Genomic DNA, 87,938 nt, shown 5'->3' on the forward strand with positions numbered 1-87,938 from the left:
CGCCGCCTGACGCGTCCTCCCATCGCGCCCCAACGCTCCGGCCGGCGTCAGGTCAGGCGTCGTCACGTCCGGCAGGAGAGGTCTTCCACATTAAGACTGCAATGGGTCGTGACCGTGAGTTCAAGCGGAAGGGAAGCCGTCATTGGCGCGCGTGAACCGTCCAGGGCGCCCGACCACGGTAGGACCTTGTAAACCCGTCGTTGCGATCAGCGGCTGTCGTCGGGCCGAACGACTGCTTGGCGCCATATAGCGTGCGTAGGCTCGCGACACCCGCTGCAAATCGGTCGCCCGTTCAAGAACTGGGACGCCCTTCGGTATCTCCGCCATCAATCCCGGCGAACCCCTCTCTGCCCGGAGGCAAGGCGCCTCGACCGTACCGACAGGCGCGCACCGCCGCCAAGCGCCCGAGCGACGCCGCCGACCTGATCCGAAAACCGACCGCCCACACCTATCCCCAAATCGGATATCTCCGGGCAAACAAAGCATATTTCCGATCTAGCGCATCGCCATAAGCTGCCGGCCGTTACTGCTGCAATGGCCATGAAGATCACCAAGCTCACGACCTACCGTCTGGCGCCACGCTGGATGTTCCTGAAGATCGACACCGACGCCGGCATCAGCGGCTGGGGCGAGCCGGTCATCGAGGGCAAGGCCCGCAGCGTCGAGGCTACCGTGCACGAGTTCGAGCCCTATCTCGTCGGCCAGGACCCGTCGCGCATCAACGACCTCTGGCAGGTCATGTACCGCGGCGGCTTCTACCGCGGCGGCGCCATCCTGATGAGCGCCATCGCCGGCATCGACCAGGCGCTGTGGGACATCAAGGGCAAGGCCCTGGGCGCGCCGGTCCACGAGCTGCTCGGCGGCCTGGTGCGCGACCGCATGAAGGTCTACTCCTGGGTCGGCGGCGACCGCCCGGCCGACGTCATCCGCGACATCAAGCGGCTGCGCGAGGGTGGCTTCGACACCTTCAAGATGAACGGCACCGAGGAGCTCGGCATCGTCGACAGCGCGCGCAAGGTGGACGAGGCGGTGGCCCGCATCGCCGAGATCCGCGCGGCCTTCGGCCATGACATCGAGTTCGGCATCGACTTCCACGGTCGCGTGGCCGCGCCCATGGCCAAGCCGCTGCTGCGCGCGCTGGAGCCCTACCGGCCGCTGTTCGTCGAGGAGCCCGTGCTGGCCGAGCAGGACGAGCATTACGCCCGCCTGGCCCAGCACACCAGCATCCCGCTGGCGGCAGGCGAGCGCATGTACTCGCGCTTCGAGTTCAAGCGCGTCTTCCAGGGCGGCGGCCTGGCCATCGTGCAGCCCGACCTCTCGCATGCCGGCGGCATCACCGAGTGCGTCAAGATCGCGGCCATGGCCGAGGCCTACGACGTGGCCCTGGCACCGCACTGCCCGCTCGGCCCCATCGCGCTGGCGGCCTGCCTGCATGTGGACTTCGTCTCGCACAACGCCGTGCTGCAGGAGCAGAGCATGGGCATCCACTACAACCAGGGTGGCGAGCTGCTCGACTACGTGCTGAACAAGGAAGACTTCCACATCGAGGGCGGCACCATGAAGCCGCTGACCAAGCCGGGCCTGGGCGTGGTCGTCGATGAGGACAAGGTCATCGCCGCCAGCCAGGTCGCGCCCGACTGGCGCAACCCGCTGTGGCGCCACGCCGATGGCTCGGTCGCGGAGTGGTGATGATCGGTCTTGACTGGGGCAGCACCAGCCTGCGTGCCATGCGCCTCGGGCCGGGCGGCGAGGTGCTGGAGCTGCGCCAGTCCGCCGCCGGCGCCTCGACGCTGCACGGCCGCGCCGAGGAGTTCGTCGCCGCGCTGGACGCGCTGATCCCCGACTGGCACGCGGGCTCGGCGCCCCTCCTCGCCTGCGGCATGGTCGGCAGCCAGCATGGCTGGCGCGAAGTGCCCTATGCCGACTGCCCGGCCGACGAGGCCGCGCTGCTGCGCCTGGCCGTCGACGTCGACTGGCGCGGCCGCACCGTGCGCCTGCTGCCGGGCCTGCGCTGCAACGGCGCGGCCGGCGCGCCCGACCTGATGCGCGGCGAGGAGACCCAGGTGCTGGGCGCGCTGCAGCTCGAACCCGCGCTGGCGCCCCAAGCCTGCCTGGTGCTGCCGGGCACGCACAGCAAATGGGTGCAAGTGCAGGACGGTCGCGTCGGCGGCTTCGCGACGCAGATGACCGGCGAGCTGTTCGCCGTGCTGCGCCAGCACTCGGTGCTGGGCCGGCTGATGACGGCCGACACCGCCGCGGCATCGGCCGAGGCCTTCGAGCAGGGCGTGGCCGCCGCGCGCGACCACGGCGAGGCCGGCCTGCCGAATCAACTCTTCGGCGTGCGCAGCCTGGGCCTGGCCGGCCGCCTCGCGCTCGCGGACGGCGCCGACTACCTGTCGGGCCTGCTGATCGGCCACGAACTGCGCGCCGGCCTGGCCTGGCGCGCGGCCCGGGGCCTGCGCGGCGCGGCGCTGCGCCTGATCGGCGAACCCGCCCTCTGCGAGCGCTATGCCCGCGCGCTGGCCCTGTTCGGTGAACCCGACGCGCAGGCCTTGTCCAACACCGCGCCGGCCGGCCTGTGGCGGCTGGCCCAACCAGGAGGCCTGCGATGAGCAGCAACAGCCCCAACCGCTTCGACGCCGCCTTCGCGGCCCTGCCCCTGGTGGCCATCCTGCGCGGCGTGAAGCCGGGCGAGGTGCTGGCCATCGGAGAGGCGCTGTACGAGGCCGGCTTTCGGCTCATCGAGGTGCCGCTGAACTCGCCCGAGCCGCTGGACAGCATCGCCCGCCTCGCGCAAGGCCTGCCGGGCGACGCCCTCATCGGCGCCGGCACCGTGCTCGACACCGAGGCCGTGGCCCGCGTGCAGCAGGCCGGCGGCCAGCTGATCGTGATGCCGCATGCCGACACCCAGCTCGTCGCGCTGGCCAAGGCACGCGGCCTGTACTGCGTGCCGGGTGCGGCCACGCCGACCGAGGCCTTCGCCTGCGTGCATGCCGGCGCCGACGCGGTCAAGCTCTTCCCGGCCGAGCTGATCACGCCGCCCATCGTGAAAGCCCTGCGCGCGGTGCTGCCCAAGTCGCTGCGCCTGCTGCCCGTGGGCGGCATCACGCCAGGAGGCATGGCCATCTACCGCCATGCCGGCGCCAGCGGCTTCGGCCTGGGTGGTGCGCTGTACGCGCCGGGCATGAGCGCGGCCGACGTGGCCGACCGCGCGCGCGCCTTCGTCAACGCCTGGCAGCCGCACTGACGGCCATATCGACGGCCGCAGCGACGACCGCGACACGACAACGACAACTCCCGGAGACCGCATGAACCGCCCCACCAGGCTGATCGCCCTGGCCGCGCTGCTGTGCGCGCAGGCGCAGGGCCAGACGCTGCTCAAGCTCGACGCCAGCGCCCCCGCCACTGCGCCGGCCACCGGCCACCTGAAGCTCGGCAGCGGCAGCGCGCCGGGTGGCCACACGCTGGCCGCCAACAGCCAGTACCTGCTGCGCGACGGCCGGCCCTGGCTGCCGGTCATGGGCGAGTTCCACTATTCGCGCAGCCCCGCCGCGAGCTGGGCCGCCGAGCTGGCCAAGATGAAGGCGGCCGGCGTCGACATCGTCGCGAGCTATGTCATCTGGAACCACCACGAGGCGGTGGCGGGCAGCTTCGACTGGCAGGGTAACCGCGACCTGCGACGCTTCGTGCAGCTCGCAGGCCAGGCCGGCCTGAAGGTGCTGGTGCGCCTGGGCCCCTGGGCGCACGGCGAGGCGCGCTACGGCGGCGTGCCGGACTGGGTCGTCGACGCCATGCCCACGCGCCGCGACGATGCCCAATACCTCGGTCATGTCGAGCAGCTCTATGCGCAGATCGGCGCCCAGCTGCGCGGCCAGCTGTGGAAGGACGGCGGCCCCGTCATCGGCGTGCAGCTGGAGAACGAATACAACCTGACCGGCCCCGGCCGCGGCGAGGGTCATATCCGCAAGCTGAAGGCCCTGGCGCTGAAGGCCGGCCTCGACGTGCCGCTCTACACCGTGACCGGCTGGGACGGCACGGTCTACCCCTCGGGCGAAGTGACGCCGGTGTTCGGCGGCTACCCCGACGAGCCCTGGGGCACCAGCACGACCGAGCTGCCGCCCAAGGAGACCTATGCCTTTCGCTTCGGCAGCCGCGTCAGCGGCGACCTCGGCGCGCAGACCGCGGCCAGCGCGCCCGGCACGGCCGAGACCGACATGGACCGCGTGCCCTTCCTCGGCGCGGAATACGGCGCCGGCCTGCCGGCCATGTATCGCCGCCGCACGCTGGTCAGCCCCGACGACATCGCGTCCATGCTGCCCGTGCAGCTGGGCTCGGGCGTGAACCTGCTGGGCTATTACATGTTCCACGGCGGCCGCAACCCGCTCAGCACCGCCGGCACCGGCCTGGAGGAAAGCACGCTCAGCGGCGGCTACAACGACACGCCGCGCATCAGCTACGACTTCAATGCGCCGCTGGGCCCCGACGGCCAGCAGCGCCCGGTGCTGCAGAGGCTGCGCCCGCTGCACTATTTCCTGCACGACTTCGGCGCCCCGCTCGCGACGATGACGGTGCGCAAGCCCGACGTGACGCCCGACACGCCGGCCGACCTGGCGCAGCCGCGCTGGTCGGTGCGCAGCCGCGGCGACAGCGGCTTCCTGTTCTTCAACAATCATGTGCGCCAGTACGCGATGCCGGCCCGGCAGGCGCTGCGCTTCAGCATCCAGTTGCCGAGCCGCACGCTGACACTGCCGAGCCGGCCGGTCGACATCGCCGACGGCGCCTATTTCGTCTGGCCCTTCGGCCTGGACCTGGACGGCGTCGCTCTCGACTACGCCACCGCCCAGCCCATCGCGCGCCTTGACGCCGGCCGCGACGGCATCGTCTATCTGTTCTCGGCCAGCGAGGGCATCCCGGCCGAGTTCAGCGTCGCCGGCAGCCTGCGCACGCTGCAGGCCGGCGGCGCCGCGCTGCAGCGCATCGGCGAGGCGAATGGCCGTGCGGTCAGCGTGCTGCTGCTCAGCGAGGCCCAGGCGCGCCAGCTCAGCATCGTCGAGCTGGGCGGCCAGCGCCGCGCCGTGCTCAGCGCGCAGCAGGTGTCGGTCGAGCGGGGCCGGCTGCAGCTGCGCTCGGTCGGCGAGCCCCGCATGCGGCTCGCCGTCTACCCGGCGCTCGCCAAGCCCCATGCCGACGGCGCCGCACTGATGGCCGCGAGCCCCGAGGGCGTCTTCCGGTGGCTGGAGGCCGCACTGCCGGCACACGACATCGCCGTCACCCCCCGCCTCGTGCGCGAGGCCGGCACGGCGCCGCCGGTGCTGCGCGGCGGCCTGGCCGGCGCGGCCCTGCAACCCATTCCCGAGGCCTTCGCCCAGGCGGCGAGCTGGCGGCTGGACCTCTCCACCACCTCGCTGCAGGGCCTCGACGACGCACTGCTGGAACTGGACTTCGTCGGCGACATCGGCCGCCTGTTCGCCGGCACGCGGCTGCTGGACGACTGGTACTACAACGGCCAGCGCTGGCAGGTGGGGCTGAAGCACCTGCAGGCCCTGCTGAAGCAGCCGCTGAGCCTGAGCGTGCTGCCTCTGCGCGCCGACGCACCCATCTACATCGACCGCGCCCACCGCCCCGATTTCGCGGACAAAAAGCCACAGGTCGCCGAACTGCGGGGGGTCAGCGTGAAGCCGGTCTACCGCCTGGAGATCGCGCCCTGAGCGCGAGCTATTCCGGCGCCGGATAGATCGACCGAAAGAATTCATTAGTCCGATATGGAACGGCTCCGTAACTTAGCGAGCAGGGGCTGACAGCCCAGCCCCCCGACCAACAGAACACCGGAGACCGAGCCCATGACCCGCCCCGCCCCGCGGCCCGCCACGACTGCCGAAGGCCGACTTGAGCTCGCTCTGCCGCAGGCCGCCACCCTCGGCGAGGGCCTGCTGTGGCAGGCCGGCCGCTGGTGGTGGACCGACATCGAGGGCGCCACGCTGTTCGCCTGGCGGCCCGGCAGCGAGGCGCCGCAGTCCTGCCGCCTGCCGGACCGGCTGGGCAGCTTCGCCCACTGCCGCTCCGGCCGCGTGCTGCTCGGCCTGGCCAAGCGCCTGTGCCTGGCCACGCTGGGCGACGACCTGGCGCTGGGCCAGCTGCAGACGATGGCACCGGTGGATGCGGCCGAGCCGCGCACCCGCATCAACGACGGGCGCACCGACCGGCGCGGCAACTTCGTCTTCGGCACGCTGAACGAGGCGCGCGAGCGCAGGCCAATCTCCACGATTGCCAGCTTCTACCAGTTCTCGCTGCAGCGCGGCCTGCGCCGGCTGGCCCTGCCGGCGGTGGCCATCGCCAACAGCATCTGCTTCAGCCTGGACGGCCGCACGATGTACTTCTGCGACACGCTGAGCCAGCGCATCCAGCAGTGCGACTACGACGCCGACACGGCCCAGGTCGACAACATTCGCGAGTTCACCCGCATGGACCGCCCCGACGCCTGGCCCGACGGCTCCATCGTCGACGCCGAGGGCTGCCTGTGGAATGCGCAATGGGGCGCCGGCCGTGTGGCACGCTACGACCCCGAAGGCCGGCTGCTGGACAGCTTTGCCGCGCCGGCCGCGCACACCAGCTGTCCCGCCATCGGCGGCGAGGACCTGGACCAGCTGATGGTGACCACCGCCCGCTCGGAGCTGGGCCGCGAGGCCCTCGCCGCGCAGCCGCTGTCAGGCAGCCTGTTCGGCCTGCGCCTGCCCAAGCCACTCGGCGTGCCCGACGCCCTGTTTGAAGACTAAGAACACGGAGACAACGATGTTGAAGATGCAACGACGCGCCGCACTCGCCCTGGCCCTGCTGGCCGCCCCGCTGGCCACGTTGGCCGCCGAGCCGGTCAAGGTCGGCTTCCTCGTCAAGCAGGCCGAGGAGCCCTGGTTCCAGGACGAATGGCGCTTTGCCGAACAGGCCGCCAGGGACAAGGGCTTCACGCTGGTGAAGATCGGCATCCCCAACGGCGAGAAGATGATGGCCGCCATCGACAACCTGGCGGCGCAGAAGGCCGTCGGCTTCGTCATCTGCGCGCCCGACGTGAAGCTGGGCGTGGCCGTGAACCGCGCCGCCAAGCGCCACGGCCTCAAGGTCATGTCGGTGGACGACCAACTCGTGGACGGCGCCGGCAAGCCCATCGCCGACATCCCGCACATGGGCATCTCGGGCTACGAGATCGGCAAGCAGGTCGGCCAGGGCCTGCTTGCCGAGATGAAGGCGCGCGGCTGGAAGCCGGACGAGGTCGGTGTGCTGCGCGTGGCCTTCGACCAGCTGCCCACCGCCCGCGACCGCACGATGGGCGCCGTCGATGCGCTCAAGGCCGCCGGCGTGCCGGCCGCCAACGTCGTCGACGCGCCCCAGGCCAAGACCGACACCGAGAGCGCCTTCAACGCGGCCAACATCGCGTTCACGAAGAACGCCAAGTTCAAGCGCTGGGTGGCCTTCGGCCTGAACGACGAGGCGGCGCTGGGTGCCGTGCGCGCGGCGGAGGGCCGCGGCATCAAGCACGACGCGATGCTGGCCATCGGCATCGGCGGCAGCCAGACGGCAATGAACGAGTTCACCAAGCCGACGCCCACGGCCTTCTACGGCACGGTGCTGATCAGCCCGAAACGCCACGGCTACGAGACCGCGGTGGCCGTGTACGAATGGGCCACGGCCGGCAAGCAGCCGCCCGCGGTCACGCTGACCAGCGGCACGCTGATGACGCGCCAGAACCAGGCCGAACTCCGGAAGCAGATGGGCCTCTGAAATGTCTTCCCTGCAGTTCGACAACATCAGCAAGCACTTCCCCGGCGTCAAGGCGCTGAACGGGGTGAGCTTCGAGGCGCGGCCCGGCCAGGTGATGGGCCTGCTCGGCGAGAACGGCGCGGGCAAGAGCACGCTGCTGAAGATCCTCGGCGGCCAGTACCGGCCCGACGGCGGCCGGCTGCTGCTGGACGGCCAGGAGCGTCACTTCCACTCGGCCGGCGATGCCATCGCGGCCGGCGTGGCCATCATCCACCAGGAGCTGCAATACGTGGCCGAGCTGACCGTGGCCGAGAACGTGCTGCTGGGCCGCCTGCCGACGCGCCTCGGCCTCGTGGACCACAAGGCCGCGCGCCGCCTCGTGGCCGAGCAGCTCGCGGCCATCGGCGTGGAGCTGGACCCGGCCGCACGGCTGTCGGACCTGTCCATCGCCCAGCGCCAGATGGTGGAGATCTGCAAGGCCGTCATGCAGGACGCCAAGGTCATCGCCTTCGACGAGCCCACCAGCAGCCTGTCGCACCGCGAGACCGAGATCCTGTTCCGCCTCGTCAAGCGCCTGCGCGCGGAAGGGCGCACGCTGATCTACATCTCGCACCGCCTCGAGGAGCTGTACGAGCTCTGCGACGCCTGCACCATCTTCCGCGACGGCCGCAAGATCGTCACCCACGACGCGATGGCCGCGGTGCCGCGCGAGCGCCTGATCGCCGACATGGTGGGCCGCGAGCTGCAGGACATCTACGACTACCGCAGCCGCCAGCACGGCCCGGTGCGCCTGGAGGCGCGCGGCCTGCACAGCGCCCGCCTGCCCGAGCCGCTGAGCTTCGCGGTGCGGGCCGGCGAGGTGCTGGGCTTCTTCGGCCTCGTCGGCGCCGGCCGCAGCGAGCTGATGCGCCTGCTCTACGGCGCCGACGCGCGCCGCGGCGGCGAGGTGTGGCTGGACGGCCAGCCGGTGTCCTCGGCCGGCCCGAGCGCCGCCATCGCGGCCGGCATCGTGCTCTGCCCCGAGGACCGCAAGGAGCAGGGCATCCTGGCCCACAGCTCGGTAGCCGAGAACATCAACATCAGCTGCCGCCGCCACGGCCTGGCAGGCGGCATCTTCCTGCGCCACCGCCAGGAGGCCAGCCGCGCCGACGACTTCATCAAGAAGCTGCGCATCAAGACGCCCAGCCGCGAGCAGGAGATCCGCCTGCTGTCCGGCGGCAACCAGCAGAAGGTCATCCTGGCGCGCTGGCTGGCCGAGCCGGGGCTGAAGGTGCTGATCCTCGACGAGCCCACGCGCGGCATCGACGTGGGCGCCAAGAACGAGATCTACAAGATCATCCACGACGTCGCGGCCGCGGGCTGCTGCGTCATCGTCATCTCCAGCGAGCTGCCCGAGGTGCTGGGCATCGCCGACCGCCTCATCGTCATGCGCGACGGCCGCATCAGCGGCGAGCTCGCCCGCGCCGACGCCAGCGAGACCGCCGCGCTCGCGCTGGCCCTGCCCGACGACATCACGGGAGCGCCCGTCGCGCCCCTGCACTGACCATGAACACGACCTCCCTCCCCCAAACCGCCCCGCGCCCCGCCATGACCTCTCCCGCCCGCGCCCTGCTCAAGGAACACAGCATGACGCTGGGCTACGGCCTGCTCTTCGTCGTGCTGGCCTTCACGGTCGAGAACTTCTTCTCCACGGCCAACGTCATCGGCCTGCTGCTGTCGGTCGCGCAGATCGGCATGGTGGCCTGCACGATGATGCTCTGCCTGGCTTCGCGGGACTTCGACCTCAGCGTCGGCTCGACCATCGCCTTCGCCGGCGTGCTGGGCGCGATGGTGCTGGAGCGCACCGGCAGCGTGGGCCTGGCCATCGGCGGCGGGCTGCTGGCCGGCGCGCTGATCGGCGCTGGCAACGGCGTGCTGATCGCCTATCTGCGCGTCAACGCGCTGATCGCCACGCTGGCCACGATGCTGATGGTGCGCGGCCTGGCCTTCATCGCGTCCAAGGGCCAGGCGGTGGGCATCGCCGACGAGGGCTTCATCAGCTTCGGCGACACGACCTGGCTCGGCCTGCCGCTGCCGGTGTGGCTGACGGCGACCTGCTTCCTCGTCTTCGGCGTGCTGCTCAACCACACGGTGTTCGGCCGCAACACGCTGGCCATCGGCGGCAACCCCGAGGCCGCGCGCCTGGCCGGCGTGAAGGTGGAGCGGCTGCGCGTGTGGATCTTCCTGCTGCAGGGCGTCGTCACGGCCATGGCCGGCCTGGTGCTGGCCTCGCGGATCACCAGCGGCCAGCCCAATGCGGCCACCGGCTTCGAGCTGGACGTCATCTCGGCCTGCGTGCTGGGCGGCGTGTCGCTGCAGGGCGGCAAGGCGCGCATCTTCGGCGTCGTCATCGGCGTGCTCATCATGGGCACGGTCGAGAACGTGATGAACCTGCTCAACGTCGACGCCTTCTACCAATATCTGGTGCGCGGCCTGATCCTGCTCGCTGCCGTGCTGCTCGACCAACTGAAGACCCGAGGCGAGCGCCGTGCTTGATCGACGCACCCTGCTGGCCTCGGCGCTGGCGACTGCGCTGCCCGTGCAGGCCGCCGCGCCCTTCCTGGCCGGCGGCGACATCTCGGCGCTGACCTGGATGGAGGCCGCCGGCGCGGTCTACCGCGACCGCGACGGCAGGCCCGGCGACTGCCTCGCCCTGCTGAAGCGCTACGGCCACAACATCGTGCGCATCCGGCTCTACGACCACACCGGCCCGGGCACCGGTGCCGACGGCTGGTACTGGCCCGAGGGCTCGATGGACCTGCCCGACGTGCTGGCCCTGGCGCGCCGCGCCAAGGCCCAGGGCATGCAGATCCAGCTGACGCTGCACTACAGCGACTTCTGGACCAATTCCAAGACCCAGGACCCGCCCCATGCCTGGCGCCGCGAGCTGAAGCAGCTGCCCGACGAGGCGGCGCGCTTCGAGCGTCTGCACGCCCTCGTCGAGGCCCGCACGCGCGAGGTCATGCAGGCCATGGTGGATCAGGGCACGGCGCCGGAGTTCGTGTCGCTGGGCAACGAGATCGAGTCCGGCCTGCTCTACCCCTGGGGCCGCGCGACGCCGCAGAACTGGCCGCGCCTCGCCGCGCTGCTGAAGGCCGGCCACGCCGCGGTGAAGGCGGTGCACCCGGCCGCGCGGGTCGTGCTGCACCTGGACGGCGGCGGCGACGAGGCCAAGTACCGCGACTGGTTCGATCATGCCCGCGAGCAGGGCGTGGCCTGGGACGTCATCGGCTCGTCCTACTACCCGTTCTGGACCCGCAAGAGCGTCACGCAGATGGCCGCCTTCAGCGCCGCCGTGACGCAGCGCTACGACTGCGACCTGCTGGTCATGGAGGCCGGCTTCAACTTCGCGGCCAAGCGCGCCGACGGCTGGCCCGGCCAGCTCGAGAACAACGGCCCCTATCCCGCCAGCATGAGCAGCCCCGAGGGCCAGCGCGACTTCATGGCCGAGCTGCTCGGCGCGATGAAAGCCACGCCGCGCGTGCTCGGCGTGCTGTATTGGGACCCGATCATGATCGCCAACCGCAAGGTCGGCTGGGCGCTGAAGGAGGGCTCGGCCGAGCCCGGCCCCAACGTCGTCTCCAACACCACCCTGTTCGATTTCAAGGGCCGGGCGCTGCCCGTGCTCGACATCTGGAAGCGCTACACGCAATGAGTTCAGTTCCCCGTTTGCAGGGCAAGGTCGCGCTGGTGACCGGCTCGACCCAGGGCATCGGCAAGGCCATCGCCCGGCTCTTCGTCGCCGAGGGCGCCAAGCTCATCCTGAACGGCCTGGCCGGTGAAGCCGCGCTGGCCGCGGAGCTCGTCGCGGAACTGGGCGAGGCCAACGCGATGTTCGTCGCCGCCGACATCGCCGACGAGGCCGCCGTGCAGGCCATGGCCGCCCAGGGCGCCGCGCGCTTCGGGCCCATCGGCGTGCTCGTCAACAACGCCGGCATGGACGTCTTCGCCGAGCCGCTGGAGATGACTGCGGCGCAGTGGCAACGCTGCTTCGCGGTGGACCTCGAAGGCGCGCTGCACTGCAGCCGCGCCGTGCTGCCCGGCATGCTGGCCGGCGGCGGCGGCAGCATCGTCAACATCGCCTCGGTGCACGGCCACCGCATCATCCCGGGCGCCTTCCCCTACCCCGTCGCCAAGCACGCGCTGATCGGCATGACCAAGGCGCTGGGCATCCAGTACGCGGCGCGCGGCGTGCGCGTGAATTCGATCTCGCCCGGCCTCATCCTGTCCGAGCGCGTCGTCGAATGGTTGGCTAGCATCCCGGCGGAGGAAGCCCGGCGCCAGGTCGAGCTGCTCCCCTGCAAGCGCGTCGGCACGCCGGAGGAGGTGGCCTACACGGCCCTCTTCCTGGCCAGCGACGAGGCCCGCTTCATCAACGCGACCGACATCCTCATCGACGGCGGCCGCTCCCAGCTTTATCACGAGTAATCGCATCCCCGCGGCATGCACGACCCCAAAGCCAACCGCTTCGTCCGCTCGCACCTGAAGACGCGCCATCTGGTGCTGCTCGTCGAGCTGGGCCGGCATGGCTCCATCCTGCATGCGGCGCAGGCGGCCCACCTGACGCAGCCGGCCGCGTCCAAGCTGCTGGGCGAGTTGGAGCACGCCCTGGGCGTGCCGCTGTTCGAGCGCCTGCCGCGCGGCGTGCAGCCGACGCGCTATGGCGAGGTGATGATCCGCCGCGCCGGCGCGGCCCTGGCCGAGATGGACGCGGCCTACCAGGAGCTGATGGAGCTGCAGTCGGGCCTGTCGGGCCGGGTCGCCGTCGGCACCGTGATGACACCCTCCACCGGCCTGCTGCCCGAGGCCATCAAGCGGCTGAAGGCAACCCACTCGCGCGTGCAGGTCTCGATCACGGTGGACACCAGCAAGCTGCTGATCCAGCACCTGCGCAACGGCGAGCTCGACCTCGTCATCGGCCGCATCCTCGACGCCGAATCGGCCGCCGAGCTGAACTTCGAGCCGCTGACCGACGAGCCGCACAGCCTCATCGTGCGCGCCGGCCATCCGCTGATGGAGCGCGAGAACCTGCGCCTGGAGGACCTGGCCTGCGAGGCCTGGATCATGCCGCCGCACGGCAGCATCCTGCGCGACCGGCTGACCGCGCTCTTCCTGTCCCACGGCCTGGACCAGCCGGTCGAGACGGTGGAGACGCTGGCCCTGCCCGTCATCACCAACCTGCTGCTCGGCAGCGACATGCTCGTCGCCCTGCCCCAGGAGCTGGTGCTGCCCTATCTCGACGCCGGCCTGCTGGCCGTGCTGCCCTTCGACCTGGGCCTGCGCATGGACGCCTACGGCATCGTCACGCGCCGCCAGCACCAGCTGTCGCCGGGCGCCGAGGCGACGCTGCGGACGCTGCGTGAGGTGGCCGCCGAGCGCTATCGCAGGCGACCGGAGCCGCGATCCTAGAAGCGGCAGTTGGGCGCGCCCGAGGGCCTGTCGAAGCGGGTTGCAAGCAAGGCGCGACGACGACGTGGGCTCTCGCCCACGAGGAGGAGCAACACCGCTTGCGGCCCGCAGCGGCAGGCCAGCGGGTGTGCCCGACTGCCGTTTCTAGGATCTCCAGATCAGTGCATGCCCGCCAGCAGCGCCGCGTTGCCGCCGGCCGCTGCCGTATTGACCGTCAGCGTCTGCTCCGCCGTGAAACGGTAGAGCTGGCGCGCATGGCCGGCCGCCGTCACCAGGGGCAGGATGGCGCCGGGACGAGCCGCCAGGATCTGCGCGAGGCGATGGGCGGTGGCGGCATCCGAGGACGCGAGCGCGACGCCGGCCAGGCGCGGCGCGGCGAGTACGCCGGCTGCGGCCGATTCGGGCAGCAGCGTCAGCGCATCGGCCGGCAGGCCGGCATGCAGCAGGGCCTGGCGCGCCTGCTCGGCGCCACCCAGCCAGACGACGCTGTTGCCGGCCAGCAGCGCGCTGACTACCGCGGCCAGGCCGCTCTCGGCGCGGCCCAGCACGGCGAAGACGCCACGGGCGTGGTGGCGCAGCGTGTTGCTCTCGCCGGTGGGGCCGGGCAGCACCGCGTCGGCGAACAGGGTCTGCGCGGCATTGAAGAGGCTGCGCAGCGCGATGGCCGTGGGCGCGTCCAGCGTGTCGGAAGCGCGGCGCAGCGTGGTGATGCGCTCCATCAGCGGCGTGTCGCGCCAGGCGGCGTCGGCGCCCAGGGCCAGCGGCGTGGCCGGGCCATCGAGGGCGAGTGCCGGGGCCGGTGCGTCCACGCGCGGCTCGGCCGTGAAGCGGCGCAGGTAGTCGGGGCCGCCAGCCTTGGGACCGGTGCCTGACAGGCCCTCGCCGCCGAAGGGCTGCACGCCGACGACGGCGCCGATGATGTTGCGGTTCACGTAGACATTGCCGATGCGGGCCTCGTCGGCCAGGCGCTGGGCGCGGCTGTCGATGCGGGTCTGCAGGCCCAGCGTCAGGCCATAGCCGAGTGCGTTGATGTCCTTGATGACTTCGTCGACCGAATCCTGGAAGCGCACCACATGCAGCACGGGGCCGAAGATTTCCTCGCCGAGCTGCTGGATGCGCTCCAGCTCGAAGGCCACGGGGCGGATCTGGCGCGGCAGCACGTCGTGCACGGGCGCCTCGGCAATCAGCTTCGCGTCGCGCTTCAGGCGCTCGACATGCCGGGCGATGTTGGCATGGGCCTCGTCGTCGATGACGGGGCCGACGTCGGTCGCGAGTTGCTCGGGCTTGCCGACCCAGAGCTGTTGCAGCGCACCCTTGAGCATCTCGACGACGCCGTCGGCGATGCTGTCCTGCACGCACAGCAGGCGCAGCGCCGAGCAACGCTGGCCGGCGGAGCGGAAGGCGCTCTGCACGACGGCGTCGATGACCTGCTCGGGCAGGGCGGTGGAGTCGACGACCATCGCATTCAGGCCGCCGGTCTCGGCGATCAGCGGGATCGGTGAGTTCTGTTTTGCAGCCAGCGCCTTGTTGATGATCTGCGCGACGGCCGTGGAGCCGGTGAAGCAGACGCCGGCCGTGTGCGCGTGGGCCACCAGGCCGGCGCCGACGGTCTCGCCGGCGCCGTGCAGCAGCGCGAGGGCATCGGCCGGCACGCCGGCGGCGTGCAGCAGCTCGACCATCTTCAGCGCGACGAAGGGCGTCTGCTCGGCCGGCTTGGCGGCCACGGCGTTGCCGGCCACCAGGGCCGCGGCGACCTGGCCCGCGAAGATCGCGAGCGGGAAGTTCCACGGGCTGATGCAGACGAAGACGCCACGGCCCTGCATCAGCGCGGCGTCCTGCTCGGCGATATCGGCGTAGTAGCGCAGGAAGTCCACGGCCTCGCGGACCTCGGCGACGCAATCGGCCTGGGTCTTGAAGGCCTCCTTGACGAGCAGGGCGCAGAACTCGGGCAGGCGAGCGTCCAGCGCGTCGGCGGCGCGGCGCAGGATGGCGGCGCGCTGCGGCACGGGCGTGCCGTTCCAGCTCGCGAAGCCGGCCTGCAGGCGCTGCATCGCGGCGTCGACCTCGGCGGCCGTCGCCTCGGGCACGGGCTCGACGCGCACGGCCTCCAGCGCGGCCTGCAGCGGCAGGCGCTGGGCCGGGGCGGTCAGGTCGGCGCCGGTGGAGTTGGCACGGCCGCGGCCCTGCTCGTCGAGGTAGAGGGCCGGAGGCAGCGGCAGGGCGCTCGTGTCGCGCAGGCCCTGCAGCGGCGAGCCCAGCAGCTCGGGCACCTGCACCAGCGGGTCGGCCAGCTGGTGCACGAAGGAGGAGTTGGCGCCGTTCTCGAGCAGGCGGCGCACGAGATAGGCCAGCAGGTCGCGGTGCTCGCCGACCGGCGCGTAGACGCGGCAGGGGATGGAGCCGTCCTTCAGCACCTCGCGGTACACCCCCTCGCCCATGCCGTGGAGCCTTTGCATTTCAAAGGCTGCGCCGGCCGCGCGCGCCATCTGCACGATGGCCGCGATGGTGCCGGCGTTGTGGCTGGCGAACTGCGGGTAGATGACGTCGGCGTGCTGGATCAGCGCGCGGGCGCAGGCCAGGTAGCTGACGTCCGTGTGCTGCTTGTGCGTGAACACCGGGTAGTGCGAGAGGCCCAGCTCCTGGGCACGCTTGATCTCGCCGTCCCAGTAAGCGCCCTTCACCAGCCGCACCATGAAGCGCAGGCCATGCCTGCGGGCTATTGATCCGACCTCGTCAATGACGGCGATCGCGCGCGTCTGGTAGGCCTGCACGGCGAGGCCGAAGCCGCGCCACTGCGGGTAGGCGCGCGCGATCTGCGCGGCCAGGCTGTCGAGCACGTCGAGGGACAGTTCGAGGCGGTCGACCTCCTCGGCATCGATGGTCAGGTTGATGTTGGCGTTGGCCGCCAGCTCGATGAGCTGCCAGACACGCGGCAGCAGCTCGGCGAACACGCGGTCGCGCTGCAGCACCTCGTAGCGGCTGAACAGCGCGCTGAGCTTGATGGAGATGCCGTCCGAGGCCTCCGGGCCGACATCACCAGCATGCGCCCGCTGGCCGGCCGCGATGGCCTTGATCGCGCCGACATAGGCGGCCTGGTAGCGGCGCGCGTCGTCCTCGGTGCGGGCGCCTTCGCCCAGCATGTCGTAGCTGAAGCGCAATTGCTTCTGCACCTTGCGGGCCGCGTCGGCCTCGCCCATGGCCTCGCCGATGTTGCGGCCCAGCACGAACTGCCGGCCCAGCAGCTGGATGGCGCGCACGGTAGCCGCGACGACGGTCTGAGCGCCCAGGCGCTTGAACAGGCCGCCATCGTCCTCGGCGCCGGGCAGGAAGCGCTTGGACAGCGAAATCGCCGAGGCCGACAGCGCGGCCAGCATCTTGTGCGGGCTGCCGGCGCTGGCGCCGTCGAAGTCCGCGCGGCCAAGCTGGTCGGCCGTCAGCGCGATGGCCGTGGGCGCGTCAGGCACGCGCAGCAGGGCCTCGGCCAGGCGCATCAGCGCCAGGCCCTCGCTGCTGGTGATGGGGTACTCGCGCAGCAGCGATTCCATCGCCCAGAACGGCGCCGGGTTGCGCCTCACCTGCTCGACCCAGGGGCCGGCCATGGCGATCACGCCGGACCAGTCCAGCCCGCCACCCAGGCGCTCCGCCAGGGCCTGCACGACCGGTGCCTCGGCGCGGTAAGGGTCGGGCAGGCGGGTTTGCTCGGGCGGCGCGACGAAGGGCGTGGACATGGCGGTCTCCTGTGGGATATGGCAATGTATCCAGGGTCTTCTTGGATTAAATTCCAAGGATCACGACTTCGGCCGAACAAAATCCATATGGACGACGAGATCGACAAGATCGACGAACGCATCCTGCGCGTGCTGCAGGCCGACGGGCGCATCTCCAACCTCAAGCTGGCCGAAACCGTACACCTGTCGCCCACCGCCGTGCTGGAGCGTGTGAAGCGGCTGACGCGCGACGGCTACATCCTGGGCTACGAGGCGCGGCTGAACCCGGCCAAGCTGGGCGCGGCCATGCTGGTCTTCATCGAGGTGCACCTGGACCGCACCGTGCAGGACGTGATGGACACCTTCAAGGCCGCCGTCCAGGCCCGGCCCGAGATCCTGGAATGCCACCTCGTGGCCGGCGGCTTCGACTATCTGCTGAAGACCCGCGTGCGCGACATGGGCGCCTACCGCGAGTTCATCGGCAGCGTGATCTGGACGCTGCCGGGCGTGCGCGAGACGCGCACCTATGCGGTGATGGAGGAAGTGAAGGCGACGACGGCGCTGCCGATCTGAGCGCGGAGCGGGCTGGGTTTCGCCAGGGCCCGTGCGCCTGCCTATTTCTCGTCGGCCGGGCTGTAGGAGAACACCGGCACGAAGTCATCCGGCGCGATGGTCGTGTCGAATCTGTAGTCCGGATAACTGCTCTGATCCACCAGGCCCAGCTTGATCAGGATGGTGTGAGGGGAGTTTCCGGAACGCCCCTCCAGGTAATTGACCACCGCATCGGTCACCACCCTGGCCTGGCTGACCGCCTTGGTGTCGACCGCGGCTGAAATATGCCCCTGCCGGATCAGCTCGGCGATTTCCCGCGTCAGGTCATAGGCGATGACCCTGACCTGCTTCTGCAGCCCCGCCTCCCGGATTTCGGCGCTGGCAGGGGGCGCGCAGCCGGTACAGCCAATGACGTAGTCGAGCGACTGGCCATGCTCGCGCAACAGCTGCCTGGCCAGTTGCCCCTGCACATGGCGGTCGCTGTCGCCGTATTTCACGTCGACGATATTGACGGCGATAGGTGCCTTTCTGAGCACTTCGCGGGTGCCGTCCACCTCGCCGCTGACCCAGCCGGCGCCCCGCGGCCCCGGCAGCAGGCCGACATTGATGGACTTCATGCCGCGCCGCAGCGCATCGTGGACCATCCAGCGTGCCGCCTCCACGCCCATGCCCTTCAGCGAGGTGGTGACCTTGATCGCCAGGTCGTCGCTGGTGCTGTCGTTGGCCAGCTCGAACACCGGTATGCCCTGGGATTTCGCCCAGGCAATCGACGCGTTGTTGGCCGTCAGATCAATGGGCGACAGGACGATGGCGTCGTATTTGTCGGCCGTCACCTCGGCCATCTTGCGCAACTGGCCCTTGATGTCGTCATAGCCGTCGGCAATGAAAATCCTGACCCCCACGCCCAGGCGCTGCGCCTCGGTGATCACGCCGTAATTGCAGCCCACCCAGTACGGGTCCTTGATATGCGGGAACAGATAGGCAATGCGCCACGGCTTGCGGGCCCGCTCCGCCATCGGGAAATAACCCCGCTTCACATTGCCGGTCTCCAGCGCATCGTCGGCCGTGCCATTCGGCTTCAGCGGCGGAAAGATCGAGAAGGTGACGACGGGATCGAAACCCTTGACCACGGGATTCGCCGCCGCAGCCACGGCCAGCGCCAGCATGCCCCCCAGGGCAAGTGCCTTCAAGGCACCGAATGATGCGGTCACGCTGCTGCCCCCCTGAATCAGCCCATTCCGGGCATTCGAGTTGAGGTTCGATCCTGTCGATCGGACTCGGCTATTGAACGGTCCGCCGCCTCAGCCCAGAGTCTGCCCGAAGAACCGCATCGCGCGGTCCCAGGCCTGCTGCGCCCAGGCCGCGTCGTACTGCGTCCTGGCGATGCGGCCAGGCCCCTGGGCCGTCTCGTTGGCGAAGCCGTGGTGGGCCAGGTAGCGGTGGCCCTCGTAGCGCGCGCCGGCCTCGCGCAGCCTGGCCTCCAGCGCGTCCACGCCGGCGATGGCGAAGAACTCGTCCTGCAGGGCCCAGTGGGCCTGCAGCGGCAGCCTGATCTTGCTCGCGTCCACATATTCAACCGGCGGCATGCCGTACCAGACGACGGCAGCGTCGGCCTCGGGCACGAGCATGGATGACAGCAGGGTCAGCGCGCCGCCCATGCAGTAGCCGGTCACGCCGACCTTGCCGCTGCCGAGCTGCAAGCCCTTCAGATAGCTCACGGCGCCACGCACGTCCTGGGACGCGGCTTCGCCGAAGTCCAGGCCCGTCATCAGGTGGTGGGCCTCCTCCTCCTCGACGGTGCTCTTGCCGCGGTAGAGGTCGGGCACCAGGGCCGTGAAGCCGGCGCTGGCCCAGCGCCGGGCCACGCCGCGGATCTGCTCGTTCAGGCCCCACCACTCCTGGATGACGACGACGGCGCCCAGGGGCGCCTCGGCTTCGGCCAGATATCCGGACACGCTGGCGCCATCGGGGCGCTGGAACTGGACGGTCTTGGGCATGGTGAACTCCTGCGTTGGAGACTGGAGTCTGCCTTGCCCGGCGCCGGTTTTGCCGCGCGGGAGGAGAATGGCGGCTCCCATGAAGATCGAACGCATCGTTTCCACCCGCCTGCCGACGCCGTATGGCGAGTTCGCCATCCACGGTTTCCGCGAGAGCAAGAGCGGCCAGGAGCATGTCGTGCTGAGCATGGGCGAGCTCACCGGCGACGAGCCGCCCCTCGTGCGCGTGCACTCCGAGTGCATGACCGGCGAGGTTTTCGGCTCGCTGCGCTGCGACTGCCGGCCGCAGCTGGAGAGCGCGATGAAGCGCATCGCGGCGCAGGGCCGCGGCGCCATCGTCTACATGCGCGGCCATGAGGGCCGGGGCATCGGCCTGGTGCAGAAGCTGCGCGCCTATGCCGAGCAGGACGCCGGCGCCGACACCATCGAGGCCAATGCGGCGCTGGGCCTGCCCGTCGACGCGCGCCGCTACGACGCCGCCGCCTGCATGCTGCGCGCGCTGGGCGTGAACCGCGTGCGCCTGCTGACCAACAACCCGCTGAAGATGGCGGCGCTGGCCGAGTTCGGCATCGAGGTCGTCGAGCGCGAGGCCTCGCTGACCCGGCCCGGCCCCGAGAACGAGCGCTATCTGCGCACCAAGGCCGACCAGATGGGTCATCACGACCTCGGTCATCTGTTCGAATAGCGCCCTCGGCCACGGCGCAGCGCAAGGCGGGCGCAAGGCCCGCGACAGCGGGCGTTCACACCGCTGAGATGCAGGCCCGTTAGCCTGCGCGCCGCCTTTGCTGAGGACCATGGCCGACCGTCGCTTCTTCCCCCGCCCCGTCGTCGAGGCCAGCTTCAACCGCTGGGACTGGGCGCTGCTGCCCCTGGTGATGTCCGTGCTCATCCTGCTGGCGCTGGCCGCCTCGCAGATGGCCAAGCCCTTCCACCTCGGCGAGCAGCTGCCGCTGAGCCTGGACGTCACCTACCTGCCCTACTACCTGCTGCGCACCACGCTGCGGATGTTCATCGCGCTGGCGGCGTCGGTGGTGTTCGCCTGCGTGTTCGCGGTGCTGGCGGCCAAGGTGAGGGCGGCCGAGAAGGTGCTGGTGCCGCTGCTGGACATCCTGCAGTCCATCCCCATCCTGGGCTTCCAGGCGATCGCGGTGGCGCCCTTCATCGCGCTGTTCCCGGGCAACCTGTTCGGCGTGGAGCTGGCGGCGCTGTTCGCCATCTTCACGAGCCAGGCCTGGAACATGGCCTTCAGCCTCTACCAATCGCTGCGCACGGTGCCCGGCGAGCTGCAGGAGGCGGCGCGCATCTTCCAGCTGTCGGGCTGGCAGCGCTTCTGGCGGCTGGAGCTGCCGTTCGCGATGCCGGGCCTGCTGTGGAACATGATGATGAGCATGTCCGGCGGCTGGTTCTTCGTCGTCGCGTCGGAGGCGATCTCGGTGGCCGGCCAGGACATCAAGCTGCCCGGCGTGGGCTCCTACATCGCGCTGGCCATCGAGGCCAAGGACCTGGCCGCCATCGGCTGGGCCATCCTCGGCATGCTGATCGGCATCCTGCTCTACGACCAGCTGTTCTTCCGCCCGCTGCTGGCCTGGGCCGACAAATTCCGCTTCGAGGAGTCGGGCGGCGAGAACGCGCCCCAGTCCTGGCTGCTGACCTGGCTGCGCCGCACCGAGCTGCTGCAGCGTCTGAGCGAGTGGCCGGCGCGCTGGATCACGGCGAGCTTCCGGCCGCTGCGCAAGACCTACGACGGCCGCTCCATCCGCGCCCGCCCCAAGCCCGCCAACCCGCTGTGGGCGCGCGGCTGGGACGCGCTGATCGCCGCCCTGGTGCTGTTCGCGCTGTGGCGCATGCTCAGCTTCATCCATGCCGAGGTGGGCTGGGGCGAGGCGGCCCATGTGTTCAAGCTCGGCCTGTTCACGCTGACCCGCGTGCTGTCGCTGATCGCCGTGGCCTCGCTGATCTGGGTGCCCATCGGCGTGTGGATAGGCCTGAACCCGCGCATCGCCGGCCGCGTTCAGGCGGTGGCCCAGTTCCTCGCGGCCTTCCCGTCCAACCTCGTCTTCCCGGTCGCGGTGCTGCTGATCGTCAAGTGGGGCCTCAACCCCGACATCTGGCTGTCGCCCCTCATCATCCTGGGCACGCAGTGGTATCTGCTGTTCAACGTCGTCGCGGGCGCGTCCACCATCCCGACCGAGTTGCGCCTGGCCGCGCAGAACCTCGGCCTGAAGGGCTGGCTGGCCTGGCGGCGCTACCTGCTGCCGGCCATCTTCCCGAGCTTCGTGACCGGCGCCATCACGGCCAGTGGCGGCTCCTGGAACGCCAGCATCGTGGCCGAATACGTGACCTGGGGCGACACCCATCTGCAGGCCGCCGGCCTGGGCAGCTACATCCAGCAGATGACGACGGCCGGCGACTTCCCGCGCATCGCGCTGGGCATCGGCGTCATGTGCGTCTTCGTGATGGCGCTCAACCACTGGGTCTGGCGGCGGCTCTACCGCCTCGCCGAAGACCGTATGCATTTCTGATGGAGGCCGCCATGACCACCTTGATCGAACTGAAGGACGTGGCCAAGGGCTTCAAGTCCGCCGACGGCAGCCTGCGCTCGGTGCTGGACGACGTGGACTTCCGCCTGGCCAAGGGCGAGATCGTCGCGCTGCTGGGCCAGAGCGGCTCGGGCAAGAGCACGCTGCTGCGCATCATGGCCGGGCTGATCCCGGCCGACGCCGGCGACGTGCGCTACCGCGGCCAGCCGCTGTTCGGGCCGGCCCAGGGCATCGCGATGGTGTTCCAGAGCTTCGCGCTGTTCCCCTGGCTGACCGTGCAGCAGAACGTCGAGCTCGGCCTGGAGGCGGCCGGCGTGGCCGAGGCCGAACGCGCCGAGCGCGCCGAGAAGGCCATCGAGCTGATCGGCCTGGCCGGCTTCGAGGGCGCGCTGCCGCGCGAGCTGTCGGGCGGCATGCGCCAGCGCGTGGGCCTGGCGCGCGCCCTCGTCATGGAGCCGCCGGTGCTGCTGATGGACGAGGCCTTCTCGGCGCTGGACGTGCTGACCGGCGAGCGCCTGCGCAACGAGATCCTGGAGCTGTGGGACGGCGGCCAGATGCCCACGCAGGCCATGCTGGTCGTGTCACACAACATCGAGGAGGCCGTGATGATGGCCGACCGCGTGCTGATCTTCGCGAGCAACCCGGGCCGGGTGCGTGCCGAGCTGCCCATCACGCTGCCGCGCCCGCGCCGCGCCGACAGCCCCGAGGTGCGCCTGCTCATCGACGAGGTCTACCGGCTGATGACCAGCGCCACCACGGTGACCGGCGCGCCCGAGGAGGCGCCCCGGCCCCACCTCAGCGACCGCCTGCCCGAGGCCGACGTGGGCCGCATGGAAAGCCTGCTGGAACTGCTGGGCGACGAACAGTTCAAGGGCCGCGCCGACCTGCCGCAGCTCGTCGAGGAGAGCGAGCTCACCGACGAGGAGGTGCTGCCGCTGGCCGACGCGCTGCACCGCCTGGGCCTGGCCCAGCTCAGCGGCGGCGACCTGCTGATGACGCAGCTGGGCCACAAGTACGTCGAGGGCAGCCACGAGTTCCGCCGCCAGGTCTTCGGCCAGCAACTGCTCGAGCATGTGCCGCTGGCCGCCTTCATCCGCCACAGCCTGGAGCAGGAGGCCGACGGCGAACTGAAGGAAGAGCCCTTCCTGAAGCTGCTCAGCGAGAGCATGGACGTGCAGGAGGCCGAACGCGTGCTGCGCGTGGCCATCGAATGGGCGCGCTATGGCGAGGTCTTCGAATACAACTACCACACCGGCATGATTCACCTGCCGGAGGCCGACGAGGACTGAGGGGCGGCCGGCCAGGACTGCTTGTCCGGGCAAGCGACCGTGCAATCCGAACGGATTGGCAGCACGGTCTGATTTGCCACATTTGCCAGCAAATTTGATTAATCTGATAATGGCGCGGATCCACCTACCGATCTGACCCGTGCCCGCCCGCCCTCGCGTCCCCGATCTCCGCAGCCGGTTGTCGCTGCTGGCGCCCACGCCGGCCACGCGGCGGCTGCTGCGCGTGATCTGGCCCTTCCTGGCGGCGATGGCGCTGCTGCTGCTGCTCACGGCGGCCAGCTTCGCGCTGCTGTCCGCGGGACGGGCCTATGTCGAGGGCGAGAGTCTGTGGTCCAAGGGGCAGAAGAACGCCATCCAGGCCCTGGCCCGCTACAGCGACAGCTGCGAAGCGCGCCACTTCGCCCATTACCAGGCCGAGATCGCGGTGCCGCTGGGCGACCGCCTGGCACGGCTGGAGCTGCTCCGGTCCCGACCCCGGCTCGAGCGCGCCACCGCCGGCTTCCTGCAGGGCGGCAACGACCCGGCGGAGATCCCGGGCATGATCTTCCTGTTCCGCCATTTCAGGTCCCTCCCGGTGTTCAGCGAGGCCCTGGACATCTGGACCCGGGCCGACGGGCTGCTGCTGCGCATCGACGCCGCGGCCGAGGCGCTGGACGAGGCGGTGCGGCGCGACTGCGCCAACCCGGCGGCGCGGCGCGCGGTCCTGGACGAGATCTACCGCCTCAACGACACGCTGACGCCGCTGCAGCGCCAGTTCTCCGAGGCACTGGCCCGCGCCAACCGCCTGATCAACACGGTGCTGCTCGCGCTGATGGCCGCCCTGAGCCTGGTGCTGGCGGCGCTGGGCATCGTGCTGTCGCGGCGCGTCGTGCAACAGGGCGCCGCGGCCGAGCGCTCGCTGGCCCTCAGCGAAGACCGGCTGCGCCTGGCCGCCACCGGCAGCAACCAGGGCCTGTGGGATCTGGAGGTCGGCACCGACACGCTCTACCTCTCGCCAGGGCTGCGGCAGATGCTGGGCTTCCCGGCCGACGCGGCCCGTGTGGACGCCGCCGACCTGCGCGACCGGGTCCATCCGCAGGACCGCGCCGGCTCGCTGGCCGCGCCCTGCGCCGGCGCGGCGGCAGACGGCAAGTTCGACGAGGAATTCCGGCTGCGCACGGCCGACGGCAGCTATCGCTGGTTCCGCGCCGCCGGCCAGGCCATCGGCGACGCCCGCGACCGATGCAGCCGCGTCGTCGCGTCCATCCAGGACGTCACGGACCGCCATCTGCTGCAGCGCTCGCTGCTGGCCGAGCTGCGGCAGCGGCGCTCGGCGCTGGCGACGCTGCGCGCGATGCTGCCGACGCTGGGCCCGCTGCCAGCGGCAGACGCCATCGTGCAGGACCAGGACGACATCGCCGCGGTCACGCGCGCCGTTGCGCTGCTGTCGGCGCGCCAGGTCGAGACCCATGCCCGGCTCGAGGCCATCCTCGAACTGAGCCGCGACGCCTTCGTGTCCTTCGACGCCGACGGCAAGGTCAGGCATGTGAGCCCGGCCTTCGCCGCCATCACCGGCGTGGCACCTGACGAGGTGATGGGCCGCACCGCCACGCATTTCAGCGCCCGCATGAACCGCCAGTGCAGCCCCGGCCAGCGCTTCCCGTCCCTGGAGCAGCTGCGGGACGCGGGCCAGGACGGGCTGCTGGACTTCGAGCTGGCGCTGCCGCAGCCGCGCACCCTGACCGCCGAGCTGAACGAGGGCAGCCACGAGGCCATACGCAGCGTGCTGTGCCTGCGCGACGTGACGCGCCAGCGCGCGCTGGACCGCCTCAAGAGCGAGTTCATCTCGCTGGCCGCGCACGAGCTGCGCACGCCGATGGCGAGCATCTTCGGCTTCGTCGAGCTGCTGCTGTCGCAGCCCGCCACGCTGGAGCGCCGCACCGAGGCGCTGATGGTCATCCACCGCCAGGCCCGCCTGATGATGGGCATCATCGACGACCTGCTGGACCTGGACCGCCTGCAGGCCGGCGGCGCCGCCGAGCTGCACATCGACAGCGTCGACCTGAACGCGCTGCTGCACAAGGCCTGCGCCGACTTCGCCCCGCCTGCCGGCCGCGAGCCGCCCCTCATCGAGGCGCTGCCGCCCGCGGCCGTCATCGATGCCGACGCCGACAAGGTCAGGCGCGTGCTGCTCAACCTGCTGTCCAACGCCTACAAATACTCGCCCGCGGGCGGGCCGGTCAGGCTGGGCATCGTCGAGGCCGACGGTCCGGCGGGGCTGGGCCTCTATGTGCAGGACCAGGGCATCGGCATGACGCCCGAGCAGCTGGCGCGGGTCGGCGAACGCTTCTACCGCGCCGACGGCTCCGGCAAGCTCCCCGGCACGGGCCTGGGCGTCAGCATCGCCAGGGAGATCCTGCACCTGCACGGCGGCCATTTCGACATCGAGAGCACCGAAGGCGTCGGCACGCGCGCGACGGCCTGGTTCAGGCGCTCCGCGGCGGTGGCCCAGCGCCGCCGCGCCTGATCTGCGCGGTTCAGGCCAGGGCCGCGCGCGTGGCCTCGTCCGCCGGGAACAGGTGCTCGACCTTCAGCGAGGCCAGCGTGATGTCCAGCGGCGTGCCGAAGCTCGTGAACGCGGAGAAGAAGCTCAGCACCCGCCCGTCCGCGGCGCGCAGGCGCAGCGCGAGCACTGGCAGGCCGCCCGGCTCGACGGCGCCCCAGGGCTGCAGCATCGCCCCCAGTTCGTCCAGCAGCGCGCGCAGCCGCGGCAGGTGCTCGGCCTCGCGGCTGGCGCGGGCCCACAGCTCGCCACAGAGTTCGGCCTCGTTCACGCACAGGGCGCGCAGGCCGCCGGGCGCGAACACGGCGCGCAGCAGGTTCAGCGGCCGGCCGAGCATGGCCTCGGCCGGCAGACCCAGCAGCGCAAGCAGCCGCGCCAGGCCGGCATTGGCCATGACGACGTTGTAGTCGCCGTCCAGCACCAGGGCCGGCGTCGGGTCGTGGGCATGCAGCAGCTGGGCCAGCGCGGCGCGCACCGGCGCCATCTCTGGCGCATCCAGCGCACGCTCGGCATGGGCCGGCGCATAGCCGGCGGCCAGCAGCGCCTGGTTGCGCTCCTCCAGCGTGGCGCCGAGGGCGTCGAGCAGGGCCAGCAGCGTCTCGCGGCCGGCGCGCGAACGGCCGGTCTCGATGCAGCTGAGATGGCGTTGCGAGACGCCGGTGCGCAGCGACAGCTCCAGCTGGCTGACGCGGCGCGACTTGCGCAGGGCGGCGAGGGTGGCGGTCATACGGCGCATTCTGCGGCGCGGGCCGGCGTGGCCGCGATGACCCCGGAGGTCATTGCGGCCACGCCGGCCGCTGCCGAGCATGGCGCCACCTCAACCCGATGGAGAAAGCCATGCGAACCGTCCTGATCCTTGCCCTGGCCCTGTTCGGCGCCTTCACGCTGGCCGCGATGTGGCAGGTCGGCTATGTCGGCATCTGGCAGGCCGGCCTGGCCAACTGGGGCGCCGCGCAGGTACTGGCCGACCTGGTGATGATGAGCCTCGTCGTGCTCCTCCTGCTGCAGCGCGACGCGCAGGCGCAAGGGCGCAGGCTCTGGCCCTATGCGCTGATCACGCTGGCGGCGGGCTCGCTCGGGCCGCTGCTGTACCTGCTGCTGGCGCGCGGTGGCAAGCCGCGCGGTAGCGGGGGTGGGTCAGCGGCATGAGGGCGTGCGAGCCTGCAGAGCTTGTCGCGTCACCCGGTCCCTGCCCTCCTGTCGTCGGCAAATGCATTTTTCCGACCCGATGCCGGCAGTCGTGAATGCACACGCCGATCGCAGCCGGCGCCCGGGGGCATGCGAGTGGATCGACGAATCCAGCCCCGCACTGTGTCATGCTGCGGCGCAGCATGTCTATCTGGTCCTCCTCCCCGCGACCGATCAGCCTCGCGCTGCAAGGCGGCGGCGCGCATGGCGCGTTCACCTGGGGCGTGCTCGACGGGTTGCTGGATGCAGGGGCGCACCCCATCGCGGCCGTCAGCGGCACGTCGGCAGGCGCCATCAACGCGGTGCTGCTGGCACACGGGCTGCTGAGCGGCGGTCGCGAGGGCGCGCGAGCGGCGCTGGCAGGATTCTGGGAGGACCTCGGCCGCGTCGTGCCGTGGGAGATGCTGGGCTGGGTCGCCAGCGACGGCGACCGTCTGACCCCGGCAGGCCGCCTGATGCTGCAGTGGGCAAACTTCATGGCGCCGCTGCAGGACGGCATGCTGCGCCTGGACCCCCTGCGCGACCTGCTTCGACGCCACGTCGACTTCGACCTGCTGCGCCGGCAAACGCGATTGCGCCTGCATATCGCCGCCACGCACGCGAACAGCGGCCGGCTTCGGGTGTTCTCCCACGACGAGCTCACGGTCGAGGCGACGCTCGCGTCGGCCTGCCTGCCGACGCTGCAGCCTCCGGTCCTCGTGGACGGCGAGCCGTACTGGGACGGCGGCTACAGCGCCAATCCGGCAATCTTCCCGCTGGTGCGGGAGCGTGCCGCCTCGGACGTCGTGGTCGTGATGCTGAGCCCCAGGACGCTGGGCGACACACCGCGCACCGCGGAGGAGGTCCGCGTGCGCGCAGTGGAGATCGCCTTCAACGCAGCGTTTCTGTGCGAGATGCGCATGCTGTCCGACGCGTTGTCGCTGGCGCGCCGCGCGCTGTGGCCCGGACCGCTCGAACGCCGCCTGCGTGCGATGCGCTGGCACCTGATCGACGGACACGACACGCTCTCGGCGCTGCCCGTGGACAGCAAGCTGATCGCACACCCCCAGCTGCTCGGGCGCCTGCACACTGCCGGCCGCGATCGGGCGGCTGAGTGGCTCGCGGTCCACGGAGCGGCCATCGGCCGTCACAGTAGCGCGGACCTGCAGCGGCTGTTCGGCACCGACAACCGCCAATAGGTTGGCGGCGCTGCCCCTGCAGCGAGGTGATGCCTGCAAATCACTTGCCGACCCGGCTTGACGTCACTGGGCTTGTTCAACGTGGCCCACGTCGGCATCTGGCCAGAAGCGGTCGGCTGCGATCTGAGCCAAAAGCAGCCATCAACCTGCCTTTCTGCTGTCGCGGAAGGTCGCAGTTGCAGAGGCTGCCTGCAACTCGCCCGGCATGTGCGGCCGGACGTCGAGGCTGTGCAGACGCGGGCGACATGCAGCGCTCGCGAGGCACGGCAGACATCGATTGCGGATGCCTTCAGGGGCAGTCGGCCGGTTTGACGAAAGACGGCGAGGTCGTGACCGAGAAGTCCGGGTTGATCACCGCCGACGAGCCGACTCCGATGCCGAACTGCGCGTAGGCCGCCCAGATGGTGCAGCGGTCGGCGGGGTGGTTGCTGTGCGCCACGGCCTGCAGTTGCCCGTCTCGCATGTTCTCGTAGGTCGGGGACGAGGGCGTGTAGTTCATCGCGTCGACGAACAGGTCGAACAGGTCGTCGCGTCGAGCTGACCCGAACGATTCAATCAGGCGCCACATCACGGCGGCAAATATCTCGCCGTCGTTATGCACCTCGGCGCCGTGCACATCGGCGTAGGTGAGCGGATAGCCGGAATAGCGATAACGGCGCACGCCGCTCGGAATTCCTGCGGAATAAGCAGCCAGGACATCCGCCCCGTTGATCAGCATGGCGACCGTGTCACTCGCGCCTTCACCGATCGCCCCGGCAATGGGCCCCCACATGTCCCCGATCATCCGCCATGTGAGCCCGTGCCCGTACTCGTGATAGACGGTGCCGGAATCGAGCGCGGCGTCTCGCAGTAGCGTTGCGGCAAGTCTGCCTTTCGGGGCCACCAAGGCCTTCAACATATTGCCGTCGGTCTGGCTGACGAGAACAGAGGGAATACCGGGGCTCGTCACCGGCAGGTTGCCTGCACCCACCATCTGGAACAGTGACTCCGCACGGTTGTCGACGATGATGACGCCAATGGCGCCGGCATTCGCAGCGTTGATGGCCTTGATCTGGAAGAAGCAAGTTCCGCGGTCGATGATGGCGATCTTGCCTGCTACACCTGGCGTGATGGCCGAGCACCCGTCTGCCGGCGTAGCAACCACCATCTCTGCTGTCGCCGTCGATCCGATCGCCTGGGTGTCGGTCTGATTGCTCAGGTTGCCCGTGGGCGGCGGCAGCGGCATCACCCAGGGCGACGGGCCGAACGCCGCGTGATAGGCGTAAATGGCCGTGGAAGGGCTGGAGACATAGACCCGCGCATCGCCGCCGCCGAACAACTGGTCGTCAAACAGAAACATGTTCATCCGCGGGTGGTACCCGTCGGGTGGCGTCGCGAAGCTCGAGTTGTCCCGGTAGAACAACAAGTAGGACCCCGCGTGCGCAACGGCGAATACGCTGTCCTGACCCAGTCCGAACTTCCAGTTACCGAAGTTCTGATCTTGAAAGTTGCCCTCGGTCTCGGTGAAGCCGTGGATGTACAAGATGTCGTGCACCCGATTGTTCAGGTAGAACAGGTTCGTCGCCGCAACGCGCCGGTTCATGAAGTAGTCGGGCTGGTAGTTGAGATTTTCGGTGTATAGGAAGTCCTGCTGCCCGAGCACAGGGGTCGTGCAGCAATCGCGTATGTAGTTCAAGTTGCTGTCGAGGAAGGCACTGACGTTGTTCCCCTGAAGAAACTGGCGCGTGTTCTGTTCGGGGTAAAGCCAGCCCTTCTGCGACGGGGAGGTGCCAGGATGGGCGCCCTCGACGATGGTTTGCGGTCCAGCCGCCGGGCTGTCGAGGAACACGTTGTACGAGTCGCTGGCAGTACGACTTATCTGCTGCAGCAACGTGCCGTCGCCGCCGACCAGCGTGTTGAGCAGCTGATTCGTGCTGTCCGCCCACGTCTCCACCAGCCATCCCTGTGCCAGACTGCCGTCCGCCATGGGCACGGCCACCGCAGTGACTCGCGGCTGCTGGTAGAAGAAAGTGCCACCATCAAAACTGCTCGTCGCGCCTTGGCTCGTGGTCGCAGTGAACTGCAGAGCAACGCCCGGGTACAGCTGGGTCGCGGCGATTTGCAGCGCCTGCGTGGCATTGATGGTCGAGGCCTTCGACGGCCCGCCAGGCACGTTGGCTAGGTGGTCGATGATCTGCAGCACCGTGCCATCGGCGCCGATCGCCGCCCTGACATAGGCCTTGTAGACCGCAAGGCCGTCACTGCTGGACTGCTGGTAGACCACATGGGTGACGCCGCCCCTGCCGTGCCGTTCTTCCGTTTGCTGCAGGGACCCAAGGCTGCCCTGGGCGTGCCCGTGCGACAGCAAGGCACTGCTCAGTGTCGGGAGTGTCCCGCCATTGTTGGTGTTGCCCAGCGGTCCGCTGACATCGGGTCGCAGGATCTGCGGGGGGCGCTCCTGTAGTGCCGGCGCCGCCATCGCGGCCCCAGCTGCTACGCCAAAGACCGTGAAGGCCAATGAAAGTCTTGTGCGATATCCGATCATGAGAATCATCTCCTCGCGAGTGGCATAAAGCGTCTTGACTGCCGGCTTTGGGGAGCGGGCCCAATTCGAGTCGAACCCCTCGTCTCACACAAATCTGCGCCGGCGGAGCACTCAAGAGACACGAGTGTCGTGACTCATGCCTTCGACGTCTAGGGGGCAGTCCGCCCCTCATTCGCGGGTTTGCCCAGTAGCGGGATCGCCTGACGCCAGCGACGCACTTCAGATACCACTGGGACTGGCCGTAAACGCAATCAAAGGCGTGCGGCATGAGCGACTGCTCTTGGAGTAGGCGAACGTCCGAGTGGGGTCGGTGAGACGCTCGCCTAACCCGTTAGCCGTTGTTCATGGCTTGCCGAACGGCGCTTCACGCCCGAGTGACCGGTGCCAGAGCTTCTGCCGCCAACCGCTTCACGGACTCCGAGAGTCAGGTGGCCGCCGAGGCGCTCATTCAAGGCGCCGGCCGCGAACGACGGCGCCAGCCTGAAGGCGACGCCGGCCTTGCAGCGAAAGCGGGCGTAACAGTCCGGCCAGCACGCCTCGAATACGATGGGCCGGTCCTCCATCGGCAAAGACCCAGCCCATGCGATGCCTCGGCATCACGATCATGCTCACCCTTGCGGCCACCACTCATGCGGGCGCCCAGGAGTGCGCGCGACTCCGCCACACGCAGGCCCGGCCCTTGCCCGCCCAGGACGGCAAGCCATGACCCCGATTCAGCAATGGCATGCCACCCGCAGCCTGCGCCTGCTGCTGCAGACGCTGCGCGACATGATGGTCTCGATGGGGCCGCTGCTGCTGCTCGGCGGAGGCCTGCTGGTAGCGGCCTATTGGTGGCTGGATCCGCAGCCGCCGCGCCAGGTGAGGCTGGCCACCGGCCCGGCCGGAAGTGCTTACGCCGGCTTCGGCGAGGGCTATGCGAAGGCGCTGGCGCGCGAGCGCATCCAGGTGGAGCTGATCGCCAGCGAAGGCGCGCAGGACGATCTGGCCCATCTGCGCGCTGGCACGGCCGATGTGGGCTTCGTACGCGGCGGCATGGCCGATCCGGCGGCCGATACCGAGGCCGGCATCGTCTCGCTGGGCAGCCTGTTCTACGAGCCGATCTGGATCTTCTATCGCCGCGATCTCCGCATCGCGCGCCGCCAGCCCGGCGGCGAACTGCAGAGCCTGGTCCAGCTGCGCGGCCTGCGAGTCAATGTGGATCAGGACGGCAGCGGGGTACCGCAGATTGTTGAAAAGCTGCTGGCGCTGAACCAGCTGAAGCCGACCGATCTGCGGCTGTCCAATCTGGCGCCCGACGCCGCCGGCGCGGCCCTGCGCCAGGGCAGGCTGGACGCCACGGTGCTGATCTCGGCGCCGCAGGCCGGCCTGATCCGCGCGCTGCTGCGCGACCCGGCCATTGCGCTGATGGCCTTCGAGCAGAACGAGGCCTATTCGCGCCAACTGCCCTTCCTGTCTACCGTGAGGCTGCCGCGCGGTGTGGTGGACCTGGCGGCCGATTTGCCGCCGCACGACGTCCCGCTGCTGGCCACCACCACCGCACTGCTGGCGCGCGAGCAGACGCACCCTGCGCTGCGCCAGCTGTTCGCGCAAGCGGCCCTGGGCCAGCACAGCGAGGCCGGCTGGTTCAATGGCGCGCGCGACTTCCCCAACACCCGCACCAGCGAGCTGCCGGTCAGCGCCGAGGGCGACCGCGCGATCAACGGCACGCCGCCGGCCTGGGCGCGCTACCTGCCCTTCTGGGCCGGCAATTTGCTGGAACGCATGTGGCTGGTGGTCGGCGGCCTGCTGGTGTTGATGCTGCCGCTGTCGCGCGTCGTGCCGCCGCTCTACACCTTCCGCGTGCGCTCGCGCGTGTTCCGCTGGTATGCGCGGCTGCGCGAGGTGGAAGCAAGACTGGAAACCGGCACAGGCGAGCGCGACGCCTTGCTCGACGAACTGGACCAGCTGGATCGTGTCACACACCGCATTGCGGTGCCGCTGTCCTAAGCCGAAGAGCTTTACGCGCTGCGCAACAACATCCATGCGGTGCGCAAGCGTCTGCTGGCGCAGCGGTCCCAGCCACCGGACGGACCGACCGACTGATCAACGAGCGGCGCGGCGGCGTGCTGTCCGCCCATTTCGCAACCGGGCCGTGCGGCGCGATGACGTGCAGCGCGTCGCCGTCGTCCAGCCAGATGCCGACGGCATGGCCGAAATGGCCTTCGAACCACAGGTGCACGCCGGCCTGGTTGACGACCTCCCAGGGCAGGCCGGGGCAGCATTGCTGGAGCCGGCGCTGCAGCGCAGCTTCGCGCGCGGGGTCGAGGTCGTCGGCGCAGAAGTAGGCCAGGTCCACGTGGGCCGGCACGCTGGGCGTGGCGTGGCCGTGCAATGCATGCCACACCAGGTTGCGCGGCGCGCCGCGCCTATGCACCACTGGGCCAGGCCCAGCCCGCGTCCGGCACGCAGCGCGCTCAGCCGCGCCTCGTCGCTCATCCCTTGGCCTTCTCGCGCTCCTGCAAGGCCCGCCACATGACCTTGCCGGCGCCGCTCTTGGGCAGGCTGTCGACGAACTCGACCAGGGCCGGCACCTTGTAGGCCGCCATATTGGCCTTGCACCAGTCGCGCAGCTGCTCGGCCGTCAGCGACTCGTGCCCCGCGCGCCTCACGACGACGGCCTTGACCGTCTCGCCGCGGTAGGCGTCGGGGGCCGAGATGATGCAGGCCTCGGCGATGCCGGGGTGGGCGTGCATCAGGTTCTCCACCTCGCTCGGCCAGACCTTGAAGCCACTCGCGTTGATCATGCGCTTGAGGCGGTCGGTCATGAAGAAGTAGCCGTCGGCATCGACGTAGCCGATGTCGCCGGTACGGAAGAAGCGCTTGCCGTCGAAGTCCAGGAAGGCCGCTTCGGTCGCCTCGGGCCGGCCCCAGTAGCCGGCGAACACCATGGGGCCGTGCACGATGATCTCGCCGCTCTCGCCCACGGGCAGCTCGCGCAGCGTGTCCGGGTCGATCACGCGGGCGTCGCAGCTCATATAGGGCACGCCCAGGCATTGCTGCTTGGGCGCGTCGTAGGGGTTGCTGTGGCTGGGCGCGGCGGTCTCGGTGAGACCGTAGCCCTCCATGTAGCGCAGGCCCCAGCGCTGCCACAGGCGCTCGGCGATGGCCTGGGGCATGGCCGCGCCGCCGCCGCCGATGGAGATCATGCTGCCGAGGTCGAAGCTGTCCACCTGAGGGCTGGCCAGCAGGTCGATGACCATGGTGGGGATGTTGGTCCAGCGCGTGACGCGGTGCTCCTGGATGAGCCGGGCCGCGTACTCGCGCTGCCAGCGCGGCATCAGCACCAGGGCCGCGCCGCAGGCCAGCGTGCCGTGCAGCACGACGACCATGCCGGTGATGTGGAACATGGGCACGACGCCGAGCACCACGTCCTCGTGGTTGGCATTGGCCCACAGGCAGCCGGCGAAGACGTTGTGCTGCAGGCTGCGGTGCCTGTGCATGCAGCCCTTGGGGTTGCCGGTGGTGCCGCTGGTGTAGGGCAGCAGGGCGAGGTCGTCGGCGCCCACCGTCATGGTCGGCGGCGCGGCGCTGCAGGCCTGGGCCTCGGCCCAGGGCGTGCAGCCCGCGGGCAGCGCGATATCGGCGTTGAGCCAGTCGGCCCAGCCCGGGGGCAGGCCGGCGCCGTCGGTGCGGCCGCCGGGCAGCACCTCGGCCAGATGGGTGACGACCATGTCCCTGGCCGCCATGCCGGCGGCGAGCCACTCGGCGCTGAGGTCGGCGCTGGTGATCGCGAGCACGGCGCCGCTGTCCTCGATGAGATGCCTGAGCTCGGCCGCCCGGTTCATCGGGTTGACGGGCACGACGACGGCATCGGCACCGAGGATGGCGTAGTGGGCGATGACGAGCTGCGGGCAGTTCTGCAGGCCGACGAGCACGCGGTCGCCTCGTCTGATGCCGCGCTGGGCCAGCCAGGCGGCCAGGCGCTGCACCTGGGCGGCCAGCTCCGCATAGGTCGTCGTCTGGCCGAGGAAGACCAGGGCCGGCCGGTCGGGAAAGCGGCGGGCGTTGACGAAGAGGTTGTCGGGCAGGGCCGTGGCCGGCGGGCTGATCGCGTGCGGCACGCGCGCCGGCCAGAACTTGTGATGGGCTCGGGTCATGCAGAGGTCTCCGTTGGCTTTCTCGCGACGACGAGGTAGACGCCGAGCAGCGTCACCCCCATGCCCGCGATGGCTTGTGCGCCGAGTGTCTCGCCGAACAGCAGCCACGCCATCACCGAGGTGACAGAGGGCACCAGGTACATGGTGCTGGACACCGCCGTGACGCGGCCATGGCGCAGCATGTAGAACATCAGGCTGATGCCGCCGGCCGTCAGCACGAGCACGCTCCAGGCCATCGCCACCAGCACCGACGCGTTCCACTCGATGCGCATCGGCTCCAGCGCCCAGGCCAGCGGCAGCGTGGCGGCCAGCGCGGCGGCGAACTGCACGACCTGGCCGGTGCGCAGGTCGAAGTGGGGCACGAAACGCTTCTGGTAGAGCGTGCCGCCGGTGATGGCCAGCAGGGCCATCAGGCACAGCAGCAGCGGCGGGCCGAAGCTCGCCGCCAGCGTCAGCTTGTGCCAGATGACGAGGACGACGCCGGCAAGGCCCAGGGCCACGCCCAGCCACTGCCGCGGCGCGACGCGCTCGCCGATCAGCGGCGCCAGCGCGGCCACGAGCACCGGCTGCAGGTTGACGATCAGCGCCGCCGTGCCGGCCGGCAGGCCCTGGCGGATGGCGACCCAGACGCCGCCGAGGTAGAGAGACTGGATGCCCAGGCCGGCGACGGCCAGGTGCAGCATGTCGCGCCGCGAGGGCCAGGGCGCGCGGGCCGCCAGGGCCAGCGCGAGCATCAGCGCGACGACGCCGGCATAGCGCCAGCTCAGGAAGGTCAGCGGGTCGGCATAGGGCGCGGCCAGCTTGGCGACGATGTAGCCGGTGGCCCAGATGAAGATGAAAAGAGGCGGGGCGAGGCGGTCGAAGGCAGACATGCGGCCATCATGCCTGCCCGCTCTGCCTCAACGCGGCATCAGCCCGGCATAGGCGGCCCGGCGTTGGCCGCGTCGCTGCGCGCATCGCGCTCGAGCAGCTCGCGCAGGCAGGGCATGCAGAGGCAGCCGTCGTAGCGCGCGGCCAGTTCGGCGCGCAGGCGATCGGTCAGGCGGATGCCGTCGCAGGCGCATTGGCCGGCCTGGGCGCCGCATTCGAAGCCGCCACGGCAGCGCGGGCAGCGGGCGTCGAGCATGGGGCCGTTGCGTGGAGTCATAGCGGCGATTGTGGATCGTCGTCGGGAGGCAGCAGCGGCGTCGCGCGCGCCAGGGCCATCCAGGTGGCGAAGTCGGGCCTGTGGGCGCGCTTGGGCGCGGGGCGGGCCAGTTCGAGATGGCTGGCGTGGCCGATCAGCACGCCGTACTCCGGCGGGATCTCGTCCGGCGCAGCGATGCCGGCCTTGATGACGAACCAGCACTGGCCGCACAGCGCGCGGTAGGCGGCCGACTTGGCCGGGCGGCGCAGCTCGCCGAGCAGGTCGGCGCGGCTGACCTTGATCTCGTGGATGGCGGGCTCGAGGTAGTCCTCCACGGTGCTATGGCGGATGGAATAGACGTCGGGCATCGCGTTGACCCACTGCATCCTGCCGTCCTCTCCGGCCAGGCCGGCGCGCAGGCTGAGGCCGCGCCAGGCGATGCGGCCGCCGCGCTGCATCTCGGTGGCGACGCGCTCGACGAGGGCCTCGTGCGCGTCGCGGGCTGCCCGGTTGCGGCTCAGCGATTCGGCGATCAGAGCCACGCCCGCGTCGGTCACGCGCAGGCGCTCGCGGCCATCGGCCTCCTGCAGGCGCTCGACCCAGCCGGCGGCCAGCAGCTCGATCTCGACGAGGTCCTGGCTGGGCCAGCCGGCGCTGCGCCAGAGCTGGCGCAGGCGCTGCAGGTGGATGCGGGCCGGTGCGGACATGGCGCGATCTTCGCGCCGGAAAGAACAAAGCCCCCGGCCGGCGGGCACGGGGGCTTTGCGTTCGGGGCGGCCGAGCTTACGGGCGCTCGCGCTTGGGCAGGGCGCCCATGCCGGGAACGGGCATCAGCGTCGTCGTCGTCGACGCGGTCGACGTGGTCGGCACGGCGAAGAAGGTCCAGACGCTGTTGGCCGGGAAGGCCAGGTCGGACTTGGTGTAGATCGACGCGGCCGAGGTCGGCACGGTCACGTCCACCTGCGAGCTCGTCGTCGACGAGATGCTGGCGGGCGTGGAGCTCATGCCGGGCGACACGTTGGCGGCCAGCGCGCTGAAGTCGACGTTCAGCGAGGAGGTCAGCGTCGGCAGCGCGTTCACGAGGCGGATCTTGACGTTGCCGTTGACCGTGGGCAGGCGGTTGTCGTCGCTCAGCACCGACATCTTGGGCGCGGAGGCGTCGCCCCAGACCAGCAGCGTGTAGTCGCCGCCGGCGGTCAGCGTCGGAGGGGTGAAGCTCATGCCCAGGCCGTCGACGTTGACGCTCAGCGTGCTGGCGCCCGAGGCCGTCGTGACGTAGGGGCTGATCAGCGGGCTGATGGCGGTGCTGCCGAACATGGCCTGGCCGTTGATCGACGAGGTCACGGTGCTGCCGTTGGTCAGCGCGGCGACGGTGCGCACGCGGGACTGCGTGTTCGGGAAGTTCTGGGCCGCGCCCTTCTGGACCAGGGTGATGCCGTTGACCAGCACGCCGCCGTCGGTGGCGGTGAGGATCAGCGAGTTGACGCTGGCGGAACCGAGCGTGATGGCCGGGATGTTCAGGCGCAGGTCGCTGCGGTTGTTGTAGCCGGTCACGCAGACACGGAAGGTGCCCGAGTTGATCTGGATGTAGCCGCTTCCGGCGCCACCGGCCAGGTTGGTCGTCAGCGCGGTCTCGGTGGTGAGCGAGCAGTCGGCCGCGGAGGTCAGGTAGATGTCCATCGCGCCGGCGTCGGGCGCCAGATTCAGCACCAGCAGCGAGGCCTTGTTGGCGTCGGGGGCCGTCTGGGCTTCCTGCAGCAGCGTCGTGCGGATGGCACCGGCGAAGCCGTAGGTGATGTAGGTGTAGTTGCTGCCCGAGCTCAGCGTCGGCGTCGTCGCGGCGACGCTGGTGCCGACGTCGCTGGTCAGCACCTTGGTGGCGGTGTTGTTGGTGTCGACCGTGCCGTAGTCACCCACGGTGGCGTAGGCGATCTTGCTGTTGATGGTCTTGTCGTTGACCGTCAGGTCCAGCGCTGCGTAGGAACGGGTGGCATTGAGCAGGCGGACCTGCGTGTTGCTGCCGCTGCCGCCGCTGCCGCATGCGGTCAGGAAGGCCGTGGCCGTCAGGCTCAGCGTCAGGACCATCCGGGTGGCCCAAGGGGTGAATCGCATCGAGAACTCTCCGAAAAAACCAAACCCGCCGGGCCGAATCCCAAGAACGCGGACTCGCGATTAGAACTCATGCCGGAGGCATCGCCATTTCCACCATCTAGCAGGGGGTGAAGAACTGTTGCTGCGGACTCACCGCCGTGCTGAGGAGACCTCTCCAATCCGCGGGGGGCTGCGCTGGTTAGCATGCGCCGGATGAACTATCCCCACCTCCTCGCGCCCCTGGACCTCGGCTTCACGACGCTGAAGAACCGCGTGCTGATGGGCAGCATGCACACCGGCCTGGAGGACGGGCGCAAGCACTTCGAGCGCATGGCCGTGTTCTTCGCCGAGCGCGCGAAGGGGGAGGTCGGGCTGATCGTGACGGGCGGCTTCGCGCCCAATATCGAGGGCTGGGCCAAGCCCTTCGCCGGCACGCTGGCAACCTCGGGCGCGGCGCGGCGGCACAAGATCATCACGGATGCCGTGCACGCCGAGGGCGGCAAGATCGCGCTGCAGATCCTGCACACCGGCCGCTATGGCTACTCGCCGCTGTGCGTGGCGCCGTCGCGCATCCAGTCGCCCATCTCGCCGTTCACGCCGCGCGAGCTGAGCCCGCGGGGCATCGAGCGCCAGATCCGTGCCTTCGTCCGTTGCGCCAGGCTGGCCCGCGAGGCCGGCTACGACGGCGTCGAGGTGATGGGCAGCGAGGGCTATTTCATCAACCAGTTCCTCGTCGCGCACACCAACCAACGCACGGACGACTGGGGCGGCAGCTACGAAAACCGCATGCGCCTGCCGCTGGAGATCCTGGCCCGCATGCGCGAGGCCGTGGGGCCGGACTTCATCATCATCTACCGCCTCTCGATGCTGGACCTGGTGCCCGACGGCAGCAGCTGGGAGGAGGTGGTGGAGCTGGGCCGGCGCGTGGCGCGCGGCGGCGCGACCATCATCAACACCGGCATCGGCTGGCACGAGGCGCGCATCCCGACGATCGCGACCAGCGTGCCGCGTGCGGGCTTTGCGTGGGTGACGGCAAAACTCCGCGCCCAGCTGCGCGCCGAGGGCATCACGACGCCGCTGATCACCAGCAACCGCATCAACACGCCCGAGGTGGCCGAAGGCGTGCTCACGGACGGCTCGGCCGACATGGTGTCGATGGCGCGGCCCTTCCTGGCCGACCCGGCCTTCGTGAAGAAGGCGCGCGAGAACCGCGCCGACGAGATCAACACCTGCATCGCCTGCAACCAGGCCTGCCTGGACCACACCTTCGCGCAGAAGATCTCCACCTGCCTCGTAAACCCGCGCGCGGCCTATGAACAGGAGATCGTGCTGAAGCCGGTGAACGGCGCGAAGAAGCGCGTCGCCGTGGTGGGCGCCGGCCCGGCCGGCCTGGCCGCGGCGACGACGCTGGCCGAGCGCGGCCACGCGGTCACGCTGTTCGACGCGGCGGCCGAGATCGGCGGCCAGTTCAACCTGGCCAAGCGCGTGCCGGGCAAGGAGGAGTTCAGCGAGACGCTGCGCTATTTCGGCCGCCGCATCGAGGTCACTGGCGTGGACCTGCAGCTCAACCGCCGCGTCGCGGCCGAGGACCTGAAGGGCTTCGACGAGGTGCTGCTGGCCACCGGCGTCAGCGCCCGCGACCCGCGGATCAAGGGCCAGGACGAAGGCATCGCGCGCGGCCAGGTGCTGAGCTATATCGATGTGCTGCGCCACGGCAGGCCGGTGGGCGCACGCGTGGCCATCGTCGGCGCCGGCGGCATCGGCTTCGACATGGCCGAGTACCTGCTGGAGGCCGGCCACTCGCTGACGCTGGACCCGGCCGCCTGGCGCCGGCACTGGGGCGTGGGCGACCCGGAGCAGGTGCGCGCCGGTCTGCTGCGCCCGGCGCCCGAGGCGCCCACGCGCCAGATCACGCTGCTGCAACGCAAGGCCGGCAAGCTGGGCGCGGGCCTGGGCAAGACGACGGGCTGGATCCACCGCGCGGCGCTGAAGATGAAGAACGTCGACATGCTGGCCAGCGTGAACTACGAGCAGATCACGCCCGAGGGCCTTTGGGTCAGCTATGGCGAGAAGCGGGCGGATGCCCAGCTGATCGAGGCCGACACCATCGTGCTGTGCGCCGGCCAGGAGCCGCTGCGCGAGTTGCAGGCGCCGCTGCAGGCCGCGGGGGTCAGCGTGCACCTGATCGGCGGCGCGCTGGAGGCTGGCGAGCTGGACGCCAAGCGGGCCATCCTGCAGGGCACCCAGCTGGCCTGCTCGCTGTAAGGCCGCGGGGGCGGCTCAATTCCTGGAGAGTTCCCAGAGCTGATACAGCGTGTCGTTGTCGTGTTCGGCGACTTCCAGGCCCTGGGCCAGGTCGAAACTGGAGTCGTACCAACTGCAATCGATCTTGCGGGACCCCGTCGACCCCGCCAGGCGCTGCGCACTGCCCAAGGTCAAGGCCATGTTCTGGGGCAGCTTGGAGTTGGACCAGGGGAACTGCGAGGCGTCGAAGAATTGCATGGTGGCTCCGGGTTCTGAGGGGTTGGACGTCATGGCAAACGTCACACCGTCAGCATCGGTTCCGGCCTGTTTACGGGCCATCGCCCGAAGGGTGGAGCGATGGGGGAGGGCGCTCCCCGCCATCCCCCGGATCTCCCTCCAAAGGGGGATATAAAGTGGGGCCAGAGTCAAGTTCCATGGACTGACAGCCAAGGCTTTCCGGCACCGAGTCGCCCTCAAAACATCGCCTCCGACCCCCAATTAAGGGCGACGGCTCAGTTCCCGCCGCGCATCGCTACCAATCCATCGGGACGACTTCTCGCTCCGTTCACAAAGGCGCCCCGCCACAGTAAGCGCCGGCTCACGCAGCGCCGGGCTGCGCTTGCCGATTTGGCGCAGCGCCCAGTTGACGGCCTTCTTGACGAAGTTGCGCTCGTCGCCCGCCGCCGCCTCGATCAGCGGCAGGCGGGCCAGGAAGTCGGCATCGGGCCGCTGCTTCTGGTGCACGGCCGCCACGGCCAGCAGCGCGAAGCCGGCGCGCTTCTCGAACTCGGCCTCGCGCGCCGCCCAGCGCGGGATGGCCTCCCAGGCCAGCGGGCTCTTCACGAAGGCATGGGTGCAGGCCTGGTCGCAGACGTCCCAGGCGCGCATGCCGGCCACCCAATGGTCCATCTGCTCGACGGTCAGCCGGGCCGGCTCGGCCAGCATGCCGGCCAGGATCTGCGCGTCGGGGATGCCGCTGTCCCACAGCGCCAGGGCCAGCTCGTGATCCCGCCCGACCTCGCGGGCCAGCGCGCGCAGCGTCGGCACGGCCAAGCCCAGGCGGCCGTCGCCCGTGAGGCCGAAGCGAGCCATCGCGTCGAGCTGGTCGGGCCGCGAGTGTTCGCGCAGGGCGGTCAAGGCTCCGTCCAGGCGACGATCTAGCTTATTCGGCATGCGCAGATTCTGTGGCGTGCGTGCGGCGCAAAATGCCAGCTTCGACACGATCGATCCCCAGGCCCGATGAAGATCACCACCTCTGCTGCGCCCACCCTGGCCGCCCTGGCCACCGCCCTCCTCCTCGCCGCCGCGCCGGCCGCCCAGGCCAGCACCGGCCCCGGCGTCGCCTGGCAGGCCGCCGCGGCCGATGCCGACATCGACCGCTACTTCGTGCGGGCCAAGGCCGAGAAGAAGCCGGTGCTGCTGTACTGGGGCGCCAAGTGGTGCCCGCCTTGCAACCAGCTCAAGGCCACCCTCTTCAACCGCGCGGACTTCATCGAGCAAAGCAAGGCCTTCGTCGCCGTGGGCATAGACGGCGACGCCCCCGGTGCGCAGAAGCTCGGCACGCGCTTCAAGGTGCGCGGCTACCCGACGCTGATCCTGTTCAACCCCAATGGCAGCGAGATCACCCGCCTGCCCGGCGAGGCCGACGCGGCCCAGGTCATGAAGGTGCTGCAGCTCGGCCTGTCCAGCGGCCGGCCGGTCAAGGCCGTGCTGGCCGACGCCCGGGCCGGCAAAAAGCTCAGCGCCAACGAATGGCGGCTGCTGGGCTTCTACGGCTGGGAGACGGACGAGCAACAGCTGCTGCCGGCCGAGCAGCGCCCGGCGACGCTGGCCCAGCTGGCCAAGGCCAGCGAGGGCGTGGATGCCGAGACGACGTCGCGGCTGTGGCTGAAGTCCGTCGGCGCGATGGCCGAGGGCAAGGCGGCCGACCCCGCCCAGCTGCCGCGCCTGCGCGCCGTGCTGGCCGACCCGGTCCAGGCCCACGCGCAGATGGACGTGCTGACCAACGAGGCGCCCGACCTCGTCAAGGCCTTCGCGCCGCAACCTGGCGACGCGCGCAACGCCCTCGTCACCGAGTTCGACGCCGCGCTGAAACGCCTGAATGCGGACGCGACGCTGTCGCGCGCCGACCGGCTGAACGCGCTGCAGGGCCGCGTCGACCTGGCACGCCTGGACACGCCCAGAGACGACCCCAACCCCAAGGGCATCCCGGCGGCCCTGCTGGCCGAGGCGCGCGACCAGGCCGGCCGCGCCAACCGCGAGATCACCGATGGCTACGAGCGCCAGGCCGTCGTCACCGAGGCCGCCCATCTGCTGGGCAGCGCGGGGCTGTGGAAGGACAGCGACGAGCTGCTGAAGTCCGCCCTGGCCCGCAGCCACTCGCCCTACTACCTGATGAGCCAGCTCGGCGGCAACGCGAAGAAACAGGGCAGGAAGGCGGACGCGCTGCACTGGTACGAGGAGGCCTTCAACAAGAGCGAGGGCCCGGCCACACGGCTGCAATGGGGCTCCAACTACTTCGCCGCGCTGGTCGAGCTGGCGCCGGCGGACACGGCCCGCATCGAGAAGACGGCCGCCCAGCTGTTCGCCGAGGCCGAGAAGGACCCCGGCGCCTTCTACGAGCGCAGCGAGCGCTCGCTGAAGAAGGTGGCGACGCTGCTGGCCGACTGGAACAAGACTCCCGCCCAGGCCGCCGCCGTGGGCCGCCTGAAGGCCCAGCTCGACGGCGTCTGCGGCAAGCTGGACGCGGGCGACGCCAAGGCCAGGTCGGCCTGCCAGGGCCTGATGAAGAAGGCCTGACGCCAGCCGCCCCGCGTTTCTTGCCGCTCATGCGGCGCCGCTGGCCACTCATCCCGCCGGCGGCGCGGGCGCAGTGGCCAGCGCCGGATACTGCGCGCCATCCCAACGACAAGAAGAGATTGGCATGCGTGATTGGCGAGGGCGCCTGCTGGCGCTCCTGATGACGACGGGCCTGGGAGGCACGGCGCTGGCGGCGACGCCGGAGATGAAAGCCTGCCGCATCGACGGCATTCCCAACGAGCTGCAATGCGGCAGCCTGCAGCGCCCGCTGGACCCGGCCCGGCCCGACGGCGTCAAGGTCGACATCCACTACCTCGTCGTGCCCGCGCTGGCACGCAACAAGCTGCCCGACGCCGTGCTGATGCTGGCCGGCGGCCCCGGCCAGAGCGCGATCAACGTGGCCTCGCGCGTGCTGCCGCGGCTCTCGCGGCTGAACAACCGCCGCGACCTCGTCTTCATCGACCAGCGCGGCACCGGCCAGTCCGCGCCGCTGGACTGCCCGGACGACAGCAAGCTGCCCATCGGCGAACAGCTGGAACCGGCCGCGCAGATGCGCCGCATCGACGCCTGCCGCGCCGCGCTGGAAAAGCTGCCCTACGGAGACCTGCGCTTCTTCACGACGACCATCGCGATGCAGGACATGGACGCCGTGCGCGAAGCGCTGGGTGTACCGCAGTGGAACCTGATCGGCGGCAGCTACGGCACGCGCGCCGCGCTGGAATACCTGCGCCAGTTCCCGACCCGGGTGCGCCGCACCGTCATCGACGGCGTCGCGCCGCCGGACATGATCCTGCCGGCCAGCTTCTCGACCGACACCCAGGCCGCGCTGGACAAGCTGATCGAAGCCAACGCCAAGACCCACCCAACGCTGCGCGCCGACTGGCAGGCCCTGCTCGCCTCGCTGCCCCGCCAGGTCACGGTGGCCCAGCCGCTGACCGGCGCGGCCGAGCACTTCACGGTCGACCGCGGCCTGCTGCTGCGCGCGGTGCGCCCGCCGCTCTACCAGCCGGCACTGGCCGCCGCCCTGCCCGCGGCCCTCCACGCGGCGGCCACCGAGGGCCGCTTCGAGGGCCTGTTCGGCCTGACGACGGCCTTCGGCAGCGGCAAGGGCATGAAGCTCGCGATGGGCATGCACTTCTCGGTCATGTGCGCCGAGGACGCTCCGCGCATCGCCCAGGCGACGGACGCGCCGGGCGCGGACTTCCGGACCCTCGACGCCGAGATGTACAGCCGCGTCTGCCGCAACTGGCCGCGCGGCGAAGTGCCGGCGGACTTCTACAAGATTCCGCCCGCGCCCGGCCCGGTGCTGGTGATGAGCGGCGGCGCCGACCCGGCCACGCCGCCGCGCCACGGCGAGCGCGTCGCCAAGGCCCTGGCGGCCGGCCATGCCGAGCGGGTGCAGCACATCGTCGTGCCCGAATCCGGCCACGGCGTGATGGGCGTGGGCTGCGTGCGCGACATCGTGTTCCGCTTCATCGACGCGAAGACCGACGCCCAGGCCCTGCCCCAGGACGCCGCCTGCGCGACCCGCATCCCGCGCCCCGTCGCCTTCCAGCCCGTTCAGGAAGGGGCGGCGAAATGATCGAGATCCAGGACGTTCACAAGCAGTTCGTCGCCCAGAGCGGCGGCAGCCTGTTCAAGCGCGGTACCAGGCGCATCGTGCATGCGGTGCAGGGCGTGAGCCTCGCAGCCGCCAACGGCCGCATCACCGGCCTGCTGGGCGCCAACGGTGCCGGCAAGACGACAACGCTGCGCATGCTGGCCGGCCTGCTGCCGCCGGACGCGGGCCACATCACGGTCGACGGCATCGCGGTCAAGGAGGATGCCCTGAAGGCCCTGGGCCGCATGGGCATCCTCGGCGACGCCCATGGCCTCTATCCGCGGCTGTCGGCGCGCGAGAACATCGTCTACTTCGGCCGCCTGCAGGGCATGAGCCCTGAGGCCGCCAACGCGCGCGCCGAGGAGCTGGCGCGGCTCCTGGAGATGCAATCCATCCTGGACCGCCGCGCCGACGGTTTCAGCCAGGGCGAGCGCATGAAGACGGCCCTGGCCCGCGCCCTGGTGCACGACCCCGCCAACATCGTGCTGGACGAGCCCACCAACGGCCTGGACGTGCTCGCCACCCGCGCGCTGCGCGAGGCCCTGCGCTGGCTGAAGAGCCCGGCGGGCGGCGGCAAATGCATCGTCTTCTCGACCCACATCATGCAGGAGGTGGAGCAGCTCTGCGACGAGGTCGTCGTCGTGTCCCACGGCCGCAGTGTCGCGCGCGGCAGCGTGCCGGAGCTGCTGGCCCAGGCCGGCGAAACCCGCTTCGAGGACGCCTTCGTGAAGCTCGCATTCCCAGAAGAGGTGGCCGCATGAAACAGGCCCTGATCGTTTTCGTCAAAGAGCTGAGCGACGCGCTGCGCGACCGCCGCACGCTGCTGCGCCTGCTGATCCCCGCCGTGCTGATGGGGCCGCTGCTGCTGACCGCCCTGTCCGGCCTGATCGCGTCGCTGGAGGAGCGCGCCGACAAACGCGAGGTCCTCGTCGTCGGCATGGACGCCGCGCCGACGCTGGCCAACTACATCGAGCGCCAGACCTACACGATGAAGCCCGCGCCCGCCGACTACGAGGCCCGGCTGCGCGCGACGACGCTGCTGGAGCCCGTGCTCGTCGTGCCCAAGGACTTCGAGGCCAAGCTGCGCACCGGCGAAGCGCCGACGGTGGAGATCGTCAGCGACAGCGCCAACCAGCGCGCGATGGCCGGCACCGGCCCGCTGCGCGGCCTGCTGCTGGGCTTCAGCCACGAACGCGCCATGCTCAACCTCGCGATGCGCGGCGTCTCCACCGAGCTGCTGGAACCCGTGGACGTGCAGGAGCGCGACCTCGCCAGCGCCCAGGCGCGTGCGGCGCGGCTGACCAGCATCATCCCGATGTTCATCATCATGGCCGTGCTCTACGGCGCGCTGACCGCCGCGCTGGACAGCACGGCCGGCGAACGCGAGCGCGGCTCGCTGGAGCCGCTGCTGATGAACCCAGCACCCCACGGCGCCATCGTGGCCGGCAAATGGGGCGCCGTCGCGCTGCTGGGCATGGCCGTGGCGCTGATGTCGTCGCTGAGCTTCATCCCGGCGCAATGGCTGCTGAAGAGCGACGTGCTGCAGGCCCAGTTCAGCTTCGGCGGGCCTGAGGTGCTGGCCTTCTGGCTGCTGCAGATCCCGCTCGCGGCGGGCCTGTCGGCCCTGCTGATGGCCCTGGCCATCCGCTCCAAGACCTTCAAGGAGGCCCAGGCCAGCAGCACCCTGGTCATCACGGCCGTCAGCCTGATGCCCATGGTCAGCCTGTTCAACCCGGGCGGCGACGCACCCTGGTATCTCTGGGTGCCGGGTCTCGCGCAGAACACGCTGATGCTGCAGGTGCTCAAGGGCGAGGCGCTGCGCTGGGCCCAGGTCCTGCCGGGCGTGCTGGTCGGCTTCGCGCTGGCGGCCGTGGCGCTGGCCTATGTGGCCCGCTCGATGCGCGCGGCGGTGGCACGATGAAGTCCGCTGCCAGCGCCGTCGCCGCGGCCCTGCTGGCCGGCTGTGCCGCCTACCAGGGCTTCCAGCCGGCCACGCCCGACGGCTACGACGGCCCCACCGTCAATGTCGCCGACCAAACCTCCCAAGTGAGCGGCAGCCTCGTCCACGTCTTCGAGATGACGCAGGTCGACGGCCGCCGCCTGCTCAGCACCAGCATCGCGACGCTGCAGGCCAACCAGGGCCGCGGCTTCAGCGTCGCGCCGGTGGCCTTGAGCAACGAGGTTCCGCCGCGCCCGGCCCGCGTGCGGCTGCAGGCCGTCACGCAGTACGCCGCGCCCATCCTCGCGATGACCCACCCGACCTGCCGCGTGGAGGGCGACGTAGCCTTCGCGCCCGAGGCCGGCAAGCGCTACCGCGTGGCCGGGCGCATCGCGGCGGCGGAATGCGCGGCGTGGATCGAAGACCTGGCCACGGGCCAGCCGGTCACGTACAAGGTCTCGGGCAAGGGCACGGGGCCCTAAGCCAACCGTCGCGCGGCGGCCCTCAGCAGCGCCCGTGAATACCAGCGGTGAAAGCCCATCAGCGCATGGACGGGCCAGCCGAAGCGCGGCTCGCCGCCCGGGCCCCGCCGGCGCGGGATCAGGGCCGAGCCGAACCACAGAATCGTCGCGCCGCCCTCCCCCGCCTCGGCCTTGAACCAGGAGCGCGTGACGCCGCTGTCCTCGTGCATCAGCAGCTCACCGGCCGCGCGCGCCTCGACGGTCCAGGCCGCCATGCGCCCGTCCTCGCCCCGGGCAATGGCGCGCACATCGGCATCGCTGGACGGGCGGCCGCTGCGGGCGATCAGCCAGCGCTCGAGCTTGAACAGGCGCGTCGTGTAGAAGGCCTCGACAAACTCGGCCAGCGTGATCGTTCGCGGCAGGCGCAGCATGTAGGCATCGGCGAAGGCGCCGCGCTGGGCGGCCAGGCGGCCGAGCAGGCTGGCGGGAGGAACCGGGGTGTCTGCGACCGTAGGCATGGTCGCGCAGTCTGCCGTAGATCGATGACGTCAGGCCCGAGGCGCCGTCTGTTCTTCCATCCAACCCAGCCAGCGCATCGCCTGCTCGCGGCTGCCGCCGCACATGTCCTCGCCCGGCTGCAGCGAGCCGCAGACGGCCGGGCGCTCGGGCCGGCCGAAGATCATGCAGCGGTCCTCGTCGTCCAGCTGCGCGCAGCGCACACCAGCCGGCTTGCCGTTCGGGTGGCCTGGGATGGGCGAGCTGATCGACGGCGCGATGCAGCAGGCGGCGCAGCGGGGGCGGCAATCCATCGCTGAATTGTCCCTTCACAGCCCCGCCGGACGGGGTGACTTATCCACAGCCGCTTCGTAAAATTCGGGGTTTGCCCGAGCCCTCGCGCGGGCACCTGCTCTTTCCAGGACCGAGATGCTTTACCCCAAGGAATTCGATGTCATCGTCGTCGGCGGCGGCCATGCCGGCACCGAGGCGGCACTCGCGGCCGCGCGCATGGGCGCGCAGACGCTGCTGCTGACCCACAACATCGAGACCCTGGGCCAGATGAGCTGCAACCCCAGCATCGGCGGCATCGGCAAGGGCCACCTCGTCAAGGAGGTGGACGCCCTGGGCGGCGCGATGGCCCTGGCCACCGACGAGGGTGGCATCCAGTTCCGCATCCTCAACGGCTCCAAAGGCCCGGCCGTGCGCGCCACCCGCGCCCAGGCCGACCGCATCCTCTACAAGGCGGCCATCCGCCGCCGGCTGGAGAACCAGCCGAATCTGATGCTGTTCCAGCAGGCCGTGGACGACCTGATGGTGGAGGGCGACCGCGTCGTCGGCGCCGTCACGCAGGCGGGCATCGCTTTTCGCGCCCGTGCCGTCGTGCTGACGGCCGGCACCTTCCTGGACGGCCGCATTCATGTGGGCCTGCAGAACTACAGCGCCGGCCGCGCGGGCGACCCGCCGGCGGTGTCGCTGTCGGCACGGCTCAAGGAGCTGAAGCTGCCGCAGGGCCGGCTCAAGACCGGCACGCCGCCACGCCTGGACGGCCGCACCATCGACTTCTCGAAGTGCGAGGCCCAGCCCGGTGATCTGGCTCCGGTGCCGGTGTTCAGCTTTGTCGGCAACGCCGCCATGCACCCGCAGCAGCTGCCCTGCTGGATCACGCACACGAATCTGAAGACCCACGAGATCATCCGCAGCGGTTTCGACCGCAGCCCGATGTTCACCGGCGTCATCGAAGGCGTGGGCCCGCGCTACTGCCCCAGCATCGAGGACAAGGTCAACCGCTTCGCCGACAAGGACTCGCACCAGATCTTCCTGGAGCCCGAGGGTCTGACGACGCACGAGTTCTACCCGAACGGCATCTCCACCTCCCTGCCCTTCGACATCCAGCTCGCCGCGGTGCGCAGCATCCCGGGCCTGGAAAACGCCGACATCCTGCGCCCCGGCTACGCCATCGAATACGACTACTTCGACCCGCGCGGCCTGAAGGCCAGCTTCGAGACCAAGGTCATCCAGGGTCTGTTCTTCGCCGGCCAGATCAATGGCACGACCGGCTACGAGGAAGCGGCGGCCCAGGGCCTGTTCGCCGGCCTGAACGCCGCGCTGCAGGTGCGCGGCGACGCCCCGTGGACGCCGGCGCGCGACCAGGCCTACCTGGGCGTGCTGGTGGACGACCTGATCACCAAGGGCGTGACCGAGCCCTACCGCATGTTCACCAGCCGCGCCGAGTTCCGCCTGCAGCTGCGCGAGGACAACGCCGACGCCCGCCTGACCGAGACCGGCCGCCGCCTGGGCCTGGTGGACGACGAGCGCTGGGCCGCGTTCAACCGCAAGCGTGACGCTGTTTCACGTGAAACCGAGAAGCTGAAGAGCACCTGGGTCCACCCCGGCATCCTGCCGGCGGCGGACGCCGAGCGCCTGGTCGGCAAGGCGCTGGAGCGCGAGTACAGCCTGGCCGACCTGCTGCGCCGGCCAGGCGTGGGCTTCGACACCATCGCCGAAGTCGCGGCGATTGCGCGACCCGAAGCCGCCGTTTCACGTGAAACCCTGGTCGTCGAACTGGGCCGCGAGCTGGCCGACCTCGTCGCCGAGCAGGTCGAGATCAGCACCAAGTACGCCGGCTACATCAACAAGCAGGTCGACGACGTCGCCCGCGCCGCCCACTTCGAGCACCTGAAGCTGCCAGACGACCTGGACTACGGCCTCGTCCACGCCCTCTCCTTCGAGGCCCGCCAGAAGCTCAACGCCCATCGCCCCGAAACCCTGGGCCAGGCCTCGCGCATCTCCGGCATCACGCCGGCCGCGATCTCGCTGCTGCTCGTCCACCTGCGCAAGGGCAAGTTCAAGGGCTTCACGGAAGCTGAAGCAGCATGAGGGCCACGCTCGAAGCGGCGGCCACGCAACTCGGTCTCGAACTCTCGCCCACCCAGGTCGACCAGCTGCTGGCCTACCTGGCCCTGCTGCAGAAGTGGAACAAGGTCTACAACCTGACCGCCGTCCGCGACCCGGCGCAGATGCTAAGCCACCACCTGATCGACAGCCTGTCGGTCATCGCACCGCTGCAGAAGCACGGTGCACCGGCCCGGTTGATGGATGTGGGCGCCGGTGGCGGCCTGCCCGGCGTCGTCATCGCGATCTGCTGCCCCGGCACCGACGTCAGCTGCGTGGACGCCGTCGCCAAGAAGGCGACCTTCATCCAGCAGGTCGCCGCCGAGCTGAAGCTGCCCAACCTGCACGGTGTGCACAGCCGGGTCGAGCAGCTGAAGACCGAAGCCTTCGGCGTCATCACCTCCCGCGCCTTCGCGTCTCTGGTCGACTTCACCAGCCTGACCCGCCAACACTTGGCCAAAGGCGCGGTCTGGATGGCCATGAAGGGCCAGCACCCGGCCGACGAGATCACCGCCCTGCCCGCAAGCGTGGACGTGTTTCACGTGGAACAACTCGCCGTCCCGGGCCTGGATGCCCAGCGCTGCCTGATCTGGATGCGGCCGCGGTAACGCGGCCACAGCGGGGCGCCTGCAAAAGGGCCACTTCGCGGGTCCCGCCCGAGGGTCGACCCGCCCTCTCCCCGTTACGATGCCCGCAGTCCGAGAACTGGAACCCATGGCCAAGATTTTCTGCATCGCCAACCAGAAGGGCGGCGTCGGCAAGACCACCACCACCGTCAACCTCGCCGCCGGCCTGGCCCAGATCGGCCAGCGCGTCCTCGTCGTCGACCTCGACCCCCAGGGCAATGCGACGATGGGCTCGGGCATCGACAAGCGCAAGCTGGAGCTGACCGTCTACGACGTGCTGCTGGAGTCCGCCTCCCTGCCCGAGGCCAAGGCCCGCGCCGAGAAGGCCGGCTACGACGTGCTCGGCGCCAACCGCGAGCTGGCCGGTGCCGAGGTCGAGCTGGTGGAGCTGGAGCGCCGCGAGGCCAGGCTCAAGGCCGCCCTGGCCGCCGCCGGCCCGGACTACGACTTCATCCTGATCGACTGCCCGCCCTCGCTGTCCATGCTGACGCTGAACGGCCTGTGCAGCGCCCACGGCGTCATCGTGCCGATGCAATGCGAGTACTTCGCGCTGGAAGGCCTGACCGACCTGGTCAACACGATCAAGCAGATCCACGCCAACCTGAACCCCGACCTGCAGATCATCGGCCTGCTGCGCGTCATGTTCGACCCGCGCATCACGCTGCAGCAGCAGGTCAGCGACCAGCTCAAGGCCCACTTCGGCGACAAGGTCTTCGACACCGTCATCCCGCGCAATGTGCGCCTGGCCGAGGCACCGAGCTACGGCCTGCCGGGCGTCGTCTTCGACCCCAGCTCCAAGGGCGCCCAGGCCTTCCTCGACTTCGCCAAGGAGATGGTGAAGCGGATCGGGACGATGCGGTGAACCCGCTGGCCCTGCGCGCCGAGCTTGCTGGTCTCGACGCCAGCGCGCCGCCCCAGCAGGCCGACATCGACGGCTGGCTGATCCGCCTGTCGCCGGGCAAGGCCAAGCGCTCGCGCTGCATCAACGCGCTGCGCTGTGGGGCTCTGTCGCTGGACGAACTGCTGGCCCGGTGCCAGGCCGCCTACGACGCCGCAGGCCTGCCGTTGGCCGTCCGCGTGACGCCCTGGAGTCAGCCCAGCGACCTGGACGCAAGGCTGGCCGCCAAGGGCTGGGAGGCCTTCGATGCGGCCGACGTGATGGTGCTGGACCACCTCGCGCCCGAGCCCGCGCCGGCCCCCCTCCAGGCCCTGTCCGCACCCGACTACGCCGCCCTGGTCGGCGCGCTTCGCGGCTCCACGCCCACGGCCGTCGCCGCCCATGCCGAGCGCATCGCTAACGCCCCGGTCGCCTACCAGGGCTTTGCGCTGAACGACGCCGGGGGCCGCCTGCTCGCCTGCGGCCAGATGGTGGTCGATGGCGACATCGTCGGCCTCTACGACATCGCCTCGGCCCTGCCCCGCCAGGGCCATGGCGAGCGCCTGTGCCGTGCGCTGCTGGCTCTCGCCCATGCGCAGGGCGCACGCCAGGCCTATCTGCAGGTAGGCAGCGACAACGAGGTCGCCAAGCGCCTGTATGCGCGTCTGGGCTTCGTCTTCGCCTATCGCTACCACTACCGCAGCCCCGAAGCCGAGCTGACCTGAGCCTGGATCCGGCAGACGGGCGGACGGGCCAGAGCCACAATCCGCAGCGATGCCGACCAACGACGACGACGCCCCCTGGCAGGGCCACACCCAAGGCTCTCGGGAATACCGCCTCATCCTCGCCGCGCTGACCTGTGCCGGCATCGCCACCTTTGCCCAGCTCTACTCGCCGCAGGGCGTGCTGCCCCGTATCGCCGAGAACCTGGGCGTGCGGCCCGACCAGGCCGCGCTGCTGATCTCGGCGGCGACGATAGGCCTGGCCCTGGGCGTGCTGCCCTGGTCCTGGCTGGCCGACCGCATGGGGCGCGTCCGGGCAATGAAGACCTCGCTGGTCGTGGCCACCCTGTGCGGCTTCGCGGTGACGGCATGGCCCGGGTTCGAGGGCATCCTGGTGCTGCGGGCGCTGGAGGGCTTCGCGCTGGGCGGGCTGCCGGCGGCGGCCATCGCCTACCTGAACGAAGAGGTACACCCCTCGCAGGCGGGCATGGCGGCGGCCATCTATGTATCCGGCACCACGGTGGGCGGACTCAGCGGGCGCGTGCTGTCGGTGCCGGTGGCCGATGCCTTCGGCTGGCGAGTCGCCATCCTCGTCGTCACGGCCCTGGGCGCGCTGGCCACGCTGGCCTTCATGCTGAGCATCCCCAAGGCACGCGGTTTCAAGCCCGATGCGCAGACTCGCCTGCCCCTGATCGACGCCATCCGGCTGAACCTGCGCCCCGACATGCTGGTGCTGTTCGCACAGGGCTTCCTGCTGATGGGCGGGCTGGTCGCCATCTACAACTACATGACCTTCCACCTGGAAGCGCCGCCGTTCTCGCTCAGGCCCACCACCATCTCACTGCTGCTGTTCTCGTATCTCGCGGGCACCTTTTCTGCCAGCTGGGCCGGTGGCCGGGTGCGGCGGCATGGGCGGCTCAAGGTGCTGTGCTCTTCCATCGCCATCATGCTCGGCGGCGCCGCGCTGATGCTGGGCACGCTGACGGCCGCCTTCGTGCTCGGCCTGGTGCTGTTCACCGCCGGCTTCTTCGCCGCCCATGCCATCGCCGCCGGCTGGGTGGGCCAGCGGGCCACCGGGGGCCGCTCCCAGGCGGCATCGCTCTACAACCTGTTCTATTACGCCGGGTCGAGCTTCTTCGGCTGGTTCTGCGGGCTGGTGTTCGTGTCGCTGGGATGGACGGCGACGGTGTGCACGGTGATAGGCATGGCCGTGCTGGCGGCCGTGCTGGTCACCTGGCACGCACGAAGCGCTGCACCGCCATAGCCCGCGCCGCGAAGGCGCCGCTGAACATGCCGAGGGCGGCGCTGACGACGGCGACGAACCAGGCCTGCTGCACCACATGGGCGCCGACGCCCGCGGCAAAGCCGAGCGCGAACTTGGCGACGAAGATGCCCACCATCAGCGCCAGCGGCAACCAGCTGCCGGGCACGCGCACCGCGTCACCCTCACGCGCCAGCCCGCGCGGTGCCAGGACCGGCGCGCCCAGGAACATCGAAGCCGCAAAGCCCGCCGCCCAGGCCGCGATCGGCAGCGGCTCGGTGCCGAATGCCGTCGTGACGCCGTACAGCGAGAAGACCAGCATCGCCAGGGCCATGCGCGCCATCGCGCCCGGCTCGACGACGCGGTCGCGCGACTGGCGGATGCCCAGCACGACGAGGCCGGCGAGGATGGCGAAGGGCCAGACGGGAAGGGAGGCGGTCATGGCAGGTCTCTGCTGAGGTTGCGATGGACCTGACTGTGCGGCGCCCCCGGCCGCCGCGCGAGCGGCCTGCGACGGATCGACAGCGCGGGGCGCGAAACGCCAGCCGGCGCCGCGAAGCGCCCTGCCCGCTCAGGCCCCTGGTGCGTGGCAGACGGCCTCGACGTTGTGCCCGTCGGGGTCGATGACGAAGGCGGCGTAGTAGTTGGCGTGGTACTTCGGGCGCAGCCCCGGCGCACCGTTGTCCCGGGCGCCGGCGGCCAGAGCCGCGCGATGGAAGGCATCCACCTGAGCGCGCGTGCGAGCGATGAAGGCGATGTGCAGATGCGCCGGCTTCTCGCGGGTCTGGAACAGGATCAACGACGGGACCTCGTCCTTGACGACGAACTCGACGCCGTAGGACGGCTCCCCCTCGGCCCCCACCGCGACGCCGAGCGGCGCCAGGGCCTGGGCGTAGAAGGCCTTGCTGGCGGCGAAGTCGCTGACGCCGAACTTGACGTGATCGAACATGAGGTCTCCCGCAAGGACTCAGCGCAGTCGCCGGTCCAGCCAGTTCAGCACCCGCAGGTCCTGGAAGTAGTTGGTGTGATGCGTCTCGGCGCTCACGCCGAGGTCCTCCCACTGCGGCGCGGCCAGCGTGAGGCTGCCCAGTCGGTTCATGGCCGCGCTGTCGACGACCAGGTCGTTGGGCTGGTCGAAGATCAGGTCGGCGCCGTAGTACATGGCCTGGCCCTTGAGGTGGGTCACGCGTTTCCACAGCTTCCACAGCGGCTCGTTGACTTCGCTGGGCTGGAAGCTGCCGCCGATGGCACGCACGTCGGTGCTGCCCGGCAGCGGGTAGAGCTGGGCCAGTTCGAGGTTGTTGTCCACCCGCCCCATCGCCAGCAGTCCCGGCACCAGGCCCACGGCGGCGTCGGTCAGTGGCGTGCGGGCCCCCAGCTGCAGCAGCTTGCCCAGCACGCAGGCCAGGCCGCCCACCCCCAGGGCGAGTGTGTCCAGGCCCGGCGGGGCGACCTTGCGCGCCTTGGAGGCGGCCTCGGCCACGGCGTCGGCAAAGCTGGCCAGCGTGTCCAGGGCCTGGCGCAGCTTGTCCGGCGCGGCCAGCGAGGTGCCGGCCAGAGGCGCACCGACGAACAGGGCCTGGCGGGCGCGCAGGCCCGGCGACATGCGCAGCAGCCAGGAGATGACCAGGCCGCCACGGCTGTGGCCGACGAAGTCGAACTCGGCCGGACAGGGTTGCAGCGCGTCGCGCAGGGCCAGCGCGTTCAGCCAGGGCGCGACGGACAGCGTCGGATGGTCGAAGGCCAGCACGGCCGCATAGCTGCCGCGCGCATCGGCCAGGCGCTGCAGCAGGGCCTCGCCCTCGGCCGTCGCGGTGAACTCCTTGGCATACATCGCACTGGCGCTGAAGGTGCCGTGCACCAGCACCAGCACACGGCCCTTCAGCCCGGCCAGGAAGCCGGCCGGCAGGGGCAGCCAGGCCCGGCCGTCCCAGCGGCGCAGGCCGTCGGCCGGCGCGGCCAGCTCGGCCAGCACGGGGTTCAGCTGGCGGTCCAGCCTGACGAGGCCGGCCGTCACGGCGTTCTCGCCCAATTCGGGGAAGGCGATGCGCTGCACCGTCTCACGCGACTCGGGCGCGAAGCTACGCCAGCTGCGCCGGCCCTGGCTGCCGAGCTGGCGCAGCGGCGGCTCGTAGACCCAGCGCAGCAGGCCATCGTCACGCACCAGGCGCACGGCGGCGCGGCCATCGGCGGCCTGCGGGTCGAAGCCGCGGCGGCGGCGCTGCTGGATGGGCGCACGCATCGCGTCGCCGGCGGGCGCAGACACGTCGAGCTGCTCGCCCACCTGGGCCCACAGGGCCTGGCTCGCGATGCTGTTCATTGGTGCACCCTTCGACCTGCGGCCTTGCCTGGCCGACAGTGCGGCCAGGCGTTCGCCAGGCATGGAATGCCCACAGGGCATCCCATGTCCGGGCTCACTCCCGCCAAGCGGGAGCGAGCTTGCTTGGGGCGGCCCGGCGCGGCGCTCATGGTGCGTCCCTCAGCAGCGGCAGCGGCGTGATCTGGCGCTGCCGCGCGGTGATGATGTCCAGCATGGAGTCGTAGTCGGCGCGGTCGTTCAGCGCGTCGACGCCGGCCTCGATGGCCTCGACGAAGCCGCAGTGCTCGGTCAGGCGCACGGTCTCGATGGGCACGAGCTTGCGTTCGGCGATCAGCTGCCTCACCTCGTCCCAGCTGGCGCGGCCGGCATGCCAGGGCACGGTCTGGGCATTGGCGGCCGAGCTGCCGCCGGCGTCGGCCTGCACGGCGCCGCTGTAGCTGCCCGTCATCTGCATATAGGCGTCGCGGAAGGACGGGTGCCGCCACCAGCCCGGCAGCGCATGGCCCTCGAGCAGGAAGACGACGGGGTAGATGTCCACCAGCTCCAGGCAGGCCGCGAACAGCAGGGCCAGATCGATGCAGGTGCCGGCACGGTCGGCCAGCACGGTGGAGGGCATGCGCAGGCGCTGCGAGTCCAGCTGGCGGCTGTAGCTGGGCGGCGGATTCACATAGCCCAGCTGCCAGTCGTGCAGCAGCGTGGCCCAGATGGCCTCGACCTGGCGGTCCACGCCGCGCAGCAGCTCCTCGTCGATGCGGCCGTCCGCCACCACCGCGCCATCGGGCACGCACTGGTAGCCCTCGAAACCGGCCGTGGGGTCGTCGCGCAGCACGCGGTTGTAGCGCTGCGACTGCGACACCGCGCGCACCACGGCCGGGTCGCGCGGCAGCACGAAGGAGGGCAGCCACTGGCCGTCGCGGCGGTTGTCGCGCCACTGGTCCACCGGCAGCAGGCGCAGGCGGTGGCTGTCGTGGTAGAGCAGCCTGCCGCCCTGGCTCACGCGCACCTGCAGGCTGGTGTTGATGGCCTCGTGCACGCCGCGGGCCACGTCGGCCGTCAGCGGCACATGGATGTCCTTGGTGAGGTTCTCGCGCTCGTGCTGCATGACGACGCGCCGCTCGAAGCGCGCCTCCTCGTCGCCCATGTGCACGGCCACCTCGACATCCAGCGGCTCGGCCTCGGCCGGCGCATCGCAGCTCAGCACGAAGCGCTTGAACAGGGGCTGGGCGTTGTGCAGCACCGCATAGTTCAGCTCGGGGAAGGGCTCGATGGCGCAGCGCACCTCGGGCGAGGCCGGTGCCGGCGCCGCCACCTCGGCGGCAGCCGCAGCGAGCGCCCTGCCCTCGGCCGCGTGCGCGGCGCGCGTGGCCGGGTCGACGAAGACCGGGCCGTCCAGCCACAGCGTCACGCCGGTCGCGTCCACCGATTCGGGCAGGGCGCGCACCTCCTCCCAGGCGCGGCCGAAGGCGGCCGGCAGGTCGAAGCCGCTCGCGAACAGATGGCGCAGCAGCTGCACCAGCGCGTATTCCGCGAGCGAATCGTCGAAGGCATCCTGGAAGCCCAGGGCCGCCCGCGTCGCGCCTTCGGCGATCAGCATGGGCGCCAGGCGCGCGGCGCTGTTCCATACGTTCAGCGTCGTCAGATAGGGCGGCGCGGTGCCCACGGCATCGGCCACGGCGCGGGCCAGCGCCTGGGCATGCACGAGGCGGGGGTAGCCGGCCGAGCCGCGCAGCAGCAGGCCGTCCGGCAGTCGGCGCGAGTCGGCCAGCAGCTCGTCGATGAGCTGCTGGCGGCCGGGTGCGCCGGCCTCATCCGACTCGGGCGCTTCGACCAGGGCCGCCTTGCCCAGCAGCGCGCCCAGCTCGCGCAGGCCCTGGTGGCTGTCCATGCCGGCAAAGTGCAGCAGATGCGGCGGGCGGGCCTTCAGCTCGGCCACCAGCTCGTCCAGGCTCGGGTAGTTCAGCACGCGCGGCGACGGCACCTCGGGCGGCAGGGCCGCGGCCAGGTTCTTCAGCTCGGCCTCCACCGTCCAGCGCTCGCCCAGCTCGGTCGGCAGGGTGCTGACGAAGAGCACGCGCAGCGCCTGCCACGCCGGCATGACGACGGCCTCGCGCGGCACCGGCCACCACTCGCCCTCGACCTCGTGCTGCAACTGCAGCTCGCGGATGACGGTCAGCGGCGTGGGGCGCTCGGTGGCGCCGCGGCGCTGCTCGCGCGTGGCCGCGGCCAGCACGTATTCCCACGGGAAGATGCGGCCCTCCCAGCACAGCGCTTCGTGGCGGTAGGGCACGCGCACGACCAGCGCCGGCGCCTGCCCCAGCGCCCGCAGCCCGTCGTCCCCCAGGCCCAGCGTCCTCAGCGTGTCGCGGGCGTCGAGCTGGTGCTGCTCGCGCACCTTGGCATCACGCACCCAGCGCTGGCGCGAACGCAGCACATAGGTCCAGCGCAGCGCCTGCTGGGCCATGCTCTGGCGCGAGCGCAGGTCCACGCTGGCCAGCGGCAGGCCCAGCGCGTTGCCGGCGCTGGCGATGTGCACGCCTTCGAGCAGGCGCTCATGCTCGGGCAGCAGTCCGGTCTTGCCCACGGGACGGTCCTCATGTCGTCGAGACGGACCGCAGTATCGCGACGCCGCGCCCGCGCGCAACGCCATGTTTCACCTTCAGACCAGGCCCAGGCTTTCCTCGACGCCCAGGTGCACGTTCATGCTCTGCACGGCCGCGCCGCTGGCGCCCTTGCCGAGGTTGTCCAAGCGCGACAGCAGCAGCACCTGGCTGTCCGAAGCGAACACGAACAGATCGACGCGATTCGTGTCGTTGCAGGCCTGCACGTCGAAGAAGCCGGCCTCCAGCGTGGCCGCGTCGCGCAGCGGCATCACGTTGATGAAGCGCTCGCCGGCGTAATGGGCGGCCAGCGCGGCCTGCACGGCCTCGGGCGTAGCTCCGGCCTTGAGCTGGCTCAGGTGCAGCGGAACGCTGACGGCCAGGCCCTTGTAGAAGCTGCTCACCACCGGCAGGAAGACCGGCGGCGTGGCCAGGCCGGTGTGGGCCATCATCTCCGGCAGATGCTTGTGCTTGAGCGCCAGGCCATAGGGCCGCGGCGCGGCCAGGTGGGCGGGCAGCGGCTGCTGCTCGTACTCGGCGATCATGCTCTTGCCACCGCCCGAATAGCCGGTGATGGAGGTGGCGCTGACCGCCGCCTCACGCGGCAGCAGGCCGGCGTCCACCAGCGGGCGCACGGCCAGGATGAAGGCGCTGGCATGGCAGCCCGGATTGGCGATGCGCTTGGCCTGGCGGATGGCCTCGCGCTGGCCGCGGGCGAGCTCGGGCAGGCCGAAGGTCCAGCCCGCCACCGTGCGGTGGGCCGTGCTGGCGTCGATCAGGCAGGTATTGGGGTTGGTGATCATGGCCGCGGCCTCGCGCGAGGCCGCGTCGGGCAGGCACAGGAAGGCCACGTCGGCCGCGTTCAGCAGCCGGGCGCGCTCGGCCGGGTCCTTGCGCTTGTCGGCGGCGATCTTCAGCACCTCGATGTCGTGCCGCGCCGCGAGGTAGTCGTGAATCCGCAGGCCCGTCGTGCCCTCCTGGCCATCCACAAACACCTTGAACGTCATCGCCGCTGCTCCAGTCGCTGAGAATTGAACTAGAAAGGATAAGGCAAGGCTGAGCAAGTCCCCGCGATGCGGCGCGCCCTGGTTTGGGCGAGCGGCAAGGCGCAAACCGCAGCCGCCCGCTCAAAGCAGGGATGCGCTGCGCGCGAGGGACTTGGTCAGCCTTGCCCAAGGGCAAACCATGAAATCAGAGCGCGTACTGCTTCTCCCCGGCTGGCAGAACTCCGGCCCCGACCACTGGCAAAGTCACTGGGAACGCCTGCATGGCGACGAGCGCGTGGAGCAGCACGACTGGGACTGGCCCAAGCGCGGCGACTGGATGGCCCGGCTGGACGAGGCGCTGCTGCAGGACGACGCTCCGGCCCTGCTGGTGGCCCATTCGCTGGGCTGCCAGCTGGTGGCCGCCTGGGCCGAGCACTCCCAGCACACCGCGCGCGTGAAGGGCGCCCTGCTCGTGGCCCCGCCCGACACCGAGCACGAGGCCATGCCGCCGCAACTGCACAACTGGCGGCCCATCCGCCGCCCGCGCCTGCCCTTCCCCAGCATCACCGTCATCAGCAGCGACGACCCCTACGGCGCCGCCGAACGCACGCTGCAAATGGCCCAGGACTGGGGCTCGCAGGTCGTCATGGCCGGCCCGCGCGGCCACCTGAACTCCGCGTCCGGCCTGGGCGACTGGCCCGAGGGCCGGCAGCTGCTGGAAGACCTCGCCAGGCGCTGAAGGACAATCCGCGCCCATGGCGACCAAGAAACCCAAAGGCCTCGGCCTCGGCCTCGAAGCCCTGCTCGGCCCCAAAGTCAGCGACACCCCCGCCGCCGAACGCGACGGCACGCCCACCACGCTGAAGCTCGAACAGCTGCAGGCCGGCAAATACCAGCCGCGCACGCGCATGGACGAGGGTTCGCTCTACGAGCTGGCGGAGAGCATCAAGGCCCAGGGCATCATGCAGCCGATCCTTGTTCGCCCGTTGGGCGAACAAGGTCGGCAAGCCGCCCGAAACGACAAGTCGCAGGGGCCCTCCCCTGCGACGGGCACCGCTGCCACCGATTCGATACTGCCGCAGTACGAGATCATTGCCGGCGAGCGGCGCTTCCGCGCCGCACGGCTGGCCGGCCTGCGCGAGGTGCCGGTGCTGGTCAAGGCCGTGCCGGACGAGTCCGCCGCCGCGATGGCGCTGATCGAGAACATCCAGCGCGAAGACCTGAATCCGCTGGAAGAAGCCCAGGGCCTGAAGCGCCTCACCGACGAGTTCGGCCTGACCCACGAGCAGGCGGCCCAGGCTGTGGGCCGTTCGCGCAGCGCGGCCAGCAATCTGCTGCGGCTGTTGAACCTCAGCAGCCCGGTGCAGAACATGCTGATGGCCGGCGACCTGGACATGGGCCACGCCCGCGCACTGCTGCCGCTGGAGGGCGCCGTGCAGATCACGACGGCCAGCGAGATCGCGGCCAGGAAGCTCAGCGTGCGCGAGGCCGAGAAGCTGGTCGCCAAGACCCAGGGCGCCGCGCGCCAGGCACCGCTGCTGCGCGTGAAGAGCGACAAGAGCCGCGACGTGCTGAGGCTGGAAGAGGAGCTGGCCGACGCCCTCGGCGCCACCGTCGAAGTGCGCGTGAAGAAGCGCAGCAAGCGCGGCCAGAGCGGCGAGCTGGCCATCCACTTCGACTCGCTGGACGCGCTGTCGGGCATCCTCGACCGGCTGCGCGGCGGCGCGGCCTGAGGCGCTGGCGCCAGCTGAAGCCACCACGTTAGCGGCCCGCGTGGGGCCTGTCAGCACGGGGTCACAAGGCCCCCGTATTCGTGTGGTTTGCCCGAAAAGTGCCAGGTCTTGCCTGGCAGGCGGGCGTATGCTGATCTGGCACCCTGTCAACGAAAGAACGTCGAGTCCGTTTGTTGGCAGGCAGACAGCAGCTTATTCTTCAGATTGCAAAATGGTCGGCGGCAGCAGGCTGCCGACAAGCCGAGTGGAGATTCTGATGACGCCTTGCAGTTGAGGCGCGATCAGAACCCCCCAGCCAGCTCGGGCACGGATCGTGCTCGCGCCCTGTGGAGTTCAAACCGCAGGAGATCGGCATGGACGTCATCAGCCATTTCGCAGCGCGCTACGAGCGCAGCAAGGTCGAGGAGCTCTCGCTGGAGGACTACCTCGCGGAGTGCAAGAGAAACCCGCTGGCCTATGCGACGGCCGCCGAGCGCATGCTGCAAGCCATCGGCGAGCCGCAGATGCTGGACACGCGCAACGACCCTCGGCTGTCGCGCCTGTTCGCCAACAAGACGATCAAGATCTACCCGGCCTTCGCCGAGTTCTACGGCCTGGAAGAAGCCATCGAGCAGGTGGTGTCCTACTTCAGGCACGCGGCGCAGGGCCTGGAGGAAAAGAAGCAGATCCTCTACCTGCTGGGCCCCGTCGGCGGCGGCAAGAGCTCGATCGCCGAGCGGCTGAAGACCCTGATGGAGCAGGTGCCCTTCTATTCGCTGGCCGGCTCGCCGGTGAACGAAAGCCCGCTCGGCCTCTTCGACCTCGTCGAGGACGGCCCGCTGCTGGAGCGCGACTACGGCATCCCGCGCCGCTACCTGAACCGCATCCTGTCGCCCTGGGCCGTCAAGCGCCTGGACGAGTTCGGCGGCGACATCCGCAAGTTCAAGGTCGTGAAGCGCTACCCCAGCGTGCTCAAGCAGATCGGCGTGGCCAAGACCGAGCCGGGCGACGAGAACAACCAGGACATCTCCAGCCTGGTCGGCAAGGTCGACATCCGCAAGCTCGAGACCTATGCCCAGGACGACCCCGATGCCTACAGCTACTCGGGCGGCCTGTGCCTGGCCAACCAGGGCCTGCTGGAATTCGTCGAGATGTTCAAGGCGCCCATCAAGGTGCTGCACCCGCTGCTGACCGCCACGCAGGAGAGCAACTACAAGGGCACCGAGGGCTTCGGCGCCATCCCCTTCGACGGCATCGTGCTGGCGCACAGCAACGAGAGCGAGTGGAAGACCTTCCGCAACAACAAGAACAACGAGGCCTTCCTCGACCGCGTCTACATCGTCAAGGTGCCCTACTGCCTGCGCGTCAGCGAAGAGGTCAAGATCTACGAGAAGCTGATCCGCGGCTCGTCGCTGGCCGAGGCCAAGTGCGCCCCGGGTACGCTGAAGATGATGAGCCAGTTCGCGGTGCTGACGCGCCTGAAGGAGCCCGAGAACTCGTCGCTGTATTCCAAGATGCAGATCTACGACGGCGAGAACCTGAAGGACACCGACCCGCGCGCCAAGAGCTACCAGGAGTACCGCGACTACGCCGGCATCGACGAGGGCATGAGCGGCATCAGCACGCGCTTCGCCTACAAGATCCTGTCCAAGGTCTTCAACTTCGACCCCGCCGAAGTGGCCGCCAACCCGGTGCACCTGATGTATGTGCTGGAGCAGCAGATCGAGCGCGAGCAGTTCCCGAAGGAGCTGGAGGAGAAGTACGTCGGCTTCATCAAGGAGCAGCTGTCGCCGCGCTATGCCGAGTTCATCGGCAAGGAGATCCAGACCGCCTACCTGGAGAGCTACAGCGAGTACGGCCAGAACATCTTCGACCGCTATGTGATCTATGCCGACTACTGGATTCAGGACCAGGAGTACCGCGACACCGACACCGGCGAGGTCTTCGACCGCTCGGCGCTGAACGCCGAGCTCGAGAAGATCGAGAAGCCCGCGGGCATCTCCAACCCCAAGGACTTCCGCAACGAGATCGTCAACTTCGTGCTGCGGGCGCGTGCCAACAACAACGGCAAGAACCCGAACTGGACCAGCTACGAGAAGCTGCGCACCGTCATCGAGAAGAAGATGTTCTCCAACACCGAGGAGCTGCTGCCCGTCATCAGCTTCAACGCCAAGGCCAGCGCCGAGGACGCCAAGAAGCACGAGAACTTCGTGCAGCGCATGGTGGACAAGGGCTACACGGCCAAGCAGGTGCGGCTGCTGTGCGAGTGGTATCTGAGGGTGCGCAAGTCCAGCTGAGAAAGCAGGCTCTCGATGTCCCTTCAACAGATCATCGATAGACGGCTGTCGGGCAAGAACAAGTCCATCGGCAACCGCGAGCGCTTCCTGCGCCGCCACAAGGAGCAGATCCGCGAGGCGGTAAAGCGCGCGGTGGACGGCCGCGGCATCCGCGACATGGAGCGCGGCGAGGACGTGCACATCCCGAAGAAGGATCTCAGCGAGCCCGTCTTCGGCCACGGCGATGGCGGCGTGCGCGAGGTCGTGCGGCCGGGCAACCAGGAGTATGTGAAGGGCGACCGCATCGCCAAGCCCAAGGGCGGCCAGGGCGGCGGCAGCGGCGGTGGCCAGGCCAGCGACCAGGGCGAGGGTGAGGACGACTTCGTCTTCCACCTCAGCAAGGAAGAGTTCATGCAGGTCTTCTTCGAGGACCTGGCCCTGCCCAACCTCGCCCGCACCTCGCTGGCCGACACGCCCGAATGGCGCAGCCAGCGTGCCGGCTTCGTCTCCGACGGCACGCCCACCAACCTGCACGTCGTGCGCTCGATGCGCGGCGCCCTGGGCCGGCGCATCGCGCTGGGCATGGACAAGAGGCGCGAACTGCACGAGCTCGAAGCCCGCGAGCAGGAGCTGCTGAAGGAAGACCGCCCCGAGACCCCGCGCCTGCTCGCCGAGACGCGCGAGCGCATCGCACTGCTGCGCCAGCGCATCGAGGCCATCCCCTTCCTCGATCCCATCGACCTGCGCTTCCGTGCCCGGGTGCGCATCCCGGTGCCGACGACGCGCGCCGTGATGTTCTGCCTGATGGACGTGTCCGGCTCCATGGACGAAGGCCGCAAGGACCTGGCCAAGCGCTTCTTCATCCTGCTCTACCTCTTCCTCACGCGGCACTACGAGAAGATCGACGTCGTCTTCATCCGCCACCACACCCAGGCCCAGGAGGTGGACGAGCAGAACTTCTTCCACGCCACGGAGACCGGCGGCACCGTCGTGTCCAGCGCCCTCGTGCTGATGGAGCAGATCATCCGCGAGCGCTACTCGCCGACCGAGTGGAACATCTACGGTGCCCAGGCCAGCGACGGCGACAACTGGCACCACGACAGCGGCCGCTGCCGCGAGCTGCTTGCGACCAAGATCCTGCCGCTGTGCCGCTACTTCGCCTATGTGCAGGTCGCCGAACCCGAGCAGAACCTCTGGGAGGAATACCAGAAGCTCAGCGAGGAGGTCGGCCACTTCGCGATGCGCAAGGCCGTCGAGGCCTCCGAGATCTACCCGGTCTTCCGCGAGCTGTTCAAGAAGGAAGGGGCTTCGACATGAGCTGCAAGGAGGACCGCCGTCATCCCGAACGCGCTGCGGTGCCGCCCAGTGGCACGGTCGAGCGCCGCCAGCGCCAGCCGCTGCAGCGCATGAAGCCGCTGCTGCAGCGCCCGAGCCAGCCCCTGCCCTCGCCCAACGACTGGAGCTTCGAGCTCATCGACGAGTACCACGAGGTCATCAAGCAAACGGCCGAGCGCTTCGGCCTGGACACCTATGCCAACCAGCTCGAGGTCATCACCGCCGAGCAGATGATGGACGCCTACGCCTCGGTCGGCATGCCGGTGAACTACCGCCACTGGAGCTATGGCAAGGAGTTCATCGCCACCGAGCGCAGCTACAAGCGCGGCCAGATGGGCCTGGCCTACGAGATCGTCATCAACTCCGACCCCTGCATCGCCTACCTGATGGAGGAGAACACGCTGGCCATGCAGGCCCTCGTGATCGCCCACGCCTGCTACGGGCACAACAGCTTCTTCAAGGGCAACTACCTGTTCCGCATGTGGACGGACGCGTCCTCCATCATCGACTACCTGGTCTACGCGAAGAACTTCGTCGCCGACTGCGAGGAGCGCCACGGCCTGGACGCCGTCGAGGCCCTGCTGGACAGCTGCCACGCGCTGATGAACCATGGCGTGGACCGCTACCGCCGCCCGGCCAAGCTGTCGCTGGCCGAAGAGCGCGCGCGCCTGAAGGACCGCGAGCACCACGCGCAGCTGCAGATCAACGACCTCTGGCGCACGCTGCCCAAGAAGCCCGACCGCCCCGACGAAGCCGCCGAGAGCCGCCGCTTCCCCGACGAGCCGCAGGAGAACATCCTCTACTTCATCGAGAAGAACGCGCCGCTGCTGGAGCCCTGGCAGCGCGAAATCGTGCGCATCGTGCGCAAGATCGCGCAGTACTTCTACCCGCAACGCCAGACCCAGGTCATGAACGAGGGCTGGGCCACCTTCTGGCACCACCGCCTGCTCAACCAGATGTACGACGACGGCTATCTGTCGGACGGCATGATGATCGAGTGGCTCAAGTCCCACACCAACGTCATCTACCAGCACCCGGGCGCCAACCTCAACCCCTATGCGCTGGGCTTTGCGATGTACACCGACATCAAGCGCATCTGCGAGGCCCCGACCGACGAAGACCGCGCCTGGTTCCCCGACATCGCCGGCTGCGACTGGCTGCCCACGCTGGACCACGCGATGCGCAACTTCAAGGACGAGAGCTTCATCGGCCAGTACCTGAGCCCGAAGATCATGCGCGACTTCCGCCTCTTCGCCATCCTCGACGACGAGACCAAGGCCGAGTACGAGATCTCGGCCATCCACGACGAAGGCGGCTACCGCCACCTGCGCCAGGCGCTCTCGAGGCAGTACGACCTGTCCACGCGCGAGCCCAACATCCAGGTCTGGAACGTGAACCTGCGCGGCGACCGCTCCCTCACGCTGCGCCATGTCCAGCACCTGAACCGCCCGCTGCACGACAGCGCACAGGAAGTGCTGAAGCACGTCGGCCGGCTCTGGGGCTTTGCTGTCAACCTAGAAAGCGTGAACAGCCGCGGCGACGTGACGCGGCGCTGGAACGTGCCGGCCCAGCAGGCCTGAGCGCCTTGGCTGCGCTCAGGCGCAAGCCAAGGGCTCAGTGCCCGAAATGATTCCAGGCATAGAGCAGGATCAGCGCACCGACGACCGACAGGATGAGGCCCGCCGGATGCACGAGGGCGCCGTCCGCCGGCTTGCTGAACAGGCGCGCGATGAAGCCGCCGACGAAGGAGCCCGCGATGCCCAGCACGCCGGTCATCAGGATGCCCAGATGTTCGGAGCCCGGCATGATGAAGCGGGCGATCGCGCCAACGACGATGCCGACGATGAACATCCACAGGTAATGCAGCATGGAAACCTCTCGTTCCTAGGGTTGCAGGGAGAAAGCTCGACAGGCGCCGCGCCGATCGTGTGGGCGCGGCCGGCCGATCTTAGGCAGGCCCGGCCGGCCGGCACCGAGGCGAATCCCTAGAGCCCTTCCAGCATCGGCCGGCCGACGGGCGTCAGCGCCAGCTCGCGCGACGCGGCGCTGCGACGCAGCCAGCCCTTGTCCACCATCGCCTCCAGCCATGCCACCGCCAGCGGTCCCGCGAAATGGTCGCGGCGTTCGGACCAGTCCACGCAGTCATAGAGCGCGCGGCCCGTCGCCGCGAAGCCGGCTGGCATCAGCGCCGCCAGGCCTTCCCGGCCTTCTTCGCTCAGTTCGTAGCGGCCATCCGGCGCGGCCCTGACCCAGCCCCTGGCCAGCAGGGCCTCCCGCCAGCGCACACCCAGCTCGCCGGCCAGGTGGCCGTAGCAGCTGCGTGCATGGCGCAGACCCCGCATCTCGGGCCGCTGCCAGCGCTTCAGGTCGGGCGCAGGCTCGTCGGCGCCGTCGCGGCGGTCCGCCACGCGCAGCAGCGCCTCCAGCGCATGGGCCACGTCGCCGTCGGCCAGGCCGAAATAGCGATGCCGCCCCTGCGGCCGCACGCGCGCCAGGCCCTCGTCGACGAGCAGCTTCAGGTGGGCGGACATCGTTGCCGCGCCGACGCCCGCGTGCGTGGCCAGCTCGCCCGCCGTGTGCAGGCGACCGTCCAGCAGCCGGGCCAGCGTGCGTGCCCGCGTCGGGTCGGCGATGGCGCTGGCGATGCGGGCCAGGCGCGGCTCCGCGCTCACTGCGGCACCTGCTCGCGCTCGTTGAGCCCGTAGTCGCGCACGACATGGGTCACGCGCAGCCGGTAGTCGCGGAACAGCCCGCCGCGGCCCGCGGCCTGGGCCTCGCGGTGGCGTTCCATCTCGCGCCAGACGCGCACGGCCGCCTCGTCGCGCCAGAAGGACAGCGACAGCAGCTTGTCCGGCATGCTGAGGCTCTGGAAGCGCTCCACCGAGACGAAGCCGTCCATGCGCTCCAGCAGCGGCTTCAACGCGGCGGCATGGTCCAGATAGGCCTGCCGGCCTTCGGCCGTGGGCTCGACTTCGAAGATGACGGCGATCATGGGCGCACATCCTCACAGAAAGTGCGCTCCTCGCGGCGGATGAAGCGCTGCGCCTGGGCGAACTCGAAATTGGCGCGTGCCTCCGGGTCGGCCTTCAGCCGCGCGCGGTAGGTCTCGTAGTCGGCCAGGGAGTCGAAGCCGACCAGGCCCCAGGCCTCGTCGTTCCTGCCCTCCCAGGGCAGCCAGTAGCCCAGCAGCCGGCCACCGAGGCGGGGAATGATGCGGCTCCAGTTCTCGGCATAGGTGCGGAAGGCCTCGCGCTGGAAGGGGTCCAGTTCGTAGCGGATGAAGCAGGTGATGGGCATGACGTGCTCGCGTTGACGGGGTGCGGCCAGTGTGGGCCGCATCGCCCCCTCGACATTTCGCCCTGCAACGAACTGTGACCGCCCGCCATCGCGGCCCGCCGGCCGCTATCCTCCCTGCGCCCTTTCCGCTTCCCTCTGCCGCCGTGCCTCAGCCCGCACCCCGCCCGTCAACCGCCCCCGTGCGCTGGGCGGACTGGCTGCTCGGGCGCGGCCAGGGCCGCGGCGCGGTCAAGCTGACGCTGCTGGCGCTGGCCGTCTACGCCCTGTTCGCCGTGAACGTGGCCGTGCAGGTGCACCTGGGCCTGATGCAGGCCGGCCCCGGCGCCTGGGTCAGCGGCCTCAGCCTCGCGGGCATCACGGCCTTCTACCTGCTGCTGCGCACGGGCCTGAGCCAGCAGCTCGGCGGCGACCCGTCGCTGACGCTGCCGCAGTCGGTCTTCGGCGTGCTGATCACGGCCTGGGGCTATGCCATCGACCCTGCACTGCGCGGCGCCATCATCGCCATCATGCTGCTCAACCTCGTCTGGGGCATGTTCGTGCTGTCGCAGCGCCAGGCCTTCGGGCTCTACCTGTTCGGGCTGGCGGCGCTGGGCGCGGCGATGGCCTGGGGCGCGGCCACCGACCCCGTGCGTTTTCCACCGGCCGTCGAGGCCCTGCACTTCAGCTTCGCGGCCATCCTGATGACGGCGGTGTCGGTGCTGTCGGTCAACATGGCGCGGCTGCGCGCCAAGCTGGGCGCGCGCACGGCCGATCTGCATGCGGCACTGGAGCGCATCCAGTACCTGGCCCATCACGACGAGCTGACCCGCATCAGCAACCGCCGCCACCTCAGCGAGCGCCTGGCCGCCGAGCAGCTCAACCAGCGCCAGAGCGGCCAGACGATGAGCCTGGTGCTGATCGACATCGACCACTTCAAGGCCGTCAACGACCTGCACGGCCACGCCGCCGGCGACGCGGTGCTGCGCCATTTCGCGACGGCGCTGCAGTCCGCCCTGCGCAGCACGGACTTCGCCGGGCGCTGGGGTGGCGAGGAGTTCCTCGTCGTCACGCCCCAGGCCAGCGCCGACACGGCCGCCGCCCTGGTCGATCGGCTGCGCGCGGCGCTGGCGGTGACGTCCTTCGACAGCCTCGTGCCGGGCCTGCGCATCACCTTCTCCGCGGGCGTGGCCGAGTGCGCGCCGGGCGAGGACCTTCACCTGGCCATCGACCGGGCCGACCGCGCGCTCTACCGGGCCAAGCTGGCGGGGCGCGACCGCACGGTCAGCGAGTTCGCGCCGCTGTGAATGACGCCCCTCGCCGAGTCTCGGCCCGCTGGAGCCGGCCACAAGCCGGGCCGTAGGCTCCCCGGTAGCGCAGATAGGCCAGGCGCCGGCCTGTTCCAGATTGCGCCACCGCGATCACGGCCTCAAGCCCAGGCCTTCACGATCAGGCGCATCGCGTCGGCATGCACCTCGGACAGCTCGTCCGTCGCTGCGCGCGAGTCCGACTGCAGCGCGGCGATGACCCAGGGTCCGCGGCCATCCGGCGGGTAGACCAGGGCCACGTCATTGATGGCGCCGCGCTTGCCCGTGCCGGTCTTGTCGAGCACGCGCCAGCCCTCGGGAACGCCGGCGCGCAGCCGGGCCAGGCCGGTGCGCGAGGCCTGCAGGTCGGCCCGCAGGCGTGCCTGGCTGTCGCGCGCGAGGCCCTCGCCAACCAGCAGACGCTGCAGCGTCTTCGCGAACGCGCGCGGCGTGCTGGTGTCGCGCGGGTCGCCGGGCGAGTTCTCGTTGAGCTCGGTCTCATGGCGGTCCAGCCGCGTGACCTCGTCGCCCTGCTCGCGCAGCCACGTCGTGAAGCCCACCGGCGTGTCGCAGCAGTGGCGCAGCAGCAGGTTGGCGCAGGGGTTGTCGCTCTCGACGAGGATGCCCGTCACCAGCTCGGCCAGCGTCGCGCTGCCCCTGGGCAGCAGCCGGTCGAAAACCGGCGAATACGGTACCCGGTCGCTCTTGTGCAGTGCGATCTCGTCGCGCCACTGCCAGCGCCCGCGCTCCACGCCCTGGGCCACGCGCGCGGCCAGCAGGATCTTGAAGGTCGAGCAGGTCGCGAAGCGCTCGTCGGCCCGGTGGGCCAGCGTGCGGCCGCTGCCGGTGTCGATGGCGAAGAGGCCCAGCCGCCCCTGCACGCGGCGTTCGAGCGCGGCGAAGTCGGGACCGGCGGCGGCAGCGGAGAAGCCGGGCAGCGGCGCGAGCGCCAGGCCAGCAAGAAGGAGGGGGCGGCGTTGCATGCGCCGCATTCTGATGCGGCCCGTCCCGGCGCCGGTGCGCGCGCACCAAGCTCGCCCGTCCGAAAGCTGACTGGTCCGTCAGACTTGCGCAACACCCCCCGAACTGACATCCGCCAGCCAGGGGTGCCGCTCCCACAATCGCCGCCGCTGGCCCTGCCGTTGGGGCCGTTTCCATTTTTGGAGTCGTCGTCCGATGAATGCCCCGCGCCTCAGCCTCCTGGCTCTCGCTCTCAGCACCGCCCTGTCCGCCCTGGCCCAGGAGGCCCAGCCCAAGGACCGCAGCCAGCTCGAAACCGTCGTCATCACGGCCGAGCGCCGCGCCGAGAACATCCAGGACGTGCCCAACGCCGTCAGCAAGATCAGCGGCGACAAGCTCGACGTGCTGGCCTCCGGCGGCCAGGACCTGCGCTTCCTGTCGGGCCGCGTGCCCAGCCTGAACATCGAATCCAGCTTCGGCCGCGCCTTCCCGCGCTTCTACCTGCGCGGCTACGGCAACACCGACTTCCGCCTCAACGCCTCGCAGCCGGTCAGCGTCATCGTCGACGACGTGATCCAGGAGAACCCCATCCTGAAGGGCTTCCCCATCTTCGACACCGCCGCCGTCGAAGTGGTTGCCGGCCCGCAGGGCACGCTGTTCGGCCGCAACACGCCGGCCGGCGTCGTCAAGTTCGACTCCGTCAAGCCCAGCCACAAGCAGGACGGCTATGCCAGCCTGACGCTGGGCAACTACGGCACCGTCAATATCGAGGGCGCCGCCAACCTGCCGCTGACGGGCGACTGGGCCGCACGCATCTCCGCGCAGAGCCAGCGCCGCGATGACTGGGTGACCAACACCGCGACGGGAGCTGCCACGCCCAAGACCGAGGGCTACCGCGACAGCGCCGTGCGCGCGCAAGTGCTGTTCGAGCCGCACAAGCAGTTCAGCGCGCTTGCCAACCTGCACTTCCGCGACCTGGACGGCAGCCCGCGCCTGTTCCGCGCCAACGCGATCAAGCGTGGCACCAACGACCTGGCCGACGGCTTCCAGACCGACCAGGTCGCCTTCAACGGCGTCAACCAGCAGACCCTGAAGCAGGCCGGCGGCAGCCTGCGCCTGAAGTGGTCGCTGCCCGAGCTCAACATCTACTCGATCACCGGCTACGAGCACGTCAAGCCGCTGTCGCGCGGCGACATCGACGGCGGCGTGCCCGGCCAGGCCGGCGTGCCCTTCCAGTCCGAGACCGGCAGCGGCGTGAACGGCCACCGCCAGCTGACCCAGGAAGTGCGCCTGGAGTCCAACACCACGGCTCCCCTGAGCTGGCAGGCCGGCGTCTACCTCTTCGACGAGAAGTACACGATCGACAACATCAGCTACAACACGACGACCCACATCGACGTCGACCACATCTACACCGACCAGAGCAACAAGGCCTGGGCGGCCTTCGGCTCCATCAACTACGCCGTCAGCAACGAGCTCAAGCTGCGCGCCGGCCTGCGCTACACCAAGGACAAGAAGGACCTGTCCACCACCCACGTCGGCACCGGCGGCTTCAACACCTCCACCGGCACCTCGGCCAGCACCAACGACGGCAAGTGGAGCGGCGATCTGTCGGCCACCTACAAGCTCGACGACACCACCAACCTCTACGCCCGCTACGCCAATGGCTTCCGCGCGTCGTCGATGCAGAACGCGTCGGCCTTCGCCGGCCAGTCGCAGGCCGGACCGGAAGAGGTCAACTCCTACGAGGTCGGCTTCAAGAGCGAACTGCTCAAGCGCACGCTGCGCCTGTCGGGCTCGCTGTTCACCTACACCGTCAAGGACCTGCAGCTCACCGCCGTCGGCGGCAGCAGCAACGCCACCCGCCTGCTCAACGCCCAGAAGGCCACCGGCAACGGCGCCGAGCTGAACCTCGAGGCGCTGATCACGCCCGACTTCCTGGTCACCTTCGGCGGCTCGCTGAACAACACGAAGATCAAGGACGCCGCGCTGGGCGTGCCGCCGGGCGGCTCGCTCAACACCGCGGCGTTCGGCCAGCCCAAGGTCTACCCGACGGTGCTGAACCCCATCGTCAACGGCAACGCGATGGTGGACGGCAACCCGCTGCCCAACGCGCCCAAGTACACGGTCAACCTGACCGCCCGCTACAGCATCCCGCTGCCGAGCGGCGACGAGGTCTATGTCTACACCGACTGGGCCTACCGCTCCAAGGTCAACTTCTTCCTGTACGAGGCCACCGAGTTCACCGGCAAGTCCCTCACCGAAGGCGGCCTGCGCGTGGGCTATCTGTGGGGCAACGGCAAGTACGAGGTGGCGGGCTTCGCACGCAACATCACCAACCAGATCCGCGTGACCGGCGCCATCGACTTCAACAACCTGACGGGCTTCATCAACGACCCGCGCACCTACGGTGTGCAGTTCAAGGCCTTGTTCTGAACCTCGCTGCCCTGCTCACGGACGCCGCCTTCGGGCGGCGTTTTTCATGGCCGGATCAGGCCTTGGGCACGCGGTACAGCGCGCAGAGCTTGTTGCCGTCGGGGTCGCGCACATAGGCCAGGTGCATCGCGCCGAGTGCGCTCTCGCGCAGGCCCGGCGGCTCTTCGATGGACTGGCCGCCGTGGGCCACGGCCACGTCGTGGAAGGTCTTCACCTGCTCGGGCGACTCGCATTTGAAGCCGACCGTCCCGCCGTTGGCATGGCAGGCCGGCTCGCCGTTGATGGGCTGGCTGATTGCGAAGCTGTTGCCGGCGTGACGATAGAACACGCGCTGATGGCCCTTCGGCCCCGTGTTGGGAAATCCCGCCGGCGCGCCGAGCACGGCCAGCACTGCGTCGTAGAAGCGCTTGCTGCGCTCGATGTCGTTGCTGCCGACCATCACATGGCTGAACATGCTTGTCTCCTCGGAGGCTGTTGGGAATGCGCTGGATTGTGGGCAATCCCGGCAGGCCGCAGGAGCCACCCGCCAAATCCCCGAGCACAGAGCTCAGGCGCGCAGGCCCAGCCGCATCGACAGCCCCACCGGCCCCATCGACAGCTGCAGATGCTCGCGCGGTGCCTGGCCGTCCGGCGTGTCGACGGCCACGAGCTCGAAGTTGCGCAGCAGCACGGCACAAGCCAGCTTGATCTCCATCAGCGCCAGATAGCGCCCCGGGCAGATGCGCGGCCCGGCGCCGAAGGGCATGGACAGGCGCTTGGCGGCGCCGGCCTGCTTGGCATCGTGCGCCCATCGCTCGGGGTCGAAGGCTGCCGCGTCGTGCAGGTGGCGTTCGCTAACCGCGTCACGCCGCATCACCGCCATGACGACCATGCCGGCCGGCACGGCCACGTCACCCACGCGCGTGTCGTGCACGGCCTGCGCGAAGTTGAGCGGCCCGACCGGCCGCAGCCGCATCGTCTCGTGCGCGCAGGCCTCGACGAAGTCCAGCCGCCCCAGTTGCTCCAGGTCGGGCAGGACCGCATCGCCCAGCACGCCATCCACCTCGGCCCGAGCCCGCGCCAGCATTTGGGGGTGGCGAGACAGCAGCCAGATCATCCAGGCCAAGGTGTTGGCCGTCGTGTCCTCGCCGGCCAGCAGCAGGCCGAGCACATTGCCCGCCACCTGTTCGTCGTCGATGCCGCTGGCGGGCGTATCGGCAGCCACCAGCATGGCCTCAAGCAGGTTGCCCGGCTTCTCGCGCAACGCCGGGTCGGCCGCCAGGCGCGAACGCGCCTTCGCGATGAAGCCCTGCACCGCGACATTGATCTCGGCGACGCTGCGCGTCAGCGCGCGATCCTCGGCCGAGGGCCACCAGCGCCAGGTCGGCAGCGGCGCGAAGATGCGCTTGAACAGCGTCGGAAAGATGCGGTTCAGATGGCGCTGGATGACGTCCTCGTCGGACTGCAGCGTGTTCACGTCCTCGCCGAAAGCCAGGCCCGCGACGGCATCCACCGTGAAGCGCATCAGGTCGGCCTGCAGTTCGATGGAACGGCCCGCCCGCGCTGCAGCCTGCCAGCGGCCGACGAGGCGCCCGGCCACGCGCAGCAGCGCGGGGTAGTAGCGCCTCACATGCACCGGGTCGAAGCCGGCCATGACCATGCGGCGCTGGCGCTTCCAGGTCTCGCCGTTGACGGCGAACAGACCCGCACCCAGCCCCGCCTCTCGGCCGATGTCCTCCAGCTTCTGCGTGCGCCGGAAGCCCTCGGGCCGATCACGCAGCACGGCCGCGATCAGTTCATGGTCGCCCACGACGACGATCCGGCGCTTGCCCAGTCTCAGCTTGAACAGCGGCCCGTAGTCCTCGCACCAGGCCTCCACCTGCTGGTGTACCCGTGTCGAGTCGATCTGCAGCAGATTGCCGAACACCGGCACGCCGCGCGGGCCGGGCAGGTCGTCGAAGTGGCGCAGCGCTGCGGCGGAAGGGCTGGTGGTGCTGTCCATGAACGCAGTCTAGGAAGACCCTTACACCACCGCCTCGTTCAGTTTGATGAGGTCGGTGCACGACGATGCGGCTTCAGCCCGCGAAGATCTTGCCCGGGTTCAGGATGCCCAGCGGGTCCAGCGCCGCCTTGACCGCTCGCATCACGGCCACCGCTTCCTCGCCGGTCTCGTCCAGCAGGAAGCCCTGCTTGTGCAGCCCGATGCCATGCTCGCCCGTGCAGGTGCCCTCCAGCGCGATCGCCCGCGCCACCATCTGCGCGCTCAGCCGCTCGGCAGTCGCCAGCTCCTCGGGCCGGGCCGGGTCCAGCAGATAGGCCATGTGGAAGTTGCCGTCTCCGACATGGCCGACGATGAAGTACGGCAGGCCCGCGGCCTCGACCTCGTCGATCGACGCATTGATGTTCTCGGCCAGACGCGAGATCGGCACGCAGGTGTCGGTCGTCACCGCGCGGCAGCCGGGGCGCATCTGCAGGCCGGAGAGATAGGCGTGGTGGCGTGCCGACCACAGGCGCGTGCGCGCCTCGGGCGTGGTGGCCCATTCGAAGGCTTCGCCGCCGTACTCGGCCGCCACCTCCTGCACCACGGCCGCCTGCTCGGCCACACCGGCCTCGCTGCCATGGAACTCCATCAGCAGCATCGGCTCCTCTTTCAGCCCCAGCCTGTCGTGCGCGTTGACGGCCTTGATCGCGTTGGTGTCCAGCAGTTCGCAGCGGGCGATGGGCACGCCGATCTGGATGACTTGCATCGCCGTGCGCACCGCGGCGTCGATGCTCGGGAAGAAGCAGATGGCCGCCGACACCGCCTCGGGCAGCGGGTGCACCTTGACGGTCAGCTCGGTGATGACGCCCAGCGTGCCCTCGCTGCCGATCAAGAGCCTTGTGAGGTCATAGCCCGCGCTGCTCTTCTTCGCGCGCGAGCCCGTGCGCACGATCTCGCCGTTCGCATTGACGAAGCGCAGGCCCAGCACGTTCTCGCGCATCGTGCCGTAGCGCACCGCGTTGGTGCCGCTGGCGCGCGTGGCGGCCATGCCGGCCAGGCTCGCGTCGGCGCCCGGGTCGATGGGGAAGAACAGGCCCTCGTGCTTCAGCGCCTCGTTCAGCGCCTTGCGCGTGACGCCGGGCTGTACGGTGACGGTCAGGTCCTCGGCGGCGATGCGCAGGACCTGGTTCATGCGCGAAACATCCAGGCTGATGCCGCCGCGCACGGCCAGCAGATGCCCCTCCAGCGACGAACCCGCGCCATAGGGAATGACCGGCACGCGATGGGCCGCGCACAGCGCGACGACGCGCGCCACCTCGGCCTCGCTCTCGGCGAACACGACGGCCTGAGGCGGCGGCACGTCGAAGACGGATTCGTCGCGACCGTGCTGCTCGCGCACGGCCATCGCCGTCGAACACCGCCCGCCGAACTCGGCCTGCAACGCAGCCAGCAGCTCCTGCGGCAGCGGCGGCACGACGGCTGCGGGATGGGCGGGCGCGTTCATCGGCGGGTCTCCTGATGCAGATCAGCCGATTGTGTTGCAGTGCCCGGCCCATAGTGCCAGCATGGATACATCCACACCGGGAGACCCCCCATGAACCTGACTTGGCTGCTGCTGATCCTTGCCGTCGTGCTGATCGGGCTCGGCGCCCTTCGCTTCGACATGCTGGTGGCGCGCTGGCGCGAGCTGATGGGCCAGGCACCGGCCGGGCGCGAGCCACCGCCCGCCGGCCCCCTCGTCGAGCAATTGCCCGAGAACCCCGGTCTCCACCCTCACGCCACGCCGGCGCGCAAGCCCGGCTACCACCGCAGCGGCAAGCGGCATTGAGAACTTCGGCAGGGAGAACGCGATGAGCCTGCTGAACCGCCTGAGCATCCGCCGCAAGCTGCTGCTGCTGACCTTGCTGGTGCTGGTCGCCATCAGCATTCCCGCCGCCTTCCAGGTGCACCAGGCCCGCGATCTGGCGCAGGCGGCGCAGGGCGAGCTCGACGGCCTCGCACCGGCACGCCAGCTGGTGCGCCTGACCCAGCTGACCCAGCAGCATCGCGGCCTGTCGGCGGCCATGCTGGGCGGCAATGCCGCCGTGCAATCCGGCCGCGAGGCCAAGAACACCGAGGTCGCCAGACAGTTCGAACTGCTGGACGGCATGCTCAAGACCGCCGCCGCCAGCGACGCCATGCGCCGGACCTGGCAGGACGCCCGCACGCGCTGGGGCAGCCTGTCCGGCCGGGTCGGCGCCAAGGATCTGAAGGCGGCCGAAAGCAGCACCCTGCACGCCGAGCTCATCGCGGTCTACTTCAGGCTGCTGGACCAGCTCGTCGACCAGTCCGGCCTGATCCTCGACCCCGAGGCCGCCTCCTATTTCCTCGTCAACGCGACGCTGATCCGGCTGCCGACGGCGACCGAGGCCCTGGGCCAGACACGGGCCCGCGGCGCCGGCTTCCTGGCCGAGGGCCAGATTGGGCCGGAGGGCCGCACGCTGCTGGCCGGGCTCGTGGCCCAGGCCGGCGACCAGCAGCAGGGCATGAGCACCGCCTTCGACAAAAGCTTCGCCGTCGACGCCGCGCTCAAGTCCCGCCTCGGCGGCAAGATCGCCGCGCTGCAGGAGCAGGTGGCCGCCGCGCTGAAGCTGACGCGCGAGGAGCTCATCCAGAAGGACGCCCTCAGCTACGCGGCGCCCGACTACATCGGCGCCTACACCCGCACCATCGACGCGATGTTCGCCGCCGACGAGGACGCGATGGACGCCCTCGACGGCCTGCTGCGGGAGCGGGTTTCGAGCCTGCGCATGAGCAGCTGGATCGTGTTCGGCCTGCTCGCTTTCATGCTGCTCGTCGTCTTCCTGTTCGTGCGCAGCATCTCGCGCAGCATCACGCTGCCGCTGCAGCATGCCGCGGGCCTGGCCCAGCAGATCGCCGCGCGCGACCTCAGCGGCGATGTCGTCGTGCGCGCCCGCGACGAGATCGGCGAGCTCACGCGCGCGCTGCTGGCCATGCGCGACAGCCTCTGCGGCGTCATCGGCGAGGTGCGCAGCAACGCCGGCGAGGTGGCCCGGGCCGCGCAGGAACTGGCCTCGGGCAACCAGGACCTGTCCCAGCGCACCGAGCAGCAGGCCTCGGCTCTCGAAGAAACGGCCAGCTCAATGGAGGAGCTCACGGCCACCGTGCGCAGCAACGCCGACCAGGCCGGCGACGCCAGCGGCCTGGCCCAGCGCGCCCGCAACGTCGCGATCTCGGGCGGCGAGGCCGTCGAGCAGGTCGTGCGCACGATGGGTGCCATCGAGGCCAGCAGCCGGCGCATCGAAGAGATCATCGCCGTCATCGACGGCATCGCCTTCCAGACCAACATCCTGGCGCTGAATGCGGCCGTCGAGGCGGCACGGGCCGGCGAGCAGGGCCGCGGCTTCGCGGTCGTCGCGTCCGAGGTGCGGGCCCTGGCCCAGCGCAGTGCCGAGGCCGCCAAGCAGATCAAGCAGCTCATCGCCGAGAGCGTCGGCCAGGTCGAGAGCGGTTCCCGCCTCGTGCAGGGCGCGGGCACGACGATGCGCGAGACCGTCGACGCCATCCGCTCGCTGACCGAGCTCGTCGGCAGCATCAGCCGCGCATCCAGCGAGCAGAGCAGCGGCATCGGCCAGATCGGCGAGGCCGTCTCCCACATGGACCAGCTCACGCAGCAGAACGCGGCCCTCGTCGAGCAGACCGCCGCCGCCGGCCTGAGCCTGCAGCAGCAGGCCGAGAAGCTGGCCGGCATCGTCAACACCTTCCGCATGCCGGTGGCACGACATTGAGAATCAGGCAGGATGCGGGTCCGACCAAGTTCCGCACACTGTCACCATGGGCAACAGACTCTCCCAGATCGCCACCCGCACCGGCGACGACGGCACCACCGGCCTCTCCGACGGTAGCCGCGTGCCCAAGAACCACCTGCGCGTGCAGGCCATGGGCGATGTCGACGAGCTCAACTCCAACCTCGGCCTGCTGCTGGCCGAGCCCCTGCCCGACGACGTCCGCGAGCTTTTGATCACCATCCAGCACGAGCTCTTCAACCTCGGCGGCGAGCTTTCCTGGCCCGGCGGCCAGCTGCTGAAGGACGCCGCCGTGCTGCGCCTGGACGAGGCGCTGGAGCACTACAACGCGGCGCTGCCGCGGCTCAAGGAGTTCATCCTGCCCGCGGGCACGCGCAGCGCGGCCATCGCCCATGTCTGCCGCACCGTGGCCCGCCGCGCAGAGCGCGCCGTCATCACGCTGGCCTCGGCCGAACAGATCCACGCCGCGCCGCGCCAGTACCTGAACCGCCTGTCCGACCTGCTCTTCGTGCTGGCCCGCGTGCTCAACCGTGCCAACCTCGACGGGCTGGGCGGCGACGACGTCTACTGGCAAAGCGAGAGGATGAAGCGGCTGGAAGCCGAGTGAGGCGCATCAGCGCCGCTGCCAGATCTTCCAGGCCGCCCAGGCCCAGCGCAGCGCCTGCGTCCAGCGGCCGCGGCGCTGCTTGCCCGCACCGGCCATGAAAGCCGCGCCCAGCGCGCCGGCCGCCCGCACCCAGGGATCGGCCAGCTGGGCCCGCAGCCACAGCCAGCGCCGGCCCCACTGGTCGGCCCGCCGGCCCAGGTCGTCCACGGCGATCACGGCCTGGCCGCGCAGCAGCTGCGAGGCCAGCAGCAGGTCGGCCTTGCGCTGGGCGCGCCGTGCCGGGTCGGTGGGGATGCGCCGCATCAGGGCCCCGGCGGGCGCCGCAGGGCGTCGGCATCCTCGCGCAGCTCGGCGATGCTGGCCTGGAACAGCGTCGACGGCAGCGCAACCAGGCTTCTGACCTTCCGAACCGCGACAACGGCCGCCACGACCAGCACGAGGGTGGCGCAGCCCAGGGCCAGCAGCCGATGCTCGTCCCACAGCGCGACGGTGACGAGCAGCACCGCCATCAGCAGGCCGAAGCCTGCCAGCAACGCCGCCAGCACGGCCCACAGCAGCAGGCTGGCGATGCGGTCCTTCTCCTCCTGGGCCTCAATGGCCAGCAGCTCGAGCCGGATGCGGCTCAGCGCCAGCAGCGAAGCCCCGAGCCGGCGCAGCGGCGCGGAGACGGGTTCCTCGGTGCTCAACGGCGGCCGATCAACACGCCCAACGCTAGGCCGATCGCCGCGGCGACGCCGATGGCCTGCCAGGGGTTGTCGTGCACATAGTCGTCGGTAGCCGTGGCGGCTGCCTTGGCGCGCCGCACGGCCTCGTGCTGGGCGTCCAGCAGCCTTTCCTTCGCATCGTCCAGGCGCTCGCGGATGCGCGCGCGCAAGGCCTTGGCTTCGCCTTCGGCCTGGCTGCCCGTGGCCGTCATCAGCGAATCGATGTCGTCCATGACGGCGCGGAAATCCGCGGCCAGCTTTTCCTTCGCCAGGGTGGTGTCACTCATCGCAAGCTCCTCGGTCGGATGGAATAGAGGCCAAGCCTAGCGCGATTGATCTCACTTCCCTATGACCCGCCTCAAACCGGGAGCGCTGCGGCGGCCTGGCGCAGGCGCGCCGCATAGGCGTCGCGCAGCTCGGGCGGCGCGACGACGTCGACGCGGCCGGCGTGGCGCAGCAAGTCCATCAGCAGTTCGGTGTCGTCCACATAGGGCAGGCGCAGCCGCCAGCGGCCGTCGGGCAGGAACTCGCTGCGCTGGGCCGGATGCCATTCCTCGCGCGACACCCAGGCCGCCGTCTCGGCGTTGAAGACCAGCTCAGCCTCGCGCGGCCTGCCGCCGGCGAAGATGCCATAGCCCTGGTCCAGCTCGGCCTCCAGCTCGGCCAGCGGCACGGCCTTGGCCTCGGTGTCGAGCAGCGTGGCGCCCTCGATGCCGTCGAGCGCAAAGCGGCGGTAGGCGTCGCTGGCATGGCACCAGGCGTCCAGATACCAGGCATGGCGGTGATGCACGAGGCGCTGCGGCGACACCTCGCGCTCGCTGGCCACGCCGTCTCGCTTCTTGCGATAGCGGATGGCCAGGCGGCGGCGCTTCACGACGGCGCTGCCCACGGTCTCGAAGCTGTCGCTGGCCACGCGCCGGCGTGCCGTGCCGATGAGCTTCACGCGCCGGCGCAGCTCATCCGCCTCGGCCGCATCCACGCCCAGCATGCCGGTGATCTTGTCGAACATGGGTTGCAGATGGCGGCCGACGACGCCCTGCTCGTCCAGCCCGGCCAGCATCTGCTGCATGGTCAGCAGCGCATGCAGCTCGGCCTCGTTGAACCACATGCCCGGCAGCTCATGCTTGCCGCCGCGCCACTGCTGGCCGAAGCGGTAGCCGTTCTCGCCGGCGTCGTATTCGATGGGCGCGTCCAGCCGCTCGCGCAGATAGGCCAGGTCACGCTTGAGCGTGGCCGGCGACACCTCCAGCGCCTCGATCAGCTCGGCAAACGACACACAGCCGCGGGAGCGGATCAGGTGCTCGATCTTGTAGAAGCGTTCGGTGCGGTCCACGGGCCTGGTTCCTGAAAATATTCACAGTGTTTTCCAGGTGGATCATCTCATGAGCCACCTGGCTCACAGACTGCTTGCAAGGCCCGCGAACTTCATCGGCGAGCCCAACCGATCAGGAGCCTCGACATGCAAGCCGTCTTCAACACCGCCCAAGCCACCCAGCCCGCCCTCGTCCAGTTCGACCTGGGACTCACCGAAGCGCCTGCCGCCATCAGCGCCCACGAGCGCATCGGCCTGGCCCTGGGCCGCGACTACGCGCTGCACGGCCTGACGCCGCCCATCGCCCACCTCTACCCGCAATCGCCGCTGCAGCGTGGCTGGATGGCGGCGCGTGGCCGCAGCGTGCGCACGCCGGCCAGCCCCCAGGTCGAGCTCTGGCTGGCCCTGCGCACCCATGCCTGGACGCGCGGCCGCAGCTTCGAGGACATCCAGCTCACGCCCCACCATCTCGGCCAGCTCGACACGACGCACTGCCCCATCACCCGCGAACTGCTGGTCGACGACAGCCGCAGCATCGACCGCGTCCGCGACGATGCCGGCTACGCCGCCGGCAACCTGGCGGTGATGAGCCGCCGCGCCAACCGCGCCAAGGGCAGCCGCGGCCATCAGGCCCTCGTCGACATGGCCGCCAGCTGCGCCGCCGGCCCCATCACCCGCATCGGCGGCCTGGCGGAGGCCGACTGGCAGCGCCTGGCCGTGCTGGCAAGCTTTGTCACGCCGCTGAGCCATGAGCAGGCTGCGCAGATCCCGCTGCGCGTGCTGCCGCCCAACCGGCTGCGCCTTTTCAACCCCATCCAGGCGTTGCAAGCCCTGGTCACGCGCCAGCTCGCTACGCCGGGCTGGAGCGCCCGCCTGAGCCGCCTCGAAGCCCTGCTGCCGACCGACGCGCTGCGCAGCGATTTCAACCGCTTCCTGCTGGCCCTGGCGCCGCGCGTGCTGGCCGCCGCGGAGTTGCAGGAGCCGCAGCAGATCCGCTGGGCGCTGGAAGATGCCTGGGCCCAGCCGCTGGTGCAGAAGCGCTGGAAGCGCTTCGCACTGCAGCTGACGCCCGAACAGGCCGAAGCCCTGGTGGAACGCGCCGCGGCCAAGAAGCTCTGCCCCGTGCATGTGCAGCGCCATGACGACGCAACCGATGGCTGGGCGCTGGCGACGGGCGGCTACACCGTTTGAACCGTCTTCGCGGGCCGAGCACCGGGCCTGCCATCGGCCAGAGGCCGATGGCCTTCCGTAGACACAAGCAGTCCGCAGGGACTGCTTGTGTCCGACTCCAGATCCCAAGCCGGCCCGCTCTGGCGATGTGCTTGCGGCTCAATGCCGCAAGCATCGCCGTCCCCCAGGGGGCTGAGGCCGGACACGGCAAGTCCTGTGGACTTGTCGTGCCTGCCGAAGAGCAGCCGCTCTGTCGGCTGCGCGGTCTGCAAGACCGACTGGACGCGCCCGCGTTCAGCGCGGCGCGACCGGGCGAGGGGCTTCAGACCAGCGAGCGGTGCAGGCGGATCTCTTCGACGCGGGCGCCGCCCACTTCCGTCGTGCGGGCGCTGCCCAGTTCACGCTTGAAACCGGCCAGTTCGAAAAAGCGCAGCGCGCGCTCATTGCGCAGATAGCACCACAGCGTGGCCTTGGTGCAGCCTTCTTCCTGCAGGCCGTCGCGCGTGGCATCCCACAGCGCCAGGCCCACGCCCTTGTCCCAGTGCACCGGGTCGGCAAACATCGCCCAGACCTCGCCGGTCGTGGCCGGCGTGCCCTTGTCGCGTGAACGGTCGAAGCCGGCGAAGCCCATGATCTTGTTGTCCAGATGGGCCACGATGACCTGCGGCTCGCACAGGTCGATGGCCTCGCGCCAGAAGGCCTGGCGCTTCTGCACCGACATCGCATCCAGCGCAGCGGCCGGCAGCAGCGCCTTGTAGGCATCCTGGCTGGCGGCAACGTGGATCTCGGCGATGGCCTTGGCATCGCGCAGGGTGGCGGGGCGAACCTGGATCACGGACATGGAATTCTTCTTGAGCAATACGCGGGGCACGAAAGGGCAGGATTGTCCTTGCCCAAGCCCGCCCGGCGGCCTCTTGACAGAATTTTTTCTGGTCTTCCTGCGATCAGGCGGCCTCGCAGGAGGCCTGCTTCGCCTTCCGCGTCTTCACATGCTCGACCAGGCCACGCCTGAGCCAGCGCATGGTCGACCGCCATGCCGCCCAGGTCCAGCGCAAAGCGCCGCGCTATCTCGTCCTGCACCTTCAGCAGCAGCTCCGCCGTGACCAGGGCATCGGCCAGCGCCCGGTGGGCACGGCCCGAATAGCTCAGGCCATGGAAGCGCACCTGCTCGCCCAGCGAATGGCTGCTGGCCTCGGGCCAGAGCCGGCGCGTCAGCAGCACGGTGCAGGCGAAGTCATGGGCCGGATCGGGCGCCAGGCCGGCACGCCGCATCTCGGCCTGCCAGAAGCCCCGGTCGAAACCGGCGTTATGCGCGACCAGCGGGCAGCCCGCCGTGAAACGGGCCAGCTCGCACATGACGTCGGCCGCATCCGGCGCGCCGGCCAGCATCTCGTTGCTGATGCCCGTCAGCGCCTGGATCTGCGGTGGCACCCAGGCGCCGGTCCTCATCAGACTTGAAAAGCGGTCGACCACCTGGCCACCACTCACAAGCACGGCGGCAATCTCGGTCGCGCGGCCGCCGCCGGTGGGCGCCAGGCCCGTGGTCTCGAAGTCGATGACGGCAATGGTTTCCATGAAGACCCCCGTCAAGACTTCTTGGGCGGGTGCTTGATGGCGTTCATCGCCAGCTTGCGCTCGACGGCGGCATCCAGGTCCACGCCGCCGTGGTCGGCGATCTGCACGAGGTAGAGCAGCACGTCGGACAACTCCTCGCCGAGGTGGCGGCGCTGATCGTCGCTGAGGTTCAGGGACTGCTCCGGCGTCAGCCACTGGAAGATTTCCAGCAGCTCGGCGGCTTCCACCGTCATGGCCATCGCAAGGTTCTTGGGGGTCTGGTAGGGCTGCCAGTCGCGCTCGTTGGCGAAGCGGCGCAGGCGTTGTTGGAGGGCGTGGAAATCCATGCGGAAAGTGTCCGATGTATTCCAATCTGTATTCAAGATTTCAAATTGGTCGTGGTAGTAGGGGCCGGCCCGCGCTGTGGACAACGCAGAAAAGTCCTTGCGCGCCAAGCGTTTGGCTGCCGAACAAGCCTGTGCGCCACCGCCCTGACGACTTGTCCCGCGTTTGGGAACAACTTCGGCGAACGGCTCCGGGCTGTGGATATCCGGGCAGTTGTCCCGGAGCCATCCACAGACTTGCTCAAGCCCTTCATCAGGGTTGTTCTTTACAGATTGCGGCGCAAAACGCAACGGCTGCACGGGGTGCAAGGGCTAGAGTTGCGCTCCCGAATTTGAAAGCGCCGCAGCCTGCGGTGTCGCCTAGGAGACAACGATGAAAACCGTCGGTTTCACCAAACCCTTCCTCACCCGGATTGCCGCGGCCTCCGCGGCGCTGATGGCCAGCTTGATGGTGGCGGGTTGCGGCGGCGGCGCCACCGCGGACACGACGCCCAAGGTCAGCATCTCGTCGGTCAAGGTCTTCGGCGACAGCCTGCAGGACAGCGGCACCTTCGGCTTCAAGTTCACGATCCAGGCCGCCAGCAATCCGATCTACGTCGAGCGCGTGGCGGCCGCCTACGGCCAGACGCTGTGCAACTTCTTCGCCTACAACGGCACGACCTTCGTTGCGAACACGGCGAAGACGGGCTGCACCAACTTCGCGATCGGCGGTGGCCGCATCACCGTTGCGGCGAGCCAGGGGGGTGCCGCCAATCCGCAGACCGTCGGCACGCAGATGGCCACCTATGCGTCGGCGGGCAGCTACACGGCCTCTGACCTGGTCATCGTCGACGGCGGCGGCAACGACACGGCCGACCTCGTCGGCGCCTACCTGACGGCCCCGAAGGACAGCGCAGCGAGCTATGCCGCTCTGCTTGGCACGCTGCTGACGCCCACGCAGATCGGCACCGCCCTGGCCGGCGGCGCGACGACCACGGGCCAGATCGGCGCGACCTACATGACCGCGCTGGCCGACAAGTTCTACGCCTCCATCAAGGCCAGCGTGCTGGACAAGGGCGCAACGCATGTCGTCGTGATGAACATCCCCGACATCACCATCACGCCGCGCTTCCAGATGGTGCTGGACGGCATCGCCGCGGCCTACGGTGGTGGCACGGCCGGCGCCACGGCCCGTGCCCAGTCGCAGGCCTTGTTCCAGGCCTGGATGACGGCCTTCAACACCGAACTGACCGCCAAGCTCGGCACCGACGACCGCGTCGCGCTGATCGATATCTATACCGGCTTCCAGACTTTCGCCGCCACGCCGGCCCAGTTCAGCCTGACCAATGTGAAGACGCCGGCCTGCCCGATCACGGGTGTCGGCAGCGACGGCCTGCCCACCTACACCTTCCCGACCTGCACGGACGCTGCCCTGTCTGCCGCGCCGCCCGCCGGCGCGACCGGTGGTGCCGACTGGTGGAAGAGCTATGCCTTCTCCGACAGCTTCCACCCGACCCTCTATGGCCACCAGCTCGTTCAGCAGGCGATCGGCAAGGCCCTGACCACCAAGGGCTGGCTGTAAACCCCGGCACCACCCATTCGGAGACAAGCCATGAAAACCAAGTTCCTCCTCGGTGCCGCAACCGCCCTTGCCGCCCTCCTCGCCGCCGGCAGCGCCCTCGCGCAGTCGGCCGGCAGCATCGTCGTCTACGGCGGCGCCGCCCAGATCACGCCCAAGGTCGACAGTGGCGACCTGAGCGCGCCCAGCTTGGCCGGCACCAAGATCGACGTGAAGAAGGCCACCTCCTTCGTCGGCGGCATCACCTACTACTGGACCGACAACATCAGCATCGACCTGCCGATCTCGGCACCGTTCACGCACGATGTCGTCGGCGCCGGCGCGATCCAGGGCGTCGGCAAGATCGGCACCGTCAAGTCGCTGCCGGCCACGCTGCTGGCCCAGTACCGCTTCGGCGAAGCCACCAGTGCCTTCCGCCCCTTCGTCGGCGCCGGCGTCACCTATGGCTACTTCTACAAGCCCAAGGCCACGGCCACGCTGTCCGCCATCACCGGCGGCACGCCCAGCAACCCGACGACGCTGTCCATGAAGAGCCGCTTCGGCGCGACCGTCGAACTGGGCGGCGCCTACAACATCACCAAGGACTGGTCCGCCAGCCTGTCGGTGACCAAGACCTTCATCAAGACCACCGGCAGCCTGTCTACCGGCCAGACCATCGAGACGACGCTGGACCCGGTGTCCGTCAAGTTCGGCGTCGGTTATCGCTTCTGATCGGGCTTGGTCCGGTCATCCAGAGGGAGCCTGTGGGCTCCCTTTTTTGTGCGCCCAGCATGGGCGCACTCTTGCGGGTGCAAGTCCCGCCGTAAGTTGGTCACGACGAACGAAGCAAAGCGCAACTGCACGAGGGCGACCGAGTGTGGGGAGGAAGCGTGGAGCGAAGCTGCGAGCCGATGAACAAGAACTGGATAGAAGGCGCTGCCGAGCAGGGCGAACGGGCAAGAGACCGCGAAGCTCTCGTGATCAAGGCGAGGTGGCGTAAATCCGGCGGTTGTGCAGTGAAGGAGTGCGTTCTTACCTGGGGAGATCTCGCCTTGTGCCTGAAGGGGCGACGGCGATGAGCCGGAGCGAGAAGTCAGCAGAGGCCGTAGTAGCTGAGGTAGGCCGAAGAGGCCGTAGGCCCAGGCGAAGGGCCGAACGAGAAGGACAGCTGCGAGACATGCTGCTTGGCGAGGCAAGGCATCAGAAGCCTGGGCAACTGGGGCGCACGGGCAAAGCGGGCGGTGAAGCCGCGCGGGAAGTCGTGAGCGATGAAGCCAAGCTGGCGCAGCATGCACAAACGGGCTGCGGGGCCGGCGACCTGCTGGGGCAGGCGCTGGTCAGAGAGAACATGGCTCTAGCGTGGAAGCGCGTGAAGGCCAACAAGGGCAGTGCCGGCGTCGATGGACGCACGGTGCTTGAGACGGGCGAATACCTCAAGACAGCGTGGCCAGGCATCCGGGCTGGACTGCTGGACGGCAGCTACCGGCCCAGTCCGGTACGCCGTGTGGGCATCCCCAAGCCTGGAGGTGGGACACGCGAGCTGGGGATACCGACGGTGGTGGACAGGCTGATCCAGCAAGCGCTGCTGCAAGTGCTGCAACCCTTCATAGATCCGAGCTTCAGCGAGCACAGCCACGGCTTCAGGCCGGGGCGAAGCGCGCATGAGGCGGTGCTGAAGGCGCAGCAGTATGTGCAGGAAGGGCGAGGGGTGGTGGTGGATGTGGATTTGGAGAAATTCTTCGACCGCGTCAACCACGACATCCTGATGGACAGGCTGGCCCGGCGCACGGCGGACAAGCGGGTGCTGCGACTGATCCGCCGCTACCTGCAGGCAGGCATCCTGGCGCACGGCATGCACAGCGAGCGGTTTGAGGGCACGCCGCAAGGCGGGCCGTTGAGTCCGCTGCTGGCCAACGTGTTGCTGGACGAAGTGGATCGGGAGCTGGAGCGCAGGGGCCACCGGTTCGTGCGCTACGCCGACGACTGTGTGCCACGAAGGCACCCGGGGGGAGCAATCCTTCTGAGCAGCCATGCTGCACAAGAGATGAGGGTGGGCCCCTCGAAGGTCGGCGTGCAGGCGCAGGCCTCAAACCACCCACTGCTGCTGCGCTTAAGAGGCGTGGTGGTGAGCGAGCTGGGAAAAGGCCGGGTTCGACCCGGTGTTACGTCCCGCGTAGATTTCGGCTCGCGATCCCAAGCTATTCGAGGTTGAGTCAAGGCTGCTGTCTCGCGAAGAATTGGACGGGACTCGCAC

Annotated in this window: 78 protein-coding genes and 1 pseudogene; 44 read left to right on the forward strand and 35 right to left on the reverse strand. The window is 69.8% G+C overall.

Translation table 11 applies throughout. The features are described from left to right. Positions 1–540: 540 nt before the first annotated feature. The 11 genes from dgoD (at position 541) to EV671_RS17695 (ending at position 13,200) form a co-directional block, all read left to right on the forward strand. A complete protein-coding gene (dgoD, locus tag EV671_RS17645; RefSeq protein WP_132574138.1) occupies positions 541–1,689 on the forward strand; it encodes a galactonate dehydratase in 1,149 nt (382 codons plus the stop codon). After that, complete coding sequence (locus tag EV671_RS17650) at positions 1,689–2,612, forward strand: 2-dehydro-3-deoxygalactonokinase (RefSeq protein ID WP_132574140.1); 924 nt, start codon at positions 1,689–1,691, stop codon at positions 2,610–2,612. Before dgoD ends, EV671_RS17650 begins: the two co-directional genes overlap by 1 nt. Continuing rightward, positions 2,609–3,247, forward strand: a complete 639-nt coding sequence (locus EV671_RS17655) for a 2-dehydro-3-deoxy-6-phosphogalactonate aldolase (RefSeq protein ID WP_132574142.1) — start codon at positions 2,609–2,611, stop codon at positions 3,245–3,247. Before EV671_RS17650 ends, EV671_RS17655 begins: the two co-directional genes overlap by 4 nt. A gap of 61 nt (positions 3,248–3,308) precedes the next feature. Then, a complete protein-coding gene (locus EV671_RS17660) occupies positions 3,309–5,708 on the forward strand; it encodes a beta-galactosidase (RefSeq protein ID WP_132574144.1) in 2,400 nt (799 codons plus the stop codon). A gap of 132 nt (positions 5,709–5,840) precedes the next feature. After that, positions 5,841–6,773, forward strand: coding sequence for an SMP-30/gluconolactonase/LRE family protein (locus tag EV671_RS17665; protein WP_132574146.1), 933 nt, complete (start codon positions 5,841–5,843; stop codon positions 6,771–6,773). 25 nt (positions 6,774–6,798) lie between these two features. Further along, on the forward strand, positions 6,799–7,773 hold the full coding sequence (locus tag EV671_RS17670; RefSeq protein WP_132574275.1) for an arabinose ABC transporter substrate-binding protein: 975 nt from the start codon (positions 6,799–6,801) through the stop codon (positions 7,771–7,773). Position 7,774: 1 nt separating this feature from the next. Further along, positions 7,775–9,295 carry an L-arabinose ABC transporter ATP-binding protein AraG gene (gene araG, locus EV671_RS17675; RefSeq protein ID WP_132574148.1) on the forward strand — a complete coding sequence of 507 codons (1,521 nt, stop codon included), beginning with the start codon at positions 7,775–7,777 and terminating at the stop codon, positions 9,293–9,295. 44 nt (positions 9,296–9,339) lie between these two features. After that, a complete protein-coding gene (araH, locus tag EV671_RS17680) occupies positions 9,340–10,287 on the forward strand; it encodes an L-arabinose ABC transporter permease AraH (RefSeq protein ID WP_243655786.1) in 948 nt (315 codons plus the stop codon). Beyond that, positions 10,280–11,446 carry a glycoside hydrolase family 53 protein gene (locus EV671_RS17685; protein ID WP_132574152.1) on the forward strand — a complete coding sequence of 389 codons (1,167 nt, stop codon included), beginning with the start codon at positions 10,280–10,282 and terminating at the stop codon, positions 11,444–11,446. Before araH ends, EV671_RS17685 begins: the two co-directional genes overlap by 8 nt. After that, a complete protein-coding gene (locus EV671_RS17690; protein ID WP_132574154.1) occupies positions 11,443–12,219 on the forward strand; it encodes an SDR family oxidoreductase in 777 nt (258 codons plus the stop codon). The genes EV671_RS17685 and EV671_RS17690 overlap by 4 nt, the downstream gene beginning before the upstream one ends. A gap of 15 nt (positions 12,220–12,234) precedes the next feature. Continuing rightward, the gene (locus EV671_RS17695; RefSeq protein ID WP_132574156.1) at positions 12,235–13,200 is read left to right on the forward strand and encodes a LysR substrate-binding domain-containing protein; all 966 of its coding nucleotides are present in this window, start codon (positions 12,235–12,237) and stop codon (positions 13,198–13,200) included. Between the two features lie 158 nt (positions 13,201–13,358). On the opposite strand, the gene putA is transcribed toward EV671_RS17695, so the two are convergent. Beyond that, a complete protein-coding gene (putA, locus tag EV671_RS17700) occupies positions 13,359–16,928 on the reverse strand; it encodes a bifunctional proline dehydrogenase/L-glutamate gamma-semialdehyde dehydrogenase PutA (RefSeq protein WP_132574158.1) in 3,570 nt (1,189 codons plus the stop codon). An 87-nt stretch (positions 16,929–17,015) separates the two neighbouring features. Here putA and EV671_RS17705 point away from each other — a divergent pair, with 87 nt between their 5' ends. Continuing rightward, positions 17,016–17,480 (forward strand): Lrp/AsnC ligand binding domain-containing protein, encoded by a 465-nt coding sequence (locus tag EV671_RS17705; protein WP_132574160.1) that lies wholly within the window; start codon positions 17,016–17,018, stop codon positions 17,478–17,480. A gap of 41 nt (positions 17,481–17,521) precedes the next feature. Here the strand turns inward: EV671_RS17705 and torT are convergent, their stop codons facing one another. Continuing rightward, positions 17,522–18,649, reverse strand: a complete 1,128-nt coding sequence (gene torT, locus EV671_RS17710) for a TMAO reductase system periplasmic protein TorT (RefSeq protein ID WP_243655787.1) — start codon at positions 18,647–18,649, stop codon at positions 17,522–17,524. Positions 18,650–18,760: 111 nt separating this feature from the next. Continuing rightward, positions 18,761–19,456, reverse strand: coding sequence for a dienelactone hydrolase family protein (locus EV671_RS17715; protein ID WP_132574162.1), 696 nt, complete (start codon positions 19,454–19,456; stop codon positions 18,761–18,763). A 79-nt stretch (positions 19,457–19,535) separates the two neighbouring features. Between EV671_RS17715 and ribA the strand changes: the two genes are divergently transcribed. From ribA to EV671_RS17735, 4 genes are all read left to right on the forward strand, one after another. Further along, positions 19,536–20,141 carry a GTP cyclohydrolase II gene (ribA, locus tag EV671_RS17720; RefSeq protein WP_207911191.1) on the forward strand — a complete coding sequence of 202 codons (606 nt, stop codon included), beginning with the start codon at positions 19,536–19,538 and terminating at the stop codon, positions 20,139–20,141. A 109-nt stretch (positions 20,142–20,250) separates the two neighbouring features. Next, positions 20,251–21,978, forward strand: coding sequence for an ABC transporter permease (locus EV671_RS17725; RefSeq protein WP_165917628.1), 1,728 nt, complete (start codon positions 20,251–20,253; stop codon positions 21,976–21,978). 11 nt (positions 21,979–21,989) lie between these two features. Next, on the forward strand, positions 21,990–23,285 hold the full coding sequence (locus EV671_RS17730) for an ABC transporter ATP-binding protein (protein WP_132574166.1): 1,296 nt from the start codon (positions 21,990–21,992) through the stop codon (positions 23,283–23,285). 139 nt (positions 23,286–23,424) lie between these two features. Further along, a complete protein-coding gene (locus EV671_RS17735) occupies positions 23,425–25,791 on the forward strand; it encodes a PAS domain-containing sensor histidine kinase (RefSeq protein WP_132574168.1) in 2,367 nt (788 codons plus the stop codon). A 10-nt stretch (positions 25,792–25,801) separates the two neighbouring features. On the opposite strand, the gene EV671_RS17740 is transcribed toward EV671_RS17735, so the two are convergent. Then, positions 25,802–26,554: a helix-turn-helix domain-containing protein gene (locus tag EV671_RS17740; protein WP_207911192.1), complete on the reverse strand. Its 753-nt coding sequence runs from the start codon at positions 26,552–26,554 to the stop codon at positions 25,802–25,804. Between the two features lie 110 nt (positions 26,555–26,664). Here EV671_RS17740 and EV671_RS17745 point away from each other — a divergent pair, with 110 nt between their 5' ends. Both EV671_RS17745 and EV671_RS17750 read left to right on the forward strand, forming a co-directional pair. After that, a complete protein-coding gene (locus tag EV671_RS17745; RefSeq protein WP_132574172.1) occupies positions 26,665–26,976 on the forward strand; it encodes a DUF2834 domain-containing protein in 312 nt (103 codons plus the stop codon). Positions 26,977–27,158: 182 nt separating this feature from the next. Further along, positions 27,159–28,193 (forward strand): patatin-like phospholipase family protein, encoded by a 1,035-nt coding sequence (locus EV671_RS17750; protein WP_132574281.1) that lies wholly within the window; start codon positions 27,159–27,161, stop codon positions 28,191–28,193. Positions 28,194–28,482: 289 nt separating this feature from the next. On the opposite strand, the gene EV671_RS17755 is transcribed toward EV671_RS17750, so the two are convergent. Then, positions 28,483–30,717, reverse strand: a complete 2,235-nt coding sequence (locus EV671_RS17755) for a M36 family metallopeptidase (protein WP_165917629.1) — start codon at positions 30,715–30,717, stop codon at positions 28,483–28,485. Between the two features lie 702 nt (positions 30,718–31,419). On the opposite strand from EV671_RS17755, the gene EV671_RS17760 reads away from it, so the two are divergent. Continuing rightward, a complete protein-coding gene (locus EV671_RS17760; RefSeq protein WP_132574176.1) occupies positions 31,420–32,703 on the forward strand; it encodes a TAXI family TRAP transporter solute-binding subunit in 1,284 nt (427 codons plus the stop codon). Here the strand turns inward: EV671_RS17760 and EV671_RS17765 are convergent. From EV671_RS17765 to EV671_RS17790, 6 genes are all read right to left on the reverse strand, one after another. Continuing rightward, on the reverse strand, positions 32,672–33,130 hold the full coding sequence (locus tag EV671_RS17765; RefSeq protein ID WP_207911193.1) for a nucleotidyltransferase family protein: 459 nt from the start codon (positions 33,128–33,130) through the stop codon (positions 32,672–32,674). The genes EV671_RS17760 and EV671_RS17765 overlap by 32 nt on opposite strands. A 58-nt stretch (positions 33,131–33,188) precedes the next feature. Next, positions 33,189–34,853, reverse strand: coding sequence for a long-chain-fatty-acid--CoA ligase (locus EV671_RS17770; RefSeq protein WP_132574178.1), 1,665 nt, complete (start codon positions 34,851–34,853; stop codon positions 33,189–33,191). Further along, positions 34,850–35,725 (reverse strand): DMT family transporter, encoded by an 876-nt coding sequence (locus tag EV671_RS17775; protein WP_132574180.1) that lies wholly within the window; start codon positions 35,723–35,725, stop codon positions 34,850–34,852. Before EV671_RS17775 ends, EV671_RS17770 begins: the two co-directional genes overlap by 4 nt. A gap of 38 nt (positions 35,726–35,763) precedes the next feature. Further along, positions 35,764–36,000, reverse strand: coding sequence for a cysteine-rich CWC family protein (locus tag EV671_RS17780; RefSeq protein WP_132574182.1), 237 nt, complete (start codon positions 35,998–36,000; stop codon positions 35,764–35,766). Further along, on the reverse strand, positions 35,997–36,686 hold the full coding sequence (locus EV671_RS17785) for a hypothetical protein (protein WP_132574184.1): 690 nt from the start codon (positions 36,684–36,686) through the stop codon (positions 35,997–35,999). Before EV671_RS17785 ends, EV671_RS17780 begins: the two co-directional genes overlap by 4 nt. Positions 36,687–36,762: 76 nt before the next feature. Further along, positions 36,763–38,091: a DUF4397 domain-containing protein gene (locus tag EV671_RS17790; protein WP_132574186.1), complete on the reverse strand. Its 1,329-nt coding sequence runs from the start codon at positions 38,089–38,091 to the stop codon at positions 36,763–36,765. 183 nt (positions 38,092–38,274) lie between these two features. Between EV671_RS17790 and EV671_RS17795 the strand changes: the two genes are divergently transcribed. Next, positions 38,275–40,335 (forward strand): NADPH-dependent 2,4-dienoyl-CoA reductase, encoded by a 2,061-nt coding sequence (locus EV671_RS17795; protein ID WP_132574188.1) that lies wholly within the window; start codon positions 38,275–38,277, stop codon positions 40,333–40,335. Between the two features lie 15 nt (positions 40,336–40,350). Here EV671_RS17795 and EV671_RS17800 read toward each other — a convergent pair whose 3' ends face one another. Together EV671_RS17800 and EV671_RS17805 are read right to left on the reverse strand one after the other, a co-directional pair. After that, a complete protein-coding gene (locus EV671_RS17800; RefSeq protein ID WP_132574190.1) occupies positions 40,351–40,572 on the reverse strand; it encodes a hypothetical protein in 222 nt (73 codons plus the stop codon). Positions 40,573–40,812: 240 nt separating this feature from the next. Then, entirely contained in the window at positions 40,813–41,451 is a 639-nt protein-coding gene (locus tag EV671_RS17805) for a DNA alkylation repair protein (protein ID WP_132574192.1), read from the reverse strand. Between the two features lie 102 nt (positions 41,452–41,553). Here EV671_RS17805 and EV671_RS17810 point away from each other — a divergent pair, with 102 nt between their 5' ends. The 5 genes from EV671_RS17810 (at position 41,554) to EV671_RS17830 (ending at position 47,134) form a co-directional block, all read left to right on the forward strand. Further along, positions 41,554–43,113: a thioredoxin family protein gene (locus EV671_RS17810; RefSeq protein WP_132574194.1), complete on the forward strand. Its 1,560-nt coding sequence runs from the start codon at positions 41,554–41,556 to the stop codon at positions 43,111–43,113. Positions 43,114–43,237: 124 nt separating this feature from the next. Beyond that, complete coding sequence (locus EV671_RS17815; protein ID WP_132574196.1) at positions 43,238–44,695, forward strand: alpha/beta fold hydrolase; 1,458 nt, start codon at positions 43,238–43,240, stop codon at positions 44,693–44,695. Beyond that, positions 44,692–45,474: an ABC transporter ATP-binding protein gene (locus EV671_RS17820; protein ID WP_132574198.1), complete on the forward strand. Its 783-nt coding sequence runs from the start codon at positions 44,692–44,694 to the stop codon at positions 45,472–45,474. Before EV671_RS17815 ends, EV671_RS17820 begins: the two co-directional genes overlap by 4 nt. Beyond that, entirely contained in the window at positions 45,471–46,634 is a 1,164-nt protein-coding gene (locus EV671_RS17825) for an ABC transporter permease (protein WP_132574200.1), read from the forward strand. Before EV671_RS17820 ends, EV671_RS17825 begins: the two co-directional genes overlap by 4 nt. Further along, positions 46,631–47,134, forward strand: a complete 504-nt coding sequence (locus EV671_RS17830; protein WP_132574202.1) for a hypothetical protein — start codon at positions 46,631–46,633, stop codon at positions 47,132–47,134. Before EV671_RS17825 ends, EV671_RS17830 begins: the two co-directional genes overlap by 4 nt. On the opposite strand, the gene EV671_RS17835 is transcribed toward EV671_RS17830, so the two are convergent. After that, on the reverse strand, positions 47,131–47,631 hold the full coding sequence (locus tag EV671_RS17835) for a hypothetical protein (RefSeq protein WP_132574204.1): 501 nt from the start codon (positions 47,629–47,631) through the stop codon (positions 47,131–47,133). The two genes, EV671_RS17830 and EV671_RS17835, sit on opposite strands and share 4 nt — an antisense overlap. A 30-nt stretch (positions 47,632–47,661) precedes the next feature. Continuing rightward, the gene (locus EV671_RS17840; protein ID WP_132574206.1) at positions 47,662–47,922 is read right to left on the reverse strand and encodes a YkgJ family cysteine cluster protein; all 261 of its coding nucleotides are present in this window, start codon (positions 47,920–47,922) and stop codon (positions 47,662–47,664) included. 115 nt (positions 47,923–48,037) lie between these two features. Here EV671_RS17840 and mnmG point away from each other — a divergent pair, with 115 nt between their 5' ends. From mnmG to EV671_RS17865, 5 genes are all read left to right on the forward strand, one after another. Beyond that, on the forward strand, positions 48,038–49,987 hold the full coding sequence (gene mnmG, locus EV671_RS17845; protein ID WP_132574208.1) for a tRNA uridine-5-carboxymethylaminomethyl(34) synthesis enzyme MnmG: 1,950 nt from the start codon (positions 48,038–48,040) through the stop codon (positions 49,985–49,987). Next, positions 49,984–50,610: a 16S rRNA (guanine(527)-N(7))-methyltransferase RsmG gene (gene rsmG / locus EV671_RS17850; protein ID WP_132574210.1), complete on the forward strand. Its 627-nt coding sequence runs from the start codon at positions 49,984–49,986 to the stop codon at positions 50,608–50,610. Before mnmG ends, rsmG begins: the two co-directional genes overlap by 4 nt. Before the next feature lie 106 nt (positions 50,611–50,716). Next, a complete protein-coding gene (locus EV671_RS17855) occupies positions 50,717–51,490 on the forward strand; it encodes a ParA family protein (protein WP_132574212.1) in 774 nt (257 codons plus the stop codon). Further along, on the forward strand, positions 51,487–52,230 hold the full coding sequence (locus EV671_RS17860; protein ID WP_132574214.1) for a GNAT family N-acetyltransferase: 744 nt from the start codon (positions 51,487–51,489) through the stop codon (positions 52,228–52,230). Before EV671_RS17855 ends, EV671_RS17860 begins: the two co-directional genes overlap by 4 nt. A 49-nt stretch (positions 52,231–52,279) precedes the next feature. Then, positions 52,280–53,491 (forward strand): MFS transporter, encoded by a 1,212-nt coding sequence (locus EV671_RS17865; protein WP_132574216.1) that lies wholly within the window; start codon positions 52,280–52,282, stop codon positions 53,489–53,491. Here the strand turns inward: EV671_RS17865 and EV671_RS17870 are convergent. From EV671_RS17870 to argC, 5 genes are all read right to left on the reverse strand, one after another. Continuing rightward, positions 53,457–53,930, reverse strand: a complete 474-nt coding sequence (locus tag EV671_RS17870) for a DUF6622 family protein (RefSeq protein ID WP_132574218.1) — start codon at positions 53,928–53,930, stop codon at positions 53,457–53,459. The genes EV671_RS17865 and EV671_RS17870 overlap by 35 nt on opposite strands. 129 nt (positions 53,931–54,059) lie before the next feature. Continuing rightward, on the reverse strand, positions 54,060–54,437 hold the full coding sequence (locus tag EV671_RS17875) for a VOC family protein (RefSeq protein WP_132574220.1): 378 nt from the start codon (positions 54,435–54,437) through the stop codon (positions 54,060–54,062). A gap of 18 nt (positions 54,438–54,455) precedes the next feature. Then, the gene (locus tag EV671_RS17880) at positions 54,456–55,808 is read right to left on the reverse strand and encodes an esterase/lipase family protein (protein WP_132574222.1); all 1,353 of its coding nucleotides are present in this window, start codon (positions 55,806–55,808) and stop codon (positions 54,456–54,458) included. A 145-nt stretch (positions 55,809–55,953) separates the two neighbouring features. Then, the gene (locus EV671_RS17885; RefSeq protein ID WP_132574224.1) at positions 55,954–58,389 is read right to left on the reverse strand and encodes a hypothetical protein; all 2,436 of its coding nucleotides are present in this window, start codon (positions 58,387–58,389) and stop codon (positions 55,954–55,956) included. Positions 58,390–58,464: 75 nt separating this feature from the next. Beyond that, positions 58,465–59,412 carry an N-acetyl-gamma-glutamyl-phosphate reductase gene (gene argC, locus EV671_RS17890; RefSeq protein ID WP_132574226.1) on the reverse strand — a complete coding sequence of 316 codons (948 nt, stop codon included), beginning with the start codon at positions 59,410–59,412 and terminating at the stop codon, positions 58,465–58,467. 178 nt (positions 59,413–59,590) lie between these two features. Here argC and EV671_RS17895 point away from each other — a divergent pair, with 178 nt between their 5' ends. The 5 genes from EV671_RS17895 (at position 59,591) to EV671_RS17915 (ending at position 66,294) form a co-directional block, all read left to right on the forward strand. Next, complete coding sequence (locus EV671_RS17895; RefSeq protein ID WP_132574228.1) at positions 59,591–60,130, forward strand: RBBP9/YdeN family alpha/beta hydrolase; 540 nt, start codon at positions 59,591–59,593, stop codon at positions 60,128–60,130. A 16-nt stretch (positions 60,131–60,146) separates the two neighbouring features. Continuing rightward, positions 60,147–61,124 carry a ParB/RepB/Spo0J family partition protein gene (locus EV671_RS17900; RefSeq protein WP_132574230.1) on the forward strand — a complete coding sequence of 326 codons (978 nt, stop codon included), beginning with the start codon at positions 60,147–60,149 and terminating at the stop codon, positions 61,122–61,124. A 353-nt stretch (positions 61,125–61,477) separates the two neighbouring features. After that, complete coding sequence (locus EV671_RS17905) at positions 61,478–63,400, forward strand: PrkA family serine protein kinase (RefSeq protein ID WP_132574232.1); 1,923 nt, start codon at positions 61,478–61,480, stop codon at positions 63,398–63,400. Between the two features lie 15 nt (positions 63,401–63,415). After that, on the forward strand, positions 63,416–64,696 hold the full coding sequence (locus tag EV671_RS17910; protein WP_132574234.1) for a YeaH/YhbH family protein: 1,281 nt from the start codon (positions 63,416–63,418) through the stop codon (positions 64,694–64,696). An 89-nt stretch (positions 64,697–64,785) separates the two neighbouring features. Then, entirely contained in the window at positions 64,786–66,294 is a 1,509-nt protein-coding gene (locus EV671_RS17915) for a SpoVR family protein (protein WP_243655792.1), read from the forward strand. A 34-nt stretch (positions 66,295–66,328) separates the two neighbouring features. Here EV671_RS17915 and EV671_RS17920 read toward each other — a convergent pair whose 3' ends face one another. The 4 genes from EV671_RS17920 to EV671_RS17930 form a co-directional block, all read right to left on the reverse strand. Further along, positions 66,329–66,583, reverse strand: a complete 255-nt coding sequence (locus tag EV671_RS17920; RefSeq protein ID WP_207911194.1) for a GlsB/YeaQ/YmgE family stress response membrane protein — start codon at positions 66,581–66,583, stop codon at positions 66,329–66,331. A gap of 116 nt (positions 66,584–66,699) precedes the next feature. Further along, complete coding sequence (locus EV671_RS17925) at positions 66,700–67,386, reverse strand: ArsR/SmtB family transcription factor (RefSeq protein WP_243655788.1); 687 nt, start codon at positions 67,384–67,386, stop codon at positions 66,700–66,702. Continuing rightward, positions 67,383–67,706, reverse strand: coding sequence for an antibiotic biosynthesis monooxygenase family protein (locus EV671_RS27510; RefSeq protein WP_243655789.1), 324 nt, complete (start codon positions 67,704–67,706; stop codon positions 67,383–67,385). Before EV671_RS27510 ends, EV671_RS17925 begins: the two co-directional genes overlap by 4 nt. Then, positions 67,703–68,011, reverse strand: coding sequence for an NIPSNAP family protein (locus EV671_RS17930; RefSeq protein WP_132574238.1), 309 nt, complete (start codon positions 68,009–68,011; stop codon positions 67,703–67,705). Before EV671_RS17930 ends, EV671_RS27510 begins: the two co-directional genes overlap by 4 nt. Before the next feature lie 143 nt (positions 68,012–68,154). On the opposite strand from EV671_RS17930, the gene EV671_RS17935 reads away from it, so the two are divergent. Further along, a complete protein-coding gene (locus tag EV671_RS17935; protein ID WP_132574240.1) occupies positions 68,155–69,294 on the forward strand; it encodes a GGDEF domain-containing protein in 1,140 nt (379 codons plus the stop codon). 122 nt (positions 69,295–69,416) lie between these two features. On the opposite strand, the gene bla is transcribed toward EV671_RS17935, so the two are convergent. Beyond that, positions 69,417–70,277 carry a class A beta-lactamase gene (gene bla, locus EV671_RS17940; protein WP_165917631.1) on the reverse strand — a complete coding sequence of 287 codons (861 nt, stop codon included), beginning with the start codon at positions 70,275–70,277 and terminating at the stop codon, positions 69,417–69,419. 193 nt (positions 70,278–70,470) lie between these two features. On the opposite strand from bla, the gene EV671_RS17945 reads away from it, so the two are divergent. Further along, positions 70,471–72,690, forward strand: a complete 2,220-nt coding sequence (locus EV671_RS17945; RefSeq protein ID WP_132574244.1) for a TonB-dependent receptor — start codon at positions 70,471–70,473, stop codon at positions 72,688–72,690. 55 nt (positions 72,691–72,745) lie between these two features. Here the strand turns inward: EV671_RS17945 and EV671_RS17950 are convergent, their stop codons facing one another. The 3 genes from EV671_RS17950 to EV671_RS17960 all read right to left on the reverse strand — a co-directional run bounded on the left by EV671_RS17950 (position 72,746) and on the right by EV671_RS17960 (position 76,154). Next, a complete protein-coding gene (locus EV671_RS17950; RefSeq protein ID WP_132574245.1) occupies positions 72,746–73,144 on the reverse strand; it encodes a VOC family protein in 399 nt (132 codons plus the stop codon). 93 nt (positions 73,145–73,237) lie between these two features. Further along, positions 73,238–74,671 (reverse strand): cytochrome P450, encoded by a 1,434-nt coding sequence (locus EV671_RS17955; protein WP_132574247.1) that lies wholly within the window; start codon positions 74,669–74,671, stop codon positions 73,238–73,240. 73 nt (positions 74,672–74,744) lie between these two features. Further along, complete coding sequence (locus tag EV671_RS17960) at positions 74,745–76,154, reverse strand: FAD-binding oxidoreductase (protein WP_132574249.1); 1,410 nt, start codon at positions 76,152–76,154, stop codon at positions 74,745–74,747. Positions 76,155–76,244: 90 nt separating this feature from the next. Between EV671_RS17960 and EV671_RS17965 the strand changes: the two genes are divergently transcribed. The 3 genes from EV671_RS17965 to EV671_RS17975 are packed head-to-tail and all read left to right on the forward strand — an operon-like array spanning position 76,245 to position 79,063. Then, on the forward strand, positions 76,245–76,478 hold the full coding sequence (locus EV671_RS17965; protein WP_132574251.1) for a hypothetical protein: 234 nt from the start codon (positions 76,245–76,247) through the stop codon (positions 76,476–76,478). Between the two features lie 22 nt (positions 76,479–76,500). Then, positions 76,501–78,438 carry a methyl-accepting chemotaxis protein gene (locus EV671_RS27815; RefSeq protein ID WP_132574253.1) on the forward strand — a complete coding sequence of 646 codons (1,938 nt, stop codon included), beginning with the start codon at positions 76,501–76,503 and terminating at the stop codon, positions 78,436–78,438. Between the two features lie 46 nt (positions 78,439–78,484). Next, positions 78,485–79,063 carry a cob(I)yrinic acid a,c-diamide adenosyltransferase gene (locus EV671_RS17975; protein WP_132574255.1) on the forward strand — a complete coding sequence of 193 codons (579 nt, stop codon included), beginning with the start codon at positions 78,485–78,487 and terminating at the stop codon, positions 79,061–79,063. 6 nt (positions 79,064–79,069) lie between these two features. Here EV671_RS17975 and EV671_RS17980 read toward each other — a convergent pair whose 3' ends face one another. From EV671_RS17980 to EV671_RS17995, 4 genes are all read right to left on the reverse strand, one after another. After that, on the reverse strand, positions 79,070–79,366 hold the full coding sequence (locus EV671_RS17980; RefSeq protein WP_132574257.1) for a hypothetical protein: 297 nt from the start codon (positions 79,364–79,366) through the stop codon (positions 79,070–79,072). Continuing rightward, the gene (locus tag EV671_RS17985) at positions 79,366–79,749 is read right to left on the reverse strand and encodes a phage holin family protein (protein ID WP_165917632.1); all 384 of its coding nucleotides are present in this window, start codon (positions 79,747–79,749) and stop codon (positions 79,366–79,368) included. Before EV671_RS17985 ends, EV671_RS17980 begins: the two co-directional genes overlap by 1 nt. Further along, positions 79,746–80,054, reverse strand: coding sequence for an ElaB/YgaM/YqjD family protein (locus EV671_RS17990; RefSeq protein WP_132574261.1), 309 nt, complete (start codon positions 80,052–80,054; stop codon positions 79,746–79,748). Before EV671_RS17990 ends, EV671_RS17985 begins: the two co-directional genes overlap by 4 nt. 71 nt (positions 80,055–80,125) lie before the next feature. Then, complete coding sequence (locus EV671_RS17995; RefSeq protein WP_132574263.1) at positions 80,126–81,100, reverse strand: helix-turn-helix transcriptional regulator; 975 nt, start codon at positions 81,098–81,100, stop codon at positions 80,126–80,128. A gap of 126 nt (positions 81,101–81,226) precedes the next feature. Between EV671_RS17995 and EV671_RS18000 the strand changes: the two genes are divergently transcribed. After that, positions 81,227–82,270 carry a hypothetical protein gene (locus EV671_RS18000; RefSeq protein WP_132574265.1) on the forward strand — a complete coding sequence of 348 codons (1,044 nt, stop codon included), beginning with the start codon at positions 81,227–81,229 and terminating at the stop codon, positions 82,268–82,270. A gap of 301 nt (positions 82,271–82,571) precedes the next feature. Here EV671_RS18000 and EV671_RS18005 read toward each other — a convergent pair whose 3' ends face one another. The 3 genes from EV671_RS18005 to EV671_RS18015 are packed head-to-tail and all read right to left on the reverse strand — an operon-like array spanning position 82,572 to position 84,150. Then, positions 82,572–83,090: a GNAT family N-acetyltransferase gene (locus EV671_RS18005; protein WP_056875792.1), complete on the reverse strand. Its 519-nt coding sequence runs from the start codon at positions 83,088–83,090 to the stop codon at positions 82,572–82,574. Beyond that, complete coding sequence (locus EV671_RS18010) at positions 83,081–83,824, reverse strand: 3'-5' exonuclease (RefSeq protein ID WP_132574267.1); 744 nt, start codon at positions 83,822–83,824, stop codon at positions 83,081–83,083. The genes EV671_RS18005 and EV671_RS18010 overlap by 10 nt, the downstream gene beginning before the upstream one ends. Before the next feature lie 11 nt (positions 83,825–83,835). Further along, a complete protein-coding gene (locus EV671_RS18015; protein ID WP_132574269.1) occupies positions 83,836–84,150 on the reverse strand; it encodes a nucleotide pyrophosphohydrolase in 315 nt (104 codons plus the stop codon). A gap of 370 nt (positions 84,151–84,520) precedes the next feature. On the opposite strand from EV671_RS18015, the gene EV671_RS18020 reads away from it, so the two are divergent. From EV671_RS18020 to ltrA, 3 genes and pseudogenes are all read left to right on the forward strand, one after another. Further along, on the forward strand, positions 84,521–85,708 hold the full coding sequence (locus tag EV671_RS18020; protein ID WP_243655790.1) for an SGNH/GDSL hydrolase family protein: 1,188 nt from the start codon (positions 84,521–84,523) through the stop codon (positions 85,706–85,708). A 30-nt stretch (positions 85,709–85,738) separates the two neighbouring features. Beyond that, positions 85,739–86,416, forward strand: a complete 678-nt coding sequence (locus EV671_RS18025; protein ID WP_132574271.1) for an OmpW/AlkL family protein — start codon at positions 85,739–85,741, stop codon at positions 86,414–86,416. A 445-nt stretch (positions 86,417–86,861) separates the two neighbouring features. Then, positions 86,862–87,668 (forward strand): annotated as a pseudogene (gene ltrA / locus EV671_RS18035) (group II intron reverse transcriptase/maturase); the annotation flags it as partial. Between the last annotated feature and the right edge of the window lie 270 nt (positions 87,669–87,938).

Source organism: Roseateles saccharophilus, from assembly GCF_004342485.1.
Taxonomy (GTDB): domain Bacteria; phylum Pseudomonadota; class Gammaproteobacteria; order Burkholderiales; family Burkholderiaceae_C; genus Pelomonas; species Pelomonas saccharophila.

What these genes read in the sequence shown, in the direction of transcription:
- dgoD (WP_132574138.1), top strand. Translation starts at nt 541, where the DNA reads ATGAAGATCACCAAGCTCACGACCTACCGTCTGGCGCCACGCTGGATG.
- EV671_RS17650 (WP_132574140.1), top strand. Translation starts at nt 1,689, where the DNA reads ATGATCGGTCTTGACTGGGGCAGCACCAGCCTGCGTGCCATGCGCCTC.
- EV671_RS17655 (WP_132574142.1), top strand. Translation starts at nt 2,609, where the DNA reads ATGAGCAGCAACAGCCCCAACCGCTTCGACGCCGCCTTCGCGGCCCTG.
- EV671_RS17660 (WP_132574144.1), top strand. Translation starts at nt 3,309, where the DNA reads ATGAACCGCCCCACCAGGCTGATCGCCCTGGCCGCGCTGCTGTGCGCG.
- EV671_RS17665 (WP_132574146.1), top strand. Translation starts at nt 5,841, where the DNA reads ATGACCCGCCCCGCCCCGCGGCCCGCCACGACTGCCGAAGGCCGACTT.
- EV671_RS17670 (WP_132574275.1), top strand. Translation starts at nt 6,799, where the DNA reads ATGCAACGACGCGCCGCACTCGCCCTGGCCCTGCTGGCCGCCCCGCTG.
- araG (WP_132574148.1), top strand. Translation starts at nt 7,775, where the DNA reads ATGTCTTCCCTGCAGTTCGACAACATCAGCAAGCACTTCCCCGGCGTC.
- araH (WP_243655786.1), top strand. Translation starts at nt 9,340, where the DNA reads ATGACCTCTCCCGCCCGCGCCCTGCTCAAGGAACACAGCATGACGCTG.
- EV671_RS17690 (WP_132574154.1), top strand. Translation starts at nt 11,443, where the DNA reads ATGAGTTCAGTTCCCCGTTTGCAGGGCAAGGTCGCGCTGGTGACCGGC.
- EV671_RS17695 (WP_132574156.1), top strand. Translation starts at nt 12,235, where the DNA reads ATGCACGACCCCAAAGCCAACCGCTTCGTCCGCTCGCACCTGAAGACG.
- putA (WP_132574158.1), bottom strand. Translation starts at nt 16,928, where the DNA reads ATGTCCACGCCCTTCGTCGCGCCGCCCGAGCAAACCCGCCTGCCCGAC.
- EV671_RS17705 (WP_132574160.1), top strand. Translation starts at nt 17,016, where the DNA reads ATGGACGACGAGATCGACAAGATCGACGAACGCATCCTGCGCGTGCTG.
- EV671_RS17715 (WP_132574162.1), bottom strand. Translation starts at nt 19,456, where the DNA reads ATGCCCAAGACCGTCCAGTTCCAGCGCCCCGATGGCGCCAGCGTGTCC.
- ribA (WP_207911191.1), top strand. Translation starts at nt 19,536, where the DNA reads ATGAAGATCGAACGCATCGTTTCCACCCGCCTGCCGACGCCGTATGGC.
- EV671_RS17725 (WP_165917628.1), top strand. Translation starts at nt 20,251, where the DNA reads ATGGCCGACCGTCGCTTCTTCCCCCGCCCCGTCGTCGAGGCCAGCTTC.
- EV671_RS17730 (WP_132574166.1), top strand. Translation starts at nt 21,990, where the DNA reads ATGACCACCTTGATCGAACTGAAGGACGTGGCCAAGGGCTTCAAGTCC.
- EV671_RS17740 (WP_207911192.1), bottom strand. Translation starts at nt 26,554, where the DNA reads ATGACCGCCACCCTCGCCGCCCTGCGCAAGTCGCGCCGCGTCAGCCAG.
- EV671_RS17745 (WP_132574172.1), top strand. Translation starts at nt 26,665, where the DNA reads ATGCGAACCGTCCTGATCCTTGCCCTGGCCCTGTTCGGCGCCTTCACG.
- EV671_RS17750 (WP_132574281.1), top strand. Translation starts at nt 27,159, where the DNA reads ATGTCTATCTGGTCCTCCTCCCCGCGACCGATCAGCCTCGCGCTGCAA.
- EV671_RS17755 (WP_165917629.1), bottom strand. Translation starts at nt 30,717, where the DNA reads ATGATCGGATATCGCACAAGACTTTCATTGGCCTTCACGGTCTTTGGC.
- EV671_RS17760 (WP_132574176.1), top strand. Translation starts at nt 31,420, where the DNA reads ATGACCCCGATTCAGCAATGGCATGCCACCCGCAGCCTGCGCCTGCTG.
- EV671_RS17770 (WP_132574178.1), bottom strand. Translation starts at nt 34,853, where the DNA reads ATGACCCGAGCCCATCACAAGTTCTGGCCGGCGCGCGTGCCGCACGCG.
- EV671_RS17775 (WP_132574180.1), bottom strand. Translation starts at nt 35,725, where the DNA reads ATGTCTGCCTTCGACCGCCTCGCCCCGCCTCTTTTCATCTTCATCTGG.
- EV671_RS17780 (WP_132574182.1), bottom strand. Translation starts at nt 36,000, where the DNA reads ATGACTCCACGCAACGGCCCCATGCTCGACGCCCGCTGCCCGCGCTGC.
- EV671_RS17785 (WP_132574184.1), bottom strand. Translation starts at nt 36,686, where the DNA reads ATGTCCGCACCGGCCCGCATCCACCTGCAGCGCCTGCGCCAGCTCTGG.
- EV671_RS17790 (WP_132574186.1), bottom strand. Translation starts at nt 38,091, where the DNA reads ATGCGATTCACCCCTTGGGCCACCCGGATGGTCCTGACGCTGAGCCTG.
- EV671_RS17795 (WP_132574188.1), top strand. Translation starts at nt 38,275, where the DNA reads ATGCGCCGGATGAACTATCCCCACCTCCTCGCGCCCCTGGACCTCGGC.
- EV671_RS17800 (WP_132574190.1), bottom strand. Translation starts at nt 40,572, where the DNA reads ATGCAATTCTTCGACGCCTCGCAGTTCCCCTGGTCCAACTCCAAGCTG.
- EV671_RS17810 (WP_132574194.1), top strand. Translation starts at nt 41,554, where the DNA reads ATGAAGATCACCACCTCTGCTGCGCCCACCCTGGCCGCCCTGGCCACC.
- EV671_RS17815 (WP_132574196.1), top strand. Translation starts at nt 43,238, where the DNA reads ATGCGTGATTGGCGAGGGCGCCTGCTGGCGCTCCTGATGACGACGGGC.
- EV671_RS17820 (WP_132574198.1), top strand. Translation starts at nt 44,692, where the DNA reads ATGATCGAGATCCAGGACGTTCACAAGCAGTTCGTCGCCCAGAGCGGC.
- EV671_RS17825 (WP_132574200.1), top strand. Translation starts at nt 45,471, where the DNA reads ATGAAACAGGCCCTGATCGTTTTCGTCAAAGAGCTGAGCGACGCGCTG.
- EV671_RS17830 (WP_132574202.1), top strand. Translation starts at nt 46,631, where the DNA reads ATGAAGTCCGCTGCCAGCGCCGTCGCCGCGGCCCTGCTGGCCGGCTGT.
- EV671_RS17835 (WP_132574204.1), bottom strand. Translation starts at nt 47,631, where the DNA reads ATGCCTACGGTCGCAGACACCCCGGTTCCTCCCGCCAGCCTGCTCGGC.
- EV671_RS17840 (WP_132574206.1), bottom strand. Translation starts at nt 47,922, where the DNA reads ATGGATTGCCGCCCCCGCTGCGCCGCCTGCTGCATCGCGCCGTCGATC.
- mnmG (WP_132574208.1), top strand. Translation starts at nt 48,038, where the DNA reads ATGCTTTACCCCAAGGAATTCGATGTCATCGTCGTCGGCGGCGGCCAT.
- rsmG (WP_132574210.1), top strand. Translation starts at nt 49,984, where the DNA reads ATGAGGGCCACGCTCGAAGCGGCGGCCACGCAACTCGGTCTCGAACTC.
- EV671_RS17855 (WP_132574212.1), top strand. Translation starts at nt 50,717, where the DNA reads ATGGCCAAGATTTTCTGCATCGCCAACCAGAAGGGCGGCGTCGGCAAG.
- EV671_RS17865 (WP_132574216.1), top strand. Translation starts at nt 52,280, where the DNA reads ATGCCGACCAACGACGACGACGCCCCCTGGCAGGGCCACACCCAAGGC.
- EV671_RS17870 (WP_132574218.1), bottom strand. Translation starts at nt 53,930, where the DNA reads ATGACCGCCTCCCTTCCCGTCTGGCCCTTCGCCATCCTCGCCGGCCTC.
- EV671_RS17875 (WP_132574220.1), bottom strand. Translation starts at nt 54,437, where the DNA reads ATGTTCGATCACGTCAAGTTCGGCGTCAGCGACTTCGCCGCCAGCAAG.
- EV671_RS17880 (WP_132574222.1), bottom strand. Translation starts at nt 55,808, where the DNA reads ATGAACAGCATCGCGAGCCAGGCCCTGTGGGCCCAGGTGGGCGAGCAG.
- argC (WP_132574226.1), bottom strand. Translation starts at nt 59,412, where the DNA reads ATGACGTTCAAGGTGTTTGTGGATGGCCAGGAGGGCACGACGGGCCTG.
- EV671_RS17895 (WP_132574228.1), top strand. Translation starts at nt 59,591, where the DNA reads ATGAAATCAGAGCGCGTACTGCTTCTCCCCGGCTGGCAGAACTCCGGC.
- EV671_RS17900 (WP_132574230.1), top strand. Translation starts at nt 60,147, where the DNA reads ATGGCGACCAAGAAACCCAAAGGCCTCGGCCTCGGCCTCGAAGCCCTG.
- EV671_RS17905 (WP_132574232.1), top strand. Translation starts at nt 61,478, where the DNA reads ATGGACGTCATCAGCCATTTCGCAGCGCGCTACGAGCGCAGCAAGGTC.
- EV671_RS17910 (WP_132574234.1), top strand. Translation starts at nt 63,416, where the DNA reads ATGTCCCTTCAACAGATCATCGATAGACGGCTGTCGGGCAAGAACAAG.
- EV671_RS17915 (WP_243655792.1), top strand. Translation starts at nt 64,786, where the DNA reads ATGAAGCCGCTGCTGCAGCGCCCGAGCCAGCCCCTGCCCTCGCCCAAC.
- EV671_RS17920 (WP_207911194.1), bottom strand. Translation starts at nt 66,583, where the DNA reads ATGCTGCATTACCTGTGGATGTTCATCGTCGGCATCGTCGTTGGCGCG.
- EV671_RS27510 (WP_243655789.1), bottom strand. Translation starts at nt 67,706, where the DNA reads ATGATCGCCGTCATCTTCGAAGTCGAGCCCACGGCCGAAGGCCGGCAG.
- EV671_RS17930 (WP_132574238.1), bottom strand. Translation starts at nt 68,011, where the DNA reads ATGCCCATCACCTGCTTCATCCGCTACGAACTGGACCCCTTCCAGCGC.
- bla (WP_165917631.1), bottom strand. Translation starts at nt 70,277, where the DNA reads ATGCAACGCCGCCCCCTCCTTCTTGCTGGCCTGGCGCTCGCGCCGCTG.
- EV671_RS17945 (WP_132574244.1), top strand. Translation starts at nt 70,471, where the DNA reads ATGAATGCCCCGCGCCTCAGCCTCCTGGCTCTCGCTCTCAGCACCGCC.
- EV671_RS17950 (WP_132574245.1), bottom strand. Translation starts at nt 73,144, where the DNA reads ATGTTCAGCCATGTGATGGTCGGCAGCAACGACATCGAGCGCAGCAAG.
- EV671_RS17955 (WP_132574247.1), bottom strand. Translation starts at nt 74,671, where the DNA reads ATGGACAGCACCACCAGCCCTTCCGCCGCAGCGCTGCGCCACTTCGAC.
- EV671_RS17960 (WP_132574249.1), bottom strand. Translation starts at nt 76,154, where the DNA reads ATGAACGCGCCCGCCCATCCCGCAGCCGTCGTGCCGCCGCTGCCGCAG.
- EV671_RS17965 (WP_132574251.1), top strand. Translation starts at nt 76,245, where the DNA reads ATGAACCTGACTTGGCTGCTGCTGATCCTTGCCGTCGTGCTGATCGGG.
- EV671_RS27815 (WP_132574253.1), top strand. Translation starts at nt 76,501, where the DNA reads ATGAGCCTGCTGAACCGCCTGAGCATCCGCCGCAAGCTGCTGCTGCTG.
- EV671_RS17975 (WP_132574255.1), top strand. Translation starts at nt 78,485, where the DNA reads ATGGGCAACAGACTCTCCCAGATCGCCACCCGCACCGGCGACGACGGC.
- EV671_RS17980 (WP_132574257.1), bottom strand. Translation starts at nt 79,366, where the DNA reads ATGCGGCGCATCCCCACCGACCCGGCACGGCGCGCCCAGCGCAAGGCC.
- EV671_RS17990 (WP_132574261.1), bottom strand. Translation starts at nt 80,054, where the DNA reads ATGAGTGACACCACCCTGGCGAAGGAAAAGCTGGCCGCGGATTTCCGC.
- EV671_RS18000 (WP_132574265.1), top strand. Translation starts at nt 81,227, where the DNA reads ATGCAAGCCGTCTTCAACACCGCCCAAGCCACCCAGCCCGCCCTCGTC.
- EV671_RS18005 (WP_056875792.1), bottom strand. Translation starts at nt 83,090, where the DNA reads ATGTCCGTGATCCAGGTTCGCCCCGCCACCCTGCGCGATGCCAAGGCC.
- EV671_RS18010 (WP_132574267.1), bottom strand. Translation starts at nt 83,824, where the DNA reads ATGGAAACCATTGCCGTCATCGACTTCGAGACCACGGGCCTGGCGCCC.
- EV671_RS18015 (WP_132574269.1), bottom strand. Translation starts at nt 84,150, where the DNA reads ATGGATTTCCACGCCCTCCAACAACGCCTGCGCCGCTTCGCCAACGAG.
- EV671_RS18020 (WP_243655790.1), top strand. Translation starts at nt 84,521, where the DNA reads ATGAAAACCGTCGGTTTCACCAAACCCTTCCTCACCCGGATTGCCGCG.
- EV671_RS18025 (WP_132574271.1), top strand. Translation starts at nt 85,739, where the DNA reads ATGAAAACCAAGTTCCTCCTCGGTGCCGCAACCGCCCTTGCCGCCCTC.